The sequence below is a fragment of the Streptomyces sp. NPDC017520 genome (genome assembly GCF_044329855.1).
Lineage (GTDB): Bacteria > Actinomycetota > Actinomycetes > Streptomycetales > Streptomycetaceae > Streptomyces.
Map to the genome: position 1 here is coordinate 1 of NZ_JBIRKB010000010.1, position 115,343 is coordinate 115,343.

At 71.4% G+C, this 115,343-nt stretch carries 89 protein-coding genes and 1 pseudogene (1 of these 90 running past the window's edge); 50 read left to right on the forward strand and 40 right to left on the reverse strand.

The features are described 5' to 3' along the window. Positions 1-248: 248 nt before the first annotated feature. The 11 genes from trpA to ACH4KB_RS23645 all read right to left on the reverse strand — a co-directional run bounded on the left by trpA (position 249) and on the right by ACH4KB_RS23645 (position 12,360). Positions 249-1,043 (reverse strand): tryptophan synthase subunit alpha, encoded by a 795-nt coding sequence (trpA, locus tag ACH4KB_RS23595; RefSeq protein ID WP_398067870.1) that lies wholly within the window; start codon positions 1,041-1,043, stop codon positions 249-251. After that, the gene (trpB, locus tag ACH4KB_RS23600; RefSeq protein WP_398067871.1) at positions 1,040-2,302 is read right to left on the reverse strand and encodes a tryptophan synthase subunit beta; all 1,263 of its coding nucleotides are present in this window, start codon (positions 2,300-2,302) and stop codon (positions 1,040-1,042) included. The genes trpA and trpB overlap by 4 nt, the downstream gene beginning before the upstream one ends. A 172-nt stretch (positions 2,303-2,474) precedes the next feature. Next, positions 2,475-3,116: a dTMP kinase gene (locus ACH4KB_RS23605; RefSeq protein WP_398067872.1), complete on the reverse strand. Its 642-nt coding sequence runs from the start codon at positions 3,114-3,116 to the stop codon at positions 2,475-2,477. A 52-nt stretch (positions 3,117-3,168) separates the two neighbouring features. Further along, positions 3,169-4,317 carry an amidohydrolase family protein gene (locus ACH4KB_RS23610; protein WP_398067873.1) on the reverse strand — a complete coding sequence of 383 codons (1,149 nt, stop codon included), beginning with the start codon at positions 4,315-4,317 and terminating at the stop codon, positions 3,169-3,171. Positions 4,318-4,399: 82 nt separating this feature from the next. Next, positions 4,400-5,560, reverse strand: a complete 1,161-nt coding sequence (locus tag ACH4KB_RS23615; protein ID WP_398067874.1) for an acyl-CoA dehydrogenase family protein — start codon at positions 5,558-5,560, stop codon at positions 4,400-4,402. 87 nt (positions 5,561-5,647) lie between these two features. After that, the gene (locus ACH4KB_RS23620; RefSeq protein ID WP_398067875.1) at positions 5,648-6,292 is read right to left on the reverse strand and encodes a hypothetical protein; all 645 of its coding nucleotides are present in this window, start codon (positions 6,290-6,292) and stop codon (positions 5,648-5,650) included. An 8-nt stretch (positions 6,293-6,300) separates the two neighbouring features. Beyond that, positions 6,301-7,281 (reverse strand): aminoglycoside phosphotransferase family protein, encoded by a 981-nt coding sequence (locus tag ACH4KB_RS23625; RefSeq protein WP_398067876.1) that lies wholly within the window; start codon positions 7,279-7,281, stop codon positions 6,301-6,303. An 8-nt stretch (positions 7,282-7,289) separates the two neighbouring features. After that, positions 7,290-8,096, reverse strand: coding sequence for an SDR family NAD(P)-dependent oxidoreductase (locus tag ACH4KB_RS23630; RefSeq protein ID WP_398067877.1), 807 nt, complete (start codon positions 8,094-8,096; stop codon positions 7,290-7,292). 73 nt (positions 8,097-8,169) lie between these two features. After that, positions 8,170-9,426, reverse strand: coding sequence for a DegT/DnrJ/EryC1/StrS family aminotransferase (locus ACH4KB_RS23635; protein WP_398067878.1), 1,257 nt, complete (start codon positions 9,424-9,426; stop codon positions 8,170-8,172). 120 nt (positions 9,427-9,546) lie between these two features. Continuing rightward, positions 9,547-10,893 (reverse strand): chorismate-binding protein, encoded by a 1,347-nt coding sequence (locus ACH4KB_RS23640; RefSeq protein ID WP_398067879.1) that lies wholly within the window; start codon positions 10,891-10,893, stop codon positions 9,547-9,549. 24 nt (positions 10,894-10,917) lie between these two features. Further along, positions 10,918-12,360 (reverse strand): trans-sulfuration enzyme family protein, encoded by a 1,443-nt coding sequence (locus ACH4KB_RS23645; protein ID WP_398067880.1) that lies wholly within the window; start codon positions 12,358-12,360, stop codon positions 10,918-10,920. Between the two features lie 744 nt (positions 12,361-13,104). Between ACH4KB_RS23645 and ACH4KB_RS23650 the strand changes: the two genes are divergently transcribed. From ACH4KB_RS23650 to sbnB, 5 genes are all read left to right on the forward strand, one after another. Then, on the forward strand, positions 13,105-14,256 hold the full coding sequence (locus ACH4KB_RS23650) for a nucleotidyltransferase family protein (protein ID WP_398067881.1): 1,152 nt from the start codon (positions 13,105-13,107) through the stop codon (positions 14,254-14,256). A 160-nt stretch (positions 14,257-14,416) separates the two neighbouring features. Beyond that, positions 14,417-14,677 carry a phosphopantetheine-binding protein gene (locus ACH4KB_RS23655; RefSeq protein WP_398067882.1) on the forward strand — a complete coding sequence of 87 codons (261 nt, stop codon included), beginning with the start codon at positions 14,417-14,419 and terminating at the stop codon, positions 14,675-14,677. 93 nt (positions 14,678-14,770) lie between these two features. Then, positions 14,771-15,967, forward strand: coding sequence for an acyl-CoA dehydrogenase family protein (locus ACH4KB_RS23660; RefSeq protein WP_398067883.1), 1,197 nt, complete (start codon positions 14,771-14,773; stop codon positions 15,965-15,967). A gap of 19 nt (positions 15,968-15,986) precedes the next feature. Next, complete coding sequence (gene sbnA, locus ACH4KB_RS23665) at positions 15,987-16,937, forward strand: 2,3-diaminopropionate biosynthesis protein SbnA (RefSeq protein ID WP_398067884.1); 951 nt, start codon at positions 15,987-15,989, stop codon at positions 16,935-16,937. A gap of 39 nt (positions 16,938-16,976) precedes the next feature. Beyond that, positions 16,977-19,637: a 2,3-diaminopropionate biosynthesis protein SbnB gene (gene sbnB / locus ACH4KB_RS23670; RefSeq protein ID WP_398067885.1), complete on the forward strand. Its 2,661-nt coding sequence runs from the start codon at positions 16,977-16,979 to the stop codon at positions 19,635-19,637. A 45-nt stretch (positions 19,638-19,682) separates the two neighbouring features. Here the strand turns inward: sbnB and ACH4KB_RS23675 are convergent, their stop codons facing one another. Next, entirely contained in the window at positions 19,683-20,771 is a 1,089-nt protein-coding gene (locus ACH4KB_RS23675) for a PseG/SpsG family protein (protein ID WP_398067886.1), read from the reverse strand. A gap of 154 nt (positions 20,772-20,925) precedes the next feature. Between ACH4KB_RS23675 and pseB the strand changes: the two genes are divergently transcribed. The 7 genes and pseudogenes from pseB to ACH4KB_RS23710 all read left to right on the forward strand — a co-directional run bounded on the left by pseB (position 20,926) and on the right by ACH4KB_RS23710 (position 31,546). After that, a complete protein-coding gene (pseB, locus tag ACH4KB_RS23680; protein ID WP_398067887.1) occupies positions 20,926-21,921 on the forward strand; it encodes a UDP-N-acetylglucosamine 4,6-dehydratase (inverting) in 996 nt (331 codons plus the stop codon). Then, positions 21,918-24,842, forward strand: coding sequence for a condensation domain-containing protein (locus ACH4KB_RS23685; protein ID WP_398067888.1), 2,925 nt, complete (start codon positions 21,918-21,920; stop codon positions 24,840-24,842). Before pseB ends, ACH4KB_RS23685 begins: the two co-directional genes overlap by 4 nt. A 73-nt stretch (positions 24,843-24,915) precedes the next feature. Next, positions 24,916-26,823, forward strand: a complete 1,908-nt coding sequence (locus ACH4KB_RS23690; RefSeq protein ID WP_398067889.1) for an ABC transporter ATP-binding protein — start codon at positions 24,916-24,918, stop codon at positions 26,821-26,823. Next, positions 26,820-28,610 (forward strand): ABC transporter ATP-binding protein, encoded by a 1,791-nt coding sequence (locus ACH4KB_RS23695; protein ID WP_398067890.1) that lies wholly within the window; start codon positions 26,820-26,822, stop codon positions 28,608-28,610. Before ACH4KB_RS23690 ends, ACH4KB_RS23695 begins: the two co-directional genes overlap by 4 nt. 335 nt (positions 28,611-28,945) lie before the next feature. Next, positions 28,946-30,093 (forward strand): annotated as a pseudogene (locus tag ACH4KB_RS23700) (hypothetical protein). An 11-nt stretch (positions 30,094-30,104) separates the two neighbouring features. Further along, on the forward strand, positions 30,105-30,728 hold the full coding sequence (locus ACH4KB_RS23705) for a papain-like cysteine peptidase (protein WP_398067891.1): 624 nt from the start codon (positions 30,105-30,107) through the stop codon (positions 30,726-30,728). Positions 30,729-30,793: 65 nt separating this feature from the next. Further along, positions 30,794-31,546, forward strand: a complete 753-nt coding sequence (locus ACH4KB_RS23710; RefSeq protein WP_398067892.1) for a PIG-L deacetylase family protein — start codon at positions 30,794-30,796, stop codon at positions 31,544-31,546. 180 nt (positions 31,547-31,726) lie between these two features. Here the strand turns inward: ACH4KB_RS23710 and pssA are convergent, their stop codons facing one another. From pssA to ACH4KB_RS23750, 8 genes are all read right to left on the reverse strand, one after another. Then, on the reverse strand, positions 31,727-32,590 hold the full coding sequence (gene pssA, locus ACH4KB_RS23715) for a CDP-diacylglycerol--serine O-phosphatidyltransferase (protein ID WP_398067893.1): 864 nt from the start codon (positions 32,588-32,590) through the stop codon (positions 31,727-31,729). Further along, positions 32,577-33,224, reverse strand: coding sequence for a phosphatidylserine decarboxylase (locus ACH4KB_RS23720; RefSeq protein ID WP_003965076.1), 648 nt, complete (start codon positions 33,222-33,224; stop codon positions 32,577-32,579). The genes pssA and ACH4KB_RS23720 overlap by 14 nt, the downstream gene beginning before the upstream one ends. A gap of 180 nt (positions 33,225-33,404) precedes the next feature. Beyond that, positions 33,405-34,610 (reverse strand): acyl-CoA dehydrogenase family protein, encoded by a 1,206-nt coding sequence (locus ACH4KB_RS23725; RefSeq protein ID WP_398067894.1) that lies wholly within the window; start codon positions 34,608-34,610, stop codon positions 33,405-33,407. Between the two features lie 49 nt (positions 34,611-34,659). Beyond that, complete coding sequence (locus tag ACH4KB_RS23730; protein ID WP_398067895.1) at positions 34,660-35,163, reverse strand: MaoC family dehydratase; 504 nt, start codon at positions 35,161-35,163, stop codon at positions 34,660-34,662. A 2-nt stretch (positions 35,164-35,165) separates the two neighbouring features. Then, positions 35,166-36,140, reverse strand: coding sequence for an HpcH/HpaI aldolase/citrate lyase family protein (locus ACH4KB_RS23735; RefSeq protein ID WP_398067896.1), 975 nt, complete (start codon positions 36,138-36,140; stop codon positions 35,166-35,168). Further along, entirely contained in the window at positions 36,137-38,149 is a 2,013-nt protein-coding gene (locus ACH4KB_RS23740; RefSeq protein WP_398067897.1) for a protein meaA, read from the reverse strand. Before ACH4KB_RS23740 ends, ACH4KB_RS23735 begins: the two co-directional genes overlap by 4 nt. A gap of 9 nt (positions 38,150-38,158) precedes the next feature. Next, a complete protein-coding gene (ccrA, locus tag ACH4KB_RS23745; protein ID WP_398067898.1) occupies positions 38,159-39,496 on the reverse strand; it encodes a crotonyl-CoA carboxylase/reductase in 1,338 nt (445 codons plus the stop codon). Between the two features lie 355 nt (positions 39,497-39,851). Next, entirely contained in the window at positions 39,852-40,649 is a 798-nt protein-coding gene (locus ACH4KB_RS23750; RefSeq protein ID WP_398067899.1) for a GNAT family N-acetyltransferase, read from the reverse strand. A 152-nt stretch (positions 40,650-40,801) separates the two neighbouring features. On the opposite strand from ACH4KB_RS23750, the gene ACH4KB_RS23755 reads away from it, so the two are divergent. Then, positions 40,802-41,578 (forward strand): restriction endonuclease, encoded by a 777-nt coding sequence (locus ACH4KB_RS23755; protein ID WP_398067900.1) that lies wholly within the window; start codon positions 40,802-40,804, stop codon positions 41,576-41,578. Here the strand turns inward: ACH4KB_RS23755 and ACH4KB_RS23760 are convergent. Both ACH4KB_RS23760 and ACH4KB_RS23765 read right to left on the reverse strand, forming a co-directional pair. Beyond that, the gene (locus tag ACH4KB_RS23760) at positions 41,565-42,383 is read right to left on the reverse strand and encodes a TetR family transcriptional regulator (protein ID WP_398067901.1); all 819 of its coding nucleotides are present in this window, start codon (positions 42,381-42,383) and stop codon (positions 41,565-41,567) included. The two genes, ACH4KB_RS23755 and ACH4KB_RS23760, sit on opposite strands and share 14 nt — an antisense overlap. Before the next feature lie 91 nt (positions 42,384-42,474). Continuing rightward, positions 42,475-44,256, reverse strand: coding sequence for a 3-hydroxyacyl-CoA dehydrogenase family protein (locus ACH4KB_RS23765; RefSeq protein ID WP_398067902.1), 1,782 nt, complete (start codon positions 44,254-44,256; stop codon positions 42,475-42,477). A gap of 374 nt (positions 44,257-44,630) precedes the next feature. Between ACH4KB_RS23765 and ACH4KB_RS23770 the strand changes: the two genes are divergently transcribed. Then, a complete protein-coding gene (locus ACH4KB_RS23770; protein WP_398067903.1) occupies positions 44,631-45,203 on the forward strand; it encodes an adenylosuccinate lyase in 573 nt (190 codons plus the stop codon). A gap of 63 nt (positions 45,204-45,266) precedes the next feature. On the opposite strand, the gene ACH4KB_RS23775 is transcribed toward ACH4KB_RS23770, so the two are convergent. Then, positions 45,267-46,853, reverse strand: a complete 1,587-nt coding sequence (locus ACH4KB_RS23775) for an alpha/beta hydrolase (RefSeq protein WP_398067904.1) — start codon at positions 46,851-46,853, stop codon at positions 45,267-45,269. Between the two features lie 155 nt (positions 46,854-47,008). Then, positions 47,009-48,046 carry an Rv2578c family radical SAM protein gene (locus ACH4KB_RS23780; RefSeq protein ID WP_398067905.1) on the reverse strand — a complete coding sequence of 346 codons (1,038 nt, stop codon included), beginning with the start codon at positions 48,044-48,046 and terminating at the stop codon, positions 47,009-47,011. 130 nt (positions 48,047-48,176) lie between these two features. On the opposite strand from ACH4KB_RS23780, the gene ACH4KB_RS23785 reads away from it, so the two are divergent. From ACH4KB_RS23785 to ACH4KB_RS23795, 3 genes are all read left to right on the forward strand, one after another. Continuing rightward, entirely contained in the window at positions 48,177-48,569 is a 393-nt protein-coding gene (locus ACH4KB_RS23785) for a VOC family protein (protein WP_398067906.1), read from the forward strand. Positions 48,570-48,907: 338 nt separating this feature from the next. Beyond that, positions 48,908-49,351 (forward strand): SRPBCC family protein, encoded by a 444-nt coding sequence (locus ACH4KB_RS23790; protein ID WP_398067907.1) that lies wholly within the window; start codon positions 48,908-48,910, stop codon positions 49,349-49,351. A 243-nt stretch (positions 49,352-49,594) separates the two neighbouring features. Further along, the gene (locus ACH4KB_RS23795; RefSeq protein WP_398067908.1) at positions 49,595-52,063 is read left to right on the forward strand and encodes an MFS transporter; all 2,469 of its coding nucleotides are present in this window, start codon (positions 49,595-49,597) and stop codon (positions 52,061-52,063) included. 109 nt (positions 52,064-52,172) lie between these two features. Here ACH4KB_RS23795 and ACH4KB_RS23800 read toward each other — a convergent pair whose 3' ends face one another. Continuing rightward, positions 52,173-53,078, reverse strand: coding sequence for a LysR family transcriptional regulator (locus ACH4KB_RS23800; protein ID WP_398067909.1), 906 nt, complete (start codon positions 53,076-53,078; stop codon positions 52,173-52,175). 129 nt (positions 53,079-53,207) lie between these two features. Between ACH4KB_RS23800 and ACH4KB_RS23805 the strand changes: the two genes are divergently transcribed. After that, complete coding sequence (locus tag ACH4KB_RS23805; RefSeq protein ID WP_398067910.1) at positions 53,208-54,212, forward strand: aldo/keto reductase; 1,005 nt, start codon at positions 53,208-53,210, stop codon at positions 54,210-54,212. A gap of 60 nt (positions 54,213-54,272) precedes the next feature. Here the strand turns inward: ACH4KB_RS23805 and ACH4KB_RS23810 are convergent, their stop codons facing one another. Together ACH4KB_RS23810 and ACH4KB_RS23815 are read right to left on the reverse strand one after the other, a co-directional pair. Beyond that, entirely contained in the window at positions 54,273-55,976 is a 1,704-nt protein-coding gene (locus ACH4KB_RS23810) for a purine-cytosine permease family protein (protein WP_398067911.1), read from the reverse strand. 346 nt (positions 55,977-56,322) lie between these two features. Next, positions 56,323-57,711 (reverse strand): PP2C family protein-serine/threonine phosphatase, encoded by a 1,389-nt coding sequence (locus ACH4KB_RS23815; protein WP_398067912.1) that lies wholly within the window; start codon positions 57,709-57,711, stop codon positions 56,323-56,325. Between the two features lie 314 nt (positions 57,712-58,025). Between ACH4KB_RS23815 and ACH4KB_RS23820 the strand changes: the two genes are divergently transcribed. The 8 genes from ACH4KB_RS23820 to ACH4KB_RS23855 all read left to right on the forward strand — a co-directional run bounded on the left by ACH4KB_RS23820 (position 58,026) and on the right by ACH4KB_RS23855 (position 68,755). Beyond that, complete coding sequence (locus ACH4KB_RS23820) at positions 58,026-58,859, forward strand: M55 family metallopeptidase (protein WP_398067913.1); 834 nt, start codon at positions 58,026-58,028, stop codon at positions 58,857-58,859. After that, positions 58,852-60,195 (forward strand): M20/M25/M40 family metallo-hydrolase, encoded by a 1,344-nt coding sequence (locus tag ACH4KB_RS23825; RefSeq protein ID WP_398067914.1) that lies wholly within the window; start codon positions 58,852-58,854, stop codon positions 60,193-60,195. Before ACH4KB_RS23820 ends, ACH4KB_RS23825 begins: the two co-directional genes overlap by 8 nt. Positions 60,196-60,237: 42 nt before the next feature. Further along, positions 60,238-62,253 carry a prolyl oligopeptidase family serine peptidase gene (locus tag ACH4KB_RS23830; protein ID WP_398067915.1) on the forward strand — a complete coding sequence of 672 codons (2,016 nt, stop codon included), beginning with the start codon at positions 60,238-60,240 and terminating at the stop codon, positions 62,251-62,253. Further along, positions 62,250-63,212, forward strand: a complete 963-nt coding sequence (locus ACH4KB_RS23835; RefSeq protein ID WP_398067916.1) for an LD-carboxypeptidase — start codon at positions 62,250-62,252, stop codon at positions 63,210-63,212. Before ACH4KB_RS23830 ends, ACH4KB_RS23835 begins: the two co-directional genes overlap by 4 nt. 260 nt (positions 63,213-63,472) lie before the next feature. After that, positions 63,473-65,230, forward strand: coding sequence for a CocE/NonD family hydrolase (locus tag ACH4KB_RS23840; RefSeq protein ID WP_398067917.1), 1,758 nt, complete (start codon positions 63,473-63,475; stop codon positions 65,228-65,230). A 138-nt stretch (positions 65,231-65,368) separates the two neighbouring features. After that, complete coding sequence (locus ACH4KB_RS23845) at positions 65,369-65,608, forward strand: LapA family protein (RefSeq protein WP_018955215.1); 240 nt, start codon at positions 65,369-65,371, stop codon at positions 65,606-65,608. Positions 65,609-65,700: 92 nt separating this feature from the next. Continuing rightward, positions 65,701-66,609: an arginase family protein gene (locus tag ACH4KB_RS23850; protein WP_398067918.1), complete on the forward strand. Its 909-nt coding sequence runs from the start codon at positions 65,701-65,703 to the stop codon at positions 66,607-66,609. Positions 66,610-66,760: 151 nt separating this feature from the next. Next, positions 66,761-68,755 carry a DUF5107 domain-containing protein gene (locus tag ACH4KB_RS23855; protein WP_398067919.1) on the forward strand — a complete coding sequence of 665 codons (1,995 nt, stop codon included), beginning with the start codon at positions 66,761-66,763 and terminating at the stop codon, positions 68,753-68,755. A gap of 23 nt (positions 68,756-68,778) precedes the next feature. On the opposite strand, the gene ACH4KB_RS23860 is transcribed toward ACH4KB_RS23855, so the two are convergent. The 3 genes from ACH4KB_RS23860 to ACH4KB_RS23870 form a co-directional block, all read right to left on the reverse strand. After that, positions 68,779-69,132, reverse strand: coding sequence for a VOC family protein (locus tag ACH4KB_RS23860; RefSeq protein WP_030588922.1), 354 nt, complete (start codon positions 69,130-69,132; stop codon positions 68,779-68,781). A gap of 132 nt (positions 69,133-69,264) precedes the next feature. After that, the gene (locus ACH4KB_RS23865; RefSeq protein ID WP_398067920.1) at positions 69,265-70,074 is read right to left on the reverse strand and encodes a methyltransferase domain-containing protein; all 810 of its coding nucleotides are present in this window, start codon (positions 70,072-70,074) and stop codon (positions 69,265-69,267) included. Positions 70,075-70,240: 166 nt separating this feature from the next. Continuing rightward, positions 70,241-71,761, reverse strand: a complete 1,521-nt coding sequence (locus ACH4KB_RS23870; RefSeq protein WP_398067921.1) for a bifunctional phosphatase PAP2/diacylglycerol kinase family protein — start codon at positions 71,759-71,761, stop codon at positions 70,241-70,243. Positions 71,762-72,192: 431 nt separating this feature from the next. On the opposite strand from ACH4KB_RS23870, the gene ACH4KB_RS23875 reads away from it, so the two are divergent. Then, entirely contained in the window at positions 72,193-73,425 is a 1,233-nt protein-coding gene (locus tag ACH4KB_RS23875; protein WP_398067922.1) for an aminotransferase class I/II-fold pyridoxal phosphate-dependent enzyme, read from the forward strand. Between the two features lie 6 nt (positions 73,426-73,431). On the opposite strand, the gene ACH4KB_RS23880 is transcribed toward ACH4KB_RS23875, so the two are convergent. Then, the gene (locus ACH4KB_RS23880; protein WP_398067923.1) at positions 73,432-74,070 is read right to left on the reverse strand and encodes a DedA family protein; all 639 of its coding nucleotides are present in this window, start codon (positions 74,068-74,070) and stop codon (positions 73,432-73,434) included. Next, complete coding sequence (locus tag ACH4KB_RS23885) at positions 74,067-74,849, reverse strand: MBL fold metallo-hydrolase (RefSeq protein WP_398067924.1); 783 nt, start codon at positions 74,847-74,849, stop codon at positions 74,067-74,069. The genes ACH4KB_RS23880 and ACH4KB_RS23885 overlap by 4 nt, the downstream gene beginning before the upstream one ends. Positions 74,850-75,102: 253 nt before the next feature. On the opposite strand from ACH4KB_RS23885, the gene ACH4KB_RS23890 reads away from it, so the two are divergent. Beyond that, entirely contained in the window at positions 75,103-77,280 is a 2,178-nt protein-coding gene (locus tag ACH4KB_RS23890; RefSeq protein ID WP_398067925.1) for an alkaline phosphatase family protein, read from the forward strand. A 190-nt stretch (positions 77,281-77,470) separates the two neighbouring features. Here ACH4KB_RS23890 and ACH4KB_RS23895 read toward each other — a convergent pair whose 3' ends face one another. Next, on the reverse strand, positions 77,471-78,523 hold the full coding sequence (locus ACH4KB_RS23895; protein WP_398067926.1) for a LacI family DNA-binding transcriptional regulator: 1,053 nt from the start codon (positions 78,521-78,523) through the stop codon (positions 77,471-77,473). A 75-nt stretch (positions 78,524-78,598) separates the two neighbouring features. Between ACH4KB_RS23895 and ligA the strand changes: the two genes are divergently transcribed. The 4 genes from ligA to secD all read left to right on the forward strand — a co-directional run bounded on the left by ligA (position 78,599) and on the right by secD (position 85,239). Then, on the forward strand, positions 78,599-80,734 hold the full coding sequence (ligA, locus tag ACH4KB_RS23900; protein ID WP_398067927.1) for an NAD-dependent DNA ligase LigA: 2,136 nt from the start codon (positions 78,599-78,601) through the stop codon (positions 80,732-80,734). 664 nt (positions 80,735-81,398) lie between these two features. Further along, positions 81,399-82,115 carry a rod shape-determining protein MreC gene (locus tag ACH4KB_RS23905; RefSeq protein WP_398067928.1) on the forward strand — a complete coding sequence of 239 codons (717 nt, stop codon included), beginning with the start codon at positions 81,399-81,401 and terminating at the stop codon, positions 82,113-82,115. 38 nt (positions 82,116-82,153) lie between these two features. Then, the gene (locus ACH4KB_RS23910) at positions 82,154-82,774 is read left to right on the forward strand and encodes a hypothetical protein (protein WP_398067929.1); all 621 of its coding nucleotides are present in this window, start codon (positions 82,154-82,156) and stop codon (positions 82,772-82,774) included. Positions 82,775-82,809: 35 nt separating this feature from the next. Further along, positions 82,810-85,239, forward strand: coding sequence for a protein translocase subunit SecD (gene secD / locus ACH4KB_RS23915; RefSeq protein ID WP_398067930.1), 2,430 nt, complete (start codon positions 82,810-82,812; stop codon positions 85,237-85,239). Between the two features lie 79 nt (positions 85,240-85,318). On the opposite strand, the gene ACH4KB_RS23920 is transcribed toward secD, so the two are convergent. Next, positions 85,319-86,149 (reverse strand): helix-turn-helix domain-containing protein, encoded by an 831-nt coding sequence (locus ACH4KB_RS23920; RefSeq protein WP_398067931.1) that lies wholly within the window; start codon positions 86,147-86,149, stop codon positions 85,319-85,321. Positions 86,150-86,249: 100 nt separating this feature from the next. Between ACH4KB_RS23920 and ACH4KB_RS23925 the strand changes: the two genes are divergently transcribed. Beyond that, positions 86,250-86,555, forward strand: a complete 306-nt coding sequence (locus ACH4KB_RS23925; RefSeq protein WP_398067932.1) for a 4a-hydroxytetrahydrobiopterin dehydratase — start codon at positions 86,250-86,252, stop codon at positions 86,553-86,555. A 94-nt stretch (positions 86,556-86,649) separates the two neighbouring features. Here ACH4KB_RS23925 and ACH4KB_RS23930 read toward each other — a convergent pair whose 3' ends face one another. Beyond that, positions 86,650-87,612: a LysR family transcriptional regulator gene (locus tag ACH4KB_RS23930; protein ID WP_398067933.1), complete on the reverse strand. Its 963-nt coding sequence runs from the start codon at positions 87,610-87,612 to the stop codon at positions 86,650-86,652. A gap of 212 nt (positions 87,613-87,824) precedes the next feature. Here ACH4KB_RS23930 and ACH4KB_RS23935 point away from each other — a divergent pair, with 212 nt between their 5' ends. Then, positions 87,825-88,766, forward strand: a complete 942-nt coding sequence (locus ACH4KB_RS23935) for a class I SAM-dependent methyltransferase (RefSeq protein ID WP_398067934.1) — start codon at positions 87,825-87,827, stop codon at positions 88,764-88,766. A gap of 43 nt (positions 88,767-88,809) precedes the next feature. On the opposite strand, the gene ACH4KB_RS23940 is transcribed toward ACH4KB_RS23935, so the two are convergent. The 4 genes from ACH4KB_RS23940 to ACH4KB_RS23955 form a co-directional block, all read right to left on the reverse strand. Continuing rightward, positions 88,810-89,277, reverse strand: coding sequence for an RICIN domain-containing protein (locus tag ACH4KB_RS23940; RefSeq protein ID WP_398067935.1), 468 nt, complete (start codon positions 89,275-89,277; stop codon positions 88,810-88,812). A 109-nt stretch (positions 89,278-89,386) separates the two neighbouring features. Continuing rightward, positions 89,387-90,223: an aldo/keto reductase gene (locus ACH4KB_RS23945; protein ID WP_398067936.1), complete on the reverse strand. Its 837-nt coding sequence runs from the start codon at positions 90,221-90,223 to the stop codon at positions 89,387-89,389. A 115-nt stretch (positions 90,224-90,338) separates the two neighbouring features. Beyond that, positions 90,339-92,138 carry an AMP-dependent synthetase/ligase gene (locus tag ACH4KB_RS23950; RefSeq protein ID WP_398068139.1) on the reverse strand — a complete coding sequence of 600 codons (1,800 nt, stop codon included), beginning with the start codon at positions 92,136-92,138 and terminating at the stop codon, positions 90,339-90,341. Positions 92,139-92,521: 383 nt separating this feature from the next. Continuing rightward, positions 92,522-93,415: a LysR family transcriptional regulator gene (locus tag ACH4KB_RS23955; RefSeq protein ID WP_398067938.1), complete on the reverse strand. Its 894-nt coding sequence runs from the start codon at positions 93,413-93,415 to the stop codon at positions 92,522-92,524. A 172-nt stretch (positions 93,416-93,587) separates the two neighbouring features. Here ACH4KB_RS23955 and ACH4KB_RS23960 point away from each other — a divergent pair, with 172 nt between their 5' ends. Continuing rightward, on the forward strand, positions 93,588-94,643 hold the full coding sequence (locus tag ACH4KB_RS23960; RefSeq protein ID WP_398068140.1) for a bile acid:sodium symporter family protein: 1,056 nt from the start codon (positions 93,588-93,590) through the stop codon (positions 94,641-94,643). Positions 94,644-94,739: 96 nt separating this feature from the next. Here the strand turns inward: ACH4KB_RS23960 and fdhD are convergent, their stop codons facing one another. Next, a complete protein-coding gene (gene fdhD, locus ACH4KB_RS23965; protein ID WP_398067939.1) occupies positions 94,740-95,588 on the reverse strand; it encodes a formate dehydrogenase accessory sulfurtransferase FdhD in 849 nt (282 codons plus the stop codon). 244 nt (positions 95,589-95,832) lie between these two features. Here fdhD and ACH4KB_RS23970 point away from each other — a divergent pair, with 244 nt between their 5' ends. The 15 genes from ACH4KB_RS23970 to ACH4KB_RS24040 form a co-directional block, all read left to right on the forward strand. Continuing rightward, on the forward strand, positions 95,833-96,792 hold the full coding sequence (locus ACH4KB_RS23970) for a beta-ketoacyl-ACP synthase III (RefSeq protein ID WP_398067940.1): 960 nt from the start codon (positions 95,833-95,835) through the stop codon (positions 96,790-96,792). Positions 96,793-96,998: 206 nt separating this feature from the next. Beyond that, positions 96,999-98,180 carry an ROK family protein gene (locus tag ACH4KB_RS23975; RefSeq protein WP_398067941.1) on the forward strand — a complete coding sequence of 394 codons (1,182 nt, stop codon included), beginning with the start codon at positions 96,999-97,001 and terminating at the stop codon, positions 98,178-98,180. 258 nt (positions 98,181-98,438) lie between these two features. Next, positions 98,439-99,962 carry a sugar ABC transporter ATP-binding protein gene (locus tag ACH4KB_RS23980; RefSeq protein WP_398067942.1) on the forward strand — a complete coding sequence of 508 codons (1,524 nt, stop codon included), beginning with the start codon at positions 98,439-98,441 and terminating at the stop codon, positions 99,960-99,962. Further along, positions 99,959-101,011 (forward strand): ABC transporter permease, encoded by a 1,053-nt coding sequence (locus tag ACH4KB_RS23985; protein ID WP_398067943.1) that lies wholly within the window; start codon positions 99,959-99,961, stop codon positions 101,009-101,011. Before ACH4KB_RS23980 ends, ACH4KB_RS23985 begins: the two co-directional genes overlap by 4 nt. 89 nt (positions 101,012-101,100) lie before the next feature. Next, positions 101,101-102,135 (forward strand): substrate-binding domain-containing protein, encoded by a 1,035-nt coding sequence (locus ACH4KB_RS23990; protein ID WP_398067944.1) that lies wholly within the window; start codon positions 101,101-101,103, stop codon positions 102,133-102,135. A gap of 71 nt (positions 102,136-102,206) precedes the next feature. Beyond that, the gene (locus tag ACH4KB_RS23995) at positions 102,207-103,451 is read left to right on the forward strand and encodes a Gfo/Idh/MocA family protein (RefSeq protein ID WP_398067945.1); all 1,245 of its coding nucleotides are present in this window, start codon (positions 102,207-102,209) and stop codon (positions 103,449-103,451) included. A gap of 6 nt (positions 103,452-103,457) precedes the next feature. Next, complete coding sequence (locus tag ACH4KB_RS24000) at positions 103,458-104,462, forward strand: sugar phosphate isomerase/epimerase family protein (protein ID WP_398067946.1); 1,005 nt, start codon at positions 103,458-103,460, stop codon at positions 104,460-104,462. A 289-nt stretch (positions 104,463-104,751) separates the two neighbouring features. After that, entirely contained in the window at positions 104,752-108,471 is a 3,720-nt protein-coding gene (locus ACH4KB_RS24005) for a ThuA domain-containing protein (RefSeq protein WP_398067947.1), read from the forward strand. 94 nt (positions 108,472-108,565) lie between these two features. After that, the gene (locus tag ACH4KB_RS24010; RefSeq protein ID WP_398067948.1) at positions 108,566-109,768 is read left to right on the forward strand and encodes an inositol-3-phosphate synthase; all 1,203 of its coding nucleotides are present in this window, start codon (positions 108,566-108,568) and stop codon (positions 109,766-109,768) included. Further along, a complete protein-coding gene (locus ACH4KB_RS24015) occupies positions 109,765-111,198 on the forward strand; it encodes an SCO3242 family prenyltransferase (RefSeq protein WP_398067949.1) in 1,434 nt (477 codons plus the stop codon). The genes ACH4KB_RS24010 and ACH4KB_RS24015 overlap by 4 nt, the downstream gene beginning before the upstream one ends. Next, positions 111,195-112,067 (forward strand): sugar phosphate isomerase/epimerase family protein, encoded by an 873-nt coding sequence (locus ACH4KB_RS24020; protein WP_398067950.1) that lies wholly within the window; start codon positions 111,195-111,197, stop codon positions 112,065-112,067. The genes ACH4KB_RS24015 and ACH4KB_RS24020 overlap by 4 nt, the downstream gene beginning before the upstream one ends. After that, positions 112,061-112,750, forward strand: coding sequence for an EboA domain-containing protein (locus ACH4KB_RS24025; protein WP_398067951.1), 690 nt, complete (start codon positions 112,061-112,063; stop codon positions 112,748-112,750). The genes ACH4KB_RS24020 and ACH4KB_RS24025 overlap by 7 nt, the downstream gene beginning before the upstream one ends. Continuing rightward, on the forward strand, positions 112,750-113,598 hold the full coding sequence (locus tag ACH4KB_RS24030; RefSeq protein WP_398067952.1) for a TatD family hydrolase: 849 nt from the start codon (positions 112,750-112,752) through the stop codon (positions 113,596-113,598). The genes ACH4KB_RS24025 and ACH4KB_RS24030 overlap by 1 nt, the downstream gene beginning before the upstream one ends. A gap of 7 nt (positions 113,599-113,605) precedes the next feature. Continuing rightward, complete coding sequence (gene eboE, locus ACH4KB_RS24035; RefSeq protein WP_398067953.1) at positions 113,606-114,781, forward strand: metabolite traffic protein EboE; 1,176 nt, start codon at positions 113,606-113,608, stop codon at positions 114,779-114,781. Further along, a protein-coding gene (locus ACH4KB_RS24040; protein WP_398067954.1) for a nucleotide pyrophosphatase/phosphodiesterase family protein crosses the window boundary here: on the forward strand, positions 114,778-115,343 show its beginning. The gene runs 853 nt beyond the window's last position; only the first 566 of its 1,419 coding nucleotides appear in the window; it begins with the start codon at positions 114,778-114,780; its stop codon lies off the right edge, out of view. Before eboE ends, ACH4KB_RS24040 begins: the two co-directional genes overlap by 4 nt.

A 115,343-nucleotide genomic window follows, 5' to 3' on the forward strand; every position in this document is an offset into this window, starting at 1 on the left:
GCGGCCGCCGGGCGCTCCTCGGCCGCCCGCGGGGGGGCGCCCCCCCGGGGGCCTGACGTAACAACAACCGTTTGGGTTTTTGGGGGGGGGGGGGGGGCGGCGCCGCCCCCCCCCCCCCCCACACCCGTGTCCGGGAGGTGACGGCTGGTCCCACACCCGTGTCAAGGAGATGACGGCTGGGGATCTCGGTCGTGCCGGATGATCCCCGGCGCAGGAGAGCGCCGCTGTGGGTGTCGCCCCGCCCGCCGTCAGGCGGTCTCGGCCACGAGGTCCGTCAGGTACTGCAGATAGCCGTCCGCGCCGAGCTGTTCCCACGCGTCGAGGCCCGCCGTGCCGATGATGGCGATGTCGGCGAGACCGCGCAGCTCCCGCACATCGTCGGCCGTCCTGATCCCGAAGCCGAGCCCGAGCGGTACCGACGTCGCCGTGCGGCATCTCTCCAGGAACCCCGCCACACCTTCCGAGAGGTCCGTCTTCCGTCCGGTCACGCCCTTGCGCGCAGCGCAGTAGACGAGGCCCGAGGCGTGGTTGCCGATCTCGGCCAGGCGGGCCGGGGAGTTCGCCGGCGTCATGATGAAGATCGGGTCGAGTTCCCGGCGACGAGCCGCCGCGGTCAGCTCAGCCGCTTCCTCCAGAGGCAGATCCGGGACGATAAACCCCTTCATGCCCGCCTTCGAAAGCCTCTCGCAGAAGCGTTCCGCGCCCATGGTGAAGACGCTGTTGTAGTAGCCCATGAAGACGATCTCGAAGCTGAACCGCTCCGAGGCGCGCGCCGCGAGATCGAAGTACGCGTCCCACGCCGTCCCGGCGGTGATCGCGTCGTGATTCGCCTTGACGAAGGACGGTCCGTCGGCGATGGGCTCGCTGAAAGGCATCTGGAGCTCGACCAGGTCCACCCCTGCGGCGTCCATCGCCTCGAGCATCGCCCAGTTGGCTTCGAGGGACGGATAGCCGACCACCAGGTGCGTCATGAGCAGGAGCGGCTTCTTCTCCAGCCGTCGGCGCAGTTGGCCTTCGAGACCCGGCTTCTGAGCAACCGTCATCGTTCGTACCCCGCACTCTTGCGCTGGATGAAGTCCTTCCAGCCCTGGTCGTCCAGGGCGTCGGCGATGGTGAAGATGTCCTTGTCACCACGGCCGGACTGATTGATGAGGACGGCGTCGGAGCTGGAGAGGCTCGACACCTCCCTGAACGCCCCGGCGAACGCGTGGGAGCTCTCGAGCGCCGGGATGATCCCCTCGCTCCGCATCGTGAGGCGCAGCGCCTCGACGACCTCCGTGTCGGTGGCCGACTCGAAGCGCACCCGGCCCCGCTGGTGCAGGTCGGCCAGCATCGGGCTGACACCGATGTAGTCGAGGCCCGCCGCCACCGAATAGGTGTCCCGCATGAGCCCCTCCTCGTTCTGGAGGAAGACGGTCTTGTAGCCCTGGGCGACTCCGGGGCGGCCCCCGCCGCCGGCGAGGCGCGCCGCGTGCATACCCGAGTCGATTCCCTTGCCGCCCGCCTCCACGCCGACCAACTCGACCGAGGGGTCGTCGAGGAAGCCGGTGAAGATGCCGGAAGCGTTCGAGCCTCCGCCCACACACGCGTAGACCCGGCGCGGCAACTCGCCCGTCGCGTCGAGCATTTGAGCGCGCGCCTCCTGGCCGATGATCGACTGGAAGTACGTCACCATCTCCGGGAACGGATGCGGACCGCACACGGTCCCCATGACGTAGTGCGTGTCGTCCATCGACTCCGCCCAGTCACGCAGACACGCGTTGATCGCGTCCTTCAGTGTCCGCGTGCCCTCGGTGACGGAGACCACCTCGGCGCCGAGCTGCCTCATCCAGAAGACGTTCGGGTGCTGGCGGGCGACGTCCTCCTCGCCCATGTAGATCGTGCACGCGAGCCCGAACCGCGCCGCCATCGTCGCCGTAGCCACGCCGTGCTGCCCGGCGCCGGTCTCCGCGATCACACGTCGCTTCCCCATGCGCTTCACGAGCAGGCCCTGGCCCATGACATTGTTCGCCTTGTGCGCCCCGGTATGGTTCAGGTCCTCACGCTTGACGTAGATGCGCGCGCCACCGAACGTACGCGTGAGGTTGTCGCAGTAGGTCACCGGCGTCGACCGGCCGGCGTACGTCGACATCAACGCGACGTACGATTCCCAGAACGCCGGGTCGCTCCGCGCGTCGTCGAAAGCCGTGCGCAACTCCGCGAATGTCTCATGGAGCACCTCGGGCGTGAATGCCCCGCCGAATTCCCCGTAATAGCCGTCACGCCCCGGCGCCCATGAAGAACGCTCTGTCGGCATGGTCATCTCTGAGATCCTCACCAGGTTCGGGCGACTGAAATCGCAGACAAAGAGGTGTGTATTTCTCGCAAATACCGGGCACACGTGCCTACTTCGCGCCTGCGGGCAAGCTTAGCAGCAGGAGGGGATTCGGCGTTGACCTGTCCGCCGGGGGCACGAGGGCCGATCCGCCTCGTTGTCAGCCGTGTTCGACCGGGAAGACCCCCTTTGACGTGATCAGCCGCCACGCTTCATCGACGACAGCGTCCGGAGCCGCGCCACCGTTCAGGACATGGAACTGTCGCATTTCCGGCAGGGACAGATATCCGTCACGCAGTCGCGTCAAGAAGTCGAGCGAGTCCACGTCGCGTCCGCGTTTACGTACCCGCTCCGCCGCGACCTCCGGCTCCACGTCCACGAAGAAGACGAGGTCGGGGGTCGGGAAGGCGCCGAACAGCCGCCTCAGAAGGGCGTCATTCGTCGTCCTGTGGGCCAGGGCGAGCGCGAGCTGTGTGTAAATGTATCGATCGACCACCACAACGTGGTTCTCCTGATCGAGCAACGGTGCGATGTCGAACAGCTCACGCCATTTCAGCAGTGCCCCCATGAACTGCGCACTGCCGGAGCCGAGCATGTCGAATCTGTCGTGGTAACCGTCTTCCCGCGCAAGGGTGTCAAGGGCGTCGCGCACGGGCCCAAGACTGCGATTCAGATGGAGGGAGGCCCCCACCCCATGAGCGTTCAGACGTTCGATCAGGAGATTCGCGGTCGTCGTCTTACCTGAGCCGTCGATTCCCTCGAAGGCGACCAGAGTGGCACGCTTGCGAATCGGCTCCGGCATGGTCAGGTCCTTTCGTCGAAGGAGGATGTCCCGGGCCCGGGCGGCGACATCTTCACGACGCCCCTCCCAGCCCCAGGAGTTCGGCCGCGTTGTCGTGCGTGATCCTTCGGCGCACCTCCGGGGACAGGTGCCCCATCTGCCGCGCGATCGCCTGTCGCGAGTGGGGCCAGACGCTGTCGGGGTGAGGATAGTCCGACGCCCACAGCAGGTTCTTCTCACCGAAGAACGGCAGGAGCGCCATCGCCACGTGGTCGTCCTGGAAGGTCGCGTACACCTGCCGCCTGAAGAGGTCGCTCGGCTTCGTGGCGAGCTCGGCACCGCCCTTGTCCGCCCAGAACTCCTTCGCCTCCCAGAGCTGGTCGTGCTGGTGGTCGAGAGCCTGAACCAGCCAGGGGAGCCACCCCGCGCCGCCCTCCGCCAGCACCATCTTGAGCCCCGGGTGGCGTTCGAGAATGCCCCAGGCGAAGAGGTCGACGAAGGGTTCGACGAAGTTCGCGAGGAACAGCTTGGTGTTCTCGAAGACGCTGGCCGCCCTGCCGACGACGCGCGCGTTCGGCTTGGCGAACGCCGTGATGTGCCAGGAGAGGATGATGCCGCTGTCCTCGAGCGCCTGCCAGAGCGGCTCCCAGGCCGGGTCGTCGAGCTTGGGATCGATGTTGGCGACCATGAAGACCACTTGGCGCACGCCGCCCTTCTTCCGCACCCGCTCCAGCTCGGCGAGCGCCCCCTCGGGCGTCTCCGGCAGCATCGGAAGGCCGATCAGCCGCTCGGGCGCCGCCTGGCAGAACTCCATCAGCCAGTCGTTGTAGGCGCTGTAGCAGGCGGCGCGCAGCTCGTGATCACCGGTCGAGATCTGGTGGACCGGACCGTAGATCACCTGAGCGGTGACACCGTCGCGGTCCATGTCGGCGAGCCGCAGCTCGGCGACGGCCGCACGGCGCGGGCTCGGGTCGTGGATGCCGGCGCGGTCGAAGGCGTCATAGACCGCCTTGACCGGCCGCTCCGAGGTCACGCCGGGCGACGGCTTTCCGACCCAGCGGCCCCAGATCTTTCCGTCGCACACCCAGACCGGCCGTCCGTCGCGTTCTTCGACGTGCGGCGCGCGGTCGAGCAGGGACGCGGGCAGCCGTGTCGTCCACAGATCCGCGGGCAGCTGGCTGAGGTCCATGTGATCGTCGCAGGAAATGAGCCTGTCGGACATGAGATTCTCCGGTAGGTAGATGCGTTCGCGGGCGACTGCCGGCCCCGGTGGTTCCCCACGGCGGGCGCCGGGAACGGCCTTGTCAGGAGTCGGGGCCGAGCGTCAGGCGGCCGAACTGCTGGGCAGCGGCGTCCCAGTTGAGCGCCTGGTGGTGGGAGGCGGCGTGGGCGTCGCGGTGCAGCCGCTGGATCGGCTCGGCGTCCAGCATGGCCCGGGCACCGCTCGCCTCGTACAGGCGGTTGACGGCACGCATGCAGAGGCTGACGGTGAAGGACGCGTCCCGCAGGTAGCGGGCACGTTCGAGGGGCGAGAACGATCCGCCCCTGCCCGCGCGCTCCAGGATCTCCTGGACGTCGGCGCGGTGCAGTGTGCGGGCCGTGTCGACCTCGGCGGACGCCTGGGCCAGCCGGAGCCGCGGCGCCGAGGAGTCCGCTGCTCGGCCGGGACCGCCGCCGCGTCGGGCCCGTGAAGTGAACTCGTCCACCACACCCTGCGCCATGCCGATGACCGGTGCCGTCAACGCCCACTCGGTGAACACCTTCAAAGGGACGCCGTAGCTCGCCCGCTTGTGCAGCTCCCACCCGGTGCGGTCGCTGTCACCCACGCGATACGGGTTGATCGTGCGGTGCTCGGGAACGAAGGCATCGCGCACGACGACGTCGTTGCTGCCGGTGCCCCGCAGTCCGGAGGCGAACCAGGTGTCGACGACATCGCAGTCGACACGTGGAAGCAGCAGCCACTGCCTGTCGTCAGGGGCCGCACCGCACGCCACCATGACCCAGTCCGCCGCGTCCACACCGCTGGAGAAGGTCCAGCGGCCGGACACGCGGAAGCCTCCGGCGACGCGCTCGGCCGTGCCGTTCGCCGGATTGAGCGCGCTCGAGCACAGCGTGTCCGGACCGCCGGCGAAGTACTCCTCCTGACACTGCTCGGGAAACTGGCCGAGCCACCAGTTGTGCGTCACCCACACCGCGTAGCACCAGGCTGTGGAGCCGCAGCCGCGTCCGAGCTCCTGGGAGACGGCGAACGCCGTGTCGATGTCGAGGCCGACACCGCCGAATCTGTCGGGATTGCCGATACGGATCAGACCGGAGGCGCGCAGGTCGCGGACCGAGTCCGACGGCACGCGGCGAAGTTGCTCGGCCTGCGCCGCTCGCTCCCTGAGAACGGGCACCAGGGCCGAGGCTTGCCGCAGGGCGTCGTGCGGGCCGGCTTCAGGCCATGCCGGCGTGGCGACAGTCATGTCATTACTCCCTTGCACAAATGCGCACACTCATGGGAACCGGCGAACGTGGCCCGCCCTTGGTCCAGGTTGTTCACCACGTTCCGGTCATCCGTGTGGTGCGGTGAACGAGACTTCTTCGTCGAGAACGTCCAGGCATTGCCGCAGAATCTCGTCGGGACGGTCTTCCGCTCGCAGAACCGTCAGATGGTTCCCCTCGGCCATGCGCCTGAGCGCCGCGTTGTAGCTCGCAGTGAACTCGACGCTCTGATCGAACCGGCCGGGAATCACTCCGTCACGCCGTACGACGCGATCCACGATCAATTCGGCCGAGCCGTCGAGAACGAAACAGAAATCCGGTTCGACGATGCCGGCGACAGCGCCCGGGAGCCAATCGGGCAGAGTCATGCCACGAGCCTCGAACAGAGCCAGCATGTCGAACAGATAGCGGTTGACGATCAGCACCTCCCCACGGGCCAGGGCGGGCACGATCACGCCGGCCTGATGGGCGTAGCAGTCCGCGAGATTGAAGTGGAGCAGGGCCTCCTCCGGAAGCTCCTGCCCGGCGCCCTCACCGAAAAGACTCCGGCGGACGTTCTGGTCCTGCCGCCACCACTCCGTCGGGGCCCAGGCGGGCACACACGGTCTCGTCGGGGCGATCGCGGCCAGCAGAGCCGCCTCCAGCGTGGACTTTCCGCTGCCGTCGAAGCCACAGATCGCGAGCAGCGTTCCCGGCTGCCCGTGCGGCGTCAAGGGGATGTTCATCTCGCTCCCAGTACATTCGAGGCGTTCGATGCACGTTCGCACCACCAGAGGAGTTCGGACGGCTCTCCCGATTCAGCGTCCAAGGCCTTGCGCCAGCCCCGGATCAGCAGCCCGCACAGAATCGTCAGGGCCTGATGAATCTCACGGAACTCCCTTGCCATATTTGCCTGGGACAGGTACGCCGACATTGTCTCGTCGAGTGAAATCGGCAAGGTGCGGGAGTTCATCGCCAAGAACCATCCCAGATCGACCGCAGCGGGGGCGGCCATCGCCATCGACCAGTCGATCAGCGACAGGGCGCCATCCGGGCGTATGGCGATGTTGTCCAGTTTGAGGTCACCATGCAGAAAGCGGTTCGGCAGGCGGCGCAGTGCATGCTCAAGGGGGCTGACGTCATCGAACAGTGATCGGACCAGATCCGCGATGTCACTCGGCACGCGCTCGAAGAACAACTCCCAGCCGCGCAGGATGTCGTCGGCGATTCTGAAATGAGCGAGCTTCTCGGCATCGGGCATGAAGAGAGTGAGACGGTTCTCAACCGAACACCAAGGAAGATCGAACTCGTTCGGCGGCGTCGCTGAGTGCAGACGTGCCATGCCGGACACTACCAAGTCGAGCTGGTGGTGGGTCAGCCCCTCGTTCGGCAGAAGATATTCAGAGACATCCCGCATCAGGATCGAAAAGACGGGACCGTCCTGCGCCGCCCCGATGGCGGGAGAATCGACGCGGTCGACGCGCAGGGGAGCCGCGCCGGCCAGCACCGCCTCCCTGCACCGCTCGTCCGATGTCGCTCGCATGATCCAGTCGGTGCGGGCCGAGGTCATCTTCACCACGTGGGAGCGTTCTCCGCCGTAGGCCTGCTTGTAGATACGAGCGCCCGAGAAGCCGGGTTGGCTCGTCTCCACCCACTTGTCCGGCGAGACATTGTTTCTGTCCAACAGGTTCTTGAGGTTGTGGAGTCCGTCGAAATCCGCCATCGCCCTTCCTACTTCGCGGCGAGAGCTTGGAGGTAGCGGATCGGATCCGAGTTGAAAATAGCGCCGCCGGACACCAGCAGGGTTGCGCCGGAAACATACGAAGACGCCTCGGATGCCATGTAGAGCGCGGCGTTCGCTACATCGGACGGCTGGCCGATCCGTCCAAGAGGGTAGAGCTGCGCCCTCTTCTCGATGATTTCGGGCGATGTCAGGAAAGGTTCGATGAGCGGCGTCTGCACGAGGCCGGGCGCGATCGCGTTGACTCGGATGTTGTAGCGTCCCAGCTCCACGGCCATGGTCTGCATGATGTGGGTGATGGCGGCCTTGGCGGCACCGTAGGCTCCTTCGCCGCCCGGGCAGGCATTGAGGGCATCGAGGGAGCTGAGGAAAATCAGGGACCCGCCCCCGCCGCCGGCGCGCATGACGCGGGCGGCGGCCTGCGCACCGAACACATAGGAAGAGACGTTCAGCTTCCACATCTCTTCCAGGGCGGCGGGCTCGACATCGATCCAGTCGCAGTTCGAGCCGTCCACGAAGCCACCGGCGTTGTTGACCCAGACGTCGATGGTGCCGTACTTCTCGACGGCAGCCGCGGCCAGCGCGTCGATCTCGCTCCTCTCCGTCACGTCGGTCTTCACCACATGGGCTTCACCGCCGACGCTCTCTACATCCTTCTTGAGCTTCACCAGCTCATCGATACTTCGCGCGGCACCGACGACCTTCCCGCCGTTGGTTGCATAGGCCATGGCGATCGCGTATCCAATTCCGCGTCCCGCGCCCGTGACCACGCATACTTTTCCTGCAACATCGAACACCGTTGATCCCTATTCTCGAAGAGGATGTTCCTGGTTCCGGTTCCGCCGGCTGGCCGGGCACCCGGGTGCGGGCTCAGCCGTAGGCGTGGCAGATCTTCGTGATCGCCGTGACGAGGTCGTCGCAGTCAGCCTTCGTCAGAGCGATGGACATGGGAATGTCTATCGTCTCCTTCAAGAAGGTCGTGCTGTTCTGGTGACGCCTCATGGTCTCCTCCCGAGTCACATCGGGGAACGCGAATCTCCAGTTCCAGAAGCACCGGTTGTTCGGGCGGGAGTCGTCTCCCAGGCCGCGGGCCCCGATCCCTTCGGCGTTGAGGGCCCGCACGAACCAGCCGACCTGCTGATCAGTTGCCCCGGGTATCCGGAATATCAGCGACTCGCCCAGGAACGCATTCTCGGCGACCGGTTGACGCAGACAGATAGGCTTCACGTCGTCGAGCTGCGACGCGACATACCGATAATTATCTTGAAAAATGGCGACGCGCTTCTCCAGGCCGGCGAGCTGATGCCGGGCCATGGCTCCGCGGATCTCGTCCATGCGGAAGCTGAAGATGGGAAGCGAAAGGTCGGAGATGCTGGGTAGCGACGGGTCCGTGTGCCGTTTGATCTGCTGTTCGTATGCTCCGGAGAGCACCACCGCCCGCTCGAAGACGTCGCGGTCGGAGGTGACCAGAAAGCCCCCTTCCCCCGTGTTGATGCTTTTGTCGGATTGCGTACTGAACGCGCCCGCCTTGCCGAACGTGCCCAGCTTGCGCCCTCCCAGCCCGACTCCGAGAGCGGGCACGGCGTCTTCGAACAGCGGCACTCCGTGCTGGTCGGCGATGCTGACCAGGCGTTCGACATCGCACCCGAAGCCACGCATGTGCACGGCGACCACGGCCTTGACGTCCGGTGTCAACTTCGCCCGCAGGTCCACCGGATCCATGTGCAGATCCTCGTCGACCTCGACGACGACGGGCGTCGCCCCCGCAAGCATGATCGCGCTGGGAGTCGCAGCGAACGTGAAGGCCGGGCAGGCGACGGTATCGCCCGGCCGGACGCCGGCGCTGATGAGCGCGAGGGCCAGAGCGGTGGTTCCGCTTGAGCATGCCAGCACATAGGGAGCGTCGAAGAAGTCCGCAAGCTCCTTCTCGAGCTGACCGACTTCCGTCTCCCCGTGCGGCCTGTTGTCATACCTGAAGAGGCGCCGACTCCGGATTGCTCGCAGCGCGGCGGACTCATCTCCATGGTCCAGGTCGACGTAGCCCTTATCATATGTCGGCCATTCTGCCGTTCGTGTCCTCTCGCCACCATTCAACGCGAGACTGGATATGGGCAAGGTGTGCGACATGTTCGGTTCCCTTTAGATAAAGCCCAGAACGCTACCCGGCTAGGCATGTGGACCAATGAATGCACTCGGTGAAGCTCGCGCCCCGCGCGACCTGCGACGGGTCTCTTCCCGGTTGCCGGCTCAGGTCTCGCTCGGGACCGGCTCCTCCCACAACTGGATGGCCTCCAGCAGGCCGGACAGCTTGTCCCTGGTCTCGATCAGCTCGCTGTACGCGTCCGACTCCGCGATGACGCCGACCCCGACCTTGGCGTGAATCGAGCCTTCCTTGAGCAACGCATTACGAATGTTCAGGAAACAGCCACCGGAACCGCGGTGCAGATGTCCCACCACTCCACCGTAATAGCGGTGGGGCGTTGACTCGGGGTCGGCGACGGCCAGGAGCTCCCTCGGGCGGGCGCCCAACAAGGGGAAAATGCTCCCCATGAGCTCGAAGAGGGATACATGGGGCAACAGCTCGCCGGTGAATGTAGAGTGAAGGTGGCAGACATTGCGGAGCTTCTTCACCCGCATCTCCTGAACGAGATGGACCGAACCGTCCTCGCAGAAGGGTGCGAAGCGGTTCCGGCGATTTTTGAGCGACGACCTGTGCTCTCTGATCTGCTTCGGATTTTCGAGGAGTTCCCTGGCCAGATAGGCGTCGCTCTCCCCGGACCGGCAGGTCCCGGCGACGACGTCCACCGACAGCGTTCTGTCGCTGATCTCGACCACGTTTTCCGGTGTGGTACCCAGAGAGAAGACGTTCTCCCGGATGCATGAAAAGTGGCTGTACGCGTACGCACCATTCCTGCGGGCGTGCAGCTCGTACAGTTCGAAAGGACTGCGTGTCGTTGCCGACTCCCGTTCATAGGCACGGGTCAGCGCCATCTTGCCGTCCGGGTGTTCCTGCAGGATGCTGACCGCCTCTCCGAGACGATTCAGAAAGCTGTCGTCATCCTCGTCGGGGACCCATCCGACGGCCAGTTCGGAGAACGGTTTCAGCTCGCCGGCTTGATGCGCATGAACCGGCATCGGCAGCTCCGAAAAGATGGACAGCATGGTGCTTCCTTGCTGCCGGCCGATGGAGTTCTGCGCGTAAGTGACCTCGCCATTTGCCCGGCCGGGGGAGAAGGTGAACTCCAGGACCGGCTGCACGAGATGTACGAGCGGAATACTGTGGTCGGCAGAACGTCTATGAATATCAGGACTCACGATGAAGAAGCACGGTGCGTCTTTCCGCAGGTGATTCTCTGCGATGTTGAAGATCGACCCACCGGAGCGTGAGGTGTCAACGATCGTCGTCTGCCCGGCCACGGTGTGGCTGATGTGCCCATCGCCCACGGAAACCGAGACCTGGCGCCTGACGCCGATCTTCACGGCCTCGGTGTTCTTGTTGTGGATGAAGTAGCTTCCCTCCGATTCGGCGAAGCCTGAGCTGCGGAAGAACTGGCAAGCCCGTTCCCAGTACGAGCTCTCCTCGGGCGCAATCATGTGTTACCTGTCCTTTGAACCACGCTACGACGTGTGGGCCCCGGCGGCGGCAAGTGCCTGTTCGATATCGGCGATCAGATCCTGGACGTCTTCCACGCCGACCGACAGGCGCACCGTTGAATCCGTGATCGCCGACCAGGAGAGTTGCTGGGCGTCGAAATCTCGTGGCTGCAGGAGTTGTGGCGCCAGAACCAAGGACTCCGTCGAACCCAGGCTCGCACTGATCGAGAACAGGCTGAGTGATTCGGTGAATTTCCGCGCCGCTTCCGGACCGCCTTGGAGATCGAGCGCGATCATCGAACCAAAATCCTTCTGCTGAGCGCATGCCAAGTCATGCTGCGGATGGGATTTCAGCCCCGGATAGCGTAGGGACGAGACTTCCGGCCTGGAGTCAAGGTAGTCCGCCACGGCCATCGCGTTCTGGCACTGGCGCTCGTAGCGAAGAAAGTAGGTTTTCAGTCCGCGCTGCATCAGGAATGCGGCATGGGCGTCGAGCGACGCACCGAACACTGCCATGTCGGTGCGCAGCGAATCGATGATGGTCCGATCGGCGATGACGGCGCCGCCGAGTACATCCCCGTGACCGGAGACGTATTTCGTCAGACTGTGCACGAACACGTCGACATCGAACTGTCCGTGGTTGTGGATGCCTGCCAACGTGTTGTCGAGCAATGTCAGCGCGCCATGCTTCTTGGCGAGTTCCGTAATGCGTGAGATATCCGCGACCTTGAGTACGGGATTGCTCGGACTCTCGAACACGACCAGACGGGTCGAGGCGCCGGCCAGTGTGCGTTCGATTTCATCGACGTCATCGATGGAGAGGAGCGTGTGGCGAACACCGTAACGCCCCAGTACGCGGCGGATCATGTGCTGGGTCGGCTTGTACATCTCGGCGAAGAAGATCACGTGATCGCCCTGCCGGCACAGTGCGAGCATGGTCAGGTCCACGGCCGCCGCGCCGGATGCGGTCAGCAGGCAGTCCTCACGGCCTTGCAGCCCCGCGAGAGTGAGCTCCAACTGCCGTAGCGTGGGATTCGCTTTTCGCGAGTACCAGAACCCCTCACGTTCGCCATGTAATTGCCTCTCGATTTCTTCCACGCTGTCGAAGGTGAACTTTGCCGACTGGTAGATCGGTGCCACCAACGGTCGGTTGTCATCCGGAACCGTCACGTGAGGCGGATGGGTGACGAAAGTAGAGGGTTGCATCCGAACCTGTCCACGCTTCACTGCTTCTGCCATGGGAATTCCGTTCGATTGCGGTGCGGTGCGCGTTTTTGCGCAGAGCGCCGCGGCTTCCTGGTGCTGGGTGTCGGTTCGGACTGCGAAGCGTTCCGCGGGGATCCGGTCGAGGGAAGAGCGGATGGCGCGAGCAAGGCCTGGGTGAGGCCGGCCGGGGCCGGACGCATGATTGTGCGCCGACTCGCCATCGTTCACCTGGTCCCCGGATCGGACGTCGTCGTCCGGCACAGCTCTGGAAGGCTCGTCCTTCGGGCACTTTCCGCACGCACGGCGCAGGTGGGCGCCGGCACGAAGTGGCGGTCAGAGTGTCCGGTGAGTTGCTCGCGTCGATGCGGTGGCCGCGGAGCGCGGTGCCGGCGGAAAGCTGGTGCCGCTGCCGAGCCATGCGGTGGCATGGCCGGTCTGTACCCAACTCGGTCGCTCCGCAGCACCTGTTAGGTGTTTGCCGAGTGATCGACACATGCTCTCAGCTGCTGCACATGGCATAGCCATGAGTCCCCCCGCCGCTTGCTGGTACAGACCAATGAGGGTTGAGCTTGTGGATCAGGCGGCCATCTGTCAAGCGGCCTGTGACGCACAACACAGCTGTGGGCGATGAGTCATGGGGGGCGTTCGGAGCGTCACCGATTTGGTCTAGACATGGCTTGGGAAGGGTGCTTACGTTGGGGCGCATCGATCGCGGCGAAGGGTGACCGCGCCGCTTGGACGGCTGGTTGACGAGGCTTCGGGCGGTCACCGCTGTTGTGCAATCTCCTTCGGGCGAGCTGGGTCAAGGGCCCATCAGGGCCCACGACTTGCTCCTGTGCGGCCCGGGTCGAGGTGGCCGATGTGTTTGCCGGTTCGGCCGGCTGCTGTGTGCTGTGCGGTCCGGGCGCGGCAGCGGGCATCGGCGCCGATGCCGTGGCTGAGGTCCCTCCCCTCTGGCTGGTCCCACTCAACTCCCTGTATCTACACTTCATTTGGGGTCACACCATGACGAACCATGGGTCACCGTTCGATCAGCAGGCGGAAACTCTGCTGCTGCTGTCAGATCCGTGGTTGTCTCCGGACAGGGCCGAGTTCCTGCGTCATCGCCTCAGGGAGCTCCGTGGCGAGCTGGACTGGGGATGGCTGATCGACCAGGCGGCGCGGCACAAGGTGCTTCCTCTTGTGGGCTACAACGTCAATAGGTTCCGACTGTTCAAGCATCCCGAGGAAGAGTTCGACACCATCCCCTACCGGTGGGTACTGACCGCCGCGTACGAGGCGAACCGTCGCCGCAACGAGGCTCTGCGAGATGAGTTCGCCGTCATTCTCAAGGCAGCCGAGTCCTTGAAGATTCCCTACGCCCTACGGAAGGGCCCACTGCTCGGTGAACGGCTGTATCCCGAGGCCGGCCTGCGGCGTATGCAGGACATCGACCTGTTGATGACGCGAGCGGATGCGGCGGCTCTCGGGTCGGCGCTTTCCTCTTTCGGCTACAGTCAGGGCAAGTTGTCGGCAGATGGGACCAAGGTCGAAGAGTTCAGCCGCGGCACCCGCCGTTTCTGGTCACTGAACGTCAATAACGCGCTTCCTTATATGAAGCCGTCCACCGACCCCTACGTGGAATGGGTCGAGGTCGACTTCTGTCATGACCTGACTCCGTCGGCAGGCCCGGGCGGCGAGGAGCGGACCATGGCCTTCCTGGCTCGATCGGTGCCGGTGGTCGTGTGTGGGGTGCCCGCCCGTCGCCTGTCCGTGGAGGACGAGATCGTCGATCTGTGCGTTCATCTCCACAAGGAGGCCGACGCGCGGCACTACATCGCCCTCGGCACGGATCTCATGCTCTCCAAGTTCATGGACGTCGCCTGTGCCGCGAGCCGCTGCACGCCCGACCAGGCGCGGAACGTGGCCGAACGCGTCGCCGAACTGGGGTGCCAGGACAGCGTGTTCTACGCGCTCCACTACACGCAGGAGCTCTATCCCGGCACCGTGCCGGGTGAACTGCTGGACGCCGTTCGTCCCGCCGACCGGAGCGTACTGGTGGAGTACGGTCACCTCGAGGGCAAGCCGGCACCGTGGACATCGACGTTCAGCGAGCGTCTCTTCTCCACGCGGCGTGTGGCCGAAGCGAGTGACGCACGGCATCTCCCCGTCAAGTAGCGGGATGCCCGGCCTGTTCCTCGCGCGGGAATGAGAGTGCACGGGCGCAACCGGCACCGATTCCGAGTTCCCGATGGCATGCACGCAGACGAATGAACCAGTTATGGGAGACGCCTTCAGGGGGCTCTCCGGAATTGTTCCCCAGGAAGGACCGGCGTCGATGGTCGCGCACACCCCAACAGTTTCGAGTGAGATGATCCTCCGTCTGATCCGGGAGCAGGTTCCCGGCATCGACGCAGAACGTCCACTGTCGGACGATGCGGACCTGTGGCAGGCCGGGATGGACTCCCTGTCCAGCGTCGCGGTTGTCGTCGCAGTGGAGGAGGAGTACGCCGTGGAGTTCCCGGACGAGCTGCTGACCCGGGAAGCCTTTTCCTCGGCTGCCGCGATAGCCGCGGCGGTCCGCAGCCTTGTCGGCTAGCAGCCGGCGATATCCCGACATCTGCGATCGCGTCAGAGATCCTCGCTGTCGCATCATCGAAATCCTCCGGCATCCAAGGGAAGAAGCAGACACATGTGTGCCGCGATAGCCGCGCTCGAGGAGTCGGACCCCACGAGCGGGGAACGGCTCATCAGTTCCGTGGACGCCGTGGCCCACACGGCTGCCGATCACGCGCGAGACGTCGATACGGGGGCTCGCCTGCCGGTGGAGGCGCTGGCCGCCCTGAGGGAACAGAACCTCCTGGCGGCCGTCGCACCGCGCGACCTCGGCGGTCCAGGGCTGAGCGTCCACGAACTGGTGACCGTTGCCAGGAGGATCGCTCGTGGGTGTGCCTCCACCGCCATGATCTGGGCCATGCACCAGGGGCAACTGGCCTGTCTGTGCCGGCACCACGGAGGCGCTCCCGCTCTTCTGGACCTGGCACGGACCGCAGTGGCGGACCAGTGGCTGATCGCGTCCGCGACGAGCGAACCCGCGAGCGGCGGGGACATCCGCAGGAGCGCGGCAGCCGTCGTCGGCCTTTCCGGCGACAGCGGGACGGTGACCCTGTCCAAGGACGCCACAACGGTGTCCTACGGGGCCGCGGCGGACCTTCTCCAGGTGACCGCTCGCCGCAGCCCCGATGCGGAGGCGAACGACCAGGTGCTCGTCGCCGTGCTCCGGGAGCAGGCGGCCCTCGAGCGGCAGAGCACCTGGTCCCCGCTCGGCATGCGAGGGACCAGCAGTCCCGGATTCCGGCTCACCGCCGCCGTTCCCGGGGGGCAGGTCTTTGGCGACCCGTTCGCCGATGTCGCCGGCGCCACCATGGTTCCGGTCACCCACACGCTGTGGGCCGGTGTATGGCTCGGTCTCGCCGGTGAAGCAGTCAGCAGGGCCGTCAAGGTGTCCCGCCGACGGGCGGCCGGCCGGCGTGGCGGGGATGCCGTACGGCAGGCCCTCGGCGAGGCGCGGTGGCGGCTCGCCTCGCTCGAAGCACTGCTGTCCGACATGGCGGGGCGCACGCAGAGTCTGCTGGACGAGGGTGCCCAGCCCACGGCGGGCCAGCGCGTCCACACCAACTCCCTCAAGGTGGCGGCATCCGAGACCGCCCTGGAGATCGCGTATCTGAGCCTGCGGGTGTGCGGTATGGCGGGCTACTCCGAGGAGGGCCCCTTCTCCGTGGCGCGCATCATCCGCGATCTCTCCTCGGCACCCATCATGATCAACAACAGTCAGCTGCTCGACACAACGGCACAGATGATGCTGATGGAACGTCAGCGCAGCTGGTGAGAGGCCAGGAGGACCGACCATGATCTCCGTATCCCGCCCTCATCAGCTTCTGGACGCAGGGATATACGTCGACCTGCGAGAAATTCTGGGTCTCCATCTCCACGTCAAGTGCGAGGGCTTCAACTTCGCCGGATCCGTCAAACTCCGTACCGCCCGCAGGCTCATCGAGCAGGCCGGGATCGACGGGGACCTGAGGCCGGACTCGGTGCTGCTCGAATCGTCGTCGGGCAATCTGGGCGTCGCGCTCGCCATGGTGGCGGCCAGCACCGGACTGCGCTTCGTCTGTGTGACCGATCCGCGGTGCACGACGCTCAACCTCGGCCTGATGAAGGCGCTGGGGGCCGAGGTCGTGATGGTGGATCAGGCCGAACCCGAAGGAGGTTTCCTGGCCGCCCGCAAGGAGCGCGTACGCCAGCTGTGCGCGGCCGACCCGCGGTACCTCTGGCTGGATCAGTACACCAACCCGGCCAACTGCCGAGCGCACTACGAGTCGACGGCTCCCGTCATCGCGAAGCACTTCCCCGGCCTCGACGTGCTGTTCGTGGGGGCCGGAACGGGCGGCACCGCGACCGGGTGCGCGCGGTACTTCAAGGACTACGACCCCGGCGTGCGGGTCGTCGCCGTGGACACGGTGGGGTCGGTCAACTTCGGCGGTCCCCCGGGCGTGCGCCGGATCCCGGGTCTCGGTGCGAGCCAGGGGATGCCGCTGGTCGAGCCGGCCCTGTACGCCGGGGTGCAACTGGTCGAGGAAGAGGACACCGTGCGCATGTGCCGCACGCTCGCGGAGCGCGGTCTGCTCCTCGGCGGCTCCTCCGGAACCGTTGTCCACGGCGCTCGGGAATGGCTGAACGCTCACGATCCGCACCAGGAGCTGGTGGCCGTGGCCATCGCGCCGGACCTCGGAGAACGCTACGTGGACACCATCTACGACGACACCTGGCTGGCCGCCAACTACCCCAGCGTCCGCTGACCGCCACCCACCGCCCAGCCATAGAGAACGAGATCACCCATGGACACCCAGCGGACCCTGCCCACCTTCAGTGTCATCTCCGGAGCCACCGTCCACGCGGTCGTGGACGGCCGGCACAAGGAGGTCATGGACCTCGTCGAGCAGACCTACCGGCTGCACGGCGCAGGGAGAACCACCAACCCGCCCTCCTACTTCCTCCGCTTTCCCGACCGCCCCAGGGACCGCATCATCGCGCTCCCCGCCGCCCTCGGCGGCGAGGAACCGGTCAGCGGGCTCAAATGGATCTCCAGCTTTCCCGGCAACCTGGACTCGGGTATTCCGCGCGCCTCCGCCGTCCTCGTCCTCAACGACGCCGCCACCGGCTACCCCTTCGCCTGCCTGGAGAGCTCCATCATCAGCGCCGCGCGGACAGCGGCCTCCGCCGCCGTCGCGGCCCGCTGCCTGAGCCGCTCCGGCAAGCCGCTGCGTCTCGGATTCATCGGCGTCGGCCTGATAGCCCGCTACATCCACGAGTACCTCGCGGCGACGGAACTGGAGTTCGCCGGGATCGGCGTGTACGACCTGGAGCGGCCGTACGCCGAGGCTCGTGCCGCCCAACTCCGCGCCACCCACTGCGAAGTCACCGTCCACGACACGGCGGAGCAGCTCATCAGGGGCTCCGACCTCGTGGTGCTCGCCACCACTGCGGGGGAGCCCTACCTCAGCGATCCCACATGGTTCGAGCACAACCCGACCGTCCTCAACGTTTCGCTGCGGGACCTGGACCCGGCCGTCATTCTCCGCAGCGTCAACATCGTCGACGACATCGAGCACGTACTGCAGGCCGACACCTCGGTCCATCTGACCGAGCAGCGCACCGGGGACCGCGGCTTTCTGCACGGGACGTTGTGCGACGTACTGACCGGAGCGTTCGACGTCCCGGACGACCGCCCCGTGGTCTTCTCCCCGTTCGGGCTCGGAGTGCTCGATCTGGCCCTCGGGTACTTCGTCCACCAGCAAACGGTGGAGCGCGGACTCACCGTCGACGTCCCGGGCTTCTTCCACGACACCGACCGGATCAACCCCCCGCGGAGTGCCGTCCACCGCCCGCCCGGGCCCTCGCCGTTGCAGCCCCTCGAACTCGCCCCCGGGGCCCACGAGCGCGCGGCCCGGCGGGCACTGGCCAACCCGGCCCCCGTGGACACGGCCGGGCGGGTCTTCGACTCGGTCAGGAAACGGGCCGAGGAGGAGCCCGGGAGGGCTGCCTTCGTCGAGGAGGAGGGCACCCTCGGGTATGGGCAGTTCTTCGAACGGGTCCTGGAAATACGTAATTTGCTTGCCTCCCGGGGGTGCGGAGCAGGAGATGTCGTTGCCTGCGCCGGCTTCCGCTCCTCGGACACCGCCGCGCTGTTCCTCGCACTGGAGGAGCTGGGCGCGCTCTACCTACCGGTGGACCCGGCCTGGCCCGCCGCACGGATCGAGGACGTCCTGCGGCGCAGCGGCAGCCGCTACGTCGTCGAGTACGGGCGACAGACCCCTGGCGGGCGACTGTCCGTGCGCGCCCATGACCCGGGGACCGATCGGGCGACCGTACCCGGGGCAAGGGAGGGCGACCCGCGGTACGTCATCTTCACGTCCGGCAGCACCGGACGCCCCAAGGGGGCGGTGGTCGACCAGACCGGCCTGATGAACCATCTCCGGGCCAAGGTTCAGGCCCTGGGCCTGACAGCCGAGGACACCATGGCCTTCACCGCGCCCCTGGTCTTCGACATCTCCGTCTGGCAGATGCTGGCCCCCCTGCTGGTGGGCGGCAAGGTCGTGATCTTCCCGGACGACGCCATGCTGTTCCCCCGCCGGATCTTCCGCACCCTGGAACGTCAGGAGGTCACCGTCGCGGAGACGGTCCCCACCCTCATCGCCGCCCTCGTCCAGGAGGCCGGCCGGATCAAGGGCCGGACCCCTCTGCCCAGGTTGCGCTGGCTCATTTCTACCGGTGAGGAGCTGGTGCCGAGCCTGGCGGAACGCGTCCTGACCGCGCTGCCCCACGCTCTGCTGATGAACGCCTACGGGCCCACCGAGTGCTCCGACGACGTGACCCACCATGTGGTCACCGAAGCCGACCTGGGCCGCAACCGGCTGCCCGTCGGACAGCCGATCGCCAACGCCACGCTGTACGTCCTGGCGCACGACACCGAGACCGGCGCCTGGGACGCGGCCGAACCGGGCGAGGCGGGCGAGCTCTTCGTCGGAGGCCGCCCGGTCGGCCACGGGTACGTGGGCGACGCCGCGGCGACGTCCGGCGCCTTCTTCCGCGACACGATCGACCCGGGGTCGCCCACCGGCCGGCTGTACCGCACCGGGGATCTCGCCCGGATCGACGAGGACGGCGTGCACTATCTGGGCCGCACCGACCGGCAGGTGAAGGTGGGCGGCGTCCGGATCGAACTCGGCGAGGTCGAGGCCGTGCTCAGTCGGCACGCGCGGGTGGAGAGCTGCGCGGTCTCGGTTTCCGACGGCACCGGCCGTCCGGAACTCGTGGCCCACTACGTGGCCTCCGAGGAGCTGCACGCCGATGACCTGAGGGACCACCTGATCGCCGCCCTGCCCGCGGACATGGTCCCGAAGCGATGGGTGCGCCTGGCCGCGCTGCCCCTGACGGGCAACGGGAAGATCGACCACGGGTCGCTGCCGGGAAGGCAGGACCATGCCGCCGCCCCATGATCCCTCGCCCCTCGCACTCCCGTGCCCGGGCCGCCCGGCGCAGGCTCAGTCCTGCGAGCCGCCGACGAGGGCGACCAGGGCCTGCGCGACTCGGGAACACCCCTGCCCGTCGACCGCCGAGGCTCCCCGTCGGGCGAGTTCGGCACGCTCACCCGCATGGGTGAGCAGGCGGCGCAGGACGGCGACGCCCTCGTCCAGGGCGGCTCCGCTCGCCCGCAGCCCTTCGAGACTTCCCAGGCCGACGACCAGGCCGTCACCGACGACTCCCTCGTAGGCGGGCTGCTGGGAGCCGGTCACGGTCACCACCGCGACGGCACAGCCGATGCAGAGCAGATCCAGTACGGAACTGCCCGCCGCCGTGACGACGAGGTCCGCGGTGCGGGCGAGTTCCGGTAGTTGACCGACCGGCTCGATGACCCGGACCCGCTGGTCGCCCCGGGCCGACAACGCCCGTACGGCTCGGGCGAGTCCGGGTTCCGCGGCCACGGCGGTCAGCCGCAGTGGTGCGCCGGTCGCGAGCAGGGTCCGGACAGCCACCGGGACCCCGCCGTACGGGTCGGTGGCGCCGAAGAAGCAGAGCACGTGCACAGGTGTCGCAGGGCCGGTCGCACGGCGCTCCGGATGGCGCCTGGCGGCGAGGACGCCGCCGCGGATCAGGGCGTGGCGGTACCCGCCGAGCCGACGGGCTCCCTCAGGAAAGGTGGTTGTGATGTCGTCTCCACCAGGGGACTGGTCGACGAACAGGTCGGCCTCCTGCGCCCGGGCGGTCCCGTCGACGACAGCGGCGACCACGATTCCTGCGCCACGTAGTGCCCTGGAGCACTCCGGGGGCAGCGTGTGCGAGTCCAGGACCATCGCGTCGAGACCCATGTCCTGGGCGAGATCGGTCAGTTCGTACGGATCGTCGGGTCCGGCGACCACCGGGAGACCCTGGTCGGTCAGCTGCGTACGGAGCCAGGCCGGACTCGCCGCCCGGCCGAGCAGGAACACCTCCGCGCCGCGCCGCCGCAACTCCTCGGAGAGGGCGAGGCAGCGCATCACATGCCCACCGCCGATGCTGGGCGACGCGTCGGCCCGCAGACCGATCCGCAGTCGACGGGTGGGCACGGTGCTGTTGCCGAAGTTCACGATCACGACACTTCCTCTGGAGGGCGGACTACGTCGCGGTGGCCGTGCTCCAGCGCCGCATGGGGCGGCGGTGGCCGTCGGTCCCGGACGCAGCCGGCCGGCGCCCGTTCGACGCCGGGTTCCCGGCCTTCCACGACAAGCACAACAGGAGTTGAGTATTTTGCAGACGCTCCAGGGTTCCACCCTGATGGTCACCGGGGCCACCGGCTCCTTCGGAAGGGCGCTCATCAGGCACGTCCTGGACCACCACCGTCCGGCACGCATCGTGGCCTACTCGCGGGACGAACTCAAGCAGTACGAGGCCCGCCGCCACTTCGACGACGACCCCCGGGTGCGATGGGTCATCGGCGACATACGCGACCGGGAGAGACTCGTCTCCGCGATGCGCGGTGTGGACCACGTCGTCCACGCCGCCGCCCTGAAACAGGTGGACACCGGGGAGTCCAACCCCTCGGAGTTCGTCCACACCAACGTCCTCGGCTCGCAGAACGTGGTCGACGCCGCGATCCGGACGGGCGTGCGGAAGGTCGTGGCGCTCTCCACCGACAAGGCCTGCCGGCCGATCAACCTGTACGGCGCCACCAAACTCGTCGCGGACAAACTGTTCATCGCGGCGAACCTCCAGACGGCCCACGAGAGCACCCGGTTCGCGGTGGTGCGGTACGGGAACGTCCTCGGGAGCAGGGGCTCCGTGGTCCCGTTCTTCCTTGAGCGGGGGCGCGCCGGAAAGTCCCTGCCCATCACGGACAAGCGGATGACCCGCTTCTGGCTCGGTCTCGACGAGGCGATCAGCTTCGTCGTGGACTCCCTCGACCTGATGCGGGGCGGCGAGCTGTTCGTACCGCGCATACCCAGCATGAGGATCGTCGACCTGGCGGAGGCCGTCGTGCCGGACGCCCTCATGCATGAGGTGGGGCTGCGTCCCGGCGAGAAGCTCCACGAGGAGATGATCCATCCGGACGACGCCTCCAACGTGGTCCGGCTGGGCAACCGGTACATCGTGCAGCCCACCCACGGCGGTGCCTGGAACTACCGGCCGCCCGCCGATGCCGTGCCGGTACCGAGCGGGTTCTCCTACTGTTCCGACCAGAACAGCCAGTGGCTCACCGCCGACGACCTCCGGACCATGCTCGAACGGACCGGTGACCTGTCATGAGGCCGGAGACCACCAAGACCACGGATGCCGTACGCGCGCTGGCGCGTCGCCTCGCCGACTACGCGGTGCTCGCCCACGACCCGGCGGTGCCGGCCGCCACGGCCGGCTACTGGGAGATGAGCCGCGCCGACTACGCCGCGGTCGACGACGCGGTGCGCGGCCTGCTGGCCGACGACCCGGACGGCGCGCGGGCGCATACGGTGCTGACCGCCGCCCCCCACGCCCCGGAGAGCCACCGGGAGCTCGCCGAACACCTGGCAGGGGCGCTGCGCCGGCGGCCGGCCCGGCAGGCGCGGCTGAGCGCACTGGCCGGCGCAGCGGACAGGAACATCTGGCTCGACCACCACCTCGGCGACCGGCACTCGGGGGACACGAAACCGCTCGGGCTGGAGGAGGTGCGCGCCCTGGTCCGGCCCCGGACGGAGCCGCCGGCGGCCGAGGGCCGCCAGGTACATGTGGTCATCCCGTTCCGTGACCGTACCGGCGGCGGGCGCGCCCGTAACCTGCTGGCCTGTCTGATCGCCCTGCGCGACCAGGACTACGAGGCCGGACCGCTCCGGGTGACAGTCGTCGAGACCGACGACCGGCCGCGTTGGCGGGAACTGGTCGAACCGCTGGTCGACTCCTATGTGTTCGCCGGCCACGACGGACGGTTCAACAAGTCCTGGGCGGTCAACGTCGGCGTGGCCGCCGGGGCCGCCGGGGCCGCCGGGGCCGCCGAGCCCGCCCGGGTCTGCGTCTGCGTCCTGGACGCGGACATCCTGGTCGACCGCTCCTTCGTCCGCCGCAACGTCCGACGGTTCCTCGACGACGGCCACACCGCGCACGTCTGCTGCGACCGGTCCCTCTCCCTCGACGGCCCGTCGACGGCCGAGGCGATCACCCGACGCTGCTCCGCCGGTGATGCCGAGGTGCCGTTGGACGTGCTGCGCGGCGTCCTGCTGCGCGAGCCGCCGGGCGGCGCCCTGTGGGTGCGCGGCGACGCGTACGACGACGTCGGCGGCTTCGACGAGCGCTTCGAGGGCTGGGGTGGCGAGGACGAGGACATCACCCGCAGGCTGAGTCGGAGCGGCGACTTCCGGCGCTACCGCGATGAACCGCTGCTGCACCTGGACCACCCGCGTCCCCCGATGCGTGACAACGCGGAGCAGCCGTTCAACGCCCATGTGGAGATGGGTACGTGGGACGGCCGTGACGGCTACGGTGACCCGCTCAAATACACGGCCGACGGAACGCGTTCGGCAGCCGTGATCGACTTCTCGGCCTCCGCCAGGCCGCCCGGCCCCCTGATGTGGGGGCAACGGCTGCTGTGGAACGACTGCCGTTGGATGGGGGAGAAGGACTACTACTTCAACATGACCGTCTCCGTTCCGGTTCCGCCGGGGCGCCGGCTCGCCGAGGTCCTGGACTGCCTGCGGCAGCTGGTCCACCGCCACGAGGCGTTGCGGAGCAGGGTCGTCGTCGCTTCCGACGGCGAACCGCGCCAGGAGGTCGCGGCCTCGGGAACGATCGACGTGCTGCTGGCGGAGGCGGCTCGGGAGAAGGTCGACGAGGTCGCCGCCGACTGCCGGGCCGAGCTGTTCGGCCGGTCCTTCCACCTGGCCGACGAATGGCCGGTGCGGCCCGGTGTCGTCTCCGTCGGCGGGGAACCCGTGCGGGTCACCCTGGTCCTCTCGCACGTCTTCGCCGACGCCGGAGCGGCCGGAGTGCTCGCCGAGGAGCTGACGGAACTGCTGGCGGGAACCTCCCCCCGGGATCTCCCGGGGCAGCCGCCCGCGCAGCCGCTGGACCGGGCCGCTCACGAGAACTCCCCGGCCGGCCGACGGCTCTCGGGGAACGCTCTGCGCCGCCTGGAGAAGCAGCTCCGGTCGATCCCGCAGACGATGTTCCCGGGCCCAGAGTCCGAACCCGACCCCTACCGCTATCGCCGGATGGAGATGCGCTCACCGGCCCTCACCGAAGCGCTGCGACGCATTGCCGACCGCGAGAACGCCAGCACCTCGACCGTGCTGCTGGCCACCGTCGCGCTGGTGCTCGCGACCGCCACGGGCCACCGGACCGCGGTGTTCAAGACCGTACTGGGCAACCGTGCCTTTCCCGGCCTGGAGCGGCTGGTCAGCAACACGCTGAGCAACGGCGTCGTGCCGATCGAGATCGAGGACGTGGCCTTCGCCGAGCTCGTGGGCTCGGTCGGCCGGGTGACGATGGGCAACCTGCTGCGCAGCCAGTGCGACCCCGCCGAGCGGGACGCGGTGACGGCCCGCGTCTCCCACGAGCGTGGCGTCCACGTGGACCTCTCGGTGTTCTTCAACGACACCCGCGACATCACCGGCGGGCGGGAACCCCGCGTGCGGCCCGAAGTTGATCTCGAAGCCCTCTCCTCGACGACCCGGACGGCCTGGGTCGGTGAGTGGGAGCGGCAGGACGCCAAGTTCTTCTTCCACACGCGAACGGTCGGCGACTGCGACCACGTGTACGCGATGGTCGACACCGCGTACCTGCCCAGCGCGTCCGTCGAACACCTGCTGCGCGGCATCGAGCGTGTCGCCGTGGGTGTGGCCGACGCGGACAGGCCGGTCGGCGAGCTGCGGGAACTCCTCGGGACGCACGGTCCCGTCGCCCCGGTGCGCGGCTCGGACTGGCTGCTGGTGGACCACTGCTGGGTCCGGCTCGCGGACGTGCGGGCGGTACTGGCAGCGGCACTGCCGAAGTGGCCGTCCGAGGTGGTCGTGGCGGAGGGGGCGGACGGGCCCGCGCTCACGGCCCACGTCGCGTGTGACGATCCCTCGGCCGACCCGGATGAGCTGCACCGCGCCGTGGTCGCGGCCCTCCCGGCCTTTCCGGCCGCCGTGGCGCCGAGCCGCTACCTGATCACCCCGCCGGGAGGGCTGCCCGACGGCCCCGCCGGCCACCGCCGGTGAAGCCCCAGCCGCAGGGGCCCCGGCCCCAGGCTCCGCCGGGCCGGCCCTGTCTCTCTTCCGAAGGAGAATCCCCGTGCTGTCGTCCCTGATCCGGCCGCCGGACGTCGTCGCAGCCATCCGCGGACGAGCGCGCCGTTGGATCGACATCGCCCGTCTGCTGCCGCGAGCGGGAACCCCGGCCATGGTCGGATCCGTGCTGTTGAACGTGGTGCTCGGAATCCTCCCCGGAGTGTTCATCGTCGCCACGAGTGTGCTGCTCGGCCGGGTACCCGGCCTCGCCGAGGCCGGCTCGGGGCTGCCCGCCACGGCCTTCACCGTCCTGTTCCTGGTGGCGGGCGCCTTCGCGTTGCAGCAGTTCCTTTCGCCCTTCCAGGCGGTATGGGCGGAGACCGTCGCACGCCGGGTCGATGAGCACTGCATCGGGCGGCTCCTCGCAGTGACGCTGCGCCGCGCACCCTTCTCCGTCCTGGAGAACCCCTCCCACGCCGACCTGATCGCCGACGCGCGCGCGGCCTTCGCCCGCGCGGTTCCCACACCCGGCGAAGCGGCAGCCGCTCTGCCGCTGCTCCTCGCCCGCTACTGCCAGCTGGCGACGGCGATCGTGCTCGTCGGGTACGTGCTCAGCCCGCTCGCCGCCGCCGTCGCCACGGTGACCTCGTTGGCCGTCAGATTCGGTGTGCGCGGCACGTTGGGGCGGTACGCGGCGCTCTGGGACTCGCTGACCCGGCACCGCCGCCGGACCGGCTACATGAGAGAGCTGGCGACCGGGCAGCGGGCGGCCAAGGAGATCCGGATGCTGCACCTGATGCCGTGGGTGGGCGCCCGGCTCCGCAAGGAGACCATGGCCGAGCTCCAGCCGCTGTGGGACGGAAGCCGGCGCCTGCAGTTCTGGCCGTTCGTCGCCCTGGCAGCCGTCGGCTTCCTCGGCGGATCGACCGTGCTGGGCCTGCTGGCGTCCCAGACCTCGCAGGGCCGCGTCAGCCTGCTGGAGCTGGGCATCGGTCTCCAGGCGGTCCTGATCACCATGCGCTTCGGAGTGGCCTTCCCGGAGTGCGACGTGCAGACCCAGTTCGGGCTGAACTCCTTCCACGCTCTCGAACGGCTGGAGCGAGTGGAGGAGGTGTCGGGGCGCCCCTCACACCGGACGCCCGACTCCGACGCCCCCGCACCCGGGCCGAAGCAACTGATCTCCTTCGAGAAGGTCTCCTTCTCCTACCAGGAGGGGGCTCCGGCGGTACTCGACGGGCTCGACCTGGAGATCCCCGTCGGCAAGTGCACCGCCATCGTCGGCCTCAACGGAGCCGGCAAGACCACGCTGGTCAAGCTGCTGGCCCGGCTCTACGAACCGACCCGGGGCCGCATCCTGGTCGACGGCGCCGACCTGGCCGACTGCGCCCCGGAAGCGTGGCAGCGCCGGATCGCGGTCATCTTCCAGGACTACCTGCGCTACGAACTGCCGGCTCAGGAGAACATCGGCCTCGGCGCACCTCACCTCCTCCACGACGAGGAGGCCGTGCTCGCCGCGGCCGAGAGCGCCGGGGCCGGAGACATCGTGCGGAGTCTGCCCGAGGGCCTGCGCACACCTCTGTCCCGGCACTACTCCGGCGGGCGCGACCTCTCCGGTGGTCAGTGGCAGCGGATAGCGCTGGCCCGGGCCCTGCTGGCAGTCCGTGGCGGCGCCTCGGTACTGGTCCTGGACGAGCCGACCGCGCAGCTGGACGTCCGGGGCGAGGTGCGGTTCTTCGACGATTTCCTGGCCACAGCCGGGGCCCGGGGCGTCACCAGCGTCATCATCTCGCACCGTTTCTCGACCGTGCGGCACGCGGACCGGATCGTGGTCGTCGAGCACGGCCGGGTACGGGAACAGGGCACTCACGACTCACTCATGCGGGCCGGCGGCCGGTACGCGGAGCTGTTCCGACTGCAGGCCCAGCGATTCCACGACGAGGACGAGCAGGAAGAGACAGAGAGCACCCCATGAGAAGTATCTGGACGTCCGCCTCCTACCTGCTGGCTCTCGGATGGCGCACCAGCCGCCGCCGTCTGGTCGTCTCCGTGGTGCTGCTGGCGGTCGGTCATCTGTCCGCGCCGGTGGCGGCCATTCTGCTCGGCGCCTTCTCCGAGGCCGCGCTCTCCGGGCAGACCGCCCACGCCGTCACCCTCTCCATCGGCATCGCCCTGGTCCTGGTCTTCGACCTGACCATGACGCACTTCGCCCACCTCACCTACTACGAACTGGGCCAGCTCGAACAACTCGCCCTCACCGAGGAGGTCGCGGGCATCGTCAACGGCAGCCCGGGGATCGAGGTCCACGACGACCCCCGGTTCAGCGAGACGCTGGCGATGGTGACCGACCGGCTGCTGCAGGTGCGGGCCGCGCTGGAGGCGGCACTGCTCCTGGGCAGCGCCCTGTTGCAGGGCCTGCTGACCGCCGCCGTACTCGCGAGCGTCGATCCCTGGCTGGCGCTGCTGCCGCTGGCGGCCGTACCCGCGGTGCTCGCCAGCACCCGGGCCCAGCGGATCGTGGACGACGCCCGGACCGCGACCGCCTCCCACCTCCAACTGGCCCGCCATCTGGTGGACCTGGGCACCACGGCCACCTCCGCCAAGGAGATCCGGCTCTTCGGCGTCCAGGACGCGGTGGTGGAGCGGCACCGGCGAGCGTGGCGCACCGTCTCCGACCACCTGACCACAGCGCAGTTCCGCAGCGCGCTGCTGCGGGCCTCCGGCCAGGTCGGTTTCGCCGCAGCCTACGGCGTGGCCATTTGGCTGGTCGTGCGAGGGGCGGTCAGCGGTGAGGTCGGCATCGGACAGGTGGTTCTGACCCTCACGCTCTCGGTCCAGGTCGGGGCCCAGGTCGCGACCACTCTGGGGCTGCTCGGCAAGTTGCAGAACGCCGGCCGGGTGGTCGAGCTGATCGCCCGCCTGCGCTCGCTCTCGCCGTCGGCGCCCGAGCAGGTGAGGCCTGGTGCATCGCTTCCGGCGGTGCTGCGCGGTGAAATCCGGCTGGAGGGCGTCTCGTTCACCTATCCCGGTACGGACCGGCTGATCCTGGACAACGTGTCCTTGGCCATCCCGGCCGGTTCCACCGTGGCTCTGGTCGGTGAGAACGGCGCGGGCAAGAGCACCCTCGTCAAGCTCATCTGCGGCCTCTACCGCCCGACCTCCGGCCGCATCCTCGTCGACGGGGTCGATCTCCGGGAGCTCCCCCGCGAGCAGTGGCAGGCCCGGGTCGCCACCCTCTTCCAGGACTTCGCCCGGCTGGAGCTGCGCCTGCGGGAGAACGTCGGCGTCGGCCGGCTCGACGCCATGGAGGACGACGACCAGCTCTGGCAGGCCCTGGACGCGGCACGGTCACGCCCCCTGGTGTCCACGCTGCCGGACGGCCTCGACAGCCTCCTCGGGCACACCTACGGAGACGGCTCGGAGCTCTCCGGCGGGCAGTGGCAGTCCCTGGGCCTCGCCCGCGCCCTGATGCGCACCGACCCCCTGCTGCTGCTCCTGGACGAGCCGGCGGCCGCGCTGGACGCGGCCGCGGAGCACGCGCTCTTCGAACGGTTCGCCGCCAACTCGGCCACCGTCGGCACGGCCAACGGGGCCGTGACCCTCTTCGTCTCCCACCGCTTCTCCACCGTCCGGCTGGCTCAGCACATTGTCGTGCTCGGCCGGGGCCGGGTCATCGAAACCGGCACCCACGATGCCCTCATGGCACGTGCGGGCGTCTACCACGAGATGTTCACCCTCCAGGCCGACGCCTACGGCCGGTGAACGGCGACGAGGCGGCAGGTGCGAGATGAGCTCATGAAGAGGGGCGCGGCGCGTGCGCGTGCGCCGCGCTCAGCCCTCCCGGCCGTCCATCCATGAAGGCCGGCCGGTGATGGCCGGAACTCGACCGTCGATGCGAGCGGGAATCAGGTTCCGGCGCGGCGGCAGGGGAGGTCCGGCCGCCGCGCGAGCGCTCTCGGGGGCCTCGTGATCGGCGGAAAATTGGTCTGGACCACGCGGAATGCCGGTGGTTAGCTCATTGCGGACTCGACACCTTCGGGCCGGGTCCGCCCAGCTTCCGAACCTGCCCTGCCGAGTCCTGCTGAGGGGATCCATCCGTGATCGACATCGTGGCGGTACTCAGGGCCGAGGACGCCGCTCTGGACTTCCTTTCCGTGCTCGGCGGCCAGGAGAACGAGGTCCACGTCCTGTGCGGCGACACCGGCGAGCGCCTGGTGCTCCCCGCGGGACGGCCGCTCGCCGAACGGCTCGACGCCCTGGCCCCACTGGTCGGGCCGGTCGACGAGCACGCCGCCTCGCCCGGATCCGAGGCCCTGGCGGCCCTAGTCGAGGCCGCCGCCCAGGGCGGCCCGGCCCGCCTCTGGACCCACTCGCCCGCCGACACCCGGCGCAGCCGCGGCCGCCTCGGCCGGGACGCCGCCGACGCCGTCGGCGAACGGCCCGTCCTGCATGCCGTCGGCCACTCGCCCTACCTCCAGTTCATCAGCGACCTGGACCGCCCCCTGGACCGGGCCGCGGTCGCGGCCAAGCTCGGCTTCGTCAACCGGCACTGCGGGCACCTGCTGCGCACCGTCTCGGAGGAGCACGTCGTCCGGACCGGGCGGGTCCACGCCAGCGAACGCTTCTTCGCGGCCGGACCCGACGAACGTGAGCGACTGTTCGCGCTCCTCGCCAGCCTCGACGAGGACGCCGCCGCGGTGCCCGACCCCTGGGAATTCGCCACGTCCGCCTACGAGGCGGAGCGGCTGGACGCCACCGTCGCCTGGATCGCCGGACACCGTCCGCCCGGCAGCGGCCCCCTCGTCGAGGTCGGGGCCTGCGAGGGGGCCCTCACCACCCGGCTCGTGGACAAGGGCTTCACCGTCCACGCGACCGAACCCAACCCGGTCTCCGCCACCGGCTGTCCGCCCACGCCGGGGACACCGCGCACCTCCACGCGGAGTCCCTGGAGGACCTGGCCGCCCGCCCGGAACTCCCGGGCGCGGCCTACCTCCTGATCGAGATGCTGTACTACGGCCAGGATCTCGCCCTGCTCGACCGCCTCCCCACCGACCTGGTCTTCGTCGCCCTGGAACCGGAGACGCTCGCCGCCCGGCTGACCCCCTGGCTGGAGCACACCCCGCACTGGGAGAAGGCCGACGAGACGCCGCTGGTCGCCCCGGCGCTGGAAGCCGTCTGCGGCGGCCGCGCCTATCTGAGCAAGCGTGGCAGCATCGGCGTCCTGCTGCGGCGCACCGGCGTCTGACGGAGTCCGCGATGTACGACGCCTGCGTCGGGCTCGGCTACCACTGCGAGTCGACCTACCAGCTCCGCCGGATCACCGGCGTCGAGCGGGCCCACTTCTTCGACTGGCTCGACCTCGACCTCGTCGCCGTGCGGGAGACCATCGAGGCCGACTTCGCCAACGTCCTCCGCCCCGGAACGGGCGAACCGTTCAGCGACGGCGCCTGCGTGCGGGACCGGGGCTCGAACATCCGCTTCTTCCACGAGTTCCACGCCCCGGAGGGCACCCCGCTGACGCCGGCGCTCATCGCCGAGCAGTATCCGGCGGTCCGGGCCAAGTTCGCCCATCTCGCCCACCGCTGGCGGGCCCTGACCGCCTCCGCGTCGCGGGTCCTGTACGTCCACCAGGACGCGTTCGACGAGAGCGGCGCCCCCGCACTGGCCGACCTCCACCGGTTGCTGCGCACCCGCTACCCGGACCACGACTTCGACCTGCTGTGGCTGCGCCGTACGCCCCCGGAGAACGCCGACGCACTCCCTCCCGGCGTCCTGTGGGGGACGGCCGCCCTCAGCCCGGGCCGCTGGGAGGGCGACGACGCCGCCTGGGACACCGCCCTGGCCCCGCTGGACATCCCCCGCCGCACCCCGGGGCCCTGACCACCCGCACCCCGGCGCCCCGACCACCCGCCGGCAGAGCCGCCCGCAACCCCTCCGGAGGAACCGTGCCCATCGCCGTACGCCCGCCCTGGCGCACCGTCGTCATCTCACCGCACTTCGACGACGCCGCCCTCTCCCTCGCCGGACTGCTGCCCGCCCTGCCCGGCCCCCTCGCGGTGGTCACCGTTCACGGCGGCTCCCCGGCCCCCGGCCTCCCGGTCTCGGAGTGGGACGCCCTCTGCGGGTTCAGCTCGCCCGTCGAGGCGTACCGTGCACGCCGGGCCGAGGACGCCCGCTCCTGCGAGCTCCTCGGGGCCGAGCAGGTCCTCGTCGACCACCCCGACGGCCCGTACGTCGGCGAGGGCGACGAGCCCGCCGGCCTCGACCCCCTGCTGCGCTCGCTGGCCCCCGGCACCCGGGTGCTCGTACCGCTCGCCACCAACCAGCGGGACCACGAGGCGGTCCGGCTGCGCACCCAGCGCGTCCTCGCCGCGGCCGGGGCCCCCGAGCCCTGGGTGTACGCCGACCTGCCCTACACCGGACACCTCCCGGAATGGGGTGCCCCCGGAGCGGGCGAGGCACTGGCCGCGAGCGAGGACTGGGGGCCCGCCTACCAGGAGCTGAACCGCACCCACCGGCTCACCGTCCGCCACGAGCTGGTGCTCTCCGACGAGCAGTGGGCGGCCAAGCGCGAGGCGGTTTTGTGCCACGCCTCCCAGCTCGCCGCGCTCGCCCCCGTCCACGGAGCGGTCCTGTCCCGGACGGGCCCGCTGCGCGCCGAGCTGATCTGGAGCCTGGAGCCCCGCGACGACGAGTGACGCGGACGCCGGGGGACCGTACGAGCACCCGGGCGCGCCGGAACGCCCGAGCGCACCGGGAACGCACAAGCGCGCCGGGAACGCCCGAGGGCGCCTGGAACGCCCCAGCGCGCCGGGAACGCACGAGGGCCCCGGATGCCGGGGAGCATCCGGGGCCCTCGCCCTGTTTCCTGTCCGCCGCTACGGCAGCTGAGCCGCCCGCGCCTCGCGCCGGTTGTCACGGAACGTGTTGACCCGTCGCGCCGTGGCGAACAGCGGGATCACCGCGCCGAGCACCACCTGGAGCGCGCAGCCGGTCTGGAGCAGCAGCTGACCGCCGGGCGCGTCGAACGCCCACGCGGCGAGCAGCCCCATCGCGGCCACGATCCAGCCGAGCATCGCCACCGCGAGGACACCCCGCGGCTTGGGGTACTCCACCCGGCTCACCATCAGCCACGCCACACCGACGATCGCCAGCAGGGTGGGCGGGAAGGGCAGCTCCAGGAGCACGATCGAGACGACCGTCAGCGCTCCGAAGGGGCTCGGCATGCCCTGGAACATGCCGTCCTTCAGCGTCACGCAGGAGAATCTCGCAAGCCTGAGCACCACCGCCAGCAGCACGACGATCGCCGCCAGTGCCGACACCCGCTGATGGGCGTCGTCGGCGACCATGCCGTACACGAGCACGAAGTAGGCCGGTGCGAGCCCGAAGCTGATGAGGTCCGAGAGGTTGTCCAGCTCGGCGCCCATCGGCGAGGAGCGCAGCTTGCGCGCCACGAGACCGTCGAACAGGTCGAAGATCGCGGCCATCAGCATGAGGATCACGGCGGTGGCGGCCGAGTGCCGGGCCATGCCCGTCTCGTCGCTGCCCGTGAGGTGCGGGATCAGAATGCCCGTGGTGGTGAAGTACACCGCCATGAATCCGCACGTCGCGTTACCGAGCGTGAGCGTGTCCGCTATCGACAGCCGCATGGAGAGCGGCATGTCCTCCGCGCCGTCGACGTCGTTCTCGTCGTCGGTCTCCGGCACCCAGCCGGCCTTGGTATCAGGATCAATCACGGTCAATTCGAGTCACCCCCGCGGTGGTGGCCTGACCGACCTCGACCGCGACATCGATACCCTCCGGGAGGTAGATGTCCACGCGTGAGCCGAAGCGGATCAGGCCGATGCGCTCGCCCTGCTCCACCTTCGTGCCCTCGGGGAGGTACGGCACGATCCGACGGGCGACCGCTCCCGCGATCTGCACCATCTCGATGTCGCCGAGCTCGGTGTCGAAGTGCCAGACAACGCGCTCGTTGTTCTCGCTCTCCTTGTTGAACGCCGGAACGAAGCCGCCCGGGATGTGCTCGACCGACGTCACGGTGCCCGCCAGCGGAGCGCGGTTGACGTGGACGTTGAGCGGGCTCATGAAGATCGCGACGCGGGTGCGCCCGTCCTTCCACGGCATGATGCTCTGCACCACACCGTCGGCCGGGGAGATGACCCGGCCGTCAGTGATCTCGCGCTCGGGGTCACGGAAGAACCACAGCATGCCCGCCGCGAGCGCGGTGGTGGGCACGGCCACTGCTGCCCAGCGCCCCGACTTGCGGGCGCGGGCCAGGCTGAGGGCTGCGGTGGCGACGGTCGGCAGGAGCCACGGCGATGCTCCGCGGGCGATGCGGACCCCGCCGCGGGATGCGGAGGAAGTGCTGTCGGGCATGAATGACCTTCGTAGCGGATGATGCCGCGCTGGCAACGGGGGACGGCGGCTTTCCGGCGATGCTATCGGTTGCCGGGTGCAACTGGGCAAGCCAGCAGCCGAGTCGGACGGCGGAAAGGCACCCGCCGAGGGTGACCCGGTGTGATGTTCTTCGCCACCAAATCACCTCGAAAGGGACAATCAGCCCTGGAATCGGTACTCCTCCAAGAGGCGCCGGCCAATGATCATTTTCTGGATCTCGGCGGTACCTTCACCGATCAGCAGCATCGGTGCCTCACGGTAGAGGCGCTCGATCTCGTACTCCTTGGAGAAGCCGTAACCGCCGTGGATACGGAAGGCGTCCTCGACGACTTCCTTGCAGTACTCGGAGGCGAGGTACTTCGCCATCCCTGCCTCCAGGTCGTTTCGTTCCCCGGAGTCCTTTTTGCGTGCCGCGTTCACCATCATCGCATGAGCGGCTTCGACCTTGGTGGCCATTTCAGCCAGTTTGAACTGGATCGCCTGGTGCTGGGCGATCGGTTTGCCGAAGGTGTGACGCTGCTGTGCGTACGAAACACCCAGCTCGAACGCACGTTGTGCGACACCGCAACCACGCGCGGCGACATTCACCCGGCCGACCTCGACGCCGTCCATCATTTGGTAAAACCCTCGGCCGGTCGTGCCCCCGAGGACACGATTGGCCGGAACGCGCAGGTCGTCCATGATGAGCTCGGTCGTGTCGACGCCCTTGTAGCCCATCTTGTCGATCTTTCCGGGGATGGTCAGGCCGGGCTTGACCTCACCGAATCCGGGCTCCTTCTCGATGAGGAAGGTCGTCATCGACTTGTGGGGCGCGGTGCCCTCCGGGTGGCCTTCGTCACTTCGGCAGAGTACGGCCACCAGATTCGATGTTCCGCCGTTCGTCAGCCACATCTTCTGGCCGTTGAGAACGTATTCGTCGCCGTCCTTCACACCCTTCGACGAGATCGCCGAGACATCCGAGCCGAGCGCCGGCTCCGACATCGAGAAGGCACCGCGCACCTCGCCCAGCGCCATCCGCGGCAGGAAGGTGTCCTTCTGCTCCTGGGTGCCGTGCTGCTTGAGCATGTAGGCCACGATGAAATGCGTGTTGATGATGCCCGAGACGCTCATCCAGCCGCGCGCGATCTCCTCCACGCACAGCGCGTAGGTGAGCAGCGACTCACCCAGCCCCCCGTACTCCTCGGGGATCATCAGCCCGAACAGGCCGAGTTCCTTCAGCCCCTCGACGATCTCCGTGGGGTACTCGTCGCGGTGCTCCAGCCGGGTCGCGACCGGAATGATCTCCTTGTCGACGAAATCCCGGACCGTGGCGAGGATTTCCCGCTGGATGTCGTTCAGACCGGCGGTCTGGGCGAGTCGCGTCATGGCTGCTTCTCCTGTGGCTTCACGCGGATGGTCTCAAGGCTTCACACGGTTACTTGGCGGGCGTCGGACGGCCGGGCTGCTCGCCGCCCCGCTCCTTGATGTACGTCTCGGTGGGGACCATCACCTTGCGCCGGAACACGCAGACGACGGTGCCGTCCTGCTTGTAGCCCCTGGTCTCCACGTACACGATGCCGCGGTCGTTCTTGGACTTCGACGGCGTCTTGTCCAGCACGGTCGTCTCGCCGTAGATCGTGTCGCCGTGGAAGGTCGGCGCGATGTGCTTCAGCGATTCGACCTCCAGGTTGGCGATGGCCTTTCCGGAGACGTCGGGCACCGACATGCCGAGCAGCAGCGAGTAGACGTAGTTGCCGACGACCACGTTCTTCCCGAAGTCGGTCGTGCTCTCCGCGTAGTTGCTGTCCATGTGCAGCGGGTGGTGATTCATGGTCAGCAGACAGAAGAGGTGGTCGTCGTATTCCGTGACCGTTTTTCCGGGCCAGTGCTTGTAGACAGCACCGACCTCGAACTCCTCAAAGGTGCGTCCGAACTGCATGATCAGGCCTCCGGGGCTTCGAACTTGGAGGTGCGCCGCATTCCGGCGGCCCGGCCCTTGCCCGCGATCACCAGCGCCATCTTGCGGCTGGCCTCGTCGATCATCTCGTCGCCGAGCATCGCGGAGCCCTTCTTGCCGCCTTCCTCGGAGGTGCACCAGTCGTAGGCGTCGAGGATCAGCTCGGCGTGGTCGTAGTCCTCCTGCGAGGGCGAGAACACCTCGTTCGCCGCGTCGACCTGACCCGGGTGCAGCACCCACTTGCCGTCGAAGCCGAGGGCGGCGGCGCGGCCCGCCACCTCGCGGTAGGCGTCCACGTCACGGATCTGGAGGAAGGGGCCGTCGATCGCCTGGAGGTCGTGGCTGCGGGCCGCCATCAGGATGCGCATCAGGATGTAGTGGTAGGCGTCCGCCGGGTAGCCGGGCGGCTGCTGGCCGACGACCAGCGTCTTCATGTTGATCGAGGCCATGAAGTCGGCCGGGCCGAAGATCAGCGTCTCCAGGCGGGGCGAGGCGGCGGCGATGTCGTCGATGTTCACCAGGCCCTTGGCGTTCTCGATCTGCGCCTCGATGCCGATCCTCCCGACCTCGAAGCCCATCGTCTTCTCGATCTGGGTCAGCAGCAGGTCCAGCGCCACGACCTGCTGGGCGTCCTGGACCTTCGGCAGCATGATGCAGTCGAGGTTCGGCCCCGCGCCCTCGACGACCGTGATGACGTCCCGGTACGTCCAGTGCGTCGTCCAGTCGTTGACCCGCACGACCCGGGTCTTGCCGCTCCAGTCACCGTTGTTGAGCGCGTCCACGATGGTGTGGCGCGCGCCCTCCTTGGCGAGCGGCGCGCAGGCGTCCTCCAGGTCCAGGAAGACCTGGTCCGCCGGTAGACCCTGGGCCTTCTCCAGGAAGCGCGGGTTCGAGCCCGGAACGGCCAGACACGAGCGGCGGGGGCGCAGCCGGTTCACGGACGGGGTAGGCGTGGTCATGCGGGGACCTCCAGAGGGTCGAGCTTGTTCGCTTTCCGGATCTCGTCGACGATACGGCCGATGATCTCGGTGATGCCGAAGTCCTTCGGGGTGAAGACGGCGGCCACACCGGCTTCGACGAGTGCGGCGGCGTCGGCCGGCGGGATGATGCCGCCCGCGATCACCGGGATGTCCGGGGCCCCGGCCTCGCGCAGCCGGTGCAGGACGTCGGGCACCAGCTCGGCGTGCGAGCCGGAGAGGATCGACAGGCCCACGCAGTGCACGTCCTCGGCGACCGCCGCGTCGGTGATCTGCTCGGGAGTCAGCCGGATGCCCTGGTAGACCACCTCGAACCCGGCGTCCCTGGCCCGTACGGCGATCTGCTCGGCCCCGTTGGAGTGCCCGTCCAGGCCCGGCTTGCCGACCAGCAGCCGCAGCCGCCCCACGCCCAGGTCGGCGGAGGTGCGGGTGACCTTCTCGCGGACCAGGGCGAGCGTGCTGCCCGGCTCGGCGGTGACCGCCACCGGGGCCGAGGAGACCCCGGTCGGCGCGCGGAACTCGCCGAAGACGTCTCGCAGCGCCCAGGACCACTCGCCGGTGGTGACACCGGCGCGGGCGCACTCGACGGTGGCCTCCATCATGTTCTCGGTGCCGGCCGCGGCCTTCTTCAGCGCGGCCAGCGCCTCGGAGGCGCGCGTCTCGTCGCGGTTGTCCCGCCACTCGTGCAGGGCGGCCACGACGCGGGCCTCGTTCTCGGGGTCGACCGTCATGATCGCGCCGTCGAGGTCGGCGGTGAGCGGGCTGGGCTCGGTGGACTCGTAGATGTTGACGCCGACGATCTTCTCCTCGCCGCCCTCGATCCGGGCCCGTCGCGCCGCGTGCGAGGCGACCAGCTCCGACTTGAGGTAGCCGGACTCGACGGCCGCCATCGCGCCGCCCATCTGCTGGATCCGGTCGATCTCCGCCAGCGACTCCTCGACCAGCGAGTCCACCTTGGCCTCGATGACGTGCGAACCGGCGAAGATGTCCTCGTACTCCAGCAGATCGCTCTCGTGCGCCAGCACCTGCTGGATCCGCAGCGACCACTGCTGGTCCCAGGGCCGGGGCAGCCCCAGCGCCTCGTTCCAGGCCGGCAGCTGTACGGCGCGGGCGCGGGCGTCCTTGGAGAGGGTGACGGCCAGCATCTCCAGGACGATGCGCTGGACGTTGTTCTCCGGCTGCGCCTCGGTCAGCCCGAGGGAGTTGACCTGGACGCCGTAGCGGAAACGGCGCTGCCTGGGGTCGGCGATGCCGTACCGCTCGCGGGTGACGCGGTCCCAGATGCGGCCGAAGGCGCGCATCTTGCACATCTCCTCGATGAAGCGGACGCCCGCGTTCACGAAGAACGAGATGCGGGCGACCACGTCCCCGAACGTCTCCTCGGGCACCTGGCCCGAGGCGCGGACCGCGTCGAGCACCGCGATGGCGGTCGACATGGCGTACGCGATCTCCTGGACCGGGGTGGCCCCCGCCTCCTGGAGGTGGTAGCTGCAGATGTTGATCGGGTTCCACTTGGGGATGCGGTCGACCGTGTACGTGATCATGTCCGTGGTCAGCCGCAGCGAGGGCACCGGCGGGAAGACGTGCGTCCCGCGCGAGAGGTACTCCTTCACGATGTCGTTCTGCGTGGTCCCCTGGAGCCTGTCGGGGTCGGCCCCCTGCTCCTCCGCGACCACCTGGTAGAGCGCCAGCAGCCACATGGCGGTCGCGTTGATCGTCATCGAGGTGTTCATCTGCTCCAGGGGGATGTCCTGGAACAGCCGCCGCATGTCACCGAGGTGCGAGACGGGAACACCGACACGGCCCACCTCGCCGCGGGCGAGGATGTGGTCCGGGTCGTATCCGGTCTGCGTGGGCAGATCGAAGGCGACCGAGAGACCCGTCTGCCCCTTGGCGAGGTTGCGGCGGTACAGCGCGTTGGACGCCTCGGCGGTCGAGTGACCGGCGTACGTCCGCATGAGCCAGGGCCGGTCCTTCTGACGTTCGTTCATCGCAGAACCTCAGACGTTGCGGAAGCGGTTGATGGCGTCGATGTGCTGCTCGCGCATGTCCTGGTCGCGCACGCCCAGGCCCTCGCGGGGGGCCAGGGCGAGGACGCCGACCTTGCCCTGGTGCAGGTTGCGGTGGACGTCGTACGCGGCCTGGCCGGTGTCCTGGAGGGAGTAGACCTTGGAGAGCGTCGGGTGGATCTTGCCCTTGGCGATGAGGCGGTTGGCCTCCCAGGCCTCGCGGTAGTTGGCGAAGTGGGAGCCGATGATCCGCTTGAGGGACATCCACAGGTAGCGGTTGTCGTACTCGTGCATGTAGCCGGAGGTGGAGGCGCAGGTGGTGATGGTGCCGCCCTTGCGGGTGACGTAGACGCTCGCGCCGAAGGTCTCGCGGCCGGGGTGCTCGAAGACGATGTCGATGTCCTCGCCGCCGGTGTACTCGCGGATGCGCTTGCCGAAGCGCTTCCATTCCTTGGGGTCCTGGGTGTGCTCGTCCTTCCAGAACGTGTAGCCCTCGGCGTTGCGGTCGATGACCGCCTCGGCGCCCATGGCACGGCAGATGTCGGCCTTCTCCGGGCTGGAGACGACGCAGATCGGGTTGGCGCCGCCGGCCAGGGCGAACTGGGTGGCGTAGGAGCCGAGTCCGCCGCTGGCGCCCCAGATCAGCACGTTGTCGCCCTGCTTCATGCCCGCGCCGTTGCGTGAGACGAGCTGGCGGTACGCGGTGGAGTTGACCAGGCCCGGGGCGGCGGCCTCCTCCCAGCTGAGGTGCTGGGGCTTGGGCATCAGCTGGTTGGACTTGACGAGCGCGATCTCGGCGAGGCCGCCGAAGTTCGTCTCGAAGCCCCAGATCCGCTGCTCGGGGTCGAGCATCGTGTCGTTGTGGCCGTCGGAGGACTCCAGCTCGACGGAGAGACAGTGGGCGACGACCTCGTCGCCCGGGTTCCAGGCGTTCACGCCGGGCCCGGTGCGCAGGACGACGCCCGCCAGGTCGGAGCCGATGACGTGGTACGGCAGGTCATGGCGCTTGGTGAGCTCGCTGAGCTTTCCGTACCGCTCCAGGAAGCTGAACGTCGACACCGGCTCGAAGATCGAGGTCCAGACGGAGTTGTAGTTCACCGAACTGGCCATCACGGCGACGAGGGCCTCGCCGGGGCCGAGTTCGGGGACCGGCACGTCGTCCAGGTGGATGGACTTGCGCGGGTCCTTGTCGCGGGATTCGAGCCCCGCGAACATCTCCGCCTCGTCCTTGTGCACGGTGATCGCGCGGTAGGACTCGGGGAGGGACAGGGCCGCGAAGTCCGCGGCGGTGCTGTCCTCGGATTGGATCGCGTCCAGGATTTCCTTCACGGTGTTGCCTCCGGTGATGCGGCGTCGAGGGAACGCTTGAGGGGCCCTGCTGGCAGGGGGATGCGGTGTGTGGAGGTGTTTGCCGTCGGTTCGGCGGGTGGAGCTCGGCTTTGCTCGGTGGAGCAGAAGGGTGCCTGTGACGCAGGCGTCCGGGCGCGCAGCACGGTGGTTGCGGGGACAGCCGGCGTACGTGTGAGGTCTCAGCACGCCGGCCGCCCGGACACCTTCAACGTATGGCACTCCGTGACACCTGACAAGGCACCCAGTGCCAACAATTTCTCTCACTTGTCATCTCGTGGGCACGCATGAGCAACACGATGGGCGTTACGAGACGTTCTGTCCTGCTGGCAGGCGGTTACCCGGCCGGGCGGTACACATACGGCGTCGTCGTGCCGAGCGCCGTGAAGCCGAGCCGGACCAGGATCGGGGCCGACATGTCCGTCGCGTCGACCTGGAGGTAGCGGTAGCCGCGCTCGGCGGCCACGGCGGCCCGGTGGGAGACCAGGGCCCGGTACAGGCCCCTGCCGCGCCACTCGGCGACCGTTCCGCCTCCCCAGAGCCCGGCAAAGCCCGTGCCCGGGTACAGCTCCATGCGGGCCGAGCTGACCGGCTCCCCGCCGGCCATCGCCACCAGGGCCACGAAGTCGTCCGGAGCCCGCTCCAGCCGCGTCAGCACCTGGTGGCGCAGCCGGCCCGCGTCCGTGCCGAACGCCCGCTCGTGGGCCAGCGCCATCAGCTCGGCCCCGGCCGCGTCGGTCACCGGGCGCAGGACGACGCCCTCGGGCAGCCCGGCCCCGGGCAGGGAGGCCAGTGCCTCGACCGGCGCGACCAGCAGCGTCTCCGGCGGCTCGGGGGCGAATCCGGCCGCCCGCAGCCGATCGCCCAGGTCGGCCGGCCGGTCATGGGAGTAGAGCTTCCACTCGAACTCCCCGTGGCCGAGAGCCGTGTAGTGCCCGATCTGGGCCCTGATCGCCACGTCGGCCCCCGCGGCGTCCAGCTCCGGGTCCGACCAGACGATCCCGTTCCAGTCGTCCGGGCCGCCGACCTGGCGCACCAGGGGCCCGGCCCGCTCCACGCGTACGCCGGGCCCGTCCGGGCGGGCGTGCCGGCGCATCTGGCGGTCGAACAGGTCACGTGTCTCCATGGGGCGCATCCGCGCACCTCAGCACAGCGGCGATCGGCGAACCAGTGGATTTCGGCCGGGATCGCACGACCGGTGTTCCCGGACGCGTCGAAAGCCCAGCTCGGGGCAGGTGCAGGAGACCAAGTGATCTTGAAGCGGCAGAGAGCAGGGGTGGGGCACCGATGGGGATACCGATACGCAGAAGGAGCGACCGGCAGGGTGGCGCTCCCTTCGACCTCCGGCGCACCACCTTCGGCTTCGTCCTGCTCGCCGTGGTCCTCGCGGGCGGCGGTCTGGCCCTGCGGGCGGCCTGGCGGAGCGCCGGCCGCCACCCGGTCGTCGCCGTGCTTCTGGTCGCCCTGGTCCTCGCCGCCGCCTTCGTGGTGTTCCGCCGCCGTCGTCGGGCGCGCCGGGTCGCGGAGACCGTCACGGATGCCGCGTACGGGATCGTCGATGCGGGTCTCGCGGAGCTGGACGCCGCGGAAGCGGCCCGCGCGGAGGCCCGCCGTGACCTCCCGGAGCCCGCCCGGCCCGTCGACTACGCGCAACTGGACCCGTACGCCTTCGAGGAGGCCGTGGCCGAACTCTGCCGGCGCGACGGCTGCGCCGACGCCGAGGTGGTGGGCGGCGCCGGCGACCTGGGCGCCGACGTCCTGGCCACCACCCCGGACGGCCGCCGCCTGGTCGTTCAGTGCAAGCGCTACGGGCCGGACAACCGGGTCGGCTCCGAGGAGCTCCAGCGCTTCGGCGGCACCTGCTACGCCGTCCACGAGGGGGATGTCGCGCTCGTCGTCTCCACCGGGGGCTTCACCGAGCCCGCGCTCGACTACGCGGAGCAGTGCGCCATCCTCTGCTGCGGCCCCGAGGAGCTGGCCGCCTGGAGCGAGGGCGGCGCACCACCGCCCTGGGAGGCGGCGGCGGCCCCCGCCGGGCAGGATGCCTGGCTCAGCGGCCCTTGAGCGCCTGCTGGATCGTCCGCATGACCTCGTCGAGGGGGGCGTCCGTGCGCGCCACCGCCACGAGCACCTCGCCGTCCGCGGCCACCGTCGCGGACGGGGCGCGCTCGGGCTCCGCTCCGGCGGTCCGGCCCGCTCCGATGCCCGTGCCGAAGGTGTCGCGCACGATGGCGAAGGCGCGGTCGAGCTGGGCCTCCACATCGCCCTGTCCGCCCGCCCGCAGCCAGCGGCGCAGCACATGGTTGTGCGCGGTGACCACGGCGGACGCGGCGACCTCCGCGAGCAGCGGGTCGTCGTTGCCCACGTGGTGGTCGCGCTCGTCGAAGTGGCCCAGGAGGTAGCGGGTGAACAGCCGCTCGTAGCGGGCCACCGACGCGATCTCGGCCTCCCGGAGGGTCGGCACCTCACGGGTCAGTTTGTAGCGGGCCACGGAGACGGCGGGTTTGGCCGCGTACATCTTCATGACTTCCTTGATGCCGCGGCAGACGGTGTCGAGCGGGTGCTCGTGCGCGGGGGCGGCGTTCAGAACGGCCTCGGCCCTGACGAGGGTGTCGTCGTGGTCCGGGAAGATGGCCTCTTCCTTGGAGCGGAAGTGGCGGAAAAAGGTCCGCCTGGCGACACCCGCGGCACCCGCGATCTCGTCGACGGTGGTCGCCTCGTAGCCCTTCGTCGCGAAGAGCTCCATCGCGGCGGCGGCCAGTTCACGGCGCATCTTGAGCCGTTGGGCGGCGGCGCGCGTCCCCGCGGTGGTGGTCTCCGGGACGTCGGTCGCGGCGGTGGCACGGGGTGACTTGGCGGGCTGGGACATGGCATGAACGTAACGCATCGGTGCAGGAGAGCGCGCCTGCGGGGGCGGACCGCCGGAGGGTCCCAGCAGTCCGCCCCACCCGGCTCCCGGGTCAGCGACGGGCATATTCGCGGAAGCCGCGCCCCGTCTTGCGGCCGAGGCACCCCGCGGCGACCAGGTGCTCCAGCAGAGGCGCGGGGGCCAGGCCCGGATCGCGGAACTCCTTGTGCAGCACCTTCTCGATGGCCAGCGAGACGTCCAGGCCGACCACGTCGAGCAGTTCGAACGGGCCCATCGGGTAGCCGCCGCCCAGCTTCATCGCCGCGTCGATGTCGTCCAGCGAGGCGTAGTGCTGCTCGACCATCTTGATCGCGTTGTTGAGGTACGGGAACAGCAGCGCGTTCACGATGAACCCGGCCCTGTCCCCGCAGTCCACCGGGTGCTTGCGGATCTTCGCGCACACCGCGCGGACCGTGGCGTGCACATCGTCGGCGGTCAGGACGGTACGGACCACCTCGACCAGCTTCATCGCGGGCGCCGGGTTGAAGAAGTGCATCCCGATCACGTCCTCGGGGCGCGCGGTCGCCCGGGCGATGGCGACGACAGGCAGCGAGGAGGTGGTGGTGGCGAGCACCGCGCCCGGCCGGCAGACCTTGTCCAGCGCGGCGAACAGCTGCCGCTTGATCTCCAGGTCCTCGGCGACCGCCTCGACGGCGAGGTCGACCTCGGCGAACGCGTCCAGCGAACCGGCGGCCGTGATCCGCGCCAGCGTCTCGTCCCGGGCCTCGGCGGTGAGCCGCCCCTTGGCCACCGAACGCTCCAGCGACTTCGCGATCCGGCCCCTGGCGACGGCGGCCTTCTCCTGGGACCTGGCGGCCAGCACCACGGCGTATCCGGCCTTCGCGAAGACCTCCGCGATCCCGGAGGCCATCGTCCCGGAGCCCGCGACGCCGACGGACGCCACCGCGCGCCCGGCCCCGGAGACGGCGTCCGCCGCCGGGGTCAGCGCGTCGGGCACCACGTCCTGGCCGCCCGGGGCGTCGTACGTGTAGAAGCCGCGCCCCGCCTTGCGGCCGGTCAGGCCCGCGCTGCTGAGCTGGCCGAGGACGGGGGCCGGGGCGTGCAGCCGGTCGTGGGACTCGGCGTACATGGCCTCCAGGACGGTGCGCGCGGTGTCGACGCCGATCAGGTCCAGCAGCGCGAGGGGCCCCATCGGCAGCCCGCAGCCCAGCTTCATAGCGGCGTCGATGTCCTCGCGGGAGGCGTAGTTCGCCTCGTACATCGCGGCGGCCTGGTTGAGGTAGCCGAAGAGCAGCCCGTCCGCGACGAACCCGGGCCGGTCGCCGACCGCGACGGGTTCCTTGCCCAGCTCCCGGGCCAGTGCGGTGACGGCCTCGACGGCGGGTGGCGCGGTCAGCACCGAGGAGACCACCTCGACCAGCTTCATCGCGGGCGCCGGGTTGAAGAAGTGCAGTCCGAGAACGCGCTCGGGGTGCTGGGACTCGGCGGCCAGCCGGGTCACCGACAGGGCGTTGGTGCCGGTGGCGAGGATCGCGGTGGGGGAGACGACCGCGTCGAGCTCCCGGAACACCTGCTGCTTGATCTCGTACGTCTCGGGCACCACCTCGATGACCAGCTCGGCATCGGCGGCGGTGCGCAGATCGTCGGACGTGCGGAACCGGGCCAGCGCGTCGGTCCGCTCCTGCTCGGTGATCCGGCCGCGGCCCACGGCCCGCGCGGTGGACGCTTCGAGGGAGGCGACGGCCCCGAGGGCGGCCGCCTCGCTGATGTCGATGCCGATGACCTCGCGGCCCGCCAGGGCCAGGACCTCGGCGATGCCGGTGCCCATGGTGCCGAGGCCGACGACGGCGATGGTGGAGAGAGAGGTGTCCATCAGGGGACTCCAGGGTGAGTGACGACTGGGGGAGCACGGAACGCGCGGCGATGAGGGAGCGGCGCGTGGCGTACGGAAGCTGCGTGTCGTGGAGCACGGGGCCGACGCGCGGGGAGCGCGCCCGGCCGTGGGGGTGACGGACCCTGTCCCGGGGTCGCGTCGCACGAAAAAGCCGAACCGACAAGCTCTCCGGATGGCTGCGTCACCAGGCCACCGGAGCCTGCGGGGAGTGTGTCCCGCTCAGATGAGAGTAACTGGCGAGTAACGAGCGCGCCACCCCTGGATCCTTGTGCGCTGGACCACAGCAACTCCAGACCACAGGAACTCCCCGATGCCGTCCCGTACGGAGCGTGCTCGTCGATACGCTGAGCGTCATGGATGAGGAGTTCCGTTCACTCATGGACCGGCTGGAACCCGAGGCGGCCGGCTCGCCGCAGTACGCCCGGCTGGTCGCCGCCGAGGACCCCGAGGAGCTGGCCAGGGTCCTCGTGGAGCCGCACCGCCCCTTGTGGGCCCGCGAGATAGCCGCCTTCCGGCTCGGCTGCGCGGGCGACCGGCGGGCCTTCGAGGCGCTGGTGCTCCTGCTCAACCACCGCGACCCCGAACGCTGCGTCTCGGCCGCCCACGCCCTGGCCCGGCTGGACGACCCCCGCACCCCGAGGGCGGCCGCGGCCCTCGCCACCAACGCCCTGCGGACCGCCTATGCCCTGCACCCGGTGCGTCTGCTGACCGACCTGCGGGCCCCCGAATCGGTCCCCGCCCTGGTCGTCACCCTCCAGCGCCTGCTGGCCCCCGGCGATCCGCACTGGCGCGTCGCCCTCGCCTGCGTCGAGGGCCTCGGCCGCCTCGCCGACGAACAGGCCCGCCCGGTCCTCACGGCGGCCCTGCCGCACCCGCGCCTCGGCACGGCCGCGGCGGAGGCGCTCAGCCGGTTGCCGGGGGAGTGAGCGGGCGGGCGGCGACCGCACGCGCACCCGGGTCTCGCCGGGCGAGCGGGCGGTCCGCGCCGCTCAGCGGCGGAAGCCCAGCAGGCCGTGCAGTCGGCTGCCCCTGCTGTTGTCCACCGACTGGGCCGCCGCCTTCTCGGCCGGCAGCGGCTTCGGGTCCGGGAGGGCGGCGCAGACCGCGTCCACCTCGCCCCGGCCGCGCGGGACGGTGCCGTCGGTGAGGTACGCCGCCAGGTGCTCGTCCAGGCAGTCGTTGCCGCTCAGCGCGATGCCGTGATTGCCGCCGCCCTCCTCCACGACGAGGCTGGAGCCCTTGAGCTTGCGGTGCATGCTGACCGCGCCGCCGTACGGGGTCGCCGCGTCGTCCGTGGCCTGGAGGATGAGCGCCGGGGGCAGCTGACGGTTGTTCACCGGGACCGGCTCCAGCGGCGCCACCGGCCAGCTCGCGCACGGCGCGTTGTACCAGGTGTTGTTCCAGGTCATGAACGGCGCCTTCTTGTGGATCCGGCGGCTGTCGTTGCGCCAGGTGCTCCAGTGCTCGGGCCAGCCGGCGTCGCGGCACTGGACGGCCGTGTAGACCGAGTAGCCGTTGTCGCCGCTCGCGTCGGTCGCGCCGAAGTTCTCGTACACCTCTACCAGCGCCTCGGCGTCCCGGTTCTTCGTGTACGCGGCGAACGCTTCGGCGAGGTAGGGCCAGTAGCCGTTGTAGTAACCGCCGGGGATGAAGGTGTCCTCCAGCTCGCCGGCGCCCACCGTGCCGCCCGCCGGCTCCCGCGCCACGTCCGCCCGCATCCGGTACCAGGCGGCCTCGACCCCGGCCGGGTCGGTGCCCAGGCCGTACGCGGCGTCGTTCTTCGCCACCCAGGCGGCGAAGGCCTTGTGGCGGTCGTCGAAGGCGTGGTTCTGGCCGAGGTTGCCCTCGTACCAGACGTCGTCCGGGTCGACGACCGAGTCCAGGACCAGACGGCGCACGCGCTCCGGGTACAGCTTGGCGTAGACCGCGCCGAGGTAGGTGCCGTAGGAGTAGCCGAAGTAGTTGATCTGCCGGGAGCCGAGCGCCCGGCGGATCACGTCGAGGTCCTTGGCGGCGCTGACCGTGTCCATGTACGGCAGCACGTCGCCGTGCTTCTCGCCACAGGCCCGCGCGAAGGACTCCGCCCGGTCGCGGTTGATCCGCTCCGAGCGGGCGGAGTCCGGCACCGTGACGGGGCGCACCGGATCGAAGTGCCCCGGCAGGCAGTTCAGCGCCGGGGTGCTCCTGCCGACCCCGCGCGGGTCAAAACCGATCACGTCGTACTGGGCCGCGACCTTCTTCGGCAGCGAGGAGGCCACGAACCCGGCCATCGACAGGCCGCTGCCGCCGGGGCCGCCCGGGTTGACCAGCAGTGGGCCCTGGAAGGTCTTCGCCGTGTGCGGGACGCGGGACAGGGCGAGCGTGATCTGACGGCCCGACGGGCGGCGGTGGTCCAGCGGGGCCTTGACCTTCGCGCACTGGAGCGTCGGATAGCTGTCGGTGGGACAGTCCGTCCACTTCGGTTTCGGAGCGGGCGGCGTGCTCGCCGCGGTGGCGGCGGCCGGCGCGGGCGCGGCGGTCAGCAGACCGGCGACGGTCGCGCCGACGGCGACCAGAATTCCTGCACGTTTCGTCATGGGGCCTCCCGGGGTGACGGGACGCGGCGCCGGATCACCGGTCCCCGCCGCATGCTCCCCGAATACCCCCGCGGAAGGACCTGTTCCGCGCGGAGTCGCCCCGTACGGTCACGCCATCGGCCCTGCGGGCGACTCCCCGGGCTCCGCCACGGATCTCACATCAGGGTCAGCTGGGTGGGGCCCGGCTCCGGTGCGTCGGCCGGTGCCGGAGCCGGGCCGATCCGCCGGGCCTCGCCCCGGTGCGCCGGGCCGATCCCGAACTCGTCCGCCAGCTCGTGCACCTGACGTGTGATCCGGCGCTGGTACCAGGTGGGGGCGTACGCCCCGTCCGCGTACATCCGCTCGTAGCGCTCCACCAGCTGCGGATGGTGCTGCCCCAGCCAGTGCAGGTACCACTCGCGCGCGCCGGGGCGCAGATGCAGCACCAGCGGGGTCACCGAGGCCGCCCCCGCGTCCGCGATGGCGGCGACGGTGGCGCGCAGCTGCTCCGGGCGGTCGCCCAGGAAAGGGATGACCGGGGCCATCAGGACCGAGCAGCCGATCCCCGCGTCGGTGAGCGCGCGCACCACGTCCAGCCGGCGTTCGGGGGAGGGGGTGCCCGGTTCGACCGTCCGCCACAGCTCCCGGTCGGTGAAGCCCACCGAGACCGAGACGCCTACCTCGGCGACCTCCGCGGCCTGCCGCAGCAGCTCCAGATCCCGCAGGATCAGCGTGCCCTTGGTGAGGATGGAGAAGGGGTTCGCCCGGTCGCGCAGGGCGGCGATGATGCCCGGCATGAGTCGATAGCGTCCCTCCGCCCGCTGGTAGCAGTCGACGTTCGTGCCCATGGCGACGTGCTCGCCCCGCCAGTGCCGGGAGGCCAGCTCCCGCTGGAGCAGTTCGGCGGCGTTGACCTTGACGACGATCTGGGAGTCGAAGCCGATGCCGGTGTCCAGGTCCAGATAGCTGTGGGTCTTGCGGGCGAAGCAGTACACACAGGCGTGCGTACAGCCCCGGTACGGGTTCACCGTCCATTCGAACGGCATCCGCGAGGCGCCGGGCACCCGGTTCAGGATCGAACGGGCCCGGATCTCGTGGAAGGTGATCCCCTGGAATTCCGGGGTGTCGAACGTGCGCGTGGTCACCGCGTCCGCGGCGAAGAGCGCGCTGTTCCCGGCCGTCGAGTTCTTCTCGACCAGATTGTCCCAGCGCATGGACGCCTCCTCGGTAGCACTCCCCGCAGAATAGAACATGTGTTCCCTTGATCGTGCGAGGCGGCCCCGTGGCGGCCCTTAGCATGTGGTCCCTGGCAGAACCGCTGTATCCGACCGGGAGGGCCCGACGATGGCCAGCAAGTTCACCGAGCTCGCGATCGACTGCGCGGATCCCGTCGGCCTCGCCCGGTTCTGGTGCTCGGTCCTCGACTACGAGGTGCGGGACGGGGACGCGGAGGAAGGCGTCGTCACCATCGGCCCGCCCGTGGCGCGTGGGGGAGCGGACCGCCCCGGTCCCGTGCCGCCGGTGCTGACCTTCGCGCGGGTGCCCGAGGGCAAGGGCGTCAAGAACCGGCTCCACATCGACGTCAGTCCCAGCGACCGGGAACAGGACGACGAGGTCCGCCGGCTGATCGGCCTGGGCGCCCGCCGCGCCGACGTCGGCCAGGGCGATGCGAGCTGGACCGTCCTCACCGACCCGGAGGGCAATGAGTTCTGCGTCCTCGGGGACCGCCGTCCCTGAAGCCGGGTACCCCGGTCTCGAGCGGTCGCACACGGTGCGAGACCGGGGCGCCGCTGACGACCCCGGTCCGGATCGGCATCCCCGCTTCGCGACCCACGGCTACGGCGCGGCCGTGCGAGCCGCGGAGCCGACAGTCGGGTCTCCGGCCACCCACAGCGAGGACGCGTGCTCGGTACCCGCCCCGGGACGGCGAAGCACCACCGTCGTACGGCCACCGCGTCGGTTGCCGCCACCCGCTGGACCGGAACCGGTCGCGACCGGGCGTGATTTTGAGCGGCTGGGCCCGGGGTGGTTGGCTCAGCTCACCCACCGAACAACCGACTGCTGGAGGAACAGCCATGGCGCAGGTCGAGGCCACGACGGAGCGGATCATCGCGGCGGACGCAGAGGCGGTGTTCGACGCGCTGGCCGACTACAAGGACGTCCGCGGGAAGGTGCTGACCGAGCACTTCAGCGAGTACGAGGTCCGGGAGGGCGGCGACGGCGAGGGCAGCCTCGTGCACTGGAAGCTCCAGGCGACCAGCAAGCGCGTCCGCGACTGCCTGCTGGAGGTCAGCGAGCCGACCGACGGGCAGCTCGTCGAGAAGGACCGCAACTCCTCCATGGTCACCACGTGGACCGTCACCCCGGCCGGCGAGGGGAAGTCCAAGGCCGTCGTGACCACGGTCTGGGACGGCGCGGGCGGCATCGGCGGGTTCTTCGAGCGGACCTTCGCGCCCAAGGGCCTCGGCCGGATCTACGACGAGCTGCTCCAGAACCTCGCCACCGAGGTCGAGAAGTAGACCGACCGGCCAGGGGGGTTCCGACTCCCCCGCCGCACCGGAGGCCGGACAGGTCCGGCCTCCGCGGGACGACCGGCCTCACCGGAACGGGTGGTTTTCCGGGGTGGCCGGTTGTGCGCCGTAGCACCTCCCACCGGCGCATAAGCCCTCCGTGCGCGCCGCGTACGCCCCTCGTCACGTTTGCCCTGCCTTACCGCGCGATGCGAGAAATGGGCGGCGCAGGTGCGACGAGGGGAGCGTTACGTGGTGGGTGGTATCACGCTGGTGAAGGACGAGCCGGAGGGCCCGGGACCGGACGGCCCGACGCCGCGGGACGGCACGGCGGCCACGGTCGAACTGCCCGCCGCACCGCCCCCGCCACCCCCTCCGGCGGGGCCCGGCCCCGACGCGGCGGAGATCAGCCCCCGCAAGGTCCGCATGGTCTTCCTCGGGCTGATGCTCACCCTGCTGCTCGCGGCGCTCGACCAGATGATCGTCGCCACCGCCCTGCCCAGAATCGTCGGTGAGCTGCGCGGCCTGGAGAAGATGTCCTGGGCCGTCACCGCCTACCTCCTCGCCTCCACCATCGTCCTGCCGCTCTACGGCAAGCTCGGCGACCTCTTCGGCCGCAAGGGCGTCTTCCAGTTCGCCATCGTGGTCTTCGTCATCGGCTCCGCCCTCGCGGGCTGGTCGCGCACCATGGACGAGCTGATCGCCTTCCGCGCCCTCCAGGGCATCGGCGGCGGCGGTCTCATGATCGGCGTCCAGGCGATCATCGCGGACATCGTTCCGGCCCGGGAGCGCGGCCGCTACATGGGCCTCATCGGCGCGGTCTTCGGTCTCGCCTCGGTCGCCGGCCCGCTGCTGGGCGGGTTCTTCACCGACCACGTCTCCTGGCGCTGGTGCTTCTACATCAACGTCCCCTTCGGACTGGTCACCCTGGCCGTCATCGCCGTCGTCCTCAAACTGCCCAAACCCGCCGTCCGCCCCCGGCTCGACGTCCTGGGCGCGGTGCTCCTGGCCGTCGCCTCCACCTGTCTGGTGCTGGTCACCAGCTGGGGCGGCACCGAGTACGCCTGGGGCTCACGCACCATCCTGGGGCTCGCGGCCGGCGCGGTCGTCACGACGGTGCTCTTCGTCGCCGCCGAACACCGGGCCGCAGAACCGATCATTCCGCTGCGGCTGTTCCGCGACTCCGTCTTCAACGTCACCGGTCTGGTCGGCGCGGTCGTCGGCGTCGCGCTGTTCGGGGCGGCCAGCTACCTCCCGACCTACCTCCAGATGGTCGACGGGGTCAGCGCCACCGAGTCCGGGCTGCTGATGCTCCCGATGATGATGGGCATCGTCGGCGGTTCCATCGTCTCCGGCCAGCTCATCACCCGCACCGGCCGCTACCGGATCTACCCGATCATCGGCAGCGCCGTCTCGGTGGTCGGCATGTGGCTGCTGTCCCTGCTGGAGGCGGACACCTCCCCCCTGGCGTACAGCTTCTACCAGGCCGTCCTCGGCACCGGCATCGGACTGGTCATGTCCGTCCTCGTGCTCGCCGTACAGAACTCCGTACGCCCCTCGGACCTCGGCACCGCGACCAGTGCCAACAACTACTTCCGGCAGATCGGCGGCAGCGTCGGCGCGGCGATCTTCGGCACGCTGTTCGCCGGGCGGCTCTCCGACGCGCTCGGGGCGCGCCTGCCCGCCGGCGCGGAGCTGCCCGATCCCGAGTCGGTCACCCCGCAGATCGTCCACGCGATGGAGCCCGCGCTGCGCGACGCCTACATCCAGGCGTACGTCGACGCGATGCCGCGCATCTTCCTGTACCTCGTGCCGGTGCTCGTGCTCGGCCTGGTCCTCGCCTTCTTCCTCAAGGAGAAACCGCTGGTGTCCCACCACAGCCCCGAAGCCGCCGCCGAGGCCATGACCTCCCCGATTCCCGCCGCCCGCGCCGACTCCGTCCGGCCCGCCTCCGGTTACCTCTCCGGCGTCCCGGTCCACGGGAGCGTCCAGCACCCCGACGGCACCACCGTCCCCCGCGCCGCCCTCACCCTCATCGACGTCCAGGGGCGGCAGGTCGGGCGCGGGGCCAGCGGCGAGGACGGGCGGTACGCGCTGAGCGTCCCCGGCGCCGGCTCCTACGTCCTGATCGCCGCCGCGGGCGGACACCAGCCGCAGGCCGTCAGCGTCACCGTGGGCGAGCGTCCCGTCGAACTGGACGTGGTGCTCGGCGGCGCCGGACGCCTCGCCGGATCCGTCCTCACCCCCGACGGGGCCCCCGTACGCGACGCCGCCGTCACCCTGACCGACGTACGCGGCGAGGTCGTCGCCTCCACCCGTTCCGGTCACGAGGGCGGCTATGCCATCGGCGAACTGGTCGCCGGCGAGTACACCCTCGCCGCCAGCGCCCCTGCCTTCCGCCCGGCCGCCCTCCCGGTCAGCGTGCAGGCCGCCCGGGAGACCCGGCAGGACATCGAGCTGGCGGGCGGGGCCGTCCTGCGCGGCACCGTCCGGGCCACCGGCGGACGCCCCGTCGAGGACGCCCGGGTCACCCTGCTCGACGCGGCGGGCAACGTGGTGGACACGCTCACCACCGGACACGACGGATCGTTCCGGTTCGTCGACCTGTCGTCCGGCGAGTACACCGTGATCGCCGCCGGATACCCGCCGGTCGCCACTGTTCTCCAGGTCGCGGGCGGCGGCCGTACCGAACGCGACCTCCAACTGGGCCACGAGGACTGAGCCGTACGGGCCCGAGGCGTACGGGCCCGAGGCGTACGGGCCCGAGGCGTACGGGCCCGAGGCGTACGGGAGCGGGCCGGGCGCCCGGGGCCGGTGAGGCTCCGGGCGCTCAGCCCGTCGCCCGCTCCCGCAGCGGGTCCTCCCGCACCAGCCGCATCAGCGCCCGCGCCCCCGGGCTCAGGCTCCGCGCCGCCGGAAGCACCACCACGCTCTCGTACACCGGCCGGCGGGCGCCCGCCAGCTCCACGGCGACCAGCCGGGCCGCCTCCGGCTTGCGGGAGAAGTGGTGCGGCACCACCGCGATCCCCAGCCCCTCCTGCACCAGCTCCAGCAGGCTGTGCACATCGTTGACCTCCAGGCCCACCGTCCGGCGCACCCCCGCCGCCGCGAACGCCCCGTCGGCGGCCCGCCGGGGGCCCCAGTCCGGATGGAAGTCGATGAACGACGACCCCGGCAGCTCCTCCCACCCGACCTCCGGCCGCCCGGCGAACGCGTGCCCCGCCGCGCACAGCAGCACCATCGGCTCCCGGGCCAGCGGCACCAGCTCCCCGCGCCACTCCGCCGGGCTCACCGTCGCGGCGAACGCCAGGTCGAGGCGCCCGCCCGCCACCCCGTCCAGCAGGCTGCTCGTGCCCTCCTGTCGCAGCCTCAGCTCCAGCTGCGGATGCTCCCGGTGGAACGCCGCCAGCAGCCGCGCCGGGCTCACCCCCGCCACGCACTGCTCGACCCCCACCGTCAGCGTCCCGCGCAGCAGCCCCCGGACGGCGTCGACCGCGTCCCGCGCCGCCCGCGCGCCCGCCAGCGTGCGCTCCGCCTCCACCAGCAGCGCCCGCCCGGCCTCGGTGAGCCGGACCGTGCGCGTGGTGCGGCTGAACAACGGGGTCCGCAGCTCCTGCTCCAGCGCCCGTACGGAGGCGGAGAGCCCGGACTGCGACACGGCGAGGCGCTCGGCGGCACGGGTGAAGTGCTGCTCCTCGGCGACGGCGACGAAGTGCTCCAGCTGACGCAGTTCCATGAATGAGCAATCTAGGCGATGAATGCGAGCGGAATCTCCTGTTGGACTGCTGGATCGATCTGCGGAAGCCTGGGCCGGGTGCGCGCCGATCCCGGTGCGCCACCCCCGTACCCCTCCCGCGGAGCCCGTATGTACCTGCCGTCCGCCGACCGCTACTCCGCCATGCCCTACCGGCGCACCGGACGCAGCGGTCTGAAGCTGCCCGCGCTCTCCCTCGGCCTCTGGCACAACTTCGGAGGCGACCGGACGCCCGAGACGCAGGGCGCCATCCTGCGCCGCGCCTTCGACCTCGGCATCACCCACTTCGACCTGGCCAACAACTACGGCCCGCCGCCCGGCTCCGCCGAACTCACCCTGGGCCGCGCCCTGGCGACCGACTTCGCCCGTCTGCGCGACGAGATCGTCATCTCCACCAAGGCCGGCTACCACATGTGGGACGGGCCTTACGGGGAGTGGGGCTCGCGCAAGTACCTGCGCTCGTCCCTCGACCAGAGCCTGAAGCGCCTGGGTGTCGAATATGTCGACATCTTCTACTCCCACCGGCCGGACCCCGGGACTCCCCTCGAAGAGACGATGGGCGCGCTCGACACCGCCGTACGGCAGGGCAAGGCGCTGTACGTCGGTCTGTCCAACTACTCCGCCGCGCAGACCCGCGAGGCCGCCGCGATCCTCCAGGGCCTCGGCACCCCGCTCCTCATCCACCAGCCCCGCTACTCGATGCTGGACCGCCGGATCGAGGACGACGGGCTGCCGGACGTCCTCGACGAGCTGGGCGCCGGGTCCATCGCGTACTCGCCGCTGGAGCAGGGGATTCTGACCGACCGCTATCTGAACGGCATTCCGGCCGGGTCCCGGGCGGCGGGCGCCAGCCCCTTCCTGAGCGCCGACGCCGTCACCCCGCAGCTGGTGGAGCGGCTGCGCGCGCTGGACGCCCTGGCGAAGGAGCGCGGCCAGTCGCTCGCGCAGCTGGCCCTGGCGTGGGTGCTGCGCGGCGGCCGGCTCACCTCCGCCGTCGTCGGCGCGAGCAGCGTCGCCCAGCTGGAGAACAGCGTCGAGGCCGTCCGGAACCTGGACTTCACCGAGGACGAGCTGTCCCGGATCGAGGAGCTGCTGCGGGACGCGAAGACGGGCTGACGGCGGTCAGGCGCGCGACGGCGGTCAGGCGCGCGAGGGCGGTCAGGCGCGCGAGGGCGGTCAAGCGCGCGAGGGCGGTACGGCCGGCGCGGGCCGTACCGCCGGCGAGGCCGGCAGGACGTGCTCGCCGGCCTTGTCCGTGCTCAGGCACAGCGAGCAGACCATGGCCTCGTGCGCCGGGCAGGCCGCCAGGTCGGGGCGTTCGTACGACTGGCGGCAGACGTGGCAGTCGTAGACGATCGCGCTCGGGTTGCCCTCGGCGTCCAGCAGCGGCGCCGGGATGCCGTCGTCGCTCCGGCGCAGGTAGTACCTGCCCCGGGTGACGACCGCCATGACCGGGGTGAGGACGAAGGCGATCACGACGGCGGCGACCGGGGAGTACGCCTGCAGCGTGTCCCCGAAGGCGTGGAAGTACATCGCGATGGACAGCCCGGAGGCGGCGAGGAACGCGGTCACGCCGACCGGGTTGACCGCGTAGAGCATGCCCCGGCGGAACTCGGGAGCGTGCGGGGACAGCTTCAGCAGGTACTTGTTGATCCCGATGTCGGTGGCGACGGTGACCACCCAGGCGATGGCGCAGTTCGAGTAGAAGCCCAGGATGCTGTTGAGGAAGCTGAACATGTCGGCCTCCATCAGCACCAGCGCGAACGCCAGGTTGACCAGGACGAAGACCATTCGGCCCGGGTAGTGCCTGGTGACGCGGGTGAAGGAGTTCGTCCACGCCAGCGAACCGGAGTAGGCGTTCGTCACATTGATCTTGATCTGGCTGATGACGACCAGGATCACGGCCAGCGGGACCACCAGCCAGGACGGCATCATCGCGTCGAACGCCCCGCGGAACTGCTGGATCGGCTCGGTCGCCGCGGCCGGTCCCACCTCGGCGAGGATGTAGACGGCGAGAAAGACGCCGATGGCCTGCTTGAGCGCGCCGAGGACCACCCAGCCGGGACCGGCCATGACCACCGCCGTCCACCAACCGCGCCTGTTCGCCCCGGTCTTCGGCGGCATGAAGCGCAGGTAGTCGATCTGCTCGCCGATCTGCGCGATGAGGGAGAGGCAGACGCCCGCCCCGAGGAGCACGGACGCGGTGTTGACCCCGCCTTCGCCGTCGGTGCCCGCGTAGGCGAGGAAGCTGTCGACGGTGCCCGGTTCGGTGACGACCAGGTAGACCAGCGGCCCGACCATCAGCAGCAGCCAGATCGGGGTGGTCCACACCTGGAGCTTGCTGAGCGCCTTCATGCCGTAGATGACGAGCGGGATGACCATGAGCGTGGAGACGGCGTAGCCCAGCCACAGCGGCAGCCCGAAGCCGAGCTTGAGGCCCTGTGCCATGATCGCGCCTTCGAGGGCGAAGAAGATGACGGTGAAGCTGGCGAAGATGACGCCGGTGAGGACCGAGCCGTAGTAGCCGAAGCCGGAGCCCCGGGTGATCAGGTCCAGGTCGATGTTGTAGCGGGCGGCGTAGTAGGCGAGCGGGAAGCCGGTGACGAAGATCAGGGCCGCGGCGACGGTGATCGCGACCAGCGCGTTGCCGGTGCCGTGGGCCATCGCGATGCCGGCGCCGATGGAGAAGTCGGCCATGTACGCGATGCCGCCCAGCGCGGTGGTCGCCACGACCATCGGGGTCCAGCGGCGGTAACTGCGCGGCGCGAAACGGAGGGTGTAGTCCTCCAGGGTCTCCCGCACCGCCTGACCGGTGTCCGGTGCGGTGGGCGGTGCGGGGTCCGGTGGGGCCGGTTCGGCGAGCTGTATGCGGGTGTCCATGGCGGGCGACGCTAGGCAGCCGCCGTTACCCTCGCGTGCGGCCGGTGTGACGGGGGAGTTTCGGGGCGCTCACGGGCCGAGGACCGGGCTTCTGGTCGCGTAGGGGAAGCGGGTCCGGGAGCGGCGAGGAAGTTCTCCTCGTCCGCCGCGATGGTGGTGGTGCAGGTGTCGGAGGTGAACCAGCGGGCGGCGCTGCGCTGGTGTCGATCCTCACCTCGGCGACACCGTCGGAGACAGCGGTGCTTGTGCCGGGGATCTCGTCGCCGGTGGGCGACTTGCCTGGGCAACAAGGATGCGTTGCCCAGGCAAGTCGAATGGTGCTGCGGTCCGCGGCGGACCCGGCTGCTCAGGCGGTGGCCACTGCGGGGCCGGCATGCGGGGGTGCCGTTCTGACCGCGATCAGGGCGACGTCGTCCGAGCCGCCTCCGGCCATGCCTTCGAGGATCTCGTCGCAGAACGTCGTGAGCGGCTCGCGGGCCAGGGCCGCCGCGTGCTGCCGCAGGCGCGCCAGCCCCCGGCCCAGGTCCTCCTCGCGCCGTTCGACGAGGCCGTCCGTGTAGAGCAGCACGGTCGAGTCGGGCGGCAGGGTGTCGGTCGTGGCGGGGCGATGGACCTCCGGCTCCACCCCGAGCATGACGCTGCGGCCACCGGTGAGGAAGCGGGTCTCCCCGTCGTGCGTCACGAGCAAGGGGGCGGGATGGCCCGCGACCGCGTAGTGCAGCAGCCACGGCTCGTCCGCGCTCAGCCGTTCGACCAGCGCGTAGACGCAGGTCAGCGTCTGCTGGGGATAGAGGATGTGATGGGCCGCGTCCAGCCGGGCGAGGATCTTGCCGGGCGGTTCCTTGCGGTCGCAGGCGATGCCGCGCAGCATGTTGCGGGTCTGGCTCATCATGACCGCGGCCCGCAGGTCGTGCCCCGCGATGTCACCGATGATCAGTGTCATCGCTCCGTCCGGCAGCACGAAGGCGTCGTACCAGTCGCCGCCGACGCGCGCGGTGGTGCTCGCGGGCTGATACCGGGCGGCCACTTCGAGCGGCCCGTCCGTGGGCAGCTCGGGCAGCAGGGAACGCTGCAACCGCTCGGCCGTGTGCTGGGCCTCGGCGTGCAGGCGCGCGTTGTCGACGGCCAGCGCCACGCGGTGCGCGAGGTCCTCGACGAGGGAGAGGGTGTCCTCGGTCAGCCGGGCTTCCCTGCGGGTGCGGGCCAGGGTCAGCACGCCGAACACCTGCCGCCGGGCTCTCAGCGGGGCGACGACCGCCGTATCGGCCGCGAGCCGCTCGAAAAGCTGCTTCTCCCGGAGGCACAGGGGGTCGTCCTCGTCCTTCGGCGGGGGAAAGTCCGTGAGGAGTACGGGACCCACACCGAGCAGCGCCCGGGCCACGGAGGCCGCCGACCCTTCGGCCGGAGGCAGCAGTCCCTCGTCCAGGCCGGGGGACGTCACATCGGCGTCCCGGTGCTCGACGACGGTCCTGCGCAGCCGTCCGCGGTCGTCCAGCAGATCGACCGCGCACCAGTCGGCGAGGCCGGGGACGAGCGTGCGGCAGAGTCGACGGAGCCCCTGGTCCACTTCGAGCGTGCTGGAAAGGGCCTCTGCCGCGTTGATGAGCAGCGTGAGCCGGTCCAGGGCGTGCTGGACCTCCTCGTCGACCTCGAAGCGGTCCGAGCGGTCCGTGTCCCGTTCCGCGCCGGACCCGTGGTGCGGCGGGGCACCCGCGTCGTCCTGCTTCGCGCACATACTGGTTCCTCGCCCTTCTCGCACGTGACGCCGGGGGGCGTGAGTCGTCAGGCCCCTTTCAGTCTTCAGTACGCGGGGGTTACGGGCATGCGGGGCGTCAGGGGCCCGCACGGTCCGCGGACGACCGGCGCTCCAGATCCCCGGTGGGGCCGGTCCGGGCCCCGGGCGCCCGACGAGGGCCACCGGCGGGAGCAACGACGTGAGCGCCGGCGGGCGCACCGGCAGGACCGCTGGAGGGACCTTCGGCGGACTGGACCTCTGACGGACCGCCCCTCCCTGGCCCGCGCCGCTCACGGCGCGTACGGTGTGGCGGCATGAAGATCCTCATCAGCGCGGACATGGAAGGCGCCACCGGAGTGACCTGGCCGGCCGACGTGCTGCCGGGGACGCCGCAGTGGGAACGCTGCCGGTCGATGTTCACCTCCGACGTGAACGCGGCCGCGCTCGGCTTCTACGACGGCGGCGCCGACGAGGTCCTGGTCAACGAGGCCCACTGGTCGATGCGCAACCTGCTGCTGGAGCACCTGGACGAACGCGTCCAGATGCTCACCGGCAAGCACAAGTCGCTGTCCATGGTCGAGGGCATCCAGCACGGCGACGTGGACGCGGTCGCCTTCGTCGGCTACCACACCGGAGCCGGCACGGAGGGCGTCCTCGCCCACACCTACCTCGCCAACTCCATCACCGGCGTCTGGCTGGGCGGCGTCCGCGCGAGCGAGGGGCTGCTCAACGCACATGTCGCCGCCGAGTACGGCGTGCCCGTCGTCCTCGTCACCGGCGACGACCTGACCTGCGTGGACGCCGAGGGATACGCCCCCGACGCCCGGAAGGTCGCCGTCAAGGACTACGTCTCCCGCTACGCCGCGGTGTGCCGCACCCCCGCCCGTACCGCCGCCGACATCAGGGCGGCGGCGAAGACGGCCACCGGGCTCGCGGGGCGACGGGATCCCGTCACCGGGAAGACGTTCACCATCGAGCTGGAGTTCGACGCCGAACATCTGGCGGCGGCCGCGACCGTGGTCCCCGGCGTGGCGCCGAGCGGGGAGAGGCGTGTGGCGTACACCAGCGCGACGATGTACGAAGGAATTCGCACGTTCAAGGCGGTGACGACGATCGTGTCGGCCGCTGTGGAGGAACAGTATGGCTGACACCCCCGACCTGCTCGGACCCGTGGACCGGCAGGCGCTCGACGAGGTGGTGACGTTCACCTCCGAACTCATCCGCATCGACACCACCAACCGGGGCGGCGGCGACTGCCGGGAGCGGCCGGCCGCCGAGTACGTCGCGGAACGGCTCTCCGGCGCCGGGATCGAGCCGACGCTGCTGGAGCGGACCCCCGGCCGGACCAACGTGGTCGCCCGGATCCCCGGCACCGACCCGTCGGCCGACGCGCTGCTCGTCCACGGCCACCTCGACGTGGTGCCCGCCGAGCCCGCCGACTGGAGTGTGCACCCCTTCTCCGGCGAGGTGAGCGACGGAGTCGTGTGGGGGAGGGGCGCCGTCGACATGAAGAACATGGACGCGATGGTCCTCTCCGTCGTACGGGGCTGGGCCCGCGAGGGCTTCCGCCCCCGGCGCGACATCGTCATCGCGTACACCGCCGACGAGGAGGACAGCGCCGCCGACGGCTCCGGCTTCCTCGCCGATCAGCACCCGGAGCTGTTCGAGGGCTGCACGGAGGGCATCAGCGAGTCGGGCGCCTTCACCTTCCACGCGGGCCACGGTCTCTCGCTGTACCCGATTGCCGCGGGCGAGCGCGGCACCGGCTGGCTGAAGCTGACCGCCGAGGGCCGGGCCGGGCACGGCTCCAAGGTCAACCGGGAGAACGCGGTGAGCACCCTGGCCGCCGCCGTCGCCCGGATCGGCGAGCACGAGTGGCCCATCCGCCTCACCCCGACCGTCCGTGCCGCGATCACCGAGATCGCCGCCCTGCACGGCATCACCGCCGACCTGGACGACCCCGGCTTCGACGTCGCCCAACTCCTCGGCAAGCTCGGCCCGGCCGCGTCCCTGGTCGAGAACACCGTCCGCAACAGCAGCAACCCGACCATGCTGGACGCCGGTTACAAGGTCAACGTCATCCCCGGCCACGCCGCCGCCTTCATCGACGGGCGCATGGTCCCCGGCGGCGACGACGAGTTCCACGCGACCCTGGACCGGCTCACCGGCCCGTCGGTCTCCTGGGAGTTCTACCACCGCGAGACGGCCCTGGAGGCCCCCGTGGACTCCCCGACGTACGCCAAGCTGCGCGCCGCCGTCGAGCGGTTCGACCCGGACGCGCACACCGTCCCGTACTGCATGTCGGGCGGCACCGACGCCAAGCAGTTCTCCCGCCTCGGCATCACCGGCTACGGCTTCACCCCGCTGAAGCTGCCCGTCGGCTTCGACTACCAGCGGCTCTTCCACGGCGTCGACGAGCGCGTCCCCGTCGACGCCCTCCACTTCGGCGTCCGCGTGCTCGACCACTACCTGCGCACCGCCTGACCGCCTGCCGACCCGATCCGCGCCCCGGGGGGACCGACCTACGTGAACACCGTGCCAGCAGCCCCGTACGGAACCTGGCCGTCGCCCGTCGACGCGGCACTCGCCGCCTCGCGCGACGGCCGCCCCGACCACCTCGGCACCATCGGGGACGAGGTGTGGTGGACCGAGCCGCGCCCCGCCGAGGGCGGTCGGCGCGCCTTGATGCGCCGCCGCGCCGACGGCACCACCGCCCCCGTGCTGCCCGCCCCCTGGAACATCCGCAGCCGGGTGATCGAGTACGGCGGACAGCCCTGGGCGGGCACCGTGCGCGAGAACGGCGAACTCCTCGTGGTGTTCGTCCACTTCCCCGACCAGCGGCTGTACGCCTACGCCCCCGACGGGCCCGACGGGCCGTGGCCGCTCACCCCCGTCTCGGACGTCGGCGGCGGGCTGCGCTGGGTGGACCCGCAGGTGCGCCCGGAGCACGGGGCGGCGGGCGAGGTCTGGTGCGTGCTGGAGGAGTTCACCGGGCCCGCGCCCACCGACGTACGGCGCGTCGTCGCCGCCGTGCCGCTCGACGGCTCGGCGGCCGACGACCGGGCGGCGGTCCGTGAACTCTCCGACGACCGGCACCGGTTCGTCACCGGCCCCAAGGTCTCCCACGACGGGCGGCGGGCGGCCTGGATCGCCTGGGACCACCCCCGGATGCCGTGGGACGGCACGGTGGTCATGCTGGCGGACATCGACGGAACGGGTGGGTTCACCGGCGTACGGCCTCTCGTCGGCGACCTCGACGAATCGGTCTGCCAGGTGGAGTGGGACCGCGACGGCAGCCTCCTGTTCGTCTCCGACCTCGCCGACTGGTGGGAACTTCAGCGCATCCGCCCCGACGCGCCTCCCGGCGGCGCGGTCCCCAGCAGCCGCCTTCTGCCGCCCCGGGGCGAGGAGTTCGGCGGAGCCCTCTGGAAGATCGGGCTGCGCTGGTTCCATCCGCTGGACAACGGGCTGATCGCCGTCCTGCACGGCAGGGGCGGCATGCGGCTCGGCATCCTCGACCCGGAGACCGGCGAACTCGCCGACGTGCCGGGCCCCTGGACCGCCTGGGCCGACACGCTCGCCGTCCACGGCAGCCGGGTCGTCGGCGTCGCGGCGAGCCCCCGCAGCGGCCCCGAGATCGTCGAGCTGGACACCGCGACCGGGCACACCCGCGTCATCGGCGCACCCCACCGGGACGCGGTCGACCCCGCGTACTACCCGGTGCCCGAGGACCGCACCTTCACCGGCCCCGACGGCCGCGAGATCCACGCCCACGTCTACCCGCCCCGCAGTCCCGACCGCACCGGCCCCGAGGGCGAGAAGCCCCCGTACGTCGTGTGGGCGCACGGCGGGCCCACCGGCCACGCCCCGCTCGTCCTCGACCTGGAGATCGCCTACTTCACCTCGCGCGGCATCGGGGTGGCCGAGGTCAACTACGGCGGCTCGACCGGCTACGGCCGCGCCTACCGCGAACTCCTGCGCGGCCAGTGGGGCGTGGTCGACGTGGCCGACTGCGCGGCCGTCGCCTCGGCCCTCGTCGAGGAGGGCGCCGCCGACCCGGACAAGCTCGCGATCCGGGGCGGCAGCGCGGGCGGCTGGACCACCGCCGCATCGCTGACCAGCACCGACATCTACGCCTGCGGGACGATCCTCTATCCGATCCTGGATCTCCAGGGGTGGGCCACGGACGAGACCCACGACTTCGAGTCGCAGTATCTGGAGTCCCTCGTCGGACCGTACGCCGAGGTGCCCGAGCGCTACCGGGAACGTTCTCCGATCAACCGCACCGACCGGCTGAACACCCCGTTCCTGCTGCTCCAGGGCCTGGACGACGTGATCTGCCCGCCCGCCCAGTGCGAGCGGTTCCTCGCCGCCCTCGCCGGCCGGGGCGTCGCCCACGCCTACCTCGCCTTCGAGGGGGAGGGGCACGGCTTCCGGCGGGTGGAGACCCTGGTCCGCGCGCTGGAGGCCGAACTCTCCCTCTACGCGCAGACGTTCGGTATCGACCGTCCCGACGTGCCGCCCCTGGAGCTGACCACGTGACCCGCGCGGACCACGGCCCGGCGATGCCTCTCGCCCGGCCGCACCGGCTGCGCCCGGGCTCCCGGGTCGCCGTCGTCGCGCCCAGCGGCCCCGTCCCCGCCGACCGGCTGGAGGAGGGCCTCGCCGTCCTGCGCGACTGGGGACTCGAACCCGTCGTCGGTGCCCATGTCCGTACCATCCACCCGGAGTTGGACTACCTCGCCGGGTCGGACGCGGGCCGTGCAAAGGACCTCGAACAGGCGTGGTGCGACCCCGCCGTGGAGGCCGTGCTCTGCGCCCGGGGAGGGTACGGCGCCCACCGGATGGTCGACCTGGTCGACTGGGCGGCGGTCCGGGCCGCCGGGCCCAAGGTGTTCGTCGGCTACAGCGACATCACCGTGCTGCACGAGGCGTTCGCCCTGCGCGCCGGGTTCGCGACCCTGCACGGGCCGATGATCGCCACCGAGACCTTCCTCGGGGACGCGGCGACCCGCGAGCACCTGCGCGCCACGCTCTTCGCCCCGGAGACCGTCACCACCCTCGGCCTGGAGTCGGCCGGGGCCCTGGTCCCCGGCCGGGCGCGGGGCGTCCTGTACGGCGGTTGCGTCAGCCTGCTCGCCGCCGGAACCGGTGCCCCGGGCGGCCGGGCCCACGCCCGGGGCGGACTGCTGGTGATCGAGGACACCGGGGAGGAGCCCTACCGGCTGGACGGCATCCTCACCCGGCTCCTGCGGTCCGGAGCCCTCGACGGAGTCGCCGGGGTGGCCTGCGGCTCCTGGCAGGAGTGCGGCCCGTACGAGAAGATCCGCGCCGTCCTCGCCGACCGGCTCGGCCCGCTGGGCATACCCGTGGTCGAGGAGCTGGGATTTGGCCATGGTCCCACCGCGCTGACGATCCCCCTGGGCGTTCTCGCCGTGCTCGACGCCCCGGCGGGCGGCGGCCGTTGCACGCTGACGGTCGAGACCCCCGCCCTGCGCTGAACCCCCTCGGCCCGTCCGCCGCTGTCCGCGCCCGCGCCGCCGTTCGCGCGCGCCGCTGTCCGCGCCGCTGTCCGCGCCGCTGTCCGCGCGGGCGCGAGGATGTGCGCGTTCTCCCGCGAGACGTGAACATCCGTCAAGAACCGCTGACCAATACGTTGACACGGCTATGAGCTGTGTCACAGCATGAGCGCGGCCCAGTACTTACCGGTCGGTAAGGTGTCCTCGGTGTGGAGGTCTTCGTGTCAGGTGCTGTTTCCAGAGTGCGCGGCCCGCTCGTGGCGGTCGCCGGGGCGGCCCTCGTCGCCCCCCTCGCCCTCGCCGGCCCGGCCCACGCCGAGGCCGGCCCGTACACCGTCACCCCCCTGGAGTTCACCGTCGAGGCGGGCGACCGCACCTGCACGGTGGACGCCGACCTCTACCGGCCCGCCGGGGCCGACGCGGACAGTCCCGCCCCCGCGGTCCTCGCCACCAACGGCTTCGGCGGCAGCAAGTCCGACGGTTCCACCGACACCATCGGGAAGGCCTTCGCCGAGCGCGGCTACGTCGGGCTCGTCTACTCGGGCCTCGGCTTCGGCGGGTCCGGCTGCCTGATCACTCTCGACGACCCGGCCATCGACGGAAAGGCGGCGAGCGAACTCCTGGACTTCCTCGGGGGAGTCCGGGCGGCCGACGACGGAACCGAGGCCGACTTCGTCACGAGGGACGCCGACGGCGACCCGCGGGTCGGCATGATCGGCGGCTCCTACGGCGGCGCGATCCAGCTGGCGACCGCCGCGGTCGACCCCCGGGTGGACGCCCTCGTCCCGCTGATCACCTGGAACGACCTCGGCTACGCACTGGCCCCCAACAACACCGGGGCGCGCACCGGCGTCACCTCCGACACCCCCGGCGTCTTCAAGTGGCAGTGGACCAACGGCTTCTACCTGATCGGCGAGGGCCAGCCGCTCCTCAACCCGGGCCTGGACCCCTCCCGTATCAACCGGCTGGACTGCCTGCACTTCGCCACCCGTGCCTGCGAGACCATCCGGCTGCTCAACTCCGGCCGCTACCCCGCCGACCGCACCGAGGAGCTGCTCGCCTACGCGCGCAGCGTCTCGCCCGTCTCCTACCTCGACCGGGTCAAGGCGCCCACGCTCATCGTCCAGGGCCAGGCCGACAGCCTCTTCAACCTCAACGAGGCCACCGCCACCTACCGGACGCTCAAGGCGCAGGGCACCGAGACGAAGATGATCTGGCAGTCCTGGGGACACAGCGGCGGCCAGGTTCCCGGCGAACTCGACCTGAGCCAGGGCAACCTGGAGACCAGCCACGTCGGACAACGGGTCCTCGCCTGGTTCGACCGCTACCTCCACCGGAAGACGGACACCGACACCGGGCCCGCCTTCTCCTACTACCGCGACTGGCGCAGCGGCTACGGCTCCGCCGCCGACGTTCCCGCCCTCTCCCGGTCCCTGTACCTCTCCGGCGACGGCAAACTCGTCGACAACCGCGCCAAGGTGGTGCGCGGCAGCCGTCAGTACACCAACTGGCTCGTGCCCACGAGCCACTCCGAGAGCTCCATCGCCCCGCTGATCGGACTGCCCGACCCCGAGCCGTACGACACCAGGGGCACCTACCTCGGCTGGCGCGGCGAACCCCTCACCGAGCCCCTCGACGTCGTCGGCTCGCCGCGAGCCACCCTGAAGGTCCTCTCGCCGAAGGCGGAAAGGGTCCAGAACAGCGGCGACGCCTCCGACAAGCTCGTCCTGTTCGCCAAGGTCTACGACGTCGCCCCCGACGGCAGCCGTACGCTGGTGAACCGGCTCGTCTCCCCGGTCCGGGTCCCCGACGTCACCCGGCCCTTCACGGTGGAGCTGCCCGGCATCGTCCACCGGTACGAGAAGGGACACCGGCTGGAGTTCGTGATCGCCGCCAGCGACACCGCCTACTTCGGCAACCGGGGCGTCAAGCCCGTCACCGTCGTCCACGCCCCCGAGGACACCGGCGTACTGGAACTCCCGGTCGTCCCGGCCGGCTGACGGCCACCACCCCGTTCACCCGAACGGCCGTACAGCACCGCCCCCCGAACCCGGCAGCCGGACATGCTGGGACCCCGGGGGGCGGTCGCGTGCACGACGGGCGGGCCGGACGGCGAGAAGCGAGCGGAAGGGCGGGCCATGAGCCCCAAGGACGTATCGAGCGGCAGCGGGCGCGGCACGGGGTGGCTCACTCCGGGGCGCATCGTGGTCGCCGTGGTGGTCGTGCTCGTTATCGTGTTCATCTGTGTGAACACGAACGACGTCACTATCCGGGTGCTGATCCCCGAAGTGACGATGCCCCTGTGGTTCGCACTGCTGGCCATGTTCCTGATCGGCCTCGGCTGCGGCGGCTACCTCTTCCGCCGGAAGGGCAAGTGACAGCGGCCCGGCGCCGGTCTCCTTCCGCACCTGGAAACCGGCACGGCGAAACCGGTTGAGGGCCCCGGGCCACCGCGGCGAGGATGGGCCGTATGCGTACGATCGTGGTCCTCGACGCCCCTTCCAACCTCGGGCTGCGCCCGCCGGCCCCCGGCACCGTTCCGGGCTGCTACAAACTGGCCGGCGCCCTGCGCGAACAGCGGATCGTGCGCCGCCTCGGAGCGCTGGAGGGCGGTGTCGTGGTCCCGCCGCGCTACGACCTGGGCGACTGGCAGGAGGGCGACGGGGTGTTCAACGCCGCCGCCATCGCCCGCTACACCCGCACCCTCGCCGACCGCATCGAAGGCCACGTACGGGCCGGGGAGTTCGCCCTGGTCCTCGGCGGGGACTGCTCCATCCAGCTCGGCGCCTCCCTCGCCCTGCGCCGCATCGGCCGGTACGGACTCGCCGCCGTCGACGGATCCGCGGACTTCCGGCACTCCGGCAACAGCGACCGGATCGGCGCGGCCGGCGGCGAGGAACTGGCCATCGCCACCGGCCGGGGCCAGGCGGACCTCAGCGACCTCGAAGGGCTCGGCCCCTACCTCAGGGACGAGGACGTCCGCCTCTTCGGCATGCGGGACGAGGACGAGGACCAGGCCGAACTGGCCGCGCTGAAGATCCCCCACGCGACCGTCGGGCAGATCCGCGAGTGGGGGGCGGACGTCCTCGCGCGCGCCACCGTGGAGAGCCTGGAGACCTCCGCACTCGACGGCTACTGGGTCCACCTCGACGCCGACGTCCTCGACCCGGCCGTCATGCCCGCCGTCGACAGCCCCGACGACGGCGGCCTCCTCCCGCACGAACTCGCCCCGCTGCTGCGGGCGCTCGTCTCGTCCCCCCGCTGCGTCGGGCTGAACGTCACCATCTACGACCCCGATCTCGACCCGGACGGCACGGCGGGCGCGCTGCTCGCCGACCTCGTCGTCGACGCGCTCACGGACACCGCCCCGGACGCCTGACGAGCCGGCTCAGGCCGTGCGGGGCCCGGGCGGACCCCGAGCGGGGGAAAGTCCGGCCGACGGGCCTCTGGCCCACGCGGCCACCTGCGTGTTCCATGGTCACCGGGGCGCCCGGACCTGCGGCGGCCCGCCGCGAGGGAACGAGGGTGTTTTGGCCACGACCGTACGACGTGCCGTACTGAACCTGCCCGCAGCGCCGCTCGGGCCGGAGAACCCGCTCCCGCCGCTGCGAACGCCCGCCCCGCCGCCCGCGCTCGACCCCCGGGAACGGGCCGGCCTGCCGCGCGACATGGCCCGGCAACTGGGCCACCGGCCGCTGCGCACGATACTGCCCACCCGGCTGCTCGACGGTTACGGGCGTGAGCGCACCCCCACCGACATCGACGCCGTCGTCATCGAGAACGCCCGGCTGCGCGTCACCGTGCTGCCCGGCCTCGGCGGTCGGATCCACTCCCTGCACCACAAGCCCACCGGTCGCGAACTGCTGCACCGCAACCCGGTCCTCCAGCCCGCCGCCTTCGCCCTCAACGGGGCCTGGTTCTCCGGCGGGATCGAGTGGAACATCGGCGCCACCGGCCACACCACCCTGTCCTGCGCACCGCTCCACACCGCGCTGGTGCCCGCCCCGGACGGCTCCACGATGGTCCGGCTCTGGGAATGGGAGCGGCTGCGCGACCTGCCCTTCCAGGTGGACCTCTGGCTCCCCGACGACTCCGACTTCCTCCACGTCGGCGTGCGGATACGCAACCCGCACGAACAGCCCGCACCGGTCTACTGGTGGTCCAACACCGCCGTCCCCGAGACTCCGGGCACCCGCATCCTGGTCCCGGCCGACGAGGCCTGGCACTTCGGTTACGACCACGCCCTCACCCGGGTCGGCGTCCCGGAGTCGGGCGGCACCGACCACACCTATCCGCTGCGCTCCGAGTACCCCGCCGACCACTTCTACGAGCTGCCCGACGGCGCCCGGCGCTGGATCGCCGCGCTCGACGAGGACGGCCACGGGCTCGCCCAGACCTCCACCGGCCTGCTGCGCGGCCGCAAACTGTTCCGCTGGGGCCACGGGACGGGTGGCCGCCGCTGGCAGGAGTGGCTGAACGGGCCCGGGAACGGCGGCTACGCGGAGATCCAGGCCGGGCTGTCCCGCACCCAGCTGGAGCACGTCCCGCTGGAGGCGGGCGCCGCGTTCAGCTGGCTTGAGTCCTACGGTCCGCTCTCCGCCGACCCGGCCGCCGTGCACGGCCGGGACTGGGCCGCGGCCACCGAGGAGGCCGCCGCACGGCTGGAGGAGGCTCTCCCGCGCGGCGCGGTGGACGAGGCGTACGCGGCCTGGCTGCCGCACGCCGACGCCGAACCGGGCGAGGTGCTCGCGACCGGCTCCGGCTGGGGTGCGCTGGAGGTGCTGCGGGGCGGACACCGGCTGCCCGGCACCCCGTTCCCCGCCGCCGCCATCGGCGCCCAGCAGGCCCCCTGGCGGGAGTTGCTGGAGCACGGCACCCTGCCGAAGCCGGACCCGCACGGCATACCCGGCCCGACACCGGTCTCGCGGCCCTGGCGGGACATGCTGGAGACCGCCGACGCCGACCCGCACACCGAATACCACCTCGGCGTCGCGCAGTGGCACGCCGATGACCGGGCCCAGGCCGTCCGCAGCTGGGAACGCGGCCTGGAGAGCGGCCCCGCCCCGCGCTGGCCCCTGCTGCGCTGCCTCGCCGTCGCCGCCGAGGAGAGCGGCAGGCCGGACCACGCCGCCGAGCTGTATGCCGAGGCCTTCGCGGACCTCGGGGCCCCCGGGGCCCTCGGAGCGGAGGACCTCACGGCGTCGGGGGAGGGCACAGCCCTCCTCGTCGCCCTGGCCCGCGAGACCGTCGAGGCCCACCTGTCGGCCGGCTGGCCCGGGGCGGCCCGGGCGCTGCTGGCCGGGCTGCCGGGGCAGATCCGTGAGCGCGGACGCTTCCGGCTGCTCCTCGCCCGGGCCCTGGTCGCCGAGGGCGACACCGGGGCGGCCCGGGAGATCTTCGACGCCGGATTCGAGGTCGCCGACCTGCGCGAGGGGGCCGGCGTCCTCGGCGAGCTGTGGGCGTCCGTCAGCGACGAACCACTGCCGGACGCCTACGACTTCCGCATGCGCCCGCGCCAGGAGTGACCGACTCGCACCAGGGCGGCCGGTCAGACGGTGACGTTGCGGTCCACGTACTCGAAGACCGAGCCGTCCGGGTGCAGCGCGATGAGGTTACGGCCCGCCGGGGTCGGCACCGGTCCCGCGATGACCCGCGCGCCCGCCCGGGTCAGCGCCGCATTCGCCTCGTCGACGTCCTTGACGGCGATGGTCGCGCCCACCTTGCGCAGCACCTCCAGCTCCGACTCGGGCCCGCTCATCAACAGGAAGCAGCCGATCGCGGCCACCGACACCCCACCGCGCTCGAAGCGCAGGGCCGACGTGCCCGTCAGCCCCTCGTAGAAGGCCACCGAGGCCTCCAGGTCGTCGACGCAGATACGCAGCGTGGTTCCGAGGATCTCCATGCCTACGAGGGTAGTTGGCGGCCGCCACCGGTGTGATCGGTTCCGGGCGGGCCGGATCCCCCTCTTCGCCCCTTACCGCACCACCTCACCCCACGCCGGCTGCTCCTGACCCCACGCCGGCCGCTCCGCACCTCACGCCCGGCAGAGCACCTCGCCGTGCGGGACCATGAACCAGCCGTCGCCCTCCTCGCCCCAGGAGCGCCACGCCCCGGCGATGGCCGAGAGCTGCTCGGCGCTCGCGTGCCCGCCCCGTACCGCCAGCTCGGCGTAGACCGAGTCCGTCGTACGGTCCGCCCACAGGCCGCTCCACCAGGCGCGGCTCTCCGGGGTGGCGAAGCACCAGGCGGCCGCCGTGGGGGTGATGTCGGTGAACCCGGCCCGCCGCGCCCAGGAGAAGAGCCTGCGGCCGGCGTCGGGCTCTCCGCCGTTGCCGCGGGCCACTCGGCCGTACACCTCCAGCCACTCGCCGAGACCGGGGGCCTCCGGATACCAGGTCATCGCGGCGTAGTCGCTGTCGCGCGCCGCGACCACCCCGCCGGGTCGGCAGACGCGCCGCATCTCACGCAGCGCCTGGACGGGGTCGCCCACGTGCTGGAGCACCTGATGGGCGTGGACCACGTCGAAGGAGTCGTCGGGGAAGTCCAGGGCGTGGACGTCGGCCACCGCGAACGCGACGTTGTCCAGGCCCCGTTCGGCGGCCACCGCGGCGGCCTGGCCGAGGATGTCCTCGGTGGTGTCCACCGCGGTGACCCGGCCCGGGGCGACCAGTGCGGCCAAGTCGGCGGTGATGGTCCCGGGGCCGCAGCCGACGTCCAGTACGGCCAGACCGGGGCGGAGTTCGTCGAGGAGGTACGCCGCCGAGTTGGCGGCCGTCCGCCAGCGGTGCGAGCGCAGGACCGACTCGTGGTGGCCGTGCGTGTAAACGGCGGTCTCCTTCGGCATGGCGTTGCTTCCTCTCCCGGAACCTCGCGCCGACGGGCGCGGCGACAGGAACCACCGTACGCCGCCATGTCGAATGATGAGATAGACGTCTTGCGATGCGGACAGGCTGGCGGGCGGTGCCCGAGGGGCTGGCTGGGCCCCGCCCGGGGGGAGAGGGCTCGGGTGGTCAGGTCGGCATCGGGCAGTAGACGGTCAGCGCCTCCGGCAGTTTGTCGATCGTCAGTTCCGTTCCGGAGTGGGCCACTTCACCGTCGTACGCGTACGGAGTCCCCGGCGCGAGGCCGCCGATCCGCACCCGGCGCCGCCGCACGGCGGCATGGGCGGGGGAGCGGGTCAGCGGTCCCGCCACCGCCGCCCCCAGCAGACGCAACGCGGGCGTCCGGCCGCCGTGCACCACCCGGACGTCCAGCAGCCCGTCGGCCAGGTTGTGGCGGCGGCCCGGGGCGGGGCCCACCCGCTGGAAGAGTCCGTTGCCGACGAAGAGCAGCCACAACGGCCGCCTGCGCCCCTGGAGTTCGGCCTCCAGTGGGCGCCGGCCGCGCAGCACGTGGAAGGCCGCGAGCACACCGGCCGGCCAGCCGCCGATCCGTGGTGACCAGTGTTCCCGGGTCCGCACCAGTTCCGGATAGACGCCCAGCGAGAAGGCGTTGAGGAAATACCCGTCCGCCCCGTCCGCACCCCCGGGCCCCGGCCGGAAGCGGCCGAGGTCCACCTTGATGGCGTCGCCCGCGGTGAGGGCGGCGGCGGTGTCGTGGACGGTCTCGATGCCCAGGTCGTAGGCGAAGTGGTTCAGCGTGCCGCCAGGGAAGACGGCCAGCGGCATCCCGTGCGTCGCCGCCACGGAGGCCGCCAGATTCACCGTGCCGTCGCCTCCGCAGACGCCCAGCGCCCGGCCCTCGGCCGCCGCTTCGTCCAGTGCGGTCGGCAGGTCGGCGGGCGCGACCTCCATCACCACCGCCATCGGCAGCGCCTCACGCACCAGCGACGCGGTCGCGGTAGCCGTGCCCGACTCCCGGTTCACCACCACGACGAGGTCCTTCCCGGCGGGCAGCGCCGGGGCCTCGCCCGGCGGGCGGCCGGGGGCGGGCAGCTGGCCCCGGGTGGGCACGACCCCGCGCAGGGCGAACGCGGCTCCGACGCCGAGCGCCGCACCCGCCAGCACATCGCTCGGATAGTGGACCCCGGTGTAGACGCGGGAGGCGGCCACGGCCACCGCGACCGGGGCCACGACCGCGCCCCAGCCCTTGGACTCCAGGGCCACCCCGGTGGCGAAGGCCGCCGCCGACGCCGCGTGGCCCGAGGGGAAGGAGGTGGTGATCGGCTGCCGCTTGAGCTGCCGCACCACCGGCACCAGGTCGGCTATCGGCCGCTCACGGCGCACCGCGCCCTTGCCGACCGTGTTGATCGCCACCGAGGCCACGGCGAGGGACGCCACCCCGCGCAGCGCGGCCCTGCGTGAGCGCGCACTGCTGCCGAGGGCCGCGATCCCGGCCGCCGCCCCGAACCAGAGCAGCCCGTGGTTGGCGCTCCGGCTCAGCTTCGGCAGCAGCGGATCGGCGCCCGGCCAGTGCCGGTCCGCGACGCTCCGGAAGACGGACAGGTCCCGCTCCTGCAGCCATCCGCGCAACCGGGCGACGGCGGGAGCGGTGGTGTTGACGGTGGCGGGTGAGGTTCTCGGGGAGGCCATGGATCAGCGAATACCCGGCCGGGCCACGCTGAACCAGCAGGCGCGCTGAGACCCCGGCCACGCGCCGCCCCCGGCCGGCGGAACAGGCCACCCGGCGACGGCCCCCCCGGGAGCGGGCGCGCGACTGGGCGGGCGGGCCGCCCGGAACCTCCGTATAAAGAAGCCAGAGGCCGCTTCGGCATCCGAGCCAGAGGCCGTCGACGTAAAGTCGACATAAAGTCGACAGGGAGAAGCCAAAGGCCCTCGACCGGGGGACCCGAAACCCGGACGCCGTCGACCGGGGGACCCGAATCCCGGACTTGGAGTCGGAGTCGGAGTCGGACCCAATGTTCCGGGAGGCGTGGCGGAGTCTCCGGAGACGCGGAGACGCGGAGACGCGGAGACTCCGCATGCGCGGAGCGAGGAAGCGAAGAGCGGCGGAGGAGGGCCGGATGCACGGGACCGAGGACCACGCACCCGCGCACGAGGACCACGGCCCCGTCCGCTACGGCCCGCCCGCCCCCGACCCCGGCCTCCCGGTCCTCCCGGAGCTGGCCGCCGTCCTCGCCGCCGCCTGCGCCCTGACCCGCCCGGAACCCCCCGGCGGAGGGGGCCAGCTGCGCGAGGCGGCCCGCGGCTACTGGGACCGGCGGGGACTGCACGGGGCGGCGGGCGGCATCGCCGCCGCCCCCGGCGCCCAGCCGCTCCTCCTGGCCCTGATCGGCGCCCACGGCGGTGACGTCCTCATGCCGCGCCCCTGCCCGGCCGCCTGGATGCCGCAGGCCCGCCTGCTGGGCCGCCCCGCCTACCACGTGCCGACCCCGGCCGAGTGCGGCGGCGTGCCCGACCCGTACGCCCTGCTGGAGACCGTCCGCCGGGTCCGTGCGGAGGGCGGCCGGCCGAAACTGCTGCTGCTCTCCGTCGTGGACGACCCCACGGCCACCGTCGCCCCGCCCGAGCTGGTCCACGAGGCGTGCGAGGCGGCGGTCGGCGAAGGGCTGCACATCATCAGCGACGAGACCTGGCGCGACACCGTGCACCGGCCCCGCGACACCGTCCTGCTCAGCCCCGCCGAGATGTGCCCGGACGACGTCACGGTGATCGCCGACCTGTCCGGGGCCCTCGTACCGGCCGCCTGGCCGGTCGCCGTCGCCCGTTTCCCGGACACCGCCCGGGCGGCCGTCCGGCACGCCCGCACCCTGGACATCCTCACCGCGCTCGGCGCCCTCGTCGCGGCCCCGGTCGCTCGCGCAGCCGCCCACGCCCTGGGCGAGCCGGAGTCCGTGCGCGAGCGGACCCGGCGTGCCGCGGAGCTCCAGGCCGAGGTCGCCGCTGCCGCCCACCGCGCGGTCCTCGGCTCCGGCGCGCTGGCCCGCCCACCGCAGGCGGGCCGCCACCTCTACGCCGACCTCGGGCCGCTGCGCTCGCGGCTGGCGGGCGTGGGCGTGACGGACTCCATGGAGCTGGAGGAGTACCTCACCGACCGGCTCGGCGCACCGGCCCCCGGCGGACACCGCTTCGGGGACGAGCTGGGCGCCCTGCGCGTACGCCTGGGCACCGGACCGCTGCTGGGCGCCACGCCACAGCAGCAGACGGAGTCCCTCACCGCGGCCGAGCCCCTGGAGCTCGCGCACGTGGCGCGGGCGCTGGACAGCTTCGCGGCGGTGTTCGGCGCGCTGCGCTGAGCGCGGCTACGACGGCTCGGGGCCGAACCGCGACCGCAGCCTGCGCCACCCCGCCGGAGCCCCGCTGATCAGCAACGTCAGCGCGACCGCCGCCACCACTCCCTGCCACGGCTCCGGGAACAGCGAACCGCCCAAAATGCCGATCAACTGGTACGTCGCCGCCCAGGCGAGGCAGGCCGGAACATCGCCCCGGGCGAACCGCCGCAACGGCATCCTGCCCAGCAGGCACGCCAGCATCACCGGGATCCGCCCGGCGGGAACGAGACGGGACAGCACCAGCACCATCCCACCGTGCTGCGCCAGCTTCTCCCGCGCCTGGGCCAGCCGCTCCGGCGCTGCGCGGCGGGTGATCGCCTCCAGCCACTTCGAGCCGTTCCTCGACCGGACCCCGCGCTGCCCCAGCCAGTACAGGCAGACGTCCCCGAGGAACGCGGCGGTCGACGCCGTCAGGAACACGAAGAGCAGGGTGAGCGGCGACGTCTGGTGGAAGGCCACCACCGCCGCCGAACTCACCAGTGCCCCCGTCGGCACCACGGGCACCAAGGACCCCAGCGCGACCAGGGCGAAGAGCGTCGGATAGCCGACCGCCTGCTGGGCCGACTCGGTGGGCAGCTCCCGCACCACCTGCTGGATCTCCTGGATCACGGGCCGGCCTCCGGTCTGACGCGTTCACCGTGCCCCAGCAGATGCACGGTCACCTCGGGCGCACGCTTCGCCGCGTGCCGGACGAACTCGTCGCCCGGCGCGTGGAACTCGTGCGGGCGCACCCCGTCCAGACCGATCGGCCAGTACGTGCCGTAGTGCACCGGCACCGCTGACCTCGGTGCCAGACGGGTCAGCGCCTCGGCGGCGCGGGCCGGGTCCAGATGGCTGTGCCCCAGGTAGGGGCCCCAGCCGCCCACCGGCAGCAGCGCCACGTCCACCGGCCCCACCGCCTCGGCCATCCCGTCGAAGAGCCCGGTGTCCCCGGCGAAGTACGTCCGTGCCTCGCCCTCGACCACATAGCCGAGCGCCGGAGCGCGGTGCGGCCCGACCGGCAGCCGCCGCCCGTCGTGCAGGGCGGGAACCGCGCGCACCCGCACCTCGCCGACGCGTACCGTCTCGCCCGGTCCCACCTCGGTGACGTGCAGCTGCCGCATCCGACGCAGCGCCCGCAGACCCGGCACGGCCGCGATCGCGCCGCTCGGCACGACCAGCCGGCTGCCGGGAGCCAGCCGGGCCAGCGACGGCAGATGCAGATGGTCGGAGTGCAGATGGGAGACCAGCACCACCTCGGCGACCGCGGCCTGCGGTGGCGGTATCTCGCCCCGGCGGCGGCGCAGATGCGCGAAGCGCCGTACGAACAGGGGGTCGGTCAGCACCCGCACCCCCGAGTCCTCGATCGTGCAGGTGGCATGACCCCACCAGGTGATCTCCACCGGCACCTCGGCCTCCTCGCTCGATCTCGCTCGATCCTCGTGATCCGTGACCAGCCGTCCGCGAATCCCTGATCCTGGCGTGGCGCGCGCTGCCGTGCCCGCCCGCGCTGCCGGTACGAGCCTATGCGCCCCCCGTACCGTTCCGCCGAGCCTCGGAGGCTCCCGCCGAAGCCACGGACCGGTGCCGGCGCTGTGAAAAGCTGAAGGTCGGGCTTCGGACGACCGGGGCTCGGAGTGGAAGGGCATGAGGTGGACCGGCGTGGGTGACGGGAAGTGGCGTACGGCGGGCAGAGCCCTGATGCGGGTGATCGCGGTCTGGGCGGTGTCCACCCTCACCATGCTCGTGCTGGCCGGAGCCCTCCCCGACTTCCAGCTCCAGTCCGACGACGGCGACACCACCACCAGGACGGCCTTCACCGCCGCCTGGGGCGCGGGCGCCTTCGGCCTCCTGTCGGCCCTGGTCTGGCCCGTCCTCGTGCGGGCCCTGCTCATCGTGCCCGCGCTCGTCCTGGGCGCCCTGGTCTTCTTCCTCAACGGCTCGCTGCTGCTGATAGCGCTGCGCCTCATCCCGGACGGGCGCGGCGACGCCAACCCGGAGACGGCGGTCGTCGTCGCCGCCGTGATGTCCGCCGTCGCCTCCGCCACCTCCACCGCCCTCGCCGTCCGCGACGACGAGGCCTACCGCCGACGGCTGTCCCGGCTCGCCGACCGGCGCCGCCGACGCGGCCGCTCCCCGGGCCCGCCGGAACCGGGCCGCGACGGACCGCCCGGCACCGTCTTCCTCCAGCTCGACGGTGTCGGCCACGACGTCCTGGTGAAGGCCGCGGCCGACGGGCTCATGCCCACCGTCGCCGGCTGGCTCGACGACTCGTCCGGACACCGGCTGACCCCCTGGCGCACCGACTGGTCCAGCCAGACCGGCGCCAGCCAGCTCGCCATCCTGCACGGCAGCAACCACGACGTGCCCGCGTTCCGCTGGTACGAGAAGGAGACCCGCACCGTCATGGTCTCCAGCCGTCCCGCGAGCGCCCTCGAAATGCAACGCCGGGCCATCGAGCGCACCCGCGACGGCGGTCTCCTCACCGTCGACGGCGCGAGCCGGGGCAACCTCTTCAGCGGCGGAGCCGGACAGCTCGCCCTGGTGCTCTCGATGGCCGCCCGGCGCGGCAAGGGCCGCCGCTCCCGCGCCGGATACTTCGCCTACTTCTCCGACCCGGCCAACGCCACCCGTACGGCCCTGTCCTTCGTCGCCGAGGTCCTCCGCGAGATCGGCGAGTCGACCCGGGCCCGCGCCCGGAAGGCCACACCGCGGATCAAGCGCGGCGGGCTCTACCCCTTCATCCGCGCGTTCGCGACCGTCGTGGAGCGCGACGTGGTCGCCGCCGCCGTCCTCGGAGACATGTTCGCCGGACGCACCGCCGTCTACGCCGACCTCGTCGCCTACGACGAGGTCGCCCACCACTCGGGACCCCACAGCCGCGACGCCGAGAAGGTCCTCGTACGCCTCGACCGGTCCCTGGCGCTGATCGCCAAGATCGCCGACCACACCCCGCGCGCCTACCGGATCGTGCTCCTCTCCGACCACGGCCAGAGCCCCGGGGAGACGTTCGCGGGAAAGTACGGGCTCACGCTCAAGGACCTGGTCCGGGCGGGCTGCGGGCTGCCCGTGCCCCGCCGGGCCCAGCGCACCCGCAGCGCCTCCGAGGCCCGCGACGCGGTGCGGATCGCCCTGCACCGCCCCGTCGAGGGGCAGGAGGCCGAGCACCCGGCCAAGCTCTCCGACCCGATCGTGCTGGCCTCCGGCAACCTCGGGCTGATCTCCTTCCCCGACATCGAGGGCCGCGCCTCCCGCGAACAGATCGAGCACCGTCACCCGGCGCTGCTCTCCACGCTCGCCAACCATCCGGGGATCGGGTTCCTCCTCGTCCGCACCGGGGAACACGGCTCCGTGGTGCTCGGGCCCGGCGGGGCCGAAGTACCCGTCGCGGAACTGACCGACGGTGAGGGGCCGCTCGCGGTCTTCGGCGTCGGGGCGGCCGCCGCCGTACGGCGCACCGACACCTTTCCGCACGTCGCCGACGTGATGGTCAACTCCATGTACGACCCGGCCACCGGGACCGTGCACGCCTTCGAGGAGCAGGTCGGCTCGCACGGCGGCCTCGGCGGCGAACAGTCCCGGCCGTTCCTGCTCTGGCCGCGCGCGCTGACGGACCCGCTCGACATCGTGGCCGCCGAGACCGCGGAGGGCGCACCCGCGCCGCCGGGCGGCGGGCTGGTGGGCGCCGAGGCGGTGCACCGGGTGCTGACCCGCTGGCTCCAGGAGTCCTCCGGGCCTCAGGTACCGGTGCGGGCCGAGGGCTTCGGCGGGGCCGGCCCGGCGGACGTGCCCTTCCCGGGCGACGCCCCGGTGCCGGAAGCGCCGGGTACGACGGCCTGACCGGCGGACCGTCCTCCGACAGGCCGCTTCTGCGGCAGGGGCGTCGCTCGCCGGTGACGCGCTCTCCGACAAGCCGTCGGAGCCGACAAGCCGTCCGCTGCTTGATCAGCCGTCGGAGCCGGCGAGCTGTCCGAGCCGTCCGCCGCCTGATCAGGCAACCTGAGGCCCGATCAGGCAACTTGTCGCCGGATCAGGCCGACTGCCGTCGTACCAGCGTCGGCGGGAAGAGCACGGAGGGTGAGGGGCCGCGCGGTTCGCCGATCTGCTTCAGCAGCAGCCGGGCCATCTCCGCGGCCATCTCCTCCACCGGCTGCCGCACCGTGGTCAGGGGCGGGTCGCAGGCGGCCGCCGCGCTGCTGTCGTCGAAGCCGACCACCGCCACGTCGGACGGCACGTCGCGGCCGGCCCGGAGCAGGACCGGGAGCGCGCCCAGGGCCATCAGGTCGGAGGCGATGAACACCCCGTCGAGGTCGGGGCGGTCCGCCAGCAGCCGCCGCATCGCCGCGGCCCCGCCCAGATGCGTGAAGTCCCCCTCGGCACAGGCCACGTCCTCGATGCCGTGGGCGGCGACGGCCTCCAGGAAACCGGTCAGCCGCACCTGCCCCGCCGGCATGTCCTGGGGTCCCGAGATGGTGCCGATGCGGCGTCGCCCCAGCGCGGCCAGGTGGTCGGCCGCCAGCCGCGCCCCGGCGTGCTGGTCCACCTCCACATAGGCCAGCGGGGACGGACGGTGGGGACGGCCCGCGAGGACGGCGGGCATCCTGCTGTCCTGGAGCAGCCCGGGAAGCGGGTCGTCGGCGTGCGTGGTGATCAGTACGACCCCGTCGACATGGCCGTGGCGCAGATAGGAGAGCAACTGGCCCCGGGACGCCTCGTCGTCGGCCAGCATCACGACCATCTGGACGCCCGCGGGGCGCAGCACCTCCAGCAGCCCGCTGACGACCCGCCCGAAGTACGGGTCCGAGAACATCCGGCCGACGAACGGCTCGGACATCGGCCGCCGTTCCCGCTCCGAGACCACCAGGGCCACCGAGTCGGTGCGCCGCGTCACCAGTGAGCGGGCGGCGCGGTTGGGCACGTAACCGGTGGTCGCCACCGCCTCCTCGACCACGGTGCGCAGGGCGGGGTCCACCGTGGTCGCCCCGTTGATCACCCGGGAGACCGTCGCCCGTGACACACCGGCCACGGCCGCCACGTCCTCCAAGGTCGCGGGACGTACGGGCTGCGGCACTTCGGCTGTCATGCAGCCCTTTATACCCGCAGGTCGGCCGCCCCGTTCAGCCGAGGGCCGGGGGCGTTGTCAGTGGTGGGCGGAAGAATGGTGGCCATGACGAACTCAGCTGCTGTGCTCGCCGATGCCGCCGCCTATGCCGCCGCGGTGGAAGAGGCCTCCCTCGCCGCCGCCGCGTACTACGCCACGGGCGAGAGCGCGCTGGACGACGACGCCTACGACCGGCTGGCGCGCGGAATAGCCGCGTACGAGGCGGACCACCCGGAGGAGGTGCTCGCCGACTCGCCGACGGGCAAGGTCGCGGGCGGGGCCGCCGTCGGCGACGTGCCGCACACGGTGCCCATGCTCTCGCTGGACAACGTGTTCTCCGCCGAGCAGTTCGTGACCTGGACCGCGTCGCTGGAGCGGCGGATCGGCCGACCGGTCACCGCGTGGAGCGTGGAGCCGAAGCTCGACGGCCTGGCGGTCGCCGCGCGCTACCGGGACGGCCGGTTGGAGCGCCTCATCACCCGGGGCGACGGCACGGCGGGCGAGGACGTCTCGCACGCGGCCGGCGCCGTCGTCGGCCTGCCGGAGCGGCTGGCCGCCCCGGTCACCATCGAGGTGCGCGGCGAGATCCTCATGACGAACGAGCAGTTCGAACAGGGCAACGCGATCCGTACGGAACACGGCGGCGCCCCCTTCGCCAACCCGCGCAACGGGGCCGCGGGCACCCTGCGCGCCAAGGACCGCGCCTACCGGGTGGAGACGACCTTCTTCGCCTACGGCGCGCTGCCGCTGCCCGATTCCGGAGAGGTCGCCGGGACCCTCGCCGAACTGCCCCACAGCGAGACCCTCGCGTACGTCGCCGATCTCGGCGTGCACACGGCCGCGGGCACCGACGTCGCGCCGCTCCGGGCCACCACGGTCGAGGAGGTCCAGGCCCGGGTGGACGGGATAGGCGCCCTGCGCGCCTCGCTGCCGTTCGGCATCGACGGGATCGTGATCAAGGCTGATCTGGCGGCCGACCAGCGCGAGGCCGGCTCCGGCACCCGCGCGCCCCGCTGGGCCATCGCCTACAAGCTGCCCGCCGTGGAGAAGATCACCCGCCTGCTGGCCGTCGAGTGGAACGTCGGGCGCACGGGCATCATCGCGCCGCGCGCCGTCCTGGAGCCCGTGGAGATCGACGGCTCCACCGTCGGGTACGCCACCCTGCACAACCCGGCCGACATCACCCGCCGCGACCTGCGGCTGGGGGACCAGGTCATGGTCTACAAGGCCGGCGACATCATCCCGCGCATCGAGGCCCCCGTGGTGCACCTGCGCACCGGCGACGAGACGCCCATCGCCTTCCCCGAGTGCTGCCCGCAGTGCGGCTCCGGCATCGACACGAGCGAGCAGCGCTGGCGCTGCACCCGGGGCCGTAACTGCCGTCTGGTCGCCTCCGTCTCGTACGCGGCGGGGCGCGATCAGCTCGACATCGAGGGCCTCGGCTCCACACGGGTCGTCCAGCTCGTCGACGCGGGCCTCGTCGCGGACTTCGCGGACCTGTTCACTCTGGAGCGGGAGCAGTTGCTCGCCCTCGACCGGATGGGGGAGACCTCCACGGACAACCTCCTGGCGGCGATCGAAACCGCCCGGAGCAGGCCGCTGTCCCGGGTCTTCTGCGCCCTGGGCGTACGGGGCACGGGGCGCTCCATGTCGCGTCGCATCGCGCGCTACTTCGCCACGATGGACCGGATCGTCGCCGCCGACGCGGAGACGCTCCAGCGGGTCGACGGCATCGGCAAGGAGAAGGCGGCCGCGGTGGTCGCCGAGCTGGTGGAGCTGGCGCCGCTGATCGACAAGCTCGTCGCTGCCGGGGTGTCCATGACGGAGCCGGGGGCCACCCCGCCTCCGGAGCCGGGGACGGAGGAGGAGGCCGTGGCGGCAGGCGCGGACGCGGAAGCCGGTGGCGACGCCGAAACGGGCTCCGCGCTGCCCCTGGCGGGGATGACCGTGGTGGTCACGGGCGCGATGTCCGGAGCGCTGGAGAAGCTGTCGCGCAACCAGATGAACGAGCTGATCGAGCGGGCCGGCGGCAAGTCGTCCTCCAGCGTCTCCAAGCGCACGAGTCTGCTGGTGGCCGGGGAGAAGGCCGGATCCAAGCGGACCAAGGCGGAGGACCTGGGGGTCCGGATCGCGGTGCCGGAGGAGTTCGCGGAGCTGGTCGGCGCATTCCTGGCGGCGGGGGAGGCGGCCTGAGCCGGTCGGCTGCCGTGCGCGCCGCGCTGGTGCGCCTGTGAATCAGTGAGGAAGTGGCGTTCCACCACCCCGTATTGCATAGTGAGGGCTCGGTCGTGCCTCGCTATCAGTGGCGTCGACGGGTGCGTGGGCGGCTGCGATGGGCGGCCGGGGGTGAGGGACGATGCGTTCTGTGCACGAGGGGCAGCGACCGGGTCGCGCCGTCCCGCCGTCGTCCGAGGACGCCGGTCCGGGCCGAAGGTCTCCCGTCCCCGGCGGACCTGGAGCACCCGACAAGTTTCCCGGGCCTCCCGGACTTCACCGGCTTCACGGGCTCTACGCATCTGACCGGGTGGAACCCGCCCGGACCGCCCCCGCCCCGGCCGTCCCCGCCCCGACCGCTGCTCATCCAGTTACTCCGGTCCCGGCCGTTCGCGGCCCGCTCACCTCCGCGCCCGGCGAGTGGCGAGGGCCGCTCCGTCCGGGAGCGGGCCCATGGGGGAAGGGCCCCGGACCGCTTCGTGACGGGAGCGGTGCCGGGGCATTCGGGGCGGGGCGTCCCCACGGGGGGTTCCGGACGCGCGGCCAGCAGCTGCGCGCCCCGGGCACCCAGGGCGCACCGGGCCGGCCCCCGGCCGCCCGGGGGCTGGCCCTGGACCTGGGCAGCTCCCGCACCCGGGCCTGGGTGCCCGGCCGGGGACTGGTTCTCGACACGTTCCCCGGCTCCGGTTCCCACGGGGGCGACGAGCGGCCGGTCCGGCGCGGGCGCATCGTCGACCCCGAATCCTGCGGCCGGCTGCTCGGCCGCATCGCCGACGTGGCCCTGGGGCCCGACCGCAGCGACAGCGTGATCGTTCTCAGCCACCCTGTGCTCGCCGGGGCCGAACACCGCACCGCCGCGCGCGCCCTGCTCGCCGGGCTCGGGACGTCGCGCGTCCTGGTCCTCAGCAGCGCCCGGGCCGCCGCAGCGTACGCCGGACCGAGGGAGACGGGCCCCCTTCTCGTCGTTGACATGGGAGCCGAGCTGACCGAGGTCACGCTCCTCGTCAACGGCCTGGTGGCCGACGCCCGGCAGGCCGAGAGCGGACTCGACGACCTCGACCGCCTCGATCCGGCGAAGCTGCCGGCCGTCCTCGTCCGCACGGTGCTCGACATGATCACGTCCATGTGGCGACACGACCGGCACGGCGCGATCCGCGGAGCCCTGCGCAAGGGCCCCGTGCTCGCGGGCGGCGGCGCGCTGCGAGCCGACGTCCCCGAACGCATCGCCCGCTGCCTCGGCACCCGGGTGCGCCTGGCCGACGACCCGTCGACCACGGTCGTCCGCGGCGCCGGACAGATCCTCAGCTCCGTGCTCCGCCACCCCACGGTGTCGCCCGAGCGATTCGGCCGATGGCGGTGACGCCGCACCCGGGACCGTCCCGGCCGAACGCGTCCCAGGTGCGATCTCTGCTGGCCACGCTGGTCCTCACCGTCCTCACCCTGGTCGGCGGCGCCGCCTCGGTCACCGGCGTCGCGCTCGCCCCGCCGACCTCCCGGAGCCTCGCGCCCGTCGTCACCGCCGCCACCGCCGCCTCGGCACCCACCGCACCGCAGCCCCAGCACGCCGGGCACGACTCCCGGTACCGCGTCGGGCACCACGCCGGGCACGACTCCCGGTACCGCGTCGGGCGTCTCGGCGGATCCGACCGCTGGGGGCCGGAGCGCCCGAGCGGGGTCGTGGCCGAGGCGTACACGGGTGCGGGAGCGGGTGCGGTGGCGCAGGCCGGGCACGAGCAGTCCGGGGCGGCGGCCGATCCGGCGCAGGCCCCCCGGGCGGGCACCGGCCGGCCGTACCTGCTTCTTCACGCGCCGCCGCCGCCGCACGACGCGCTGACGCCCGCTCCACCGGGGGCGGCCGAGCCGCGCGCCGGCGTGCAGCACGTCGTCGCGGATTCCTCCGACGTACCCGGCGGCCGCAGGGGCACGCTCCCCGACGTCCGGGGACCTCCGGGCAGGACCACCGGTCCCACGACCGGTCAGCCGTCCTGTTCTGCCGATCCGGCGCCGCGTCCTCACTGAGGTGAGGGCGCTCGGCGCCCCACCGGAGGATTTCCATGACTCGCGCCACCACGGTGCGAGCGGTCCTGGCTGTCGCCGTGCTGCTCGTCTCCGTCTACATCAGCCTGACCATGTCGCCCAGACTCGGCCTCGATCTCCAGGGCGGCACCCGTATCGTGCTCCAGGCCCGGGACACCGCCACCGTCGAGGCGGACCGGGAGACCACCGACCGCACCCTGGAGGTGCTGCGGCAGCGCATCGACTCGCTGGGCGTCTCCGAGCCGACCCTGACCCGGTCCGGCGAGGACCGGATCATCGTCGAACTGCCCGACGTCCAGGATCCGCGCCAGGCCGCCGAAGTGATCGGCCGGACGGCCCAGCTCACCTTCCACGCGGTCGAGGGCCCGGCGGCCGGGGAACCGGCCGAGAAGCCCTCGGACTCCGACCCCGCCGCCGCCGCCCCCGACCCAGCCGCCGGCACCGCCGCCCCAAGTCCCCCCGCTGCCCCGAGTCCCACCGCCGACCCCGGTTCCACCGCCGACCCCGACGGGCTGACCCTCTCCGACGAGCAGGGCCGCGCCCTCGCCCTCGGCCCCGCCCGGCTCTCCGGCGCGGGGGTCGAGGACGCCACCGCGGGCTTCGACGCGCAGGGCGGCGCCGGCTGGAGCGTCTCGCTCGAATTCCGCAAGGACGCCGGTCAGGACTGGAAGCGGCTGACCGGCGAGGCCGCCTGCCATCCCGCCGGGGACGACCGCCGGAGGGTCGCCATCGTTCTCGACGAGAAGATCATCTCCTCGCCGCAGGTCGACCCCTCGGTCGGCTGCCGGGCCGGACTGCCGTCGGGGGCCACCCAGATCACCGGCTCGTTCAGCGCGGACGAGGCGCGTGACCTGGCGCTGCTCATCAAGGGCGGGGCGCTGCCCGTGCCCGTCGAGATCGTCGAGCAGCGGACGGTCGGCCCGACGCTCGGCGCGGCGGCCATCGACGCGAGCGCCCGGGCGGCGCTCATCGGCGCGGCCGCCACCGCACTCTTCATCACGCTCGTCTACCGACTCTTCGGCGCGCTCGCCGCCGTGGCGCTGGCCGCGTACGGGGTGATCTCCTACGCCGCGCTCGTCGCTCTCGGTGTCACGCTGACGCTCCCCGGGCTCGCCGGTTTCGTTCTCGCGATCGGGATGGCGGTCGACGCGAACGTCCTGGTCTTCGAACGGGCCAGGGAGGAGTGCGCCGAACGGCCGAAACGCTCCCTGCGCTCCGCCCTGGCCACCGGATTCACCAAGGCGTGGAGCGCGGTCGCCGACTCCAACGCGACCACGCTGATCGCGGCCGGACTGCTCTTCTTCCTGGGCTCGGGTCCCGTCAAGGGCTTCGGGGTCACCCTCGCCATCGGGGTCATCGCCTCGATGTTCTCCGCGCTGGTCATCGCCCGCGCGCTCACCGAGATCGCCGCCAACTTCAGCTTCGTCGGCGACTACCGGAGCGTGAACGGCATCGCGCGCCCCGGCGGCGTGCGGACCTGGCTGGTCCGCAAGGACCCGAAGCTCTTCCGGAAGCCGGTCCGCTGGCTCGTCGTCTCGGCGGCCCTGGTCGCCGTCGCCGTGGCCGGGATCGTGGTGCGCGGCGTCGATCTGGGCGTGGAGTTCACCGGGGGCCGGCTGGTGGAGTACTCCACCAGCCGGCCGGTCGACGTCGAGACGGCCCGGGACACGCTCGCCGCCGCCGGGTTCGGCGACGCCGAGGTCACCACGGCCGGGGACGGCGACCTGTCCGTACGCACAGGGAAGCTCGACAACGACGGCGAACACGCCCTGCGGACCGCCCTCGCCGAGGAGGGCGGCGAGACGACGAAGGTACGGGACGAGCTGATCGGCCCGAGCCTCGGCGACGAACTGCGGCGCAACGCCCTGATCGCCCTGGGGGCGGCCGTCGCCGTTCAGCTGGCCTACTTGGCGGTCCGGTTCCGCTGGACGTTCGCCGTGGCCTCCGTCGGGGCCATGGTGCACGACGTGATTCTCGTGGTGGGGGCCTTCGCCTGGCTGGGACGGCCGGTGGACGGCATCTTCCTGGCCGCCCTGCTCACCGTGATCGGCTACTCGGTCAACGACTCGGTGGTGGTCTTCGACCGGGTACGGGAGACGTGGGGGGCGAACCGGCGGACACCGCTGGACATCATCGCCCGCCGGGCCGTCCTCCAGACAGTTCCGCGCACGGTGAACACCGGGGTAGGCGCGCTGTTCATCCTGGCCACCCTCGCGGTGCTGGGCGGCGACTCGCTCGCCGACTTCGCGCTCGCCCTGCTCATCGGCATCTGTGTCGGCACCTGGTCCTCGGCGTTCACCGCCGTACCCGGAGCCCTCGTCCTGGAGCGGAGCGCCAAGGCCCCGCCGCCCGCCCCCGGAAAGGGGAAGGGGAAGGCGAAGGGCTCGGCGCGCGGGCGCGCGGGCGCGTCCCGGCGCGATCCGCTCGACAACGGAGCGCGCGTCTGAGGTGACCCCGCGCTCCGGCGCCACGACCGGCCGCCCCGGCAGGTCGTGGCGCCAGGGGCCGAAGGGCCCGGGGGCAGGGTCAGGACGGGACGTGCGCGTGCAGATAGGCGGCGGTCTCCCGGTCGGCGGGGAGGAACGTCTCGATGGCCAGCTCGGCCACCGTCACGTCCATCGGCGTGTTGAACGTCGCGATCGACGACACGAACGACAGGACCCGGCCCCCGTGTTCGAGCAGCATCGGCAGCGCGAACGCGACGGAGCGCTCCCGCCCCGTACCGCCCGCACCGTCGGCGCGACGGCCCGCCCCGGCCGCCCGCGCGGGGACCGGATAGGCGGCCACCTCGTCGTACAGCGCACGCAGCTCCGGTGAGCGTACGAGGGCGATCTGGCGGTCCATCTGGGCCAGCAGGTCCGCCCGCCACTCCGGGAGGTTCACGATGCGCGGGGCGAGCCCCTCCGGGTGGAGGGTGAGCCGCATGGCGTTCACCGGCGGGGCCAGCAGCTTCTCCGACACCCCTTCGAGCAGCAGGGCGACCCCCCGGTTGGCCGCCACCACCCCGTAGGTGCCGTCCACCACGAGCGCCGGATACGGCTCGTACGCGGCGAGCAGCTGGTCAAGGCTCTCACGGAGGGAGGCCATCGCGGGGTCGTCGAGCGGCGTCTGCGCGTAGCGGGGCGCGTAACCGGCCACCACCAGAAGGGCGTTGCGCTCACGGACCGGGACGTTCAGCTTCTCGGCCAGCCGCAGGACCATGTCCTCACTGGGCCGGGAGCGGCCCGTCTCGATGAACGAGATGTGGCGGGCCGAGGAGTCGGCGAGAAGGGCCAGCTCCAGCTGGCTGATGCGCCGCTGTTCCCGCCAGTCCCGCAGCAGCGGCCCTACTCCCGTGTCGGGCAAGACAGTCGTCATGCCAAGACCGTAACGTCACCGGCGGGCCGGGGTCGGTACGGGCCGCCCCGGCCCGCTGTGACGCATGCGCCGATCCACCGAGAACCACGGGAGCCGTTCCATGAGCGCAGAGCCGCTGTCGCCGACCGAGATCGACCGCCGGCTGGAGAGACTGCCCGGCTGGGCGCTGGAAGGTGACCGCATCACCCGGACCTTCCGGCTGCCCTCCCACTTCGCCGCCGCCGCGCTGACGGTCCACATCGCGCGGATCCAGGACGAGCTGAACCATCACTCGGACCTGACGCTCGGATACGACACGGTGGCCCTGTCCGTCCACACGCACGACGCGGGAGGCGCGGTCACGGAGAAGGACTTCGAGCTCGCCGCCCGGGTGGCCGGCGCCGCCCCGGCCCACGGCGCCGAATAGTCCGACGGCGCCGAATAGCCCGGCGGGGCCGATCAGCTCGCCGGGCCGCGCAGCGGTGGGCTGATCGGCCCCGGCCCCGGCCCCCGCCCGGGGCTCAGGCCACCGTGCCGAACCTCGGGTGCGCGCCGAGCCACCGGGCGTAGCTCGGGCTGCGCGACACCGCCTCCGCGTAAGCCGCGCGGGTCGCGCCGGCCACCGTCCCCGCCGCGGCGTCCGCGGCGGGGGAGTGCGGGTGCCAGCCCACCAGATGACGCCAGCTGAGCGGCGCGCCGGCCAGCGGTCTGGTCACCAGGCCGGGCGCCGGCGGGAACGTCGCCCGGCACAGCCCTATCGCCCGCCCCACCTGCACCAGATGGACGACGGACGCGGTGTCCGTCTCGTACACCGACACCGGGGTGAACCCCGATCGCGCGCAGGCCGCGGTGAAGCAGTCGGCGAAGCAGCCTTCGCCGGGGACGTCCGCCCAGCACTCGTCCGCGAGGGCCGCCAGCTCCAGCTCCGTCTCCCCGGCCAGGGCGTGATCCTCCGGCAGCATCACGAAGACCGGGTCCACCCCGACGACCTCCCAGACCAGCCGGTCCGCCAGCGGCGGCGGGCTCTCGCCGCACGTTCCGATCAGCGCGAAGTCCAGCCGGCCGTCGACCACCATCGAGGCGATCTCGGCGACCGACCACGAGGTGTACGTCGACACCGGCACCGACGGGTGGGCGGCGGCCATCCGGTCCACCAGGCCGCCCAGCAGCGGGCCGTGCGTGCCGCCCAGCCGGAACCGGTCCAGCGACCCCGTGGCATTGGCGAACCGCACCGCCTCCGCCTGGAGTTCACTGACCGCGGGCAGCACCACCCGGGCCCGCCCCAGCACCAGTTCGCCGAGCGGGGTGGCCCGCGCCCCGGTGTGGTCGCGGTCGAACAGAGCGCCGCCCAGGGCCTTCTCGATCCGCCGCAGCTGAGCGCTGAGGGCAGGCTGGGCAAGCCCCAGGGTGGCGGCCGCCTTGGTGAGGCTGCCCGTGTCGGCAATGGCACGGACCGTTCGCAGATGGCGCAACTCGAGCTCCATAAGGGCAAGTTATGGGCCCAGGAGCACCCCGGCAATATGTGCGCTGCGCCTACCGTTCGGTCGGTGTACACGGGGCGTACTCCGCCGGCCCGGTCGGCCAGGAATTCCGCCCTCCGGGCCACCCCCTGAACCCCACCAGCAGCCGGCCGCCTCGATTTGCCGGACCGGCAAAGAAGATTGCCGGGCGACCGCCCTTCGGGGAGGCTGATCCCATGAGCAGCCACGCCGGTCACGGCCACCACGACGCGCACGCACCCGCCACGCCCGTACACGCGCACGCCCACGTGCACGGTTCTGGCGGCGACCCCGCGACGGACATCGACTGGGACGTCCTCGGACCCCTGCTGGAGCAGGAGGCCGAACTGGGCGGCGCACAGTACGAGGAGGCGGCCCGCTGGATCGCCGCCCTGCCCACCGCGCCGAAGGTCCGCCGGGTCCTGGACATCGGCAGCGGCCCCGGCGTCGTCTCCTGCCTGCTGGCCGAGGTCTTCCCCGAGGCCGAAGTAGTGGCGGTGGACGCGACGCCCGCCCTTCTGGAACGCGCGAAGAACCGCGCACGACGCCTCGGCGTGATCGATCGCTTCCAGACCCTGGAGGCCGAACTCCCCGCCATCTTCGACAGGTTGGGCGAGGCCGATCTGGTCTGGGCGGGCAACTCCCTGCACCACCTGGGCGACCAGCGCGCCGCTCTGGCAGGCTTCGCCGGACTCCTGCGGCCCGGCGGCACGGTCGCGCTGGTCGAGGGCGGCCTGCCCACCCGACGGCTGCCCCGCGACATCGGCATCGGAGAGCCCGGCCTGGAGGCCCGTATGGGCGCGGCCGCCGCCACACGCTTCCAGCACATGCGGTCCGAACTCCCGGGAGCGAAGCGGGAGACCGAGGACTGGAGTGCGCTCTTCACCGCGGTCGGCCTCGTCCCGCAGGGCACCCGGAGCTTCCTCCTCGACCTGCCCGCCCCGCTCCCGGGTCCCGCCCGCGACCATGTCGTCGCGAGCATCACCCGCGAGCGGGAGGTACTGGGCGACCTGCTGTCGGCCGAGGACAGCGCGGTGCTGGACCGGCTCCTGGACCCCGAGGACCCCGAAGGCCTCCACCACCGCCCCGATGTCCACCTGCTCACCGCCCGCACGGTCCACCTCGGCCGCCGCGACTGAACCCGCGACGCTGTCCCGGACTACCCCGCTGCCCCGCCAGGACCTACGACACCGGCTCCAACTGCCACCACTGGAAGGGGGAGTCGGTGTCCTCCCACTGCTGAATCGTGCCGCCGTCCTCGGTGGAACGGTCCGCGACCTCCATGACGAGCCCGCTGATGAAACTCACCAGCGTCACCGTTCCGGGCGCCTCCGCGTGCTGCTCGATCAGCCACTCCTGGGCGCCGAAGTTGTTGGCCTTCCACTGCTGGATGCGGGTGCCGTTCGACGTATCGGCATTGGCCACGTCGAGCCGCTTCCCGCTGTTCTCGTTGACCAGGTGGAAGAGGGCCGCGCCCTCGTGCACCGGGGCCAGCCGCCACACCTGCGCGGCCGTCCCGTCGTCCTCGCCCTGCTGGACCCGGGCCCCACTGCCCTTGGCCGCGCCGTACACCTCCAGCACCAGCTTGCTGCCGACGTTGCGCAGGCGGTACGGACCCGCCTCGATGACGGGCGTGAGTTCGCCGCTCATGTTCCCTGTCTCCCCGGTTCGACCTGTGTACTGCCGTGCTGCCGCCGGCGCACCGGCTGACGACGGCGCCCCCACCGGGATCACGGTGGGGGCGCCGCCGGCCGGACGCTCAGGCGCCGACGTTGAACTCCGCCGGGTCGGGGCCGAGCCGCTTGCCCTCGTCCAGGGCCGCGAAGGCGGCGAGGTCGTCGGCGTCCAGCTCGAAGCCGAACACGTCGAGGTTCTCCTTGATCCGCGAGGGCGTCACGGACTTCGGGATCACGATGTTGCCGGTCTGCAGATGCCAGCGCAGCACCGCCTGGGCGGGTGTACGGCCGTGCTTCTGGGCGATGGCGACGACCGTCGGCACCTCCAGCAGGCCCTTGCCCTGGCCCAGCGGCGACCACGCCTCGGTGGCGATGCCGTGCTCGGCGTGGAAGGCGCGGAGCTCGGCCTGCTGGAGCTGCGGGTGCAGCTCGATCTGGTTGACGGCCGGCACCACGGAGGTCTCGGCGAGCAGCCGCTTCAGGTGCTCGGCAGGGAAGTTCGACACGCCGATGGCCTTCGCGCGGCCGTCGGCGAGGATCTTCTCGAACGCCTTGTACGTGTCGGTGTACGCGTCCTTCGCCGGCACCGGCCAGTGGATCAGGTACAGGTCGACGTAGTCCAGGCCGAGCCTCTCCAGCGAGGCGTCGAAGGCACGCAGGGTGCTGTCGTGGCCCTGCTCGCTGTTCCACAGCTTCGTGGTGACGAAGAGCTCGTCCCGGGCGATGCCGGAGGCGGTGATGGCCTTGCCGGTGCCGGTCTCGTTCTCGTAGATCGCGGCGGTGTCGATGCTCCGGTACCCGGTCTCGATGGCCGTGGCGACCGCCTTCTCCGCCTCGTCGTCCGGCACCTGCCAGACGCCGAAACCGAGCTGCGGCATGTCGAGGCCGTTGTTGAGGGTGATGGAGGGGACCTGGCTCACGAGCGATCGATCCTAACGTCGTCGGTTGATAACTCCCCACGACAACGACCGGGCAGGCCACAGCATTCCCACCCCCCTTCGGCAGCCTCGACCGTGTCGCCGCGCCGCCGCCGGGTCAGTGGTACAGCGCGTCGACCTCGACCGCGTACGCCGTCTCGATCGCCTTGCGCTTCAGCTTCAGCGAGGGCGTCAGCAGCCCCGTCTCCTCGGTGAACGGATGGGCCAGGATCCGGAACGTACGGATCGACTCGGCCTGGGACACCGCCGTGTTGGCGGCCACCACCGCCCGGCGGACCTCCATCTCCAGGTCCGGGTCCCGCACCAGGTCGGCCGGGCCGAGCGGGGTGCGGCCCCGCATCGCCAGCCAGTGGTCCACGGATTCCTGGTCGACGGTGACGAGCGCCGCGATGTACGGACGGTCGTTGCCGACGACGATGCACTGCGCCACCAGCGGATGTGCCCGTACGCGTTCCTCCAGACCGGCCGGGGAGACGCTCTTGCCGCCGGACGTCACCAGGATCTCCTTCTTCCGCCCGGTGATCGTCAGATAGCCGTCCTCGTCCAGCGCACCGAGATCCCCGGTGGCGAGCCAGCCGTCCCGCAGCACCGCCCGGGTGGCCCCGGGGTCGCCCAGATAGCCGGAGAACACGTTCGGCCCGTGCAACCACACCTCGCCGTCGTCGGCGATGTGCACCGACGTTCCGGGGATGGGCCGGCCGACCGTGCCGTACCGGGTGCGCTCGGGAGGGTTCGCCGTCGCCGCTGCGGTCGACTCGGTCAGCCCGTACCCCTCGAAGACGCTCACCCCGGCGCCCGCGAAGAACAGCCCGAGCCGGCGGTCCATGCCCGAGCCGCCCGACATCGCGTGCCGCACCCGGCCGCCCATCGCGTCGCGGACCTTCTTGTAGACGACCTTGTCGAAGAACTGGTGCTGCATCCGCAGCCCGGCCGAGGGACCGGCACCGGCCCCGAACGCCTTCTGCTCCATGGCCTCGGCGTACTTCACCGCGATATCGACGGCCTTGTCGAACGGCCCGGCCCTGCCCTCCGCCTCGGCCTTGCGGCGGGCCCCGTTGAACACCTTCTCGAAGATGTACGGCACCGCCAGGATGAACGTCGGCCGGAACGTCACCAGGTCCGGCATCAGCGCGTTCGCGGACAGCTCCGGCTGGTGGCCGAGCTTGACCCGGCCGCGGACCGCGGCGATCTCGACCATCCGCCCGAAGACATGGGCCAGCGGCAGGAAGAGGAGGGTGGCCGCCTCTTCGCCGGGCTTGGAGTGGAACACCGGCTCCCAGCGCGTGACCATCGTGTCGCTCTCGAACATGAAGCCCGCGTGGGTGATCACACACCCCTTGGGGCGGCCCGTCGTCCCCGAGGTGTAGATGACGGTCGCCACGGAGTCGGGCGTCACCGCGCGCCGGTGCCGCTGCACCACCTCGTCGTCGATATCCGCACCCGCCCCGAACAGCTCGTCCACCGCTCCGGCATCCAGCTGCCACAGCCGCTTCAGTTGCGGCAGCCGGTCGATCACCGAGCCGACGGTCATCGCGTGGTCCTCGTGCTCGACCATCACCGCCACCACCTCGGCGTCGTACAGCATCCACAGGACCTGCTCGGCGGAGGAGGTCGGGTAGACCGGCACCGACTGGGCTCCGACGGTCCAGAGCGCGAAGTCGAAGAGCGTCCACTCGTAGCGCGTACGGGACATCAGAGCGACCCGGTCGCCGAACCGCACCCCGTGCGCGATCAGTCCCTTGGCCAGGGCCAGCACCTGATCGCGGAAGTCCGCAGAGGTCACATCACGCCACTGGCCCCCGGCGTCCTTGCGACCGAGCGCGACGCGGTGCGGATCGTCCTCCGCGTAGTCGAAGACCACATCGGCCAGACCGCCGACCTGAGGTGCCGCCGGCAGGGGTGGGACAGTGAAATCGCGCAATGACATGCTCCTCGTGGCGCTCCGCACAGCGCCGCGACGCTACCCCAAGCGGGGGCCCGGCGGGAGGGGCCCGGACCGCTCGGACACCGTGCCGTCCGCCCAGGTCAACCGTCGAAATCCGGCCAGATGGGCAAGGCTCGGGCGTCCGTCCGGCCCAGTTCTGACGGAGGGGTAAGCGGCTCGCGCCGGAATCTCCACCAAATCCGACCGCTGCGACCACGGTGACCACCGACCACCGACCACCGACCACCGCGAAGACCGCGACCACCGCGATCACTCCGAAGGCTGCGATCTCTCCGAAGACCGCGATCACCGCGATCACCGCGAAGACGGCGACCACCGTGAGTCCGCGGGGGCGGCTACGGTCCTTCCCCGCCGCCGGTCCCGCGGTGCAAGCGGTCGCCGCCCGCCAGGATCGCGGAGGCCAGCGCGTCGGCCGCCTCCTGCGCCGCGCCCCGGCGGTCCCCGTACAGCAGGACGAAGTCGACGCCGCCGAGCTCCGGCAACCCTGCCCTGGCCGGAACCGGCACCAGCCCCGGCGGGACCATCCCCCGGGAGTGCGCCATCACCCCCAGGCCCGCCCGCGCCGCCGCGACCAGGCCGCTCAGGCTCGTACTCGTGCAGGCGATCCGCCAGGCCCGCCCGTGCTCCTCCAGCACCTCCAGGGCGCGGGCGCGGGTGATGGCCGGCGGCGGGAAGACGACCAGCGGCACGGGGCGCTCCGGATCGACCCGCAGCTGCGGCGCGCCGACCCAGTCCAGCGCGTCCTGCCACATCAGCTCGCCATGCGTGTCACCGGTCCGCCGCTTGGCCAGGACCAGGTCCAGCCGGCCCGCCGCGAGCTGCCGGTGCAGCGTCCCGGACAGCTCCACGGTGAGCTGGAGCTCGACCTCCGGATGGTCGCGGCGGAAGGACTCCAGGATCTCGGGGAGCCGGGTCAGTACGAAGTCCTCGGAGGCTCCGAAGCGCAGCCGACCACGCAGCCGGGTGCCCGCGAAGAACGCTGCGGCCCGCTCGTGCGCGGACAGGATCGTCCGGGCGAAGCCGAGCATCGCCTCGCCGTCCTCGGTGAGATCGACGCGATGGGTGTCCCGGGCGAACAGTTGCCGCCCGGCCGCCCCCTCCAGCCGCCGCACGTGCTGGCTGACCGTGGACTGGCGGATCCCGAGCCTGCGCGCGGCCTGGGTGAAGCTCAGGGTCTGGGCCACGGCGAGGAAGGTACGCAGTTGGGTGGGGTCGTACGTGGCGTCCATGGGCCCACGTTATCGGGAACCGTGATGACAGTCAGAGCGGTATGCGTGATTCCCGATGGGCGGGAGCGGGAGCAGGATGGACGCCGAAACGGCCCGCCCGCCGCCCGCATGGTGGTTCGCCCGCACGGCGGACCGCCCGCACGGCGGACCGACCCCTGGAGACCCCGAGCAGATGACCCGCCGCATCCCGAGACCGCCGTCCTGGCTGCCGGTCGACCCCTACCTTCTGGCGCTGGCCGCGACCGTGGCCCTCGCGGCGCTGCTGCCCGCCCGGGGAACCGCCGCCGACATGGCGGGCGGGGTCTCCACCGGCGCGGTCTCCCTGCTGTTCTTCCTCTACGGGGCGCGGCTCTCCGCCGCCGAAGCGCTCGACGGGCTCAGGCACTGGCGCCTCCACCTCACCGTCCTGGCCTGCACCTTCGTCGTCTTCCCCCTGCTGGGGCTGGCGAGCGGCGGACTGGTGCCGTACGTGCTGACGCCCGAGCTCCAGGCGGGCTTCCTCTTCCTGTGCCTGGTCCCCTCGACGATCCAGTCGTCCATCTCCTTCACCTCGATCGCGCGGGGCAACGTGCCCGCCGCGATCTGCGCCGGATCCTTCTCCAGCCTCGCCGGGATCCTCGTGACCCCGCTGCTCGCCGCCCTGTTCCTCGGTTCGACCGGGGGCGGGTTCTCGGCGGACTCCCTGCTGAGGATCGTGCTTCAGCTGCTCGTCCCGTTCCTCGCCGGACAGCTGCTGCGCCGCTGGGTCGGCGGTCTCCTCACCCGGCACAAGAAGGCTCTCGGCCTGGTCGACCGGGGGGCGATCCTGCTTGTCGTCCACACCGCGTTCAGCGAGGGGATGGTCGCCGGCGTCTGGCGCCAGGTCACCCCGGCCCGGCTCGGCGCGCTGCTCGCCGCCGAGGCGGTCCTGCTGGCCCTGATGCTCACCCTGAGCTGGTACGGGGCGCGGCGGCTCGGGTTCGGCCGGGCGGACCGGATCGCCATCCAGTTCGCCGGGTCGAAGAAGAGCCTGGCGGCCGGGCTGCCGATGGCGACCGTCATCTTCGGGGCGCACGCGAGCCTCGCGGTACTGCCGCTGATGCTCTTCCACCAGATGCAGTTGATGGTCTGCGCGGTGATCGCCAAGCGCCGCTCCCTCGATCCCGAGCCGCCCGGGAACCTGGCGGATGCGGATCCCGCTTCCGAGGCGTTGTCGGACCCGCCGGTTACGGTAGCCGGTAGCCGGTAGCCGGTAGCCGGTAGCCGGTAGCCGGTAGCCGGTAGCCGGTAGCCGGTAGCCGGTAGCCGGTAGCCGGTAGCCGGTAGCCGGCGCCCCCTCCGCGCCTCAGCCCTGGCGTACCGCCGCCCCCAACGCGATCCGGTGCTCACCGGCGTACACGTTCATCGACGGGCCGCGCAGGAAGCCGACCAGCGTCAGTCCGCTTTCCGCCGCCAGGTCAACGGCCAGGGACGACGGCGCCGAAACCGCCGCGAGCACCGGGATCCCCGCCATCACGGCTTTCTGCGCCAGCTCGAACGAGGCCCGCCCCGAGACCAGCAGTACGGCCCGGGACAGGGGCAGCCGGTGGTCCGTCAGCGCCCGGCCCACCAACTTGTCGACCGCGTTGTGCCGGCCGACGTCCTCGCGGACGTCCAGCAGTTCGCCCTCCTCGGAGAAGAGCGCGGCGGCGTGCAGACCCCCCGTCCGGTCGAAGACCCGCTGCGCGGCCCGCAGCCGGTCCGGGAGGGCGGACAACAGCTCCGGGGCTACCCGCACCGGGGGAGAGTCGGCCACGGGGTGCCGGGTCGTCGTGCGTACCGCGTCCAGGCTGGCCTTGCCGCACAGGCCGCACGAGGAGGTGGTGTAGACGTTCCGCTCCAGCGTGATGTCGGGGACCCGGACCCAGGGCGCGAGCTTCACGTCCACCACGTTGTAGCTGTTCACCCCGTCCGCCGTCGCCCCGGCGCAGTAGACGATCGACCGCACCTCGTCCCCCTCGGCGATCACCCCCTCGCTGACGAGGAAGCCGGCCGCCAGCGCGAAATCGTCGCCCGGCGTACGCATGGTGATGGCCAGCGGTCGGCCGTTCAGGCGGATCTCCAGAGGTTCCTCCGCCACCAGGGTGTCCGCGCGGGAGGAGACGGCACCGTCCCGGATGCGGAGGGTGCGGCGGCGTTCGGTGGCCCGTCCCATGGGTGTGAACCCCGATTCTGTCTGTGTGCGATGGCTTCTGTCCGGATGGGCGAAGCCGGAACCCGACCCCGTCATTGTCCGGCACCCGTACCGGCGTGTCGCCGTCACTGCCCGAGCACGCTGACCAGGCTGTTGTCAAGGCTCCAACGTGTGGGCCGGATTCCTGTGGGATCACGTGCCCCCGTACCCGGCGGTAGCGACCAAGACTGGATGTTTCCTGCCCTACCCGACGATGGGAACCCGTATGACCGGCTCACGTGTCGTGGCGCTCGGCCACTACCAGCCCGCCAAGGTGCTCACGAACGACGATCTGGCGGCCATGGTCGACACGAGCGACGAGTGGATCACCAGCCGGGTCGGCATCAAGACCCGCCATGTGGGTGGCCCGGACGAGCCGGTGGACGAGATGGCCGCGCACGCGGGAGCCAAGGCGCTGGCCACGGCCGGGCTGGCGCCCTCGGACGTCGATCTGGTCCTCGTCGCCACCTCCACCGCGATCGACCGGTCCCCGAGCATGTCGGCGCGGGTCGCGGCACGGCTGGGCATGGGCTCGCCCGCGGTGATGGACATCAACGTGGTGTGCTCCGGCTTCACGCACGCGCTGGCCACCGCCGACCACGCGATCCGGGCCGGTGCGGCGACCCGGGCGCTGGTCATCGGCGCCGACAAGATGGCCGACATCGCGGACTGGACCGACCGCTCCACCTGCGTCCTGCTCGGCGACGGGGCGGGCGCGGCGGTCGTCACCGCCGACCCGACGGCCCCCGGCACCCCGGAGGGGCCCGGCATCGGACCGGTGCTGTGGGGCTCGGTGCCGGAGATGGGCAACGCGGTCCGGATCGAGGGGACGCCGCCGCGCTTCGCACAGGAGGGCCAGTCCGTCTACCGCTGGGCCACCACCCAGCTCCCCCCGATCGCCCGCCGGGTCTGCGAGAAGGCCGGTGTCGCCCCGGAGGATCTGGCGGCAGTCGTTCTGCACCAGGCCAATCTGCGGATCATCGAGCCGGTCGCCCGCAAGATCGGCGCGGTCAACGCCGTCATCGCCCGGGACGTGGTGGACTCCGGCAACACCTCGGCCGCCTCCATCCCGATGGCGCTGTCCAAGCTGGTCGAGCGCGGCGAGGTCGCCTCCGGCGCGCCCGTCCTCCTCTTCGGCTTCGGCGGAAACCTCTCCTACGCGGGCCAGGTCATCCGCTGCCCCTGACCGTCCGCCGCCCCTGTCTCCTCGCCCCGCGCCTGACTCCTTCCACGGCGCCTGTGTGAGCCCCGACCGAGAACCTTTGTCCTGAGTGTGGAGAAAGTTGGAGCGGATTCCTGCGCAACTTCTTCCCACTCCGGGAAAGCGCTGCTACGTTCCCCTCGAAAGCCCGACGGACTGGCCGATGTGGCGGGGAGGGACGCGTGAGACGTATGACGGCACGACCCGCGAACGCGCATCAGGCGCGGTTGCTCCGACTGCTGCGCGACGGGGGCCCCAACTCCCGTGCGCAACTGGGCGATCAGGTCGAGCTGTCGCGCTCGAAGCTCGCCGTCGAGGTGGACCGGCTGCTGGAGACCGGCCTGGTGGTGGCCGACGGACTCGCCGCATCGCGCGGCGGGCGCCGCTCGCACAACATCCGGCTCGCTCCCGAACTGCGGTTCCTCGGGGTCGACATCGGCGCCACCTCGATCGACGTGGCCGTCACCAACGCGGAGCTGGAGGTCCTGGGACACCTCAACCACCCGATGGACGTGCGAGAGGGCCCCGTCGCCGTCTTCGAACAGGTGCTGTCGCTGGCCGCCAAGCTGCGGGCCTCCGGGCTCGCCGAGGGCTTCGACGGCGCGGGCATCGGGGTCCCCGGCCCCGTCCGCTTCCCCGAGGGCGTGCCGGTCGCGCCGCCGATCATGCCGGGCTGGGACGGGTTCCCGGTCCGCGAGGCGCTCAGCCAGGAGCTGGGCTGCCCCGTCATGGTCGACAACGACGTGAACCTCATGGCGATGGGGGAGCAGCACGCGGGCGTGGCCCGCTCCGTGGGCGACTTCCTCTGCGTCAAGATCGGTACGGGCATCGGCTGCGGCATCGTCGTCGGCGGCGAGGTCTACCGCGGTACGACCGGCAGCGCGGGGGACATCGGGCACATCCAGGTGGACCCGGACGGCCGGGCCTGCGCCTGCGGCAACAGGGGCTGCCTGGAGGCCCATTTCAGCGGCGCCGCCCTCGCCCGGGACGCGGAGGGCGCGGCCCGTGAGGGCCGCTCGCCCGAGCTCGCCGCCCGGCTGGAGGCGGCGGGCCGCCTCACCGCCGCCGACGTGGCGGCCGCCGCCGCCGCCGGTGACGCCGCCGCGCTCGACCTGATCCGCGAAGGCGGCAACCGGCTCGGCCAGGTGATCGCGAGCCTGGTCAGCTTCTTCAACCCCGGTCTGGTGGTGATCGGCGGCGGGGTCACCGGCCTCGGTCACAACCTCCTCGCCAGTGTCCGCACCCAGGTCTACAAGCAGTCCCTCCCCCTGGCCACCGGCAACCTCCCCATCGTGCTGGGCGAGTTGGGGCCCACCGCCGGAGTGATCGGCGCGGCCCGGCTCATCAGCGACCACCTCTTCTCACCGGCCTGACCACAGGGCCGCACGCACCACCGTACGGGCCCCGATCACAGGCTCGTACGCACCACCGCATTGGTCAGGTACCCGGCACCAGCCAGGTACTAGTCAGGTACTCGTCCGTACTCGCACGTCAGGTACCAGTCAGCAGCCGTTCGCGGTGCCGCCGGCTCCACGGCACCTCCAGCCCTGCGCCCTGTCCGCTCACCGGCCCTCCCCGGCCCCTCGGCACCGTCCGAGCAGGGGAGACCCCATTCGCCGAGGGGATTCGTCATGGCACCAGAACCACCCCTGCTCACCATGTCCGGCATCACCAAGCTCTTCCCGGGCGTCCGCGCCCTGGACGGCGTCGACCTGGAGGTCCAGGCCGGCGAGGTCCACTGCCTCCTCGGCCAGAACGGTGCGGGCAAGTCCACCCTCATCAAGGTGCTCGCCGGAGCCCACCAGCCCAACGACGGCGAGATCACCTGGCGCGGCGAGATCGTCCAGCTCAAGTCGCCGATCGCGGCCATGCGGCTGGGTATCGCGACCATCTACCAGGAACTCGACCTGGTCGAAGGCCTGTCGGTCGCCGAGAACGTCTTCCTCGGCCACGAGCCGACCAGCGCCGGCTTCATCGTCCGCACGGGGGAGGGGCGTTCGGCCGCGAAAGCGCTCCTGGCGCGTCTCGGGCACCCGGAGATCGACCCCGCCCGGCACGTCGGGGACCTCTCCGCCGCCCAGCAGCAGATCGTCTCCATGGCCAGGGCGCTCTCCCACGACGTCCGGCTCATCGTGATGGACGAGCCCTCCGCCGCCCTCGACCCCGACGAGGTCGACAACCTCTTCCGGATCGTCGACGGCCTCACCGCCGACGGGGTGGCCGTCGTCTACATCTCGCACCGCCTGGAGGAGATCCGACGCATCGGCGACCGGGTCACCGTCATCAAGGACGGCAGGACCGTGGCCGTCGGGCTGCCCGCCGCCGACACACCCACCCGCGACATCGTTGCCATGATGACCGGCCGGGACGTCGCCTATGTCTTCCCGCCGCGCCCGGAAGAGCCGGCCCCCGCCACCACCGAACCCGTACTCCGCGTCCAAGGTCTCTCCCGCGAGGGCGAGTTCGCCCCCGTCGACCTGGAGCTGCGGCCCGGCGAGATCGTCGGCCTCGCCGGACTCGTCGGCTCGGGACGCTCCGAGATCCTGGAGACCATCTACGGAGCCCGCAAGGCGTCCACCGGGACCGTCACCGTCGCCGGCAAGCAGCTCCGCCCCGGCAGCGTCCGCGCCGCCGTCGCCGCGGGCATCGGCCTCGCGCCCGAGGAACGCAAGGCGCAGGCCCTGCTCATGACCGAGTCGGTCACCCGTAACGTCTCGGTCTCCTCCCTCTCCCGCTTCGCCCGGATCGGCTGGATCGACCGGGGCGGGGAGCGGAAGGCCGCGCGGAGCGCCACCCGCGAACTACAGATGCGGCCCGACAATCCGGACGCCGCCGTCCGCACCCTCTCCGGCGGCAACCAGCAGAAAGCCGTGCTGGCCCGCTGGCTGCTGCGCGGCTGCCGGGTCCTGCTGCTGGACGAACCCACCCGTGGCGTCGACGTCGGCGCGCGCGCCGAGCTCTACGCCGTGATCCGCCGGCTGGCCGACGAAGGCCTCGCCGTACTGCTCGTCTCCAGCGAAGTGCCCGAAGTCCTGGGCCTCGCCGACCGGGTGCTGGTGCTCCGCGAGGGCCATGTGGTCCACGCGGCCCCCGCCCAGGAGCTCGACGAGCACCGCGTACTCGACCTCGTGATGGAAGGGAGCCCGACGCCATGACACAGCCCGCCCCGTCGGCGCAGCACAACGGGCCGGACAAGGGGACCCTCGCCGGCCCCTCCGCCACGCCGCCCTCGAAGTCGGGCGGCGGCATGCCGGCTCTCGGTCTGCGGCTCGACGTCCGGATCCTGTCCCTGCTCGGCGTGCTCGCCGCCCTGATCGTGGTCGGCGGCATCACCGAACCGGACGCCTTCCTGGACACCGGGAACCTCCAGCTGATCCTGACCCAGGCATCCGTCATCGGCGTCGTCACGGTCGGGATGACCTTCGTCATCATCAGCGGCGGCATCGACCTCTCCGTCGGCGCCATGGTCGCCCTCGCCTCGGTGTGGGCGACGACCCTGGCCACCCAGGAGTACGGCTTCGCGGGCATCGCGTTCACCGCGGTCATCGTCGGCCTCGCCGCCGGACTCGTGAACGGCGTCCTCATCGCGTACGGGGGGATGGTCCCCTTCATCGCGACGCTGGCCATGCTCGCCTCGGCGCGCGGACTCGCCCTCCAGATCACCGACGGCAAGACGCAGATCGTCACCGTGGACTCGGTCCTGGACCTGGGCCTGCCCGACTCCTACATCCTGGGCGTCCCGCCGCTGGTCATCATGTTCGCCGTGGTCACCGTCGTCGGCTGGCTCATCCTCAACCGGACCACCTTCGGCCGCCGCACCGTCGCCGTCGGCGGCAACGCCGAGGCCGCCCGGCTCGCCGGGATCGACGTCCGCCGCCAGCGCCTCTACCTCTACCTGCTGTCCGGGCTGTGCTGCGGCATCGCCGCCTTCATGCTGATCGTGCTCGCCGGCTCCGGCCAGAACACCAACGGCAACCTGTACGAGCTCGACGCCATCGCCGCCGCGATCATCGGCGGGACCCTGCTCAGCGGCGGCCGGGGCACCATCGTCGGCTCCGTCCTCGGCGTCCTGATCTTCACCACGATCACCAACATCTTCGCTCTCAACAACCTCCAGAGCGACGTCCAGCAGATCGCCAAGGGCGCCATCATCGTCGCCGCCGTCCTCGTCCAGCGCCGCACCATGCGCGGCAGGGAGACCTGAGCGACCGAGCGCCCCGGCACCCGAGCGCCCCACCCCGCACCCCGCACCCGCACTTCCTACGCATCCACCGGATGAAGGGTCAGACCGTCATGCCAGAAACCAGCCGCAGAGGGCTGCTGTTCGGAACCGCCGCCGTCTCCGCGGGCGCGCTCCTCACCGCCTGTACCAGCAACGAGCCCAAGAAGACCGAGCCCGCGGGCAACAGCGCCCCCGCCGACGACAAGCCGGGCAAGGCCGTCACCATCGGCTTCGCGGGACCGCAGGCCGACCACGGCTGGCTCAACGCGATCAACGTGAACGCCAAGTCCCGCGCGGAGACGTACTCCGACGTCACCCTGGAGACCACCGAGGGCTCCAACGACACCGCCGCCCAGATCGGCCAGGTCAAGACCCTCATCAACAAGAAGGTCGACGTCCTCGTCGTACTCCCCGCCGACGGCAAGGCCCTCACCCAGGTCGGCCTGGAGGCCATGCGGGCGGGCATCCCCGTCGTCAACCTGGACCGCGTCTTCGCCTCCCCGCAGGCCTACCGCTGCTGGGTCGGTGGCGACAACTACGGCATGGGCCTCAACGCCGGGCACTACATCGGCGAACAGCTCAAGGACAAGCCGAACGCCAAGGTCGTCGAGCTCGCCGGGATCGACAACCTGGAGCTGACCAAGCAGCGCAGCCAGGGCTTCGCCGACGCCCTCAAGAACTACTCCAACATCAAGCTGGTGGCCCGTCAGGCCGCTGACTTCACCGTCGAGTCCGGCCAGGCCAAGATGGCCCAACTCCTCCAGGCGCAGAAGCAGTTCGACGCCCTGTGGAACCACGACGACGACCAGGGCGTCGGCGCGCTCCGCGCCATCAAGCAGGCGGGCCGCGACGAGTTCATCATGGTCGGCGGCGCCGGCGCCAAGTCCGCGATGGACGCCATCAAGGCCGACGACTCGGTGATCAAGGCCACCGTCCTCTACCCGCCGACGATGGCCGCGTCCGCGATCGACCTGGCACGGGCACTGGGCCAGGGCAAGGGCGTCAGCGGTCTCTCCGAGATGGAGATCCCGACCTCCCTCACCCTGTACTCCGCGGTCGTGACGAAGGACAACATCGACCAGTACCTGCCGACGGGCTTCAACTGACCGGGACTCCGGGGGGTGCTCGAAGCGCATCCCCCGGCCCGTTACCGCACACCGATGAGGAGGAAGTCCGCATGGCCCGTAGTCAAGAGACGGAAACGCAAACCCCAGCACCTTCGCCGCGGGAGGCGCCGGGAACGCTCGGGGTCGGCATGGTCGGATACGCGTTCATGGGCGCCGCCCACTCGCAGGGCTGGCGCACCGCCGGACACGTCTTCGACCTGCCTCTGCGACCCGCTCTCGCCGCGATCTGCGGACGCGACCGTGCGGCGGTCGACGCCGCCGCGGCCCGGCACGGCTGGGCGGCCGCGGAGACCGACTGGCGGGCACTGATCGCCCGGGACGATGTCCAGCTGATCGACATCTGCACCCCCGGCGACAGCCATGCGGAGATCGCCATCGCCGCCCTTGAGGCCGGCAAGCACGTCCTGTGCGAGAAGCCGCTCGCCAACACCGTCGCCGAGGCGGAGGCGATGGTCCGCGCCGCCGAGGCCGCCTCCGCCCGCGGACAGGTGGCGATGGTGGGCTTCAACTACCGCAAGGTGCCCGCGATCTCCTTCGCCCGGCAGCTCATCGCCGAGGGCCGGCTCGGCCCCCTGCGCCATGTGCGGGCCACCTACCTCCAGGACTGGCTGGTGGATCCGGCCTCACCGCTCACCTGGCGGCTCAAGCGCGAGCACGCCGGGTCCGGCGCGCTCGGGGACCTCGGCGCCCACATCGTCGACCTCGCCCAGTATCTTTCGGGCGAACTGCTCACCGGGGTCTCCGCCGTGGCCGAGACCTTCGTACGGGAGAGGCCCCTGCTCGCCGGGGCGGCCGCCGGGCTCTCCGGCAGCGCCGACACGGTGGAGCGGGGCGAGGTGACCGTCGACGACGCGGCGATCTTCACCGGCCGCCTCGCCTCCGGCGCACTGGCCTCCTTCGAGGCGACCCGGATGGCGGCGGGACGCAAGAACGCCCTGCGTCTGGAGATCAACGGGGAGCTGGGCTCCCTCGCCTTCGACCTGGAGCGGCTCAACGAGCTGTCCTTCCACGACCACACCGAACCCGCCGCCACCGCGGGCTTCCGCCGCATCCTCGTCACCGAACCGGAGCACCCCTACCTGGAGGCCTGGTGGCCCCCGGGCCACGCCCTCGGCTACGAGCACACCTTCGTCCACCAGGCCCGCGACGTGGTGAACACGATCGCCGGAGGCGCCCCTCCCGTACCGTCGTTCGCGGACGGGCTCCAGGTGCAGCGGGTGCTCGCCGCCGTGGAGGAGAGCGCCGCCAAGAACTCCGTACACACCCCGGTCCCGTCCTCGGACCTCAGGAGGTAGCCGCCCATGCCCCGCCCCTTCACCCTGTTCACCGGCCAGTGGGCCGACCTCCCGCTGGAGGAGGTCTGCAAACACGCCCGGGACTTCGGCTACGACGGTCTCGAACTCGCCTGCTGGGGAGACCACTTCGAGGTCGACAAGGCGCTCTCCGACCCCGGATACCTGGACACCAGGCACCAGCTGCTCGACAAGTACGGGCTGAAGTGCTTCGCGATCTCCAACCACCTGGTAGGACAGGCCGTCTGCGACCACCCGATCGACGAACGTCACCAGGGCATCCTGCCCGCCCGCATCTGGGGCGACGGCGAGCCCGAAGGCGTACGGCAGCGGGCCGCGGCCGAGATCGCGGACACCGCCCGGGCGGCCGCCGCCTTCGGGGTGGACACGGTCATCGGGTTCACCGGCTCCTCGATCTGGCACCTCGTCGCGATGTTCCCGCCCGTCCCGCCGCACATGATCGAGCGGGGCTACGAGGACTTCGCCGAGCGCTGGAACCCGATCCTGGACGTCTTCGACGCCGAGGGGGTGCGCTTCGCCCACGAGGTGCACCCGAGCGAGATCGCGTACGACTACTGGACCACCAAGCGCGCCCTGGAAGCGGTGGACCACCGGCCCGCGTTCGGGCTGAACTTCGACCCGAGCCACTTCGTCTGGCAGGACCTGGACCCGGTCAACTTCCTCTACGACTTCCGCGACCGGATCTACCACGTGGACTGCAAGGAGGCCCGCAAGCGCCTCGACGGCCGCAACGGCCGCCTCGGCTCGCATCTGCCGTGGGGCGACCCCCGGCGCGGCTGGGACTTCGTCTCCGCCGGCCACGGTGACGTGCCCTGGGAGGACGTCTTCCGGATGCTCCGGTCCATCGGCTACGAGGGCCCGGTCTCCGTGGAGTGGGAGGACGCCGGCATGGACCGGCTGACCGGCGCCCCGGAAGCGCTCGCCAGCCTCAAGCGGTTCGACTTCGACCCGCCGTCGGCCTCCTTCGACGCGGCCTTCGGCGGCGGCGAGTAGGACGCCCGACCAAGCCCCCGGGGCGCGATCCGGTTCACGGCTCCTGGCCCCCGGGGCTGCCTCGCGCTGCCCGGAAACTCCTTTGTCCTGACGAAAGCAGAAGTTCGACTTACTTCTTGCACAAGGGCTTTCCGTCGAGGACGAACAGGTCTACCGTCCATTTCGTGTACACGACATGACTCGCGTCACCGGGGTCGCTCCCGTCCCCGGTGACGCATGCGCGGCAGTCCCCGCGCGGCACGGCACGGCTACACCCGCCCGTACAACCGGCACTCTCCGGAGGACCTACGTGCACAGAACCAGAAAGCGGCTCCTGGCCCGGACCCGCGTCCGTAAATCGCTCGCGCTGCTCACCGGCGGCCTCCTCGCCGCCGCCACCCTGACCCTCGGCTCCGCCCCCGGCGCCACGGCCCACCCCGGACACGCCGGGCACGACGAGTCCCTGGCGGAGGACTTTCAGCAAGTCACCCTGGCCAAGGGCGCCGAGGAGACCGGCGAGCCCATGTCGCTCGCCGTCCTCCCCGACCGCAGTGTGCTGCACACCTCGCGCAGCGGCGAGCTGCGGATCACCGACAGCGCCGGCAACACCAAGATCTCCGGAACCCTCCCCGTGTACACGCACGACGAGGAGGGCCTGCAAGGCGTAGGCGTCGACCCCGACTTCGCAGAGAACCGGGCGATCTACCTCTTCTACGCACCGCCGATGGACACCCCCGCGGGCGACGCCCCGGAGACCGGCACCGCAGCCGACTTCGCGAAGTTCGAGGGCGTCAACCGGCTCTCCCGCTTCGTCCTCAACGAGGACGGCACCCTCGACACCGCCAGCGAGAAGAAGGTCCTGGACGTCGCCACCTCGCGCGGCACCTGCTGCCACGTCGGCGGCGACATCGACTTCGACGCCGAGGGCAACCTCTACCTCTCCACCGGCGACGACACCAACCCCTTCGCCTCCGACGGCTTCACCCCGATCGACGAACGCCCCGACCGCAACCCGGCGTTCGACGCCCGCCGCACCTCGGGCAACACCAACGACCTGCGCGGCAAGATCCTGCGCATCAAGGTCGCCGAGGACGGCTCGTACACGATCCCGGAGGGGAACCTCTTCGCACCCGGGACGGACAAGACGCGCCCCGAGATCTACGCGATGGGCTTCCGCAACCCCTTCCGCTTCTCCGTCGACCAGGCCACCGGCACCGTGTACGTCGGCGACTACGGCCCCGACGCCGGCGCGGCCGACCCCAAGCGCGGACCCGCCGGCAAGGTCGAGTTCGCCCGGGTGACGAAGGCCGCCAACTTCGGCTGGCCCTTCTGCGTCGGCGACAACGAGCCCTACATCGACTACGACTTCGGCACCAAGGCATCGGGCGCCGCCTTCGACTGCGCCGCCCCGAAGAACGAGTCCCCGCACAACACCGGGCTCGTCGACCTGCCGCCGGCCGAGGCCGCGTGGATCCCGTACGACGGTGGCTCCCTGCCCGAGTTCGGCACCGGCTCCGAGTCCCCGATGGGCGGACCCGTCTACCGCTACGACGCGGACCTGGACTCCCCGGTGAAGTTCCCCGAGGCCTACGACGGCGACTTCTTCGCCGGTGAGTTCGGCCGCCAGTGGATCAAGCGCATCGAGCAGGACGCCGACGGCGGCGTCCAGTCCATCAACGACGTCCCGTGGTCCGGCACGCAGATCATGGACATGGCCTTCGGCCCCGACGGGGCCCTGTACGTCCTCGACTACGGCCTCGCCTGGTTCGGCGGCGACGAGAACTCCGCGCTCTACCGCATCGAGAACGCCACCGGCGGCCGCTCGCCCATCGCCGAGGCCGCGGCCAACAAGACCTCCGGCACCGCACCCCTGAAGGTGAGGTTCTCCTCGGCCGGCACCGCCGACGGCGACGACGACCCGCTCACCTACGCCTGGGACTTCGGTGACGGCGGAAAATCCACCGCCGCCAACCCGACGTACACGTACAAGAAGAACGGCACCTACACCGCCACGCTCACCGCCAAGGACCCGACCGGCCGCACCGGTTCGGCCAGCGTCCATGTCACCGTCGGCAACACCGCCCCGACCGTGGAGCTGGAACTCCCCGAGGACGGACAGCTCTTCGAGTTCGGTGACGCCGTGCCGTTCAAGGTGAACGTCAGCGACCCGGAGGACGGGACCATCGACTGCACCAAGGTCGAGGTCAAGTTCACCCTGGGCCACGACAGCCACGGCCACGACATCACCACCGAGCACGGCTGCGAGGGCACCATCAAGACCGCCATGGAAGGCGGCCACGACCCCAACGCCAACATCTACGGCGGCATCTCGGCCTCCTACACCGACAACGGCGGTGGCGGCCAGGCCAAGCTGACCGGCAAGGACGCCTCCCGCCTCCAGCCCAAGCACCGCCAGGCCGAGCACTTCGACGCCTCCTCCGGCATCACCACACCCGCCAAGTCGAGCGCGCACGGCGGCAAGACCGTCGGCGACATCCACAACGACGACTGGATCTCCTTCAAGACGTACGTCCTGGGCGGTACCACCAAGCTCACCGCCCGCGTCTCGTCGGCCGGCTCGGGCGGCTTCCTGGAAGTACGCACCGGATCGCCCACCGGCAAGATCCTCGGTTCCGGACCCGTCCCGGTGACCGGCAGCTGGGACACCTTCCAGGACATCGACATCCCGCTGCGCGGTGCCCCCAAGAAGCAGACCGAACTCTTCCTGGTCTTCAAGGGCGGCGACGGAGCGCTCTACGACGTCGACGACTTCGAACTGTCCAACACCCCCGTCGACAAGACCGCCAAGCGCGTCCTGGTCTTCTCCAAGACCGCCGGCTTCCGCCACGACTCGATCCCCACGGGCATCGCGGCCCTGAAGGAGATCGGCAAGGACACCAACATCACGGTCGACTCCACCGAGTCCGCCGCCCAGTTCACCACCAGCAACCTGGCCCGCTACGACGCCGTCGCGTTCCTCTCCACCACCGGTGACGTCCTCAACGCCGAGCAGCAGAAGGCGTTCGAGAACTACGTCGCCACCGGCGGCGGGTACGTCGGCATCCACGCCGCCGCCGACACCGAGTACGACTGGGAGTTCTACGGCGGCCTCGTCGGCGCCTACTTCGACTCCCACCCGCAGATCCAGCCCGCCACCGTCCGCGTCGAGGACCACGACCACCCCGCCACCGCCCACCTGGACGAGGAGTGGCAGCGCACCGACGAGTGGTACAACTACGGCACCAACCCCCGGGACAAGGCCAAGGTCCTCGCCACACTCGACGAGACCACCTACACCGGCGGGAACATGAAGGGCGATCACCCGATCTCCTGGTGCCAGACCTACGAGGGCGGCCGCTCCTTCTACACCGGTCTCGGCCACACCAAGGAGTCCTACGCCGAGCCGGCCTTCCGCAGCCACGTGCTGGGCGGCCTGCGCTACGCCACCGGCCAGGTCAAGGCCGACTGCAAGCCGGACAAGGGCTACCGGCCGATCTTCAACGGCAAGACGCTGGAAGGCTGGAAGCAGGCCGGCCCGGGGAAGTTCTCCGTGAGTGACGGCGCCCTGCACTCCGAGGGCGGCATGGGTCTGCTCACCTACCAGGCCAAGGAGCTGAAGTCGTACTCGCTGAAGCTCGACTGGAAGATGACCGGCGACGACAACTCCGGCATCTTCGTGGGCTTCCCCGAGTCCGACGACCCGTGGTCGGCGGTCAACAAGGGGTATGAGATACAGATCGACGCCACCGACGCCGCCGACCGCACCACCGGCGCCGTCTACACCTTCAAATCCGCCAACATCAAGGCCCGTGACCGCGTCCTGCGGCCGCCGGGACAGTGGAACAGCTACGAGATCAAGGTGCAGGGCGAACGTCTCCAGATCTTCCTCAACGGAGCGAAGATCAACGACTTCACCAACACCGACCCGGCCCGCAGTCTGAAGGACGGCTACATCGGCCTCCAGAACCACGGAGCCGACGACCAGGTGTCCTTCCGCAACATCCAACTGAAGGAGCTGCCCTCGAAGTAGGGCGGCCGCCCCTGCCGACGACGGGCGGGGGAAGCAACACCTTCCCCCGCCCGTCGTCCTCCACCCCCCCCGACATGCCCCAGGGAGGCAGCCCGTGACCGCACCCGCCGATCGTCAAGGCCGAACCGACGCCCCAGGCCGCAACGACGCCCCGAGCCCCTCGGAGGCCGCGGGCCCCGACGGAGCCCCGGGCCGCACCGGCGTCTGGTTCATCGGAGCACGCGGCTCCGTGGCGACCACCGCCACCGCGGGCTGCGCCGCCATCGCCGCGGGCCTGCATCCGCCGACCGGCATGGTCACCGAGACGCCCCCCTTCGCCGACAGCGGCCTGCCCGCCCTGACCAGCCTGGTCTTCGGCGGCCACGACACCCTCGACTGCCCGCTCGCCAAGCGGGCCGAGGCCCTCGCCGACGGCGGCGTACTGCCGCACGGACTGCCCTCCGCCGTACGCGCCGAACTCGGCGCCGCCGACGCGGAGATCCGCCCCGGCGGACCGCTCCCCGGCGACACCCGCACCGACCAGGAACTCATCGCCGCGTTCGCCGCCGACCTCACCGACTTCGCCCACCGCCACGGTCTGGCCCGCACCGTCGTCATCAACGTCGCCTCCACCGAACCCGCGCCAGGACCCGACGACACCCGGCTGCCCGCCAGCTCGCTCTACGCGGCCGCCGCCCTGCGGGCCGGCTGCTCCTACGCCAACTTCACCCCGTCCACCGGCCTGCGCACCCCCGGGCTCACCGGCACCGTCGCCTCCAGCGGACTTCCCCACGCCGGACGCGACGGCAAGACCGGCCAGACGCTGCTCCGTTCCGTCCTCGCCCCGATGTTCCTCCAGCGCGCCCTCGCCGTACGGGCATGGTCCGGATCGAACCTCCTGGGCGGCGGCGACGGAGCGGCGCTGGCCGATCCGGCGGCCGCGGCGGCCAAGAACGCCGGCAAGGAGCGCGTCCTCGCCGACACCTTCGGCGTCGCACCCGAGGGCGAGGTGCACATTGACGACGTCCCCGCGATGGGGGACTGGAAGACCGCCTGGGACCACATCGCCTTCGACGGCTTCCTCGGCTCCCGCATGATCCTCCAGACCATCTGGCAGGGCTGCGACTCGGCGCTCGCGGCGCCGCTGGTCCTGGACCTGGCACGGCTGCTCGCCCGCGCCCACGAGAAGGGGATCAGCGGCCCCCTGCCGGAGCTCGGCTTCTACTTCAAGGACCCGGACGGCGGCACGTCGGCGGCGCTCGCCGAGCAGTACGCCACGCTGCTCACCTTCGCCGAGCGGCTGCGGGACCAGGCGTGAGGTGGCGACGGAACGCCCTCCAGGCCGTTTTCGCCTCGGCCCTGCCGGTACTCCCGGCCGGGCGGGCGAACGGTGCCGCACACGGCGTGGGAACGACCGCCGTGACCGATGATCGTCTGTCCGGTGCCGGCGGGACTGCGCCCGCACCGGACAGGCCCGAACCTCCCACCACGGGCCGGAACGAGGAACGGGGCGCGGACGCCGGCCCGGGCCGGCCCGACCGGACAGCCGACCGGGGCGCCCCCCGGGAGCGCCTGCGGGCCTGGGCGGAACTGCTGCGGGTCTCCGCCCTGTTCTCCGTGCCCGGGGACGCCCTGGCGGGCGCGGCGGCGGTGGGCCGCCGGCCCGGCCGGGGCACCGCCCTGGCGATGGGCGCGTCCCTGTGCCTGTACGAGGCCGGGATGGCCCTCAACGACTGGGCCGACCGCGACGAGGACGCCGTGGACCGCCCGCACCGCCCGATCCCCTCGGGCCGGATCAGCCCGGCGGCGGCCCTGGGCGCGGCCGGGGTGCTGACCGCGGCGGGCCTGGCCCTGGCGGCCCAAGCCGGCCGCCCCGCGCTGACCGTCGCCACGGGCCTGGCCGCCACGGTCTGGGCCTACGACCTGCGTCTGAAGCACACGAAGGCGGGCCCGGCGGCCATGGCGGCGGCCCGCTCACTGGACCTCCTGCTGGGCGCCACGGCCACGGCCACGGCGCCGGTGCCGGGGTCCGGCACGCCGGGCGGGGGAGGCCGTCCCGACAACGTTGCCGGAGCGACGACCACGGCAGGGCCGCGCGGCGGCTTGGCGGCATGCCTGCCCGCCCTGCCCGCCGCCCTGGTGCTCGGGGCCCACACCTACGGCGTCACCGCCGTCTCGCGCCACGAGGCGCAGGGCGGTTCCACCGGCGCCCCGCTCGCGGTGCTGGCCACGACGACGGCACTCGCGGCGGCGGTGCTGCGGAAGCCCCGGGGACAGACCCCCGACCGGCCCGGTGCGCCGAGCACCTACGCAGGCACCAGCGTCGGCACCTACGCCAGCGCCAACGCAGGCACCAGCACCAGCGTCAACGCAGGCACCAGCGCCAACGCAGGCACCAGCACCAGCTCCAGCGCCAACGCAGGCACCAGCGCCGACATCAACGCCCACGCCGTCGCGCGGCGTCTCCGTCTCGACACGGGGCCGCTCGAAAAGGTCACCGACCCCGTCCGGCTCCTGGTCATCGCGCTCACCGGCGCCTACCTCCGTACCGCCGGGCCACCCCTCCTCCACGCCGCGCTCAACCCGTCCCCGTCCCTGACCCAGCGGGCGGTCGGCGGAGGCATCCGCGCCATGATCCCGCTCCAGGCCGCGCTCGCCGCCCGCGCCGGGGCGCCCGTCACCGCTCTCGCCGTCATGGGCCTCGTCCCCCTCGCCCGCAGCCTCTCCCGGAAGGTGAGCCCCACATGACCCTCCACCTCGGCTACGGCACCAACGGGCTCACCGACCTCCGCCTCGACGACGCCCTCGGGCTCCTCGCCGACCTCGGCTACGAGGGCGTCGGCCTGACCCTCGACCACATGCACCTGGACCCGATGGCCCCGGACCTCACCGAGCGCACCCGCCAGGCCCGCCGCAGGCTGACCTCCCTCGGGCTCCGGGTCACGGTGGAGACCGGCGCCCGCTATGTCCTCGACCCGCGCCGCAAACACGGCCCCTCCCTCCTCGACCCGGACCCCGACGCCAGGGCCGCCCGCACCGCGCTGCTGGTCCGCGCCGTCGAGGTGGCCGCCGAACTCGGCGCGCACGCCGTCCACTGCTTCAGCGGCATCACCCCGCACGGCGCCTCGACCGACACCGCGTGGAAACGGCTCACCGAAGCGCTCACCCCCGTCCTCGAAGCCGCCGACCGATCCGGCATCCCCCTCGCGATCGAACCCGAACCCGGTCACCTCCTCGCCACCCTCGCCGACTTCCACCACCTGCGCGCCCTGCTCGGCGACCCGGGCCCGCTCGGCCTCACCCTCGACATCGGCCACTGCCAGTGTCTGGAGGAGGCGACGCCCCTGGAGTGCGTCGAGCAGTCCGCCCCCTGGCTCCGGCACGTCCAGATCGAGGACATGCGGCGCGGAGTCCACGAACACCTCCCCTTCGGCGAGGGAGAAATAGACTTCCCGCCCGTGCTCGCCGCCCTGGCCGCGTCGGACTACCAGGGCCTCACCGTCGTCGAACTGCCCCGCCACTCCCACGCGGGCCCCGAACAGGCCCGCACCTCGATCGACTTCCTGCGCGAGGCCCTGACACGCGGCACCGCGCCCCAGGGGGCCGCCCCGTGCTGAAATCCCGCGAGGAACTCGACGCCCGACTCGGCGGAGCCGCCCGGGCCTGGCTCGACGAAGCCCTGACCGAGGCAGCCCATGACGCGGCCACGCCCGACGCCCCCGGCCGGGAGGCGGCGGGCCCGTACACCTCCCCGCCCTGGGAACTGCGCTACGCCGCCGCCGGCCGGCACTGCGGCCTCGATCACGCCGACTCCGTACGCTCCCTCCTGCTCGTCGAGGCACGCGCCACGCTGCCCTCCGTCACCCGGCTCTACGAACAGGGCACCGCCGCCGAACGCCGCGCCGTCCTGCTCACCCTGCACCGCCTCGACCTCGGCTCCACCGCGCTCCCGCTCGTCGAGGACGCCCTGCGCGCCAACGACACCCGGCTGGTCGCCGCGGCCGTCGGCCCCTACGCCGCCGACCACCTGGACACCCACGCCTGGCGGCACGCCGTACTGAAGTGTCTGTTCACCGAGGTGCCGGTCGCGGCCGTCGCCCGGCTCGGCGACCGGGCCCGGGGAGACGCCGAACTCGCCCGCATGCTCGCCGACTTCGCCGCCGAACGCACCGCCGCCGGCCGCGCCGTCCCCGAAGACCTGCGCACGGTCCTCGACCTCACCGCCCCGGCCGGCGAGGGCGCCCACCTGGCCCCGCCGACCGCGGCTCCCGCAGCCCCCGCCCCCACGGAGGAGTCCTGATGCGCATCTTCGACCCCCACATCCACATGACCTCCCGCACCACCGACGACTATCAGGCGATGTACGACGCCGGCGTCCGTGCGCTCGTCGAACCCTCCTTCTGGCTCGGCCAGCCCCGCACCTCGCCCGCCAGCTTCTTCGACTACTTCGACGCGCTCCTCGGCTGGGAACCCTTCCGCGCCTCCCAGTACGGCATCGCGCACCACTGCACGCTCGCCCTCAACCCCAAGGAGGCGAACGACCCCCGCTGTACCCCCGTCCTGGACGCACTGCCCCGCTACCTCGTGAAGGACGGCGTCGTCGCCGTCGGCGAGATCGGCTACGACTCCATGACCCCGGCCGAGGACCACGCGCTGGCCGCCCAGCTCCAGCTCGCCGCCGACCACGGGCTGCCCGCCCTCGTCCACACCCCGCACCGCGACAAGCTCGCCGGTCTGCACCGCACCATCGACGTCATCCGCGAATCGAACCTCCCCCCGGAGCACGTCCTGCTCGATCACCTCAATGAGACAACGGTAAAGGCCGCCACTGACAGCGGCTGCTGGGCCGGCTTCTCCATCTACCCGGACACCAAGATGGACGAGGACCGGATGGTCACCATCCTCCAGAACCACGGCACCGAGAAGATGATCGTCAACTCGGCCGCCGACTGGGGGAGGAGCGACCCCCTCAAAACCCGCAAGGTCGCCGACGCCATGCTGAAGGCCGGCTTCACCGAGGACGACGTCGACCAGGTGCTGTGGCGCAACCCCGTCGCGTTCTACGGCCAGAGCGGCCGCCTCCAACTCGACGTCCCGGCCCCCGACCCACTCCACGAGGGCAACTCCATCCTGCGCGGCGGGGAGTGAGGCGGCCATGCGCTTCCGCCACCCGGACGGCTCGACGGTCCACCTCGCCTACTGCACCAACGTCCACCCCGCGGAAACCCTGGACGGCGTCCGCGCCCAGCTCCGGGACCACTGCGAACCCGTCCGCCGCCGACTCGGCCGGGACCGGCTCGGCATCGGCCTCTGGCTCGCCCGGGACGCGGCCCGCACCCTGATCAACGACCCCGCCGAACTCCGCGCCCTGCGCGCCGAGCTCGACAGCCGCGGCCTCGAAGTGGTCACCCTCAACGGCTTCCCCTACGAAGGATTCGGCTCCGACGAGGTCAAGTACCGGGTCTACCGGCCGGACTGGACCGAACCCGACCGCCTCGCCCACACCACCGACCTCGCCCGCCTCCTGGCCGCCCTCCTCCCGGACGACGTCACCGAAGGCTCCATCTCCACCCTGCCGCTCGCCTGGCGCACCCCCTACGACGGCGACCCCGAGGCGGCCCGCATCGCACGCGCCGCCCTCACCACACTCGCCCAGCGCCTCGACGCCCTGGCCGAGATGACCGGCAAGTCCATCCGCGTCGGCCTCGAACCGGAACCGGGCTGCACGGTCGAGACGACCGCCGACGCCATCGCCCCGCTCACCGACGTGGCCCACGACCGGATCGGGATCTGCGTCGACACCTGCCACCTCGCCACCTCCTTCGAGGACCCCGGCACCGCACTCGACGCCCTGGCCGCCGCCGGCATCCGCGTCGTCAAGTCCCAGCTCTCCGCCGCCCTGCACGCCGACCACCCCCACCTGCCCGAGGTCCGCACCGCGCTCGCCGCGTTCGCCGAACCCCGCTTCCTGCACCAGACCCGCACCAGCACCGCCGCGGGACTGCGCGGCACCGACGACCTGGACGAAGCCGTCACCGGCCGGGCGCTCCCGGACAGCACCCCCTGGCGCGCCCACTTCCACGTACCGCTCCACGCACCCCCGGCGCCCCCGCTGACCTCGACGCTGCCCGTGCTCCGCGAGACGCTCGCCCGGCTCGTCGGCGGACCCGCGCCCCTGACCCGGCACCTGGAGGTGGAGACGTACACCTGGCAGGCGCTGCCCGCCGAACTGCGCCCCCGCACCCGCACCCAGCTCGCCGACGGCATCGCCGCCGAACTCACCCTCGCCCGCGACCTCCTGGTCGACCTCGGCCTCAAGGAACTGCCATGAGCACTCCCGAACCCGGCACGGAAGCCGCACAGGAGACCGGCGGCCCCACCCCCCTCCTGGTCCTCGACGTCGTCGGCCTCACCCCGCAGCTCCTGGTACATATGCCGAACCTCCGGACCCTCGGGGAGCAGGGCGCCCAGGCACCGCTCTCCACCGTGCTGCCGGCCGTCACCTGCGCCGCCCAGTCGACCTTCCTCACCGGCACCATGCCCGCCGAACACGGGATCGTCGCCAACGGCTGGTACTTCCGCGAGCTCGGCGACGTCCTGCTGTGGCGCCAGCACAACGGACTCGTCGAGGGCGACAAACTGTGGGACGCGGCCCGCCGCGCCCACCCCGGCTACACCGTCGCCAACATCTGCTGGTGGTACGCCATGGGCGCCGACACCGACTGGACGGTCACCCCACGCCCCGTCTACTACGCCGACGGCCGCAAGGAACCCGACTGCTACACCAGGCCCCCCGCCCTGCACGACGAACTGACCGACAAGCTCGGCACGTTCCCCCTCTTCCACTTCTGGGGCCCCGGCGCCGACCTCGTCTCCTCCCAGTGGATCATCGA

What these genes read in the sequence shown, in the direction of transcription:
- trpA (WP_398067870.1), bottom strand. Translation starts at nt 1,043, where the DNA reads ATGACGGTTGCTCAGAAGCCGGGTCTCGAAGGCCAACTGCGCCGACGG.
- trpB (WP_398067871.1), bottom strand. Translation starts at nt 2,302, where the DNA reads ATGACCATGCCGACAGAGCGTTCTTCATGGGCGCCGGGGCGTGACGGC.
- ACH4KB_RS23605 (WP_398067872.1), bottom strand. Translation starts at nt 3,116, where the DNA reads ATGCCGGAGCCGATTCGCAAGCGTGCCACTCTGGTCGCCTTCGAGGGA.
- ACH4KB_RS23610 (WP_398067873.1), bottom strand. Translation starts at nt 4,317, where the DNA reads ATGTCCGACAGGCTCATTTCCTGCGACGATCACATGGACCTCAGCCAG.
- ACH4KB_RS23615 (WP_398067874.1), bottom strand. Translation starts at nt 5,560, where the DNA reads ATGACTGTCGCCACGCCGGCATGGCCTGAAGCCGGCCCGCACGACGCC.
- ACH4KB_RS23625 (WP_398067876.1), bottom strand. Translation starts at nt 7,281, where the DNA reads ATGGCGGATTTCGACGGACTCCACAACCTCAAGAACCTGTTGGACAGA.
- ACH4KB_RS23635 (WP_398067878.1), bottom strand. Translation starts at nt 9,426, where the DNA reads ATGTCGCACACCTTGCCCATATCCAGTCTCGCGTTGAATGGTGGCGAG.
- ACH4KB_RS23640 (WP_398067879.1), bottom strand. Translation starts at nt 10,893, where the DNA reads ATGATTGCGCCCGAGGAGAGCTCGTACTGGGAACGGGCTTGCCAGTTC.
- ACH4KB_RS23650 (WP_398067881.1), top strand. Translation starts at nt 13,105, where the DNA reads ATGACGAACCATGGGTCACCGTTCGATCAGCAGGCGGAAACTCTGCTG.
- ACH4KB_RS23655 (WP_398067882.1), top strand. Translation starts at nt 14,417, where the DNA reads ATGGTCGCGCACACCCCAACAGTTTCGAGTGAGATGATCCTCCGTCTG.
- ACH4KB_RS23660 (WP_398067883.1), top strand. Translation starts at nt 14,771, where the DNA reads ATGTGTGCCGCGATAGCCGCGCTCGAGGAGTCGGACCCCACGAGCGGG.
- sbnA (WP_398067884.1), top strand. Translation starts at nt 15,987, where the DNA reads ATGATCTCCGTATCCCGCCCTCATCAGCTTCTGGACGCAGGGATATAC.
- sbnB (WP_398067885.1), top strand. Translation starts at nt 16,977, where the DNA reads ATGGACACCCAGCGGACCCTGCCCACCTTCAGTGTCATCTCCGGAGCC.
- ACH4KB_RS23685 (WP_398067888.1), top strand. Translation starts at nt 21,918, where the DNA reads ATGAGGCCGGAGACCACCAAGACCACGGATGCCGTACGCGCGCTGGCG.
- ACH4KB_RS23695 (WP_398067890.1), top strand. Translation starts at nt 26,820, where the DNA reads ATGAGAAGTATCTGGACGTCCGCCTCCTACCTGCTGGCTCTCGGATGG.
- ACH4KB_RS23705 (WP_398067891.1), top strand. Translation starts at nt 30,105, where the DNA reads ATGTACGACGCCTGCGTCGGGCTCGGCTACCACTGCGAGTCGACCTAC.
- ACH4KB_RS23720 (WP_003965076.1), bottom strand. Translation starts at nt 33,224, where the DNA reads ATGCCCGACAGCACTTCCTCCGCATCCCGCGGCGGGGTCCGCATCGCC.
- ACH4KB_RS23725 (WP_398067894.1), bottom strand. Translation starts at nt 34,610, where the DNA reads ATGACGCGACTCGCCCAGACCGCCGGTCTGAACGACATCCAGCGGGAA.
- ACH4KB_RS23730 (WP_398067895.1), bottom strand. Translation starts at nt 35,163, where the DNA reads ATGCAGTTCGGACGCACCTTTGAGGAGTTCGAGGTCGGTGCTGTCTAC.
- ACH4KB_RS23735 (WP_398067896.1), bottom strand. Translation starts at nt 36,140, where the DNA reads ATGACCACGCCTACCCCGTCCGTGAACCGGCTGCGCCCCCGCCGCTCG.
- ACH4KB_RS23740 (WP_398067897.1), bottom strand. Translation starts at nt 38,149, where the DNA reads ATGAACGAACGTCAGAAGGACCGGCCCTGGCTCATGCGGACGTACGCC.
- ACH4KB_RS23750 (WP_398067899.1), bottom strand. Translation starts at nt 40,649, where the DNA reads ATGCGCCCCATGGAGACACGTGACCTGTTCGACCGCCAGATGCGCCGG.
- ACH4KB_RS23755 (WP_398067900.1), top strand. Translation starts at nt 40,802, where the DNA reads ATGGGGATACCGATACGCAGAAGGAGCGACCGGCAGGGTGGCGCTCCC.
- ACH4KB_RS23760 (WP_398067901.1), bottom strand. Translation starts at nt 42,383, where the DNA reads ATGTCCCAGCCCGCCAAGTCACCCCGTGCCACCGCCGCGACCGACGTC.
- ACH4KB_RS23765 (WP_398067902.1), bottom strand. Translation starts at nt 44,256, where the DNA reads ATGGACACCTCTCTCTCCACCATCGCCGTCGTCGGCCTCGGCACCATG.
- ACH4KB_RS23770 (WP_398067903.1), top strand. Translation starts at nt 44,631, where the DNA reads ATGGATGAGGAGTTCCGTTCACTCATGGACCGGCTGGAACCCGAGGCG.
- ACH4KB_RS23775 (WP_398067904.1), bottom strand. Translation starts at nt 46,853, where the DNA reads ATGACGAAACGTGCAGGAATTCTGGTCGCCGTCGGCGCGACCGTCGCC.
- ACH4KB_RS23780 (WP_398067905.1), bottom strand. Translation starts at nt 48,046, where the DNA reads ATGCGCTGGGACAATCTGGTCGAGAAGAACTCGACGGCCGGGAACAGC.
- ACH4KB_RS23785 (WP_398067906.1), top strand. Translation starts at nt 48,177, where the DNA reads ATGGCCAGCAAGTTCACCGAGCTCGCGATCGACTGCGCGGATCCCGTC.
- ACH4KB_RS23790 (WP_398067907.1), top strand. Translation starts at nt 48,908, where the DNA reads ATGGCGCAGGTCGAGGCCACGACGGAGCGGATCATCGCGGCGGACGCA.
- ACH4KB_RS23800 (WP_398067909.1), bottom strand. Translation starts at nt 53,078, where the DNA reads ATGGAACTGCGTCAGCTGGAGCACTTCGTCGCCGTCGCCGAGGAGCAG.
- ACH4KB_RS23805 (WP_398067910.1), top strand. Translation starts at nt 53,208, where the DNA reads ATGTACCTGCCGTCCGCCGACCGCTACTCCGCCATGCCCTACCGGCGC.
- ACH4KB_RS23810 (WP_398067911.1), bottom strand. Translation starts at nt 55,976, where the DNA reads ATGGACACCCGCATACAGCTCGCCGAACCGGCCCCACCGGACCCCGCA.
- ACH4KB_RS23815 (WP_398067912.1), bottom strand. Translation starts at nt 57,711, where the DNA reads ATGTGCGCGAAGCAGGACGACGCGGGTGCCCCGCCGCACCACGGGTCC.
- ACH4KB_RS23820 (WP_398067913.1), top strand. Translation starts at nt 58,026, where the DNA reads ATGAAGATCCTCATCAGCGCGGACATGGAAGGCGCCACCGGAGTGACC.
- ACH4KB_RS23825 (WP_398067914.1), top strand. Translation starts at nt 58,852, where the DNA reads ATGGCTGACACCCCCGACCTGCTCGGACCCGTGGACCGGCAGGCGCTC.
- ACH4KB_RS23845 (WP_018955215.1), top strand. Translation starts at nt 65,369, where the DNA reads ATGAGCCCCAAGGACGTATCGAGCGGCAGCGGGCGCGGCACGGGGTGG.
- ACH4KB_RS23850 (WP_398067918.1), top strand. Translation starts at nt 65,701, where the DNA reads ATGCGTACGATCGTGGTCCTCGACGCCCCTTCCAACCTCGGGCTGCGC.
- ACH4KB_RS23860 (WP_030588922.1), bottom strand. Translation starts at nt 69,132, where the DNA reads ATGGAGATCCTCGGAACCACGCTGCGTATCTGCGTCGACGACCTGGAG.
- ACH4KB_RS23865 (WP_398067920.1), bottom strand. Translation starts at nt 70,074, where the DNA reads ATGCCGAAGGAGACCGCCGTTTACACGCACGGCCACCACGAGTCGGTC.
- ACH4KB_RS23870 (WP_398067921.1), bottom strand. Translation starts at nt 71,761, where the DNA reads ATGGCCTCCCCGAGAACCTCACCCGCCACCGTCAACACCACCGCTCCC.
- ACH4KB_RS23875 (WP_398067922.1), top strand. Translation starts at nt 72,193, where the DNA reads ATGCACGGGACCGAGGACCACGCACCCGCGCACGAGGACCACGGCCCC.
- ACH4KB_RS23895 (WP_398067926.1), bottom strand. Translation starts at nt 78,523, where the DNA reads ATGACAGCCGAAGTGCCGCAGCCCGTACGTCCCGCGACCTTGGAGGAC.
- ligA (WP_398067927.1), top strand. Translation starts at nt 78,599, where the DNA reads ATGGTGGCCATGACGAACTCAGCTGCTGTGCTCGCCGATGCCGCCGCC.
- secD (WP_398067930.1), top strand. Translation starts at nt 82,810, where the DNA reads ATGACTCGCGCCACCACGGTGCGAGCGGTCCTGGCTGTCGCCGTGCTG.
- ACH4KB_RS23920 (WP_398067931.1), bottom strand. Translation starts at nt 86,149, where the DNA reads ATGACGACTGTCTTGCCCGACACGGGAGTAGGGCCGCTGCTGCGGGAC.
- ACH4KB_RS23925 (WP_398067932.1), top strand. Translation starts at nt 86,250, where the DNA reads ATGAGCGCAGAGCCGCTGTCGCCGACCGAGATCGACCGCCGGCTGGAG.
- ACH4KB_RS23930 (WP_398067933.1), bottom strand. Translation starts at nt 87,612, where the DNA reads ATGGAGCTCGAGTTGCGCCATCTGCGAACGGTCCGTGCCATTGCCGAC.
- ACH4KB_RS23935 (WP_398067934.1), top strand. Translation starts at nt 87,825, where the DNA reads ATGAGCAGCCACGCCGGTCACGGCCACCACGACGCGCACGCACCCGCC.
- ACH4KB_RS23940 (WP_398067935.1), bottom strand. Translation starts at nt 89,277, where the DNA reads ATGAGCGGCGAACTCACGCCCGTCATCGAGGCGGGTCCGTACCGCCTG.
- ACH4KB_RS23955 (WP_398067938.1), bottom strand. Translation starts at nt 93,415, where the DNA reads ATGGACGCCACGTACGACCCCACCCAACTGCGTACCTTCCTCGCCGTG.
- ACH4KB_RS23960 (WP_398068140.1), top strand. Translation starts at nt 93,588, where the DNA reads ATGACCCGCCGCATCCCGAGACCGCCGTCCTGGCTGCCGGTCGACCCC.
- fdhD (WP_398067939.1), bottom strand. Translation starts at nt 95,588, where the DNA reads ATGGGACGGGCCACCGAACGCCGCCGCACCCTCCGCATCCGGGACGGT.
- ACH4KB_RS23970 (WP_398067940.1), top strand. Translation starts at nt 95,833, where the DNA reads ATGACCGGCTCACGTGTCGTGGCGCTCGGCCACTACCAGCCCGCCAAG.
- ACH4KB_RS23975 (WP_398067941.1), top strand. Translation starts at nt 96,999, where the DNA reads ATGACGGCACGACCCGCGAACGCGCATCAGGCGCGGTTGCTCCGACTG.
- ACH4KB_RS23980 (WP_398067942.1), top strand. Translation starts at nt 98,439, where the DNA reads ATGGCACCAGAACCACCCCTGCTCACCATGTCCGGCATCACCAAGCTC.
- ACH4KB_RS23985 (WP_398067943.1), top strand. Translation starts at nt 99,959, where the DNA reads ATGACACAGCCCGCCCCGTCGGCGCAGCACAACGGGCCGGACAAGGGG.
- ACH4KB_RS23990 (WP_398067944.1), top strand. Translation starts at nt 101,101, where the DNA reads ATGCCAGAAACCAGCCGCAGAGGGCTGCTGTTCGGAACCGCCGCCGTC.
- ACH4KB_RS23995 (WP_398067945.1), top strand. Translation starts at nt 102,207, where the DNA reads ATGGCCCGTAGTCAAGAGACGGAAACGCAAACCCCAGCACCTTCGCCG.
- ACH4KB_RS24000 (WP_398067946.1), top strand. Translation starts at nt 103,458, where the DNA reads ATGCCCCGCCCCTTCACCCTGTTCACCGGCCAGTGGGCCGACCTCCCG.
- ACH4KB_RS24020 (WP_398067950.1), top strand. Translation starts at nt 111,195, where the DNA reads ATGACCCTCCACCTCGGCTACGGCACCAACGGGCTCACCGACCTCCGC.
- ACH4KB_RS24030 (WP_398067952.1), top strand. Translation starts at nt 112,750, where the DNA reads ATGCGCATCTTCGACCCCCACATCCACATGACCTCCCGCACCACCGAC.
- eboE (WP_398067953.1), top strand. Translation starts at nt 113,606, where the DNA reads ATGCGCTTCCGCCACCCGGACGGCTCGACGGTCCACCTCGCCTACTGC.